Origin of the sequence: Brevibacterium pityocampae (genome assembly GCF_039541555.1) — a bacterium.
Classification (GTDB): Bacteria; Actinomycetota; Actinomycetes; order Actinomycetales; family Brevibacteriaceae; genus Brevibacterium; species Brevibacterium pityocampae.
Genome location: NZ_BAABGL010000036.1, coordinates 1 through 112499 on the forward strand (window position 1 = coordinate 1; position 112499 = coordinate 112499).

Sequence of the window (112499 nt, forward strand, 5' to 3'; positions counted from 1 at the left end):
CCACACTCGCATCCGTCCGCGACTACCTCACCGACCGCCTCGCCAGCTACAAACACCCCAAGGACATCCGCATCCTCCACACCTTCCCCCGCTCCGGGATCGGCAAGATCCAGAAGACCGTGCTCCGCGATCGGGTGCAGTGAGCGGCGCTCAGCGGCCGCGCTCGAGCGCGATCGCCCGACGCATGGTGCTGCGGGCGCGTCGCCGGTCCCCGGCCGCGTCGTAGGCGCACGACAGGCGGAACCAGCGCCGCCATTCCTCCGGGGCGGCCTCGACCTCGTCCCGGTACTTGGCGAACTCGGCGTCGGCGGCCTCGCGGACGATCCGGCCGCCCGGGGTGCGCGGCAGGGTGTCCTCGGGCAGACCGCCCTCGTCCTCGAGGATCGAACCGAGGCGCTGCATGCGCGAGCCGAACAGGAGCTCGGCGATGAGGGCCCAGGCCCCGACCACCGGCAGCGCGAACAGTGCGATCCCGAGGATCTTCGCGATCGGATCGTCCTCGGTGAGCATGATCCAGCCGCGCTGCACGGTGAAGACGAGGTAGACCGCGAGCAGCGCGGCGACGACGAGGGCGCCGATCTTGGCCTTCGCCATCAGAGGGTGAGGTAGTTCTCGAGCCCGACGGCGAGCCCTTCGCGGCCGCCGATCTCGCGGACCGCGGTGATGATGCCGGGCATGAAGGCCGAGGTCGAGAAGGTGTCGGTGCGGAGGGTGAGCGCCTCCCCGTCCGCTCCGAAGTGGATCTCCTCGCTCGCATTCATCCCCAGCTGGCGGACCGCGTGGACGTGGATGCCGTCGATGACGGCGCCGCGCGCCCCGTGGGGGTCGGATTCGGTGGCGTCGGGCACCGCCGGGAGACCGGCCGCGCTGCGCGCCGCGGCGATCCGCTGCGCGGTGTGCACCGCGGTGCCCGACGGCGCGTCGAGCTTGCGCGGGTGGTGGATCTCGACGACCTCGGCGGAGTCGAAGTACTTCGCGGCGAGCTCGGCGAAGTGCATCGCGAGCACCGCGCCGATCGAGAAGTTCGGGGCGATGAGCACTGCCGTGCCGGGGTGCTCGGCGAGCAGCGATTCGAGCCGGGAGAGGCGCTCGGCGTCCCAGCCGGTGGTGCCGACGACGGTGTCGATGCCGTGCTCGACGAGGAAGCGCACGTTGTCCTCGGTGGCTCGCGGCACGGTGAGCTCGACGGCGACGTCGGCCTGCGCGTCGAGCACGGCATCGAGGCTGTCAGCGCTGCCGAGCGCGGCGACGAGGGCAAGCCCCTCGGCCTCCTCGATCGCTGCCACCGCATGCGAACCCATGCGTCCCTGTGCGCCGATGACGGCGACCCTGATCTCACTCATATGTTGATCCTCCCGGCGACCCATCCTACCGCCGCGCCCGCTCCGCCCATGCCCGCACCGGGTCGAGCGCCGCTGGGTCGACTGCCCCGGAGTCGGTGCCGAGGATGGCGAGGAACTGCTCGTCGGTCGCGGTGCGACGGCGCCGCAGGCGGGTGATCGCCCCGAGCGTGTGCATCATCACCCGTTCCCGCAGGCCGAGCTCGGCCCACCGGATGCGGCCGGGGACCTGGAACACGGGAGTGTCGCCGAGGTGGGTGCGGGCCACCTCGGCCCGCCGGGAGGAGTCGACGGGCATGAGCCCGACGAGCACCACCGCCGCCGGCTCCCCGGAGCGCCGACGCAGCTCCGCGAGGCCGGGGATGCGACCGGCGTAGATCGGCGCGACCAGGATCACCGGCGCTCCGGCGGGGGCAGGGTCCGCGAGCGGGTGCGCCCCGGTCCCGAGGTCCGCGGCGAGAATCTCCGCATAGGATCGGGCGGTCCCGTGCTTCGAGCTGTGGACGATGTGCCAGGGCATGGCGTTCCTCCGATGCCCCTGCAGGCGACTGCGGACCCGGTCGAGGACCGGGTCCGCAGGCGGACCGCAGGGTTCAGGTGCGGTGCGGGGTGCTCATCACTTGCCGAGCAGCAGCCCCGGGGTCTGGGTGCGTGCGCGCTCGAAGCGGGCCTGCACGTCCTCCCAGTTGACGATGTTCCACCACGCCTTGACGTAGTCGGGCTTGACGTTCTGGTAGTCGAGGTAGAACGCGTGCTCCCACATGTCGAGCTGGAGCAGCGGGATGTAGCCCACCTGGACGTTGCCCTGCTGATCGTAGAGCTGCTCGATGGTGAGGCGCTGGCCCAGGGTGTCCCAGCCGAGGATGGCCCAGCCGGAGCCCTGGATCGAGGTCGCGACACCGGTGAACTGGCCCTGGAAGGCGTCGAATCCGCCGAGCTGGTCGTCGATCGCCGCGGCGAGCTCACCGGTGGGCTTGTCGCCGCCGTCCGGGGACATGTTGTTCCAGAAGATCGAGTGGTTGACGTGGCCGCCGAGGTTGAACGACAGGTCCTTCGACAGCTTGCCGATGGTCCCGAAATCACCCTTCTCGCGGGCCTCCGCCATCTGCTCGAGGGCGGTGTTCGCGCCCTTGACGTAGGTGGCATGGTGCTTGTCGTGATGGAGCTCCATGATCTTCGCCGAGATGTGCGGCTCGAGAGCGGCGTAGTCGTAGGGCAGCTCCGGGAGCGTGTACTGCTCAACCATGTGTTTCCTCCTCATTCGGACGTGTCCGGGCCGACGTGGTCATCGACGTGGTCGTCCCGGCGCGGCAGTGTGCCGCCATGCACTTCGACCCTATCGAAGGGTCCTATGCCTCACAACGCGTTCCCACCTGGCAGTATTCCGAACGGCTCCGGCGGGCTGCCCGGCATCCCGGTCGCCGCGGGGATCTGCGGAACCGGTCCGGCGGCACTCAGCCCGGCAGCTCGAAGCCGGCGCCCGGCCCGCAGGTGACGAGCGCGCGCGGACCGGCGGCGAGGCGCTCGGCGAGCGCGGTCACCTGCTCCGGCGTCACCGCCCGCACCCGGTCGATGAGCTCGGACGGGGTCTGCAGCGGCCGGCCGTAGAGCTCGGCGCGCGCCAGGCGGTTCATCCGGGCCGCCGAGCTCTCGAGGCCGAGCACGGTGGACCCGGCGACCTGGGACACGATCGCCTCGACCTCGTCGCGGCCGGGCACAGTCGTTGCCAGCCGGTCGAGCTCCGCCGCGCACAGGTCGATGACCTGCTGGGCGGAGGCCGGCGAGGTGCCCGCGTAGATCCCGAACTGCCCGGAGTCGGCGTGGGTGCTCGCGATGCAGTGGACGCTGTAGGCGAGCCCGCGCTCCTCCCGGATCTCCTGGAACAGGCGCGAGGACATGCCGCCGCCGAGCAGCGAGTAGAGCACCGTCATGGTGAACCGCTCGTCGTCGGCCTCGGGGAGGCCGGGCATGCCGAGGATGATGCCCTGCTGCTCGGTGTCCTTGACGACGGTGTGCACCCCGCCGTGGAACTCCGGAGGTGTGCGCACCGGGCGGAGGCCGGCGCCCGGAGCGGAGGACAGCTCGGGCAGGTCGGCCGTCGCGCGGGCGACCATCTCCACCACCGCGGAGTGCTCGGCGCCGCCGGCCGCGGCGAACACGAGCCGCGGTCCGACGTAGTCGTGCGCGTAGTGGTCGAGGAGCGTCCGGTGGTCGAGTGCGCGGATCTGCTCCTTGCGCGCCCCGACCGGCCGGCCGAGCGGGTGCCCGGCGTAGACGAACTCGTCGAAGGCGTCGTAGAGCACCTCGCCGGGGTCGTCGGCACTCATCGCGAGCTCTTCGAGGATGACCCCGCGCTCGCGCTCGAACTCGCGGGCGTCGAGCGTCGAGTGGAGCACCATGTCCCACAGCAGGGCGGTGATGTGGTCGACGTCGTCGACGAGGCAGCGGGAGAAGTAGCAGGTGTACTCCTTCGCCGTCACCGCGTTGCTCTCCCCGCCGGTGCGGTCGAACTCCTCGGCGATCCGGCGGGCGGAGCGCTGCGGCGTGCCCTTGAAGAGCATGTGCTCGAGGAAGTGGGTCGACCCGGCGGCGGTCGGTGCCTCGTCGCGGGAGCCGGAGTCCACCCAGATGCCGACGGTCTCGGACTCGAGACCCGGCATGGTCTCGGAGATGACGCGGATACCACTGGGGAGGACAGAGCGGTAGACGCTGCTGCCCTCCCCCAGGAGCTGTTCGGTGATCAAACCGGTGGCTTACTCCTCGGTCCCGGCGACGTCCTGGCCGCCCTCGGCGTCGTCCTCATCGGCGACGGGGACGAGCGAGAGCTTGCCGCGGTCGTCGACCTTGGTGATCTCGACCTGGATCTTCTGACCCACGGACACGACGTCCTCGACATCCTCGACGCGCTTGCCGTCGTTGAGCTTGCGCAGCTCGGAGATGTGGAGCAGACCGTCCTTGCCGGGGCTCAGCGACACGAAGGCGCCGAAGGACATGCACTTGACCACGGTGCCGAGGTAGCGCTCGCCGACCTCGGGGACCTGCGGGTTGGCGATCGCGTTGATCGCCGAGCGCGCGGCGTCGGCGGCCGGACCGTCGGTCGCCCCGATGAGCACGGTGCCGTCGTCCTCGATGCTGATCTCCGCGCCGGTGTCCTCCTGGATCTGGTTGATCATCTTGCCCTTGGGGCCGATGACCTCGCCGATCTTGTCGACCGGGATGCGCACCGAGATGATGCGCGGCGCGGTCGGCGCCATCTCCGCCGGCCCGTCGATCGCCGCGGCGATGACCTCGAGGATGACGTCGCGGGCCTCCTTCGCCTGCTTGAGCGCAGCGGTGAGCACGGCCACCGGGAGTCCGTCGAGCTTGGTGTCGAGCTGGATCGCGGTGATGTACTCCGAGGTGCCGGCGACCTTGAAGTCCATGTCGCCGAAGGCGTCCTCGGCACCGAGGATGTCGGTGAGCGCGGCGTAGGCCGTCTGCGGGCCGCTGTCGGTCTGCACGACGTCGGACACGAGGCCCATCGCGATGCCGGCCACGGGGGCCCGCAGCGGCACACCGGCGTTGAACATCGACAGGGTCGAGGCGCAGACGGAGCCCATCGAGGTCGAGCCGTTGGAGCCGAGCGCCTCGGACACCTGGCGGATCGCGTAGGGGAACTCCTCACGCGAGGGCAGCACCGGGACGAGGGCGCGCTCGGCGAGCGCGCCGTGGCCGATCTCGCGGCGCTTGGGGCTGCCGACGCGGCCGGTCTCGCCGGTGGAGTACGGCGGGAAGTTGTAGTGGTGGAGGTAGCGCTTGCGCGTCACCGGCGACAGCGAGTCGATCTGCTGCTCGAGCTTGAGCATGTTGAGCGTGGTGACGCCGAGGATCTGGGTCTCGCCGCGCTCGAACAGGGCCGAGCCGTGGACGCGCGGGAGCACGCCGACCTCGGCGGTGAGCGGCCGGATGTCCTTGAGGCCGCGGCCGTCGATGCGCACCTGCTCGGTGAGGATCCGCTGCCGCACGACCTTCTTGGTCAGCGCGTTGAGGGCGCCCGCGATCTCCTTCTCGCGGCCGGCGTACTTCTCGCCGAGCTCGCTGAAGAGGGTGTCGAGGAGGGCATCGCCGGCGGCTTCGCGCTCCTGCTTGTCCGCGATCTGGAAGTTCTTCGTCTGCTGCTCGAAGGCGAGCTTCTCGACGTCGGCGTAGACGTCGTCCTGGTACTCACGGAAGACCGGGAACTCGACGGTCGGCTTCGCGGCCTTGTCGGCGAGCTCCTGCTGGGCGCGGACGAGCTCGCGGATGAAGGGCTTGGCGGCCTCGATGCCGTCGGCGACGATCTCCTCGGTCGGCGCGGTGGCGCCGCCCTGGACGAGATCCCAGGACTGCTCCGTGGCCTCGGCCTCGACCATCATGATCGCGACGTCGTCACCGACGACGCGGCCGGCGATCGCCATGTCGAAGGTGGCGTCCTGCAGCTGCGAGTAGTTGGGGAACGCGACCCACTGGTCCTCGATGAGCGCGACGCGCACACCGCCGATCGGGCCGGAGAAGGGCAGCCCGGAGAGCTGCGTCGACAGCGAGGCGGCGTTGATCGCCAGGGTGTCGTAGATGTGGTCGGGGTGGATCGACATCACGGTGACGACGACCTGCACCTCGTTGCGCAGGCCCTTGACGAAGGACGGGCGCAGCGGGCGGTCGATGAGGCGGCAGGTGAGGATCGCGTCCGTGGAGGGGCGTCCCTCACGGCGGAAGAACGAACCGGGGATGCGGCCAGCGGCGTACATCCGCTCCTCGACGTCCACGGTGAGGGGGAAGAAGTCGAAGTGCTCCTTCGGGGACTTGCCGGCCGTGGTGGCCGACATGAGCATGGTCTCGTCGTCGAGGTAGGCGACGGCGGCGCCGGCGGCCTGCTGGGCGAGGCGTCCGGTCTCGAACCGGACGGTGTGGGAGCCGAAGCGCCCGTTGTCGATGTGTGCGACTGCTGATTCTGGATTGAGGCCCAAGTGAGCTCCGTTCTACGTGCGCACGCCGGATCCGGCGGTGCGCGTGGGGTGGACCGCCGCGGTCGGTGCGCACCGTGTGCGCACCCGGTGATTCGGCCCGGTCATCGATCGAGGCCCACGCATTCTCTGTGCTGCGGAGGCCACTACCGATCACCGGCGACGTCGAACCGGCGGGCTCTGACCGTGCCAGTCTATCAAGTGAGGCCGCCGGAGCCGACCGGCCTGTGCCGGCACCCGACAGCGGGCACGCAGGACCCGGATGAATGACACAGGACCCGCTGAGATCTCAGCGGGTCCTGTGGCTTCGGCGCGGTCCGGATGGACCGCTGCGATCATGCGATCAGCGGCGCAGGCCGAGGCGCGCGATGAGCGCGCGGTAGCGCTCGATGTCGACCTTCTGCAGGTAGCCGAGCAGACGGCGACGGTGGCCGACGAGCAGCAGCAGGCCCCGGCGCGAGTGGTGGTCGTGCTTGTGCTCCTTGAAGTGCTCGGTCAGATCCTTGATGCGACGGGTGAGCACGGCGACCTGGACCTCGGGGGATCCGGTGTCGCCTTCGTGGATTGCGTATTCCTTGATGATCTCCTGCTTGATCTTGGGATCAAGAGCCATGGATGTCTCCTCCGGGTCGTTGCGCGGCGCCCCGACCTCGTGTCGTGAGCACTGTGGAACCGCGGCCGGCTGTGAAAAAACGGCGTCTACGAGCCTAGCACAGCGCGGACGTCGTCGATGTCCCGGTGCATCTGGGCGATGAGGGCGTCCATCCCGTCGAAGGTGACCTGGCCGCGGATGCGCTCGATGAACTCGAGCGTCATCCCGGATCCGTAGACGTCGAGGTCGGGGAATGCGACGTCGACGATGTGGGCCTCGACCCGCCGTTCGGCACCGTCGAAGGTCGGGTTGGTGCCGATCGAGATCGCCGCCGGGTAGCGCTCGGGGTCGGCGTCGAAGAAGGCCCAGCCGGCGTAGACGCCGTCGGCGGGGACGAGCCCAGCGGAGTCCGGTGACAGGTTGGCGGTGGGGAATCCCATCTCGCGGCCGCGGGCATCGCCGTGCACGACGGTGCCGTTCACGGTGTGCGGGCTGCCGAGCATCTCCGCGGCCGCCCGGACGTCGCCCTCGCGGAGCAGGCGGCGGACCTCGGTCGAGGAGTAGCGGCCGTGCTCGCCGACGTCGTCGATGGTGACGACCTCGAAGCCGTAGGTGCGCGCCAGAGCGCGCAGCGTGTCGATGCTGCCGGCGTTGTCGCGGCCGAACCGGACGTCCTGTCCGACGGCGACGAGGCGCGCGCCGAGCCCCGCGACGAGGTAGTCGCGGACGAACTCCTCCGGGGTCTGGGCGGCGAAGTCGAGGGAGTAGCGCTGGACGAGCACGGCGTCGATGCCGGTCTCCGACATCCGGGCGAGGCGGTCGGTGAGCGCGCCGATGAGCTCCGCCGGGGTGTCCGGCCGGTGCACGGTCTGCGGATGGGGGTCGAAGGTCACAGCGATCGACTTGAGCGAGCGCCGGCGGGCGAGCTCGGCGAGATCGCCGAGGACGGCCCGGTGACCGCGGTGCACCCCGTCGAAGTTCCCCAGGGTCACTGCCGTGGGACCGAACCCCGCGGGGATGCGGTCGAGCTCCCAGAAAACTTCCACGTACGTCCTTCCCAGCGCGAATACCCGGTTCAGGTTACCGCATCACCACCACAGCGCCCGCGCCAGGATGTCGACACCCGAGGCGATGAGGAGCCAGGCGAACGACCCGATGCAGACTCGCCAGACGCTCGTCGTGCTGAGCAACGATCCGAATCCGACCTCATGCGACATCGGGCTCATTCATGCGCGGCCGGCCGCGGCCCGGGTCTCAGCCGTCGGCGCGACCCGGCACCGTGATGCCGGTGGCGGACTTGAAGCGACCCTCGCGCCGCTCGAGGACCGCGATGAGCTCACCACCGGCGATCCCGGCCCAGTGCCCGCCCGATGCCGCGGGTGCCGTGTCGAGGTCGACGAACTTCCCCTGCATGAGCGCGGTCGCCGTCTCCCGGTCCAGGTCGATCACCGGCAGCACGCGCGCGGCCGCCTCGGCGAGCGGCATGAGGGCGGGCGACGGAGCCGACGCGGGGTCCTGAGGCAGCTCGACCGCCCCGGACAGGTCGAACGCACCCACCCGGGTGCGGCGCAGGGCGACGAGGTGGCCGTGGACGCCGAGGTCGCGCCCGAGGTCACGGGCGAGCGCCCGGATGTACGTGCCCGAGGAGCAGGTCACCTCGACGTCGACGTCGACGTGCCCGCGGCCCGCTTCGTCCTCCCCCGGACGGATCGCGCCGACGGCGAACGCGGACACCGTGACCGGGCGCGCCCGCAGCTCGACCTGCTCGCCGGCGCGCACCCGGGCGTAGGAGCGCACGCCGTCGACCTTGATCGCGGACACCGCGCTCGGCACCTGCTCGATGTCCCCGGTGAGCGCGGCCGCCCCGGCGGGGATCCGCTCCTCGGTCACCCGGGCGAGGTCCGCGGGGTCGGCGAAGACGTCCGGGGCGGAGTCGGCGTCGTCGGTCGGCGTCGAGGATCCGAGCCGGATCGTCGCGGTGTAGGTCTTGTCCGCCCCGACGATGTACGTCAGCAGCTTGGTCCCGCGCCCGAGCCCGAGCACGAGCACCCCAGTGGCCATGGGGTCGAGCGTGCCGGCGTGCCCGACCTTGCGCGTGCCGAACCACTTGCGCACCCGCGAGACCACCCCGTGGCTGGTGATGCCCTGGGGCTTGTCGATGATGAGCATGCCGGTGTTCGGGTCCATGACCGTCCTGTCGCTGGGGAGATCGCGCCCGCCGTGAATAGGAGAACCGCTGCGCCGAGGGTATCAGCGCAGCGGTTCCGCCGCCGTGCGGGTCCGGCCCGGGTGGGGGCCGGAGGACATCACTGGAAGGAGATGTGCACGTGGTCGTAGTGATTGGCCGTGGCGGAGCCGCGATCCGACATCGGGCGCCCCTTCCAGCCGGTGTAGGAGGCAAAGATCTTCTGCTCAAAGATCACGTACTCGATGTTGAGCTCGGACTTGTTCGCGATGAGGTATTCGGTGATGCGGTCGCCGGTCGAGCCGGTGATCATCACGTCGACGGCGTTGCCGGAGTGGTGGTCCGAGCCCGGGTCGTTGCGGCGGCCGCCGTAGGACTTGACCTCCGGGAAGGCCGCGCAGACCGCACGGTAGCCCTTCTTCGCGTTGGCGGTGAGGCCGGACTCGATCGAGGACGACACCGAGCACGGCGAGTTCGACACGCCCTCGGACGAGGAGCCGGACGACGACTCGTCGGAGGACTCCTTCGAGGAGCCGGACGACGACTCGTCGGAGGACTCCTTCGAGGAGCCCGAGGCGGTCTCACCGGAGCGGTCGCTCGAGCGCGAGCTCGACTCCGTGCGCTCCTTCGACTTCGACTTCGACTCCGAGGGGGTCGGCTCGGGCTCCGGGGTGGGGAGCTTCGCCTCGGTCTTCGCTTCCGACGTGTAGTTCGGGTCGTCCTTGAGGGACTCGAAGTACTCCTCGGCGGCCTTGTCCCAGTGCTCCTGCTCGGCGGCCTCGTCGACCGCGGGGGTCTCCTCGGGCGCCTCGGCGGGCGGGGCGGTGGCCTGGTTCTCGGCCTTGACGACGCCGGCGTTCTCGTCCGGCGCGAAGGCGAAGGAGGAGGCGACGATCGCGGTGGTCGCGGCGGCCGGCAGCGCGATCGCGGCGACCATCGGCCGACGCTTGACCGTCTTGAGAACTCCGGTCGCGGTGTTCGGTTCGGCGCTGTGACGCCCCGAAGACTTGCGTCCCATGGCGGAGATGTCACGGACGAGAGTCCGTGCGTTCGCGCCCCAGGAGGGCTTCGGATCAGAGTGCTTACCCAATTCGACTGTCCCTTAACAAAGTTGTAATCGTTCCGTGATCTCAACCGAGTGTAGCCGGGATTCCGGTGATGACAAAACGATAACGACACCTCGTTTCCGTGACATCGATCGCACCCCGGCTGACGAGGCGGAACGCACGCGTCCCCCGATCCGGTGCGGGATCGGGGGACGGGACCGGAGCGGCGTGCGGAGCCGGCCGCGGCCTGTGATCAGGACCCTGCGGTCTGCTCGCCCTCGTCGTCCTCGGCCTTGGGCCTGCGGTACGGGTCGGCGTCACCGGCAGGCTTCGCCTGTGCGGCGAGCCGGGCCACCTCGGCGTCGTGCGCGGCGGCCTTGGCGAGCAGCTCGTCGAGCTCCGCGGCCGCAGCCGGCACCTGGTCGGCGACGAACTCCAGCGTCGGGGTGAGCCGGATCTGCAGACCCTTGCCGACCTCGGACCGGAGCAGCCCCTTCGCGGAGTTCAGCGCCGCCTGCGTCGACGCCAGCTGCTCGTCGTCGCCGTAGACGGTGTAGAACACCGTCGCGTGCTGCAGGTCACCGGTCACCCGCACATCGGTGACGGTGACGAACCCGAGGCGCGGGTCCTTGACCCGCTTCTCGAGCGTGCGGGCGACGATCACCTGGATCCGGTCGGCGATCTTCCTGGCGCGTGTGGGATCGGCCATGATGGTCCTTTCATCGGAGCCGCGCACGGGCTGCGGTGCAGCCCGTGCGCGGATCGGTCGGAGCGGGCGCGAGGTCAGTCGCGCGGCTTCTCCTGCATCTCGAAGGTCTCGATGAGATCTCCGTCGCGGATGTCGTTGAACTTGCCCAGGCCGATACCGCACTCGTAGCCCTCGCGGACCTCGGTCGCATCGTCCTTGAACCGCCGCAGCGACTCGATGGACAGGTTGTCCCCGACGACCACGCCGTCCCGGGTGACCCGGGCGGTGGCGTTGCGCTTGATGATGCCGTCGCGCACGATGCAGCCGGCGATATTGCCGAACTTCGACGAGCGGAAGATCTCGCGGATCTCCGCCGAACCGGTGTGCACCTCCTCGAACGTGGGCTTGAGCATGCCCTTGAGCGAGTTCTCGATGTCGTCGATCGCGTCGTAGATCACCGAGTAGTAGCGGACGTCGACGCCCTCGCGCTCGGCGGCGTCGCGGGCCTTGGCCTCGGGACGCACGTTGAAGCCGATGACGATCGCGTTGTCGACGGTGGCGAGGTTGATGTCGTTCTCCGTGATCGCACCGACGCCGCGGTGGATGATCCGGAGGTCGACCTCGTCGCCGACGTCGATCTTGAGCAGCGAGTCCTCGAGCGCCTCGACGGCACCGGACACGTCGCCCTTGAGGATGAGGTTGAGCATGTCGACCTTGCCCTCTTCGAGCGCCTTGGCGAAGTCCTCGAGGCTGATCCGCTTGCGGCCGCGGGCCTGAGCGGCGTTGCGCTCGATGGCATCGCGCTTCTCCGCGATCTGCCGGGCCGTGCGGTCGTCGTCGGTGGACAGGAAGGTGTCACCGGCGCGCGGCACGCTGGAGAGGCCGAGCACCTGCACGGGACGGGACGGGCCCGCCTCGTCGAGCTGCTCGCCGTTCTCGTCGAACATCGCGCGGACGCGGCCGAAGGCCGTGCCGCAGACGATCGCATCACCCTGACGCAGGGTGCCGGACTCGATGAGCACGCTCGCGACCGCACCGCGGCCCTTGTCGAGCTTCGCCTCGATCGCGATGCCGCGCGCGGACTTGTCCGGGTTGGCCTTGAGATCGAGGGCGGCGTCGGTGGTGAGCAGGACGGCCTCGAGCAGGTCCTCGATGCCGGTGCCCTTGAGCGCCGAGATCGGGACGAACATCGTGTCGCCGCCGTACTCCTCGGAGACGAGGTTGTACTCGGTGAGCTGCTGCATGACCTTGGCCGGGTTCGCCCCGTCCTTGTCGACCTTGTTCACCGCGACCACGATCGGCACGTCGGCCGCCTGGGCGTGGTTGAGGGCCTCGATGGTCTGCGGCATCACGCCGTCGTCGGCCGCGACCACGAGGATCGCGACGTCGGTGGCCTTCGCACCGCGGGCACGCATGGCGGTGAACGCCTCGTGGCCCGGGGTGTCGAGGAAGGTGATGCGGCGTTCCTCGTCGTCGTGCTCCACGGCCACCTGGTAGGCGCCGATGTGCTGGGTGATGCCACCGGCCTCCTTCGAGGCGACGTTGGCCGACCGGATCGCGTCGAGCAGCTTGGTCTTGCCGTGGTCGACGTGACCCATGACGGTGACGACCGGCGGACGCGGCTGCTTGTCCTCGGCGTCCTCGGCTTCCTCCTCGGCCTCGAGGTCGATGTCGAAGCTCTCGAGCAGCTCGCGGTCCTCGTCCTCCGGGGACACGATCTGCACCTTGTAGCCGAGCTCCTCGCCGAGCACCTGGAAGGTGTCCTCGTCGAGGGACTGGGTGATCGTCGCCATCTCACCGAGGTGGAACAGCACCGTCACGAGATTCGTGGGATCGGTGTTGATCTTCTCCGCGAAGTCGGCGAGCGAGGAGCCGCGACGCAGGCGCAGCGGGGTGGTGCCGTCGCCGCGCGGGACCGAGACGCCGCCGACCGACGGAGCCTGCATCTGCTCGAGCTCCTGGCGCTTGGCGCGCTTGGACTTCCGTCCGCGAGCGCGACCGCCGCCGCGGCCGAACGCACCCTGCGTGCCGCCGCGACCCCGGCCGGAGCCGCGCGGGCCGCCGGGACGGCCGCCGGCGCGCGGAGGACCACCGGGTCCGCCGCCGGGTCCGCCGGGTCCGCCCCGACCGCCGCCGCGCGACGGGGCGGGCTTGGCGAGGGCGGAGTTCTTCAGCAGGCCCGGGTTGGGGCGCGGAGCACCCGGACGCGGGCCGGGCTTGGCACCGGGCTTCGGGCCGCCCGGACGGGGCGCACCCTCGACCGAGGGCTTGGGGCCGGGCTTGGCTCCGGGCTTGGGCATCCCCTGCGAGGGCGCGAAGGGATTGTTGCCGGGGCGGGCGCCGCCGCGCTTGCCGCCGGGTTTGGGCATCCCCTGCGAGGGCGCGAAGGGATTGTTGCCGGGACGGGCGCCGCCGCGGGGCTTGGAGGCCGGGCCACCGGGCTTCGGGGCGTCCTTGGCCGCCGGCTTCGGAGCGGGTGCGCCGGGCTTCGGCGCGGTCTTCGCCGCCGGGCTCGGGGCCAGGGCGGCGGGGCCGGGGGTCGCCGCCGGTGCAGGCTTCGACTTGGCCGGCTTCGCCTCGGCCGCGGGGGCAGCGGGTGCCGGCTTGGGTGCGGGCTTGGCGCCCGGGGCTCCGGGCTTCGGGCCGGACTTCGCTCCCGGCTTCTGGGTGCCGGGCTTCTGCGCCGCGGGCTTCTGGCCGGCCGGCTTCTGCTCTGCGGTCTTCTTCTCCGCAGAGGCGCCGTCGGCCTGGTCGCCGTAGGTCTCCTTGAGCTTGCGGACGACCGGTGCTTCGACGGTGGAGGATGCGGAACGGACGAATTCGCCCATGTTCTGCAGCTTCTCCAGGACGTCCTTGCTTGTTGTGCCGAGCTCCTTGGCGAGCTCATGGACACGGGGCTTTGCCACTTTTCTCCTGTCCGGGTTCCTTCCCGGACAGGGAGGAACCTCATTACCGGGTAGCAGTCATCTCACTGCTCACGACCGTCAGTGTGGGGTGTCATTTCTGAGCACTCACTGGTTGGTTTCCATCTGGTGTACCCGCTCTTCTGTCGAATGGTGGATCCAGCGCGGGATCTCCGGGGGCTCGATGCGAGCCACACGGAAGGCCCGCGCGAATGCATTCTTCTTCCGTGCCGCCTGCCAGCACTCCACCGTGGGGTGGATCCAAGCTCCCCGTCCGGGGAGCCTGCGGCGGACGTCGACGACGGCCTGCGGCGGATCGCCCCGCTGCACGGTGAGGCGCAGGAGGGCGGACTGCGGTCCGCGTCGTCTGCACGCAATGCACATCCGGGTGGGATCGACTGCGTGAGGCACGCCGACCAGTCTACATCACCGCCGGTGCCGGGCCGCACGACGCCCGGTTGCAGCCGCTCCCGGGTCACTCGGCGGCGACGATGTCGATCTTCCAGCCGGTGAGCTTGGCGGCGAGACGGGCGTTCTGCCCCTCCTTGCCGATCGCGAGCGAGAGCTGGTCGGCCGGAACGGTGGCGCGCGCCACCTTGAGCGCGCGGTCGAGCACCTCGACCGAGGAGGCCCGGGCCGGCGACAGCGCGTTGGCGACGAACTTCGCCGGGTCCTCGCTGTGGTCGACGATGTCGATCTTCTCCTGGCCGAGCTCGGCCATCACCGAGCGCACCCGGGATCCGAGCTCGCCGATGCACGAGCCCTTGGCGTTGACGCCGGGCACCGTGGCCCGCACCGCCATCTTGGTGCGGTGGCCGGCCTCGCGGGCCAACGCCACGATCTCCACGGTGCCGTCGGCGATCTCCGGGGATTCGTGGGCGAACAGCTTGCGCACGAGGTTCGGGTGCGAGCGGGACACGGTGATCGAGGGGCCCTTGAGCCCCTTGTGGACGTCGGTGACGTAGACGCGGATGCGGTTGCCGTGGGAGTACTGCTCGCCCGGCACCTGCTCGTGCGGGGGCAGCACCGCCTCGACCTCGCCGAGGTCGATCTGGATCATCCGCTCGTCGCGGCCCTGCTGGATGACACCGGAGACGATCTCTCCCTCGCGGTCGCGGAAGGAGCCGAGCACGGACTCGTCCTCCACATCGCGCAGCTGCTGGTGGATGATGTTCCGGGCGGCCATCGCCGCGATCCGGCCGAAGCCGTCGGGGGTGTCGTCGAACTCCCCCACCGGGGTGTCGTCGTTGTCGAACTCGACGGCCCAGATGACGACCTTGCCGGTCTTCGTGTCGAGCTCGGCGCGGGCATCGGGGTAGGAGCCCTCGGTCTTGAGGTAGGCATTGAGCAGGGCCCGCTCGATGAGTTCGACGAGCGTGTCGAAGGGGATCTCCTTCTCGCGCTCGATCAGTCGCAGGGCGCTGAGGTCAATGTCCATGATGATGTCCTCCGATCCGACAGCATCGGTTCTGCCCGGCTGTTCACTTGTCGAGTATGCAGGTGTGAGACCCCACCATAGTCGAACGGTCGCAGCGGCTGAACCGCCGCCGAGCCGGCTCGACGGCCTCTCAGCGGAAGCGGAGGACGACCTCGGCGTGCTCGATCTCGTCGAGCCCGAGGACGACGGTCTCCCCCGTCTTCTCCTCGCGCACGGTGACGGCGGCGTCGTCGACCTCGGCGAGCTCGCCGCGCAGGGTGCGGGCGGCCGTCCGCACATCGATGGCCCGACCGCGCACACGGCGGAAGTGGCGGGCCTCGCTGAGCGGGCGGGAGGCGCCCGGGGAGGTGACCTGGAGGTCGTAGGGGTGGTCGTTGAAGAGGGGCAGCTCGTCGATCTCCTCGGACACGATCCGGGTGGCGAGCGCGATGTGCTCGAGCGACACCGGGTCCGCGGTGTCCTCGGGCAGGTCGATCATCACGGTCAGGGTGCGGTGCCGGCCGGCGGCGACCGCCTTGACCTCCTCGACGACGAGTCCGGCGGCCGCGAGCGGGGCGGTGATGCGATCGATGACGGTCTGCTGGTCCTGCGCCATGTCCGGCCTCCTCATCTGCAGTGCTGCACGTCAATTCCCAGGGTAGTTCACGCTACGATTGGGCCCATGCACCTCCTCCCCGGACTCCCGCGCAGCCGTCGTGCCGTGCTGGGTCTGGGGCTCCTCGGGGCACTCGGCGGCCTCACCGCCTGCTCCCTGCGACTCGATGTGCCGCCGGACGTGCCGACCCCCGCCGCCCTCGACGCCCTGCGCAACGACGTGGCCCGGATGCTCGCCGCGACCGAGGCGCCCACCGGTGGCGGGGATCCCGCCGACCTCGACGCCCTGCGGGCCGCGGCCGGGCCCGAGTGGGCCCCGCCGAGCGAGCTCGTCACCCCCACCTCCTCCCCCACCCCGGAGTCCTACGGGTTCGCCGACGGTCTGAGCGCGGTCACCGAACTCGTCCTCGACCGCCTGCCCGAGGTGATCGGCGGCCCGGCCGGACAGGCCGACTCCGCCGGCGGGCGCGGCCTCGCCGCCCTCGTCGACATCGCCGTCGGAGCCGTGCTCGCGCTCGCGCCCGCAGACTCCGAGCGTGCCGCGGCGCTCGGCCGGCGCCTGGCCGCACTGCCGGAGAACGCCCCCGACCCCGCCGGCCCCGGAGCCGGGGCCGCTGCTCCCAGCGGCTCCGCGGACGCGGAGGATCCGGAGCCGGACGACGGAGGTCCCGAGCCGGACGGCGATCCGAGCGCCACGCCGGCGGCACCCGGGCTCGAGGGCTTCGTCCGCGCCTGCTACCAGGCCGCCTACGGGTACGAGCGCCTCGCGGTGTTGCACGACGCCGAGGACGCCTACGGGGAGTTCGCCCGCGCCCGGATCACCCGGCTCGACGATGCCGCGATCCAGGGCAACGAGCTGCGTGAGACCGCCGGGCTCGCCGCCGTCGGCAACGAGCCCGCCTGGCAGCTCGATCCTGCCCCCGTGGACGCCGAGTCGGCGCTGCGCACGGCCACCGCCGTGGAGGACCTCGTGGCCGCGGCCGCGCTCGGGCTGTTCGAGACCCCGGGTGCGGAGTACCTCGGCACCGCGCAGCTGTGGATGTCCGCCGACGCCCGTGCCCGGGCCGGGCAGCGGCAGCTCCTGCGCTACCGGATCACCGATGCGTCCACGGCCTCGCCGGCGGCAGGCGGGGGCGCGTGATGAAGATCCCCGAGGTGCTGTTCAACTCCGCCGCGGAGATCATCGGCGTGCCGCGGGCCCAGGCCTGGGCCGACGCGCTCGATCACATGGTGTTCGAGCTCCTCGACCGCTGGAAGCTCACCCCCGACCCGCTGCCCACCGCACCGTGGGCGGGAGCGGAGAGCCTGGTCATCCCCGTCCTCACGAAGGAGCGGTACCAGGCGGTGCTGCGCTTCGCGTGGCCGAACACCGACAACCCGCTCGTGCACGCGCAGGTGCTGCGCGCCCTGCAGGCCTGGGGCGGCCACGGGGCGGTGCGGGTGATCAGCGAGGACTCCTCCTTCCGAGCGACCCTGCAGGAGCGGCTGCGCACCTCGGTCAACCTGTCCGCGGAGCCGCTGGAGTCGGTGGCGCCGATCTGGGGGCAGCTCGCCCGCTCCCTCACGGTTCCCGCGCAGCCCGGGTTCGTGCGCGTCCAGGACATCGCGGCGGGCTGGCTCGAGAAGTTCCCCGCCGACGTCGGCCTCGTCACGGACTTCCCCGCGTTCACGCCGCAGGACCGCTACGTCCTCGACTCCGCCCGCGCGTGGATCGAGACGCTCGCCCGGTCGGAGGAGGCCTGGCTCATCCACGCCGACCTCCACTACTACAACATCCTCGCCGGCAACCCCGATCAGCACGGGGTGGCGACGTGGAAGGCGATCGACCCGCAGCCGCTGAGCGGGCCGACGGCGTACATGGTCGCCCCGGTGCTGTGGAACCGGCTGTTCGAGCTCCCCGGGGCGACGCCGGAGGATCAGGCGCGCTGGCTCCACGCCTTCGCCGGCCGGCTGTGCACCCATGCGGAGATCGACCCGGCGTACGGGACCGGTGCGGCGGTGGCGCGCGAGGTCGAGAACATGTTCTGGTACCTCCGCTCCGCCTACGGCGGGAACCGGAAGGCGTTCGGCGACGCCGCGCGCTCGCTGTGGGTGTGCCGGGCGCTGTGCGGTCTGCCGGTGCAGGGCATCGACGCCCACTCCCTCAAGCGCCTCGGCTGAGGACCCCGGCTCAGGGGCCGGTGAGGAAGTCGAACCCGAGCTTGAGGATGAGCGCCCCGACGACGACGAGGAACACGATGCGGACGAAGCCGCTGCCCCGGTCGAGCGCGGTGCGCGAGCCGAGCCGGCCGCCGATGATGTTGCCGAGGGCGAGCGCCAGTCCGTACTCCCAGACGACGTGGCCCTGCGGGATGAAGAAGGCGAGCGCGCCGACGTTCGTCGCGAAGTTGATGACCTTCGCCTGGGCCGAGGCGCGGAGGAAGCTCAGACCGATGATCGAGACGAAGGCGATGACGAGGAACGAGCCGGTGCCGGGGCCGAGCATCCCGTCGTAGATACCGACGATGCCGCCGATGAGCCACGAGTAGGCGTGGTACCGGCGACTGCGGTCGGAGTACCGGAGCACGGCCTCCGCACCGAGGCTCGGCTTGAGGAGGGTGAAGATCGCCACGAGCACGAGGGCTGCGAGGATGATCGGGGTGAACAGGTCCTCCGGGACCGAGGCGGCGAGCATCGCCCCGCCCACCGCACCGAGGAACGCGCACAGCGCGGCGGGCACGACCGCGGACAGGTCCGGCGGGATGCGCCGCATGTAGGTCGCGGCCGATACCGCGGTGCCGGCGATCGAGCCGACCTTGTTCGTCGCGACCGCGGCGAGCGGGGAGACACCGGGGACGAGCAGGAGGACGGGCAGCTGGATCAGCCCGCCGCCGCCGACCACCGCGTCGACCCACCCCGCCAGGAGACCCGCGGCGAACAGCGCCAGCAGGATGACGGGGAGGGAGACGGCGGCTTCGGTCACCGCCCCGTCCGGTGCGCGCCCACGGCCGCATACTGCTCGTCGATGAAGCGCACGATCTCCGTGACCGCCTCGGCGACGGCCAGGTCCCGGCTGTCGCCGGTGCGGCGGTCGCGCAGCTCGACGGTGCCGTCGGCCAGACCGCGGCCGACGACGAGCACGGTGGGCACGCCGAGCAGCTCGGCGTCGCCGAACTTCACACCCGGCGAGGTCTTGGGCCGGTCGTCGATGAGCACGCGCACGCCCTCGGCCTCGAGTGCGGCGGTGATCTCCTCGGCCTTCGCGAGGATCTCCTCGCCCTTGCCGGTGGCGACGATGTGGACGTCGGCGGGGGCGAGGTGCTGGGGCCAGATGAGTCCGCGCTCGTCGTGATTGCCCTCGGCGATGCACGCCATCACCCGGGTCACGCCGATGCCGTAGGAGCCCATGGTGACGACGGTGCGCTTGCCGTTCTCGTCGAGCACCGTGAGGTCGAGCGCCTCGGCGTAGCGGCGGCCGAGCTGGAAGATCTGCCCGATCTCCACGCCGCGGGCGAGCTCGAGGGGGCCGGAGCCGTCGGGGGCCGGGTCGCCGGCGCGCACCTCGGCGGCCTCGACGGTGCCGTCGGCGGTGAAGTCGCGGCCGTGGACGAGGTCGAAGACGTGGCGGCCGTGCTCGTTGGAGCCGGTGATCCAGCGCGAGCCCTGCGCCACCCGCGGGTCGAGCAGGTACTTGATGCCGGTCGACCCCTCGAGTCCGAGCACGGGCGCGTCGATGCTGGTGCCGGGGCCGATGTACCCGCGCACGAGGCCCGGGTGGGCGGCGAGGTCGGCCTCGGTGGCGGGCTCGACGGCGATCTCTCCGGCACCGAGCGCTCCGGAGCCGGCGGCGCGGTCGAGGTCGACCTCGCGGTCGCCGGGTAGCCCGATGACGACGATCTCGCGCTCGCCGTCGGGGTGGGTGATCGCGACGACGACGTTCTTCAGGGTGTCCGCGGCGGTCCACTCGCGGTCCTCGCGCGGGTGGTGCTCGTTCGCGGCGGCGACGAGGGTGGCGATCGTCGGGGTGTCGGGGGTGTCCTCGACGTGCGCGGCGGGCACGTGCGCGCAGTCGAGGGGCTCGGGCGTGGGGGTGGTGACGGCCTCGACGTTGGCGGTGTAGCCGCCGGGCGAGCGGACGAAAGTGTCCTCACCGACCTCGGACGGGTGGAGGAACTCCTCGGTCTCGGACCCGCCCATCGCCCCGGCGGTCGCCTTGACGGTGATGTACTCGAGCCCCAGCCGGTCGAAGATCCGGATGTAGGCCTGCCGCATGTTCTCGTAGGAGGCGGCCAGCCCGGCGTCGTCGATGTCGAAGGAGTAGGCGTCCTTCATGATGAATTCGCGGCCGCGCAGCACCCCGGCGCGCGGGCGCGCCTCGTCGCGGTACTTCGTCTGGATCTGGTAGATCGACAGCGGCAGGTCCTTGTACGAGGAGTACAGGTCCTTGACGAGGAGGGTGAAGACCTCTTCGTGGGTGGGGGCGAGGATGTAGTCGTTCTGGCGCCGGTCCTGGAGGCGGAACATGTCGTCGCCGTAGTCCACCCAGCGGCCGGTCGTCTTGTAGGGCTCGGCGGGCAGCAGCGCGGGGAAGTGGACCTCCTGGGAGCCGGCGGCGTTCATCTCCTCGCGGACGATCTCCTCGACGCGGCGCAGCACGGTGAGGCCGAGCGGCAGCCAGGTGTAGATGCCCGGGGCGGCGCGGCGGATGTACCCGGCGCGGTGCAGCAGCTTGTGGCTGGCGACCTCGGCGTCGACCGGGTCCTCCTTGAGGGTGCGCACGAACAGCGATGACATCCGCAGGGGCATGAAGGACTCTCCTCTAGGTCAGGGGCGACCGGTTCGGCAGGGGTGACCGGCTTCGACGATATCCTGGGACTGTACCACCGCGGGCGCGTGCGGCAGGGCCTGCAACGGGGTCCTCGGGCCGGGCCGGCGCGGGCGCGGGACCTTGGCCCGCGCGGCACCTGCGGAGCACCGGGTCGGGGCGTGTGAAGCACCGGGTCGGGGCCTGCGGAGCACCGGCCCAGGGTCTGAGGAGCACCGGGTCGGGGCCTGCGGAGCACGGGGTCGGGCTCGTGCGGGTGCCTCGCTGATTGAGACGCCCCGGTGCCGCGACGGCGCCTGTGCCACACTGCCGGTACCGTCTCATCGTCATCGTCGGCGCTCCTCGAGGAAGAGGCGTCGGCACTGCTGGTCCCGGGAGGATCCATGACCGATCATCCACGTCTGCCGCTCGCCGGAGTGCGGGTGCTCGAGCTGGGGAACTACATCGCCGCTCCCACAGCCGGGCGGATGCTCGCCGACTTCGGCGCCGGGGTCGTCAAGGTCGAGCGGCCGGGCACCGGCGACGAGCTGCGCAACTGGCGTCTCCAGCAGGGCACGACCTCGCTGCTCTATCGCACGATCAATCGCAACAAGAAGTCGGTCGCGCTCGACCTCCGCTCCCCAGCCGGGCTCGCCGCGGTCAAGGCGCTCGTCGCGGAATCCGACATCCTGCTCGAGAACTTCCGGCCGGGCACCCTCGAGAAGTGGGGTCTGGGTCCCGAGGTGCTCGACGAGCTCAACGACGAGCTCGTGCTCGTGCGGATCTCCGCGTTCGGTCAGACCGGCCCGCTGTCCGCCCGGCCCGGGTTCGCCGCCGTCGCCGAGGCGTACGGCGGCTTCCGCGAGCTCGTGGGCGATCCCGACCGGCCGCCGACGCGGGTCGGGGTGTCGATCGGGGATTCGATCGCCGGCATGCAGGCGGCGTTCGGCGCGTGCATGATGCTGTTCGACCGCGAGCGCCGGCGGGCACAGGCGAACGCGAAGTCCGATGAGCCGGATTCACCGCGCACGGTCGACGTCGCCCTCAACGAGGCGATGTTCTCCGTCATGGAATCGCTCGTGCCCGACTACTCCGCGTTCGGACGGCTGCGCACCCGCACCGGCGGGCGCACCGAGGGGATCGCGCCGTCGAACGCCTATGTGTGCGCGGAGGGGAAGTCGATCGTCATCGCCGGCAACGGCAACGGGATCTTCCGCCGCTACATGGAGGTCATCGGCCGGCCCGACCTCGCCGCCGACCCGGGGCTGGCCTCGAACGCGCAGCGCTGGGCGCGCCGGGACGAGCTCGACGCTGCGATCGGAGCCTGGACGGCGGAGCGCACCGTGGACGACGCGCTCGCCGCACTCGATGCCGCCGGCGTGCCGGCCGGGCCGATCTACACCGCCGAGGACATCCTCGCCGACGAGCAGTACCGGGCGCGGAACATGATCCAGCGCTTCGACGTCGACACCGGCGACGGGGTGCTGACCGATGTCGCGTTCCCCGGGATCACCCCGGTGATCGGCGGGACCTCGGTGGAGATCGATCACCTCGGTCCCGACCTCGGGGAGCACACACGCGAGGTGCTCGAGGCCGCCGGGGTCGATTCCGGGATGATCGCGGAGATCCTCGGCGGCGGCGGGGCCGACAGTGCGGCCGGCAGTGAGGACGATGGAGCACGGAGAACGTCAGGAGCAGAGGGAGGACGACCATGACCGAGGACACCACCAGCATCCGTCCCGGTGCGCACCCGACCGCGCGGCTGCGCGACGTCACGCTGCGCGACGGCCTGCAGCTCACCGGTGGGCTCCTCGAGACCGAGGTCAAGGTCGACCTCATCCGGGAGCTGCTCGCGCTCGGCGTGCCGGAGCTCGAGATCGGCTCGCTCGCCCGGCCGGACCTCGTCCCGCCGATGGCGAACACGCTCGAGGTCGTCGCCGCGCTCAGGCCGGAGGAGCTGCGCAGCTGCTGGCTGTGGGTGGCGACACCGCGCCACGTCGAGCGCGCGGTCTCGGCCGGCGTGACCCGCCTGCAGTACTGCCTGTCGGTGTCCGATGCGCACAACCGGGCGAACATCGGACGCTCGACCGAGGACTCGATGGCCGCGCTCCCCCGCGCCCTCGACATCGCCGCCGAGGCGGGTGCGGAGCTGCAGCTGTGCTTGGCGACGTCGTTCACCTGCCCCTTCGACGGGCCGGTCGATCCGCGGCGCACACTCGCGCTCGTGGCCGATCCGCGCGCGGCCCGGTGCAGCGAGACCGTCATCGCCGACACCCTGGGGCAGGCCGATCCGGCTCAGGTGGCGCTTCTCGTGGCGGGGGCCGCACGGCTGCGGCCGCATGCCGGCGTCGTCTTCCACGGCCACGACACCTGGGGGCTGGGCGTGGCGAACACACTGGCGGCGATCACGGCGGGCGCGACCTCGGTCGACGGTGCGCTCGGCGGTCTGGGCGGGTGCCCGTTCGCGCCGGGGGCCTCGGGGAACACCTCGAGCGAGGACATCCTGTTCGCGACGAAGCCCGACTGGCTCACCACGGAGCGGTTCGCCCGGATCGTCGAGCTCGGTGAGGACCTCACCGCACGCCTCGGCGAGCGCAACGCCTCGAAGGCGGCACAGGGCGCCCGCTCGACCGCGCATGCCTTCCCGTGGGTGATCAGCGGGTCCTGACCAGGCGAGTGTGACCAGCTGATCTCGATCACCTGTCGATCGGCATTCCGTGACCCCGCGCGCGACCGGGCGAGCGTGACCAGGTGATGCTATAGCCCCACCTGCACCTGGCCGACCGCAGTTCGCGGGATCCGACCCCATCGGCGGCTCGGCGACCGATCGCACCTCTCAGAACGGCGGCGGGTCGTCGTCCGCATGGGTCCACAGCGCATCGTCAGCGCCGCTGCGACAGGTCCACGGATCGGGCGGCCCAGCGGGCCGCGGACGGCCGCGATCAGCAGCACTGTCGGGCGAACGATCAGGCCCGGAGCAGAATCGGTGATCATCCGGTCCGGCCTGGTCACCGGGATCCATCGGTCCCGCGCGGTCTCCGGGATCTGCTGGGCCGGCACGGTCGTCAGGGTTCTCCGGTCCGGCGCGGCCGCTCGGGTCCGGCAGTCCGAGGACGCGGAGCATCTCGCGGGCCGCAGCCCGGTCGATGATGCGCTCGGCGGCGCGGACCTCGGCGGTGATGCCGTGGGGGAACTCCCACCGTTTCATCCCTCCCGGGCCGGCGTGGAGCGTGAGCATCCGCTTGGTCTTCATCAGGTGGTGCGCCCTGCACAGGGGGTGGAGATTCTCCAGGTCGGTGCGGCCGCCGGCCGCCGGATCCGCATGATCGAACGGGATCGCGTGGTCGGCGTCGCAGGTCTCGGCCCGCCGGGCGCATCCGGGCGCGGTGCACCACATCCACTTCTCGTTCATCGTCATCCGGGTGCCCTTGGGGATCACGTAGGAGCGAGCGGCTTCGTCGCAGACGGCGCCGGAGACGGGGTCGGTGAGGATCCGGTAGAACGTCGAGCTCCGGGACGCGAACCGCTGGGCCATCTCCGCCGGAACTGGCCCGCCGTCCGACCAATGGCCGGGCAGCTCGGCGTGTCCGGTGAGGCTGAGGAATGGGACCGTGACGACGACGGTCGCCTGTCGGCGCAGCCATTCCTGGTTCGTCGGGCAGGTGATGACGACACGGCTCGGGTCAGCGGACGCGCTGCCCGGTCCCGAGGCCGGATCCGGATCGACCGGTGGTGCAGCGTCGCGCGCATCAGCCGCACCACCGGCGGTTCGGATGAGTGCATCGACGAGCTCGCCGGCGTCGGTTCCAGTGGCGGGGTCGCCGCGGCCGAAGTCGACGGGGTTGAGGACTTCGACCTCGGTGCCGGGCGCGAGCGTGCTCATGAGGTCGAACATCAGCTGCGGCACCGTGCGGTCGTCGATGATCACCGATCCCGGCGGGAGCTGCTCGCCGAAGGTGCCGGTCTGCGCCCGCGCGATCGCCCGGGCGGTGGCCTCGAGCCGCCGGTGCAGGGCGTAGAGCGGTTCGAGCGGGCCGGTCAGCAGGAGCTTCCCCTCGGAGGGATCGCTGCGCCAGAACTCGACGCGCCGGCGGATGTGGACGTCTTCGGCCCGGTCGTCATTGTCGGTGAGCAGGCGGATGAGATCGTTGACCGCTCGGCAGTACGACTTCCACGACAGATCGGGTCGCAGCTCCGCGATCCCGGCGTCGAGCTCGGCGAGCGCGGCATCCCCCAGGCGATGCGCGCGCCGCGCCGCGTACTGCAGCCGGTCGAAGCACATGGTCCCGGTCTCCACGAGCGCACGGGTGCGATGGAGGCTGAAACAGGCGATGAGTGCGTCTCGGGCGGTCGAGTAGGCGCGCGTGATCGTGGAATCGAGCACGGCGGCGAGGCAGGTGAGGTGCTCCCCTGTCATCCGTTCGAGGACCCATTTCGACGTGGACATGGGCTCCGCGGCGAGTTCGGGCGCCGGTTCGGGCTCGAGGTCGAGGCACTCCTCGACGACGGTGTCCGCGATGAGGCGCATCCGCGCGAGCATGAGCCGATCGTAGGCGGGCAGCGAGTCCTGCAGACGCAGCAGCGCCGGGACTCCGTCCGGCGCTCGTGCGCCTGCGGGGTCGGTTCTCGTCGCGGTCATCGGCCTGTTCGCCTCCTCTCCGTGCCTCGACTGCACCGGTCCTCGTCCAGCGGTCCAGCGACTGCGAACCGGTGCCGTCTGCTCCACCCGCTCCGACCGGTTCGATCGAACGTGCTCCGGGTCCCGCCGAGCGGTGGTGCTTCCGTGATTCCACGCTATCGAGAGGCACGGACACGGAGCGGGTCAAATCAGCAGAAAAACCGCGTTATCCACAACCCGTTCGAAAATAAGTTGAATATTCTCTCCTGTGTTCCATCGATTGTGGACGAACCCGAGGTGCACCTCGGCCCTTCCCCGCACGTCCGGGTGCCGGTGACTGCACCGGTGATGGCACGATGGCAGGAGGACACCGGCACCCGCCGGTCACCCACCGCACTCGACACCACACGATCCGAGGAGTCACCATGACCCGAGTCGCCGTCGTCCAGACCGGTTCCATCCCCTTCGACAGCGCCGCCACCACGGCGAAGATCTGCAGTCTGATCGACGACGCGGCACGGGCCGGGGCGGAGCTCGCGGTGTTCCCGGAAGCCACCCTCGGGACCTATCCGAAGGGTCTGACCTTCGGCGCCCCGGTGGGCCGGCGCACCGATGCCGGCCGCGACGAGTACCAGCGGTACTTCGACAACGCCGTCGCCCTCGACGGCCCCGAGCTCGAGGAGATCGCGGAGGCCGCCCGCCGCACGGGAGTGTTCACGGTGCTGGGGATCATCGAGCGCCTCGGCCAGACGCTCTACTGCACCGCCGTCCACATCGACGCCGAGCACGGCATCGTCGGCCACCACCGCAAGCTCATGCCCACCGGGTCCGAGCGCCTGATCTGGGGATTCGGCGACGGGTCGACCCTGCCGGTCGTCGACTCCCCCGCCGGCAGGACCGGCGCGGTGATCTGCTGGGAGAACTACATGCCGCTGCTCCGGCAGGCGATGTACGCCCAGGGCGTCGAGATCTACTGCGCTCCGACGGTCGACGATCGCGACACCTGGCAGCACACCATGGCCCACATCGCGATGGAGGGCCGCTGCTTCGTCCTCTCCGCGTGCCAGGCGATCCGCGCGGAGGACTTCGGGGACGACTACGCGAGCGTGCTCGAGCCGAACGAGGCCGGCTGGCTGATCCGCGGCGGCTCGGCGATCTACGGCCCCACCGGCGAACTGCTCGCCGGCCCCGTCTACGACGAGGAGACGATCCTCACCGCCGAGGTCGACGTCACCGCCCGCTCCCGCACCACCTACGACTTCGACCCGGTCGGGCACTACTCCCGGCCCGACGTCTTCGAACTCACCGTCGACACCCGACCCCGGCCCGGCGTCGAGTTCACCGGCTGAGCGGGGCCGCGCCCCTGCGCGAGCCGAGTCGTCCCGGTCAGCCCGGCCGGCGCAGGGCGGCGCGGTAGCGGCGGCGCACCACCTGCTGGGCGACGAGCAGTGCCGGGTACAGCGGCCGCCAGAACCCGGCCGGGGCGGGCCGGGTGAGGGAGCGGATCGTCAGCCGCACCTCGGGTCCGGTCCGGTGGACGATGAACGCCTCCTCGCCGTCGAGCGGATGGCCGGGGCGGGTGCGGTAGGCGAAGCCCACCCGATCCGCCGCGCGGACGACCTCGACCACCTCGACCGGTTCGACAACCGTGATCCCGAGCAGGCCGGCGGTGACCGTCGGGCGTGCGCCGACGACCGCCTCGGCGGCGGGCGCCACCCGGAACCCGCTGCGCGTCTTCACGGTCCAGCGGAGGACCTCGGTGCTCGCACGGTCCCACATCGCCTGGCCGCGCCCGATGACCGAGGTGGACTCGTGGGCGCGCAGGCCTCGCGGCGGTGTCCAGTCGATGAGGGCGGGTGCGGTGAGGCTCACCGGTGGTGGAGTCATGCACCCAGTCTCTCAACTCCGCGGACGCATCCGCCCCTTCCGAGTCTGCCGCGGGCTGCCGGTGGGCTGCCAGGCATCCGCATCACTGCCGGCGCGGGGACGGCCGGCCGGGCCGCCCCATGCCGCTCCGAGCTGTCCTCGGCTCTGCGGAGAACCGTAGACTCGACCCATGCCCGAACCCCGTTTCGACTCCAGCGAATCCCAGCGCATCGACGTCTGGCTGTGGGCCGTGCGGATGTTCCGGACCCGGTCGGCGGCGACCACGGCGTGTCGGGGCGGGCACGTGCAGCTCGACGGCCAGCGGGTCAAGGCCTCGCAGAAGGTGCGGATCGGTCAGGAGGTCCGGGTGCGTCGCACCGGATTCGAGAAGATCCTCCGCATCACCGCCCTCCTCGACACGCGCGGCGGGGCGCCGATCGCCCAGCAGTGCTACGAGGACCTCACGCCCCCGCCGGATCCGACCCTGCGCGGATGGGTGCCGCGCCGCGACAAGGGCACCGGGCGGCCGACGAAGAAGGACCGGCGCGCGCTCGAGGCCCTGCGCGGACGGGACCGGTCCGGCGCCGAGGCGCCCGGTGAGTTCCGCTTCGACCCGCGGGAGGACGACTGACGCTGCTGTCGCGTGAGATTGCGATGGTTCGCGGAATCGTTCCCAGGAACCTTCGAGAATTGCACTCCGGGATTCAGTAGATGATCGTGGCGAACCGGCCGCGCTGGGAGTAGCCGGCGGCGGCGTAGGTGCGCAGCGCCGGGGCGTTGAAGGCGTTGACGTAGAGGCTGACGACGGGCGCCACGGTGCGCCGGACGTGGCCCGTGACGGCGACCATGCCGGGCGCGGCGAGCCCGCGGCCGCGGAACGCCGGATGCACCCACACCCCTTGGATCTGCACCGCCGTGTCCGAGCGGATGCCGATGTCGGCCTTGAACACGACCTGCCGCGCGGAGTTCTGCGCCGGCCAGCGGGGCAGCGGCTCGCCGTCCGGCCCGCGCTCGGCGGTGTAGAGCAGGGTGGAGCCGCTGGCGAGGTTCGAGCGGACCTTGCTCAGGTACCCCGCGGACCCGTTCTCCACCGGGGAGAACCCGACCTCCTCGGTGAACATCTCGACGGCCGCCGCGTAGGCCTCGCTGACGTCCTCGAGGTCCCCGACCCGCACCTCGGCGGCGGGTGCCACGCGGGGCTGCCGGTCGGCGACCATGAACGGCTGGTCAGCGCGCACGCTGCGGGCCGGGCCCCAGCGCAGGCGCCGCTGGAGGTCGATGACCGGCCGGTGGTCGCCGATGATCGAACAGGCGAAGCGGCCGCGCGAGTTGAGCATGTCGGCGACGAGCGCGTTGGTGCGCGGGGTCGCGCCGAGCGAGATGATGCTGCCGCCGATCCAGTAGGCGGCGACCGGCTCGTCCCCGTCGAACACCCCGTACAGGGTCCCGGACGGGGACGACACCTGCGCGCTGCGGGTGAGCTCGAGCAGACTGGCGAGGAACACGTGATGGGCGGGGTCGGCCTCGGTGAGCCTGCTCAACCAGTCGGTGTGCTCGTGGCCGAGCCGGGCCAGCCGCATCAGCCGACGACCACCTCGGCCGGACCCGACGGAGCCTCCATCTTTTCGGCGATGCGCATGGCCTCTTCGATGAGGGTCTCGACGATCTCGGACTCCGGCACCGTCTTGATGACCTCGCCCTTGACGAAGATCTGCCCCTTGCCGTTGCCGCTGGCCACGCCGAGGTCGGCTTCGCGCGCCTCACCGGGCCCGTTGACCACGCATCCCATGACTGCCACCCGGAGCGGCACCTCCATGCCCTCGAGACCGGCGGTGACCTTGTCGGCGAGCGTGTAGACGTCGACCTGGGCGCGGCCGCACGAGGGGCACGACACGATCTCGAGCTTCCGCGGGCGCAGGTTGAGGGATTCGAGGATCTGGTTGCCGACCTTGATCTCCTCGACGGGCGGGGCGGACAGGGAGACGCGGATGGTGTCGCCGATCCCCTGGCTCAGCAGCGCGCCGAACGCGGTGGCGGACTTGATCGTGCCCTGGAACGCGGGCCCGGCCTCTGTCACGCCGAGGTGCAGCGGCCAGTCGCCGGCCTCGGCGAGCAGCTCGTAGGCGCGCACCATGACGACCGGGTCGTTGTGCTTCACCGAGATCTTGAAGTCGTGGAAGTCGTGCTCCTCGAACAGGGAGGCCTCCCACACCGCCGACTCGACGAGCGCCTCCGGCGTGGCCTTGCCGTACTTCTCCATGATCCGCTTGTCGAGGGAGCCGGCGTTGACGCCGATCCGGATCGACACGCCCGCATCCGCGGCGGCCCGGGAGATCTCCTTGACCTGATCGTCGAACTTGCGGATGTTGCCCGGGTTGACGCGGACCGCCGCGCAGCCGGCGTCGATCGCGGCGTACACGTACTTGGGCTGGAAGTGGATGTCGGCGATGACCGGGATCTGGCTCTTCGCCGCGATCGCCGGCAGGGCCTCGGCGTCGTCCGCGCTCGGGCAGGCGACGCGCACGATGTCGCAGCCGGCCGCGGTGAGCTCCGCGATCTGCTGGAGGGTGGCGTTGATGTCGGTGGTCTTCGTCGTCGTCATCGACTGGACGCTCACCGGGGATTCGGACCCCACGCCCACCGAGCCGACCTTGATCTGGCGGGTCTGCCGGCGAGGTGCGAGCACCGGGGGCGGAGCGGCGGGCATTCCGAGGTTGACCGAGGTCACGAGTTTCCCTTCGACGGCTGCAGTGCGCCCGAACGTGGGCGCATGACACTGCTCCCATCGTAGCCGCCGCGATTGCAGGGAACCTGAACGGCGGAGGTCGCGCAGATCACAGGACAGGAGGCGTCGCCCGCTCCCGGCCGCGCCCGAGGAGGCCGGGGAGGAGCAGCTAGCCGAACAGGATGACCGGTTTGACGATGTCGACGTAAAGGAGCAGCGCGGTCATGCACAGGAGCACCCCGACGACGACATAGGTCAGCGGCAGCAGGCGGGCGGTGTCGAAGGGGCCGATGATTCCCCGTCTGCGTGCGAGGTTGATCCGGCGCCGGGCGCCCTCGTAGAGCGCGACGGCGATGTGTCCGCCGTCGAGCGGGAGCAGCGGCACCATGTTGAACGCGAAGAGGAAGAGGTTGAGGGAGCCCAGGAGCGACAGCCCGACCTGTGCCTTCTCGACGACCTCGAGCTGCTCGGTGCTCACGATCTCGCCGGCCACGCGGCCCACTCCGACCATGCCGATCGGCCCCTCCGGGTCGCGCTCGGCGTCGCTGAAGGCGACCCCGCCGATCTCGACGAGCTTCTCCGGCAGGGTGAAGAGCGCGGTGAAGGTCTGGCCGATCATGCCGGCCATCTCGCCGGGGAATTCGGCGAGCGCCATCGGACGGCGCTCCTGTGTGGGGCTCACGCCGAGGAAGCCGGTGGTCTCCGTGGCCGGGGTGCCGGTCTCGTCGACGATCGGGGCACCGGATTCGTCGAGGACGGGGCGCTCGGTGGCGATGATCGGCACCTCGATGTCGGACTGGTGGCCGTCGCGCATGACGCGGACCGGCACGGTGTCCCCTGCGGAGGCGCGGACCGCCGCGGACAGCTCCTCCCACGACTGCGTGGCCTCCCCGTCGATCGCGACGATCACGTCGCCGGGCTTGATGCCGACCTCCCAGGCCGGAGTGAGCGGATCGCCCTCGCGGCAGGTGCTGCGCTCCTCGGCGGGGCGCTTCGCCGCCTCCGAGGCGGGCACTGCGCACTCGACGACGGTCGCCACCGTGGTCGTCGGCTGGACGACGCCGAACCCCAGCATCACGACCGCCATGATGAGGATGCCGAGGACGAGGTTGACCGCCGGGCCGCCGAACATCACGACGAGGCGCTTGGGGACGGACAGCGCGTAGAAGGTGCGGCGCTCCTCGCCGGGTCCGATCTCCTGGTTGGAGAACTCGCGGGCGTCGGCCATGCTCCGCTCGAACAGCCGACCGCGGCGCCGGCGCTCCCGGCGCGGCGGGTCCTCCGCGGTGAGCACTGAGCCGGGATGCGCGGAGGCGCCTGCCCCGGTCTCCCCGGAGCCCTCGGCGCTCGCCCTGAGGCGGGCGTCGGCGGTGACGATCTCCTCGGCGTCGTCGGCCGCGCCCAGCTGCTCGGCGCGGGCGCTCGTCGCCTCGAGCGGCGGGTACATGCCGGGCATCGCGATGAAGCCGCCGAGCGGGAACGCCTTGATCCCGTACTCGGTCTCCCCGCGCCGGCGCGAGAACAGGGTGGGGCCGAAGCCGACCATGTAGTGGGTGACCTTGACCCCGAACCGCTTGGCGGGGATGAGGTGGCCGAGCTCGTGGAGCGCGATCGAGAGGCTGATCCCGACGATGAAGAGGACGACACCGAGGGCGTAGAGCAGCGGCGTCATCGGACGGTGCGCATCTGCTCGGCCCCGGCCTGGGCGATCCAGTCCCGGGCGTGGTCCCGGGCACGGGAGTCGGCGGCGAGCACGGAGTCCACGGTGAGCACGTCGGCGGCCGCGGGTGCGTCCCCGGAGAGCGCGTCGAGCGCGGCGGCGATCCCGGCCGAGATCTGCGGGAACGTCACCCGGCCGGCGTGGAAGGCCTCGACGAGCACCTCGTTCGCGGCGTTGTACACCGCCGGGGCGGTGTGCCCGAGGCGGCCGGCGCGGTAAGCGAGGTCGAGGGCCGGGAACGCGGCGGAGTCGACGGGTTCGAAGGTCCAGGAGGTGGGCGTCGTCCAGTCGCTGGGCGCGGTCGCGCCCGGGACGCGGCGGGTCGTGCCGTCGGTGCCGGTGCCGAGCGCGTAGGCGATGGGCAGGCGCATGTCCGGCGGCGACACCTGGGCGAGCGTCGAGCCGTCGATGTACTCGACCATCGAGTGGATCTGGGACTGCGGGTGGACGACGACGTCGATCCGGTCGTAGTCGATGCCGAACAGCAGGTGGGCCTCGATGACCTCGAGGCCCTTGTTGACGAGCGTCGCGGAGTTCGTGGTGATGACGGTGCCCATGTTCCACGTCGGGTGGACGAGCGCCTGAGCGGGGGTGACGGATTCGAGCTCGGCGGGGCTCATACCGCGGAAGGGCCCGCCCGAAGCGGTGATGACGAGGCGCTCGACCTCGCCGGCCCGGCCGGCGCGCAGGGCCTGGGCGATCGCGGAGTGCTCGCTGTCGACCGGGATGAGCCGGGCCCCGGAGCGTGCGGCGGCGTCGAGCACGACCGGGCCGCCGACGATGAGCGACTCCTTGTTCGCAAGCGCGACGTCCGTGCCGGCCTCGAGCGCGGCGAGCGTGCTGCGCAGACCCACGGCACCGGTGACGGCGTTGAGCACGACGTCGGCGTCCGCGGCGGCGATCCGCTCGCTCGCCTCGGGCCCGAGCTCGATCGCTTCGACCCGGTCGGGCAGGCCCTGGCGGGCGGCCTCGTGGGCGAGCATGTCCCGGATCGTCGCCTCGCCGGCGTCCCCGGGGTCGGCGAGTCCGATCCGGCGCGCGCCGAGGCGCACCGCCTGCTCGACGAGGAGCGCGCGGTTCGACCCGGCGGCCAGCGAGCTCACCGCGAACCGGTCCGGGTTCGCGGTGACGACGTCGATGGCCTGGGTGCCCACGGACCCTGTGGTCCCGATTACACTGATAGTACGAACGCTCACGCTGACCGATGATGTCACTGAATCCTTAGAGGACAGTGAAGTCCCTGCGTCATGCATGTCGTGCGCCGAGCGTGTTCCGCCCCGATCGTCGAACAGAAGGACCCCGTGATGAGCACAGTGCAGACCCCCGATCAGATCCTCGGCATCGATTCCGTCTTCTCCAAGGAGGATCGCGAGTTCGCCGGTGTCCTCCGCAAGTGGCTCGATGAGAACGTGCGCGACAAGATCGGCGACTACTACCTCGAGGGGACCATCCCGGCCCGCGAGCTCGCCGAGGGCCTGGGCGAGCTCGGTGTGCTCGGGATGCACCTCGAGGGCTACGGCTGCGCCGGCACCACCGCCACCCAGTACGGGCTGGCGTGCCGCGAGCTCGAGGCGATCGACTCCGGTCTGCGCTCGCTCGTGAGCGTGCAGGGCTCGCTCGCGATGTTCGCCATCCACCACTGGGGCTCCGAGGACCAGAAGAACGAGTGGCTGCCGCAGATGGCCGCCGGCAAGGCGATCGGCTGCTTCGGCCTCACCGAGCCCGACGTCGGCTCCGATCCGGCGGGCATGAAGACCACGGCGAAGAAGGACGGCAGCGACTGGGTGCTCAACGGCGCCAAGATGTGGATCACCAACTCCCCGGTGTCCGACGTCATGGTCGTGTGGGCGAAGACCGAGGAGCTCGACGACAAGGGCAAGAACATCGTCCGCGGGTTCGTCATCCCGACGAACACCCCCGGCGTCGAGGTGCCCAAGATCCAGCGCAAGCTCTCGCTGCGCGCCTCGATCACCGGTGAGATCGTGCTCGACAACGTGCGCCTGCCGGAATCCGCGATGCTGCCGAAGGCCAAGGGCCTGCGCGGTCCGCTGTCCTGCCTGTCCGAGGCGCGGTTCGGGATCGTGTTCGGCGTCACCGGCGCCGCCCGCGACGCCCTCCAGTCCGCGATCGAGTACACCGGCACCCGCATCCAGTTCGAGCGCCCGCTGTCCTCGTTCCAGATCACCCAGCAGAAGCTCGCGAAGGCGCTCGGCCAGTACTCGCAGATCACTCTGCTCGCCAAGCACATCGGCGAGCTCAAGGACACCGTCGGCGTGCGCCCGGAGCAGATCAGCCTCGGCAAGATGGTCACCGTGGACACCGCGATGAACATCTGCCGCGACCTCCGCGCGCTGTTCGGCGGCTCGGGCATCACGAGCGAGTACCCGCCGCTGCGCCACGCGATCAACCTCGAGACCGTCCTCACCTACGAGGGCACGCACGAGGTCCACCAGCTCACGCTGGGTCGCGCGATGACCGGGATCAACGCCTTCGCGAACTGATCCGCGGCTCGCACCGCGCGCACCCGCCCAGCGCTGATCCGCACCTGCGGACCAGCACTCGCACCGCACCCGACCGGGGCGTCGACCTCCGGGTCGGCGCCCCGGCCCGGTCCCCACCACCCGTTCCACGAAGGAGATCACTGTGGACATCAGCGCACTGCTCATCGACGCCTACGACCGCGCCGTCACCGGGTGTCGGGGGATCCTCGAGGGGATCGACACCGACACCCTGCATGCCCGACTCACCGAGAACAGCAACTCGATCGCATGGCTCGTGTGGCACATCGCGCGCGAGCAGGACCTGCAGATCGCCCACCTCGCCGGCCGCGAGCAGGTGTGGACCGCAGACGGCTGGGCGGAGCGGTTCGATCGTGGGGCCGAGGACTTCGGCTTCGGGGACTCCCCGGAGCAGGTGGCGGCGTTCCGCGTCGACGGACCGGAGGAGCTGCTCGGCTACCTCGATGCCGTGCGCGAAGCGGCCGTCGCCTACCTCCGCACGCTCACGGCGGACGACCTCGCCGAGGTCATCGACGACTCCTACGATCCGCCGGTCACCCGCGGAGTGCGCATCGTGTCGATCATCGACGACGCCGCCCAGCACACCGGCCAGGCGGCCTTCATCCGCGGTGCCCTCGGCTGGGACGCCGAACGGCCGTGATGAAGTCACCGCACGATCGAGCTGGAAGGCCGACAGGAGAACAATGACCGAGCTGCCCGAACAGTCCGAGGTCCCGATCTGGCCGAGGTTCATCCCGCACGTCTTGCAGGTCCTGTCCGACGGGTCGATCGTTCGTCGACGCGATCTCGTCGCACGTGTTCTCGACTCCGCAGAACTCTCCGAAAGTGCTCGGGCAGAACGCATCGCAGTCGGTGATGGTCGCGCAGACAACCGTGTCGGCTGGGCTCTGACCAACCTCTTCAAAGCGGGATGGGTCGAACGCCCGGAACGGGCGAAGTACCGCATCACTCCCGACGGACTGAAGTGGTTGCGCGAGAACCCCGACGCCGAACCGGATTTCGGAGATGCGAACCGGCTCTTCAAGGAGTACTGGCCTCACACTCAGCCGCAGCACGGCGAATCTGCCGGCATCATTGCAGACGCAGCCACCGAATCCGAGATCTCGCCGATCGAACAGATCGAGTCGGGGATAGCACGCATCACGGAGGAGGTCGCCGACGATCTGTTGACGCGCCTTCGGGACAGTGATCCCTCCTTCTTCGAGGACGCCGTCGTCCGGCTGCTCCTCGCGATGGGTTACGGCGGCGCCGAGCAGCGGGGGAAACGCATCGGCGGAACAGGCGACGGCGGGGTCGACGGCGTCATCGATCAGGATGCGCTGGGCCTGGAACGGATCTATGTCCAAGCGAAGCGCTATGCGGCGCACAACTCGGTCGGGCGCGAAGCGATCCAGGCATTCATCGGGGCACTGCATGGTCTGGGTGCGAATCGCGGGATCTTCCTCACCACGAGCACTTTCACACGTCAGGCATTGGATTATGCGGAGCAGATTCCCACTCGGATCGTGCTCATCGATGGGACACGGCTGGTCTCGCTCATGGTCGCGTATCGGGTGGGAGTGCAGACCACTCAGACCTACCACGTGGTCGAGGTCGACGAGGACTTCTTCGAATAAGGGATCATCTGGCCCCGATGACGCGTGTCAGCGGATGACGTGATGTGAATGGGCGCGTCGGCCCGGGTCGGCGGATGACGGCGGGCCGGCGGTCCGGGCGCACGGGATCCTAACGTGGCGGCAACCGCTGCGAAAGGATCCCGTCATCGTGACCGCCTCGACCACCACAGTCCGCTCCCCCGAATCACGCTCCACTGCCCCGCATGCCCCTGGTATCCCTACCACCGGCTCCCCGACTGCTGACCGTTCCCCGGTGAGCGACGGTCCCCAGGCCGTTCCTCCCACAGCGACGACCACAGAGCTGCGCGCACGCTTCGCCCCGGTGTTCGAGCAGATCGCCGCCGGTGCGCTCGAGCGCGAGCGGACGCGCACGCTGCCGCGCGCGGAGATCCGCGCGCTCGCCGAGGCGGGGTTCGGCCGGCTCCGGCTGCCGCACGATGTCGGCGGCTTCGGCGCCTCGATCCCGCAGCTCGCCGCGCTGCTCGTCGACCTCGCCACCGCGGATTCGAACTGTGCCCAGATCTGGCGCGGGCACATCGCCTTCGTCGAGGACCTGCTCGTCACCCCGCACACCGGGTTTCGCGACCGCTGGCTCCCCCGGATCACTGCGGGTGCGGTGATCGGCAACGCGTGGACGGAGATCGGGGACGTCGAGCGCGGCACCCTGCGCACCCGCATCCGCACCCGCGATGAGGTCGCCGAGGTCACCGGGGAGAAGTTCTACTCCACTGGCTCGATCTACGCCGACTACGCGGACACCACCGTCGCCGATGACGCCGGTGTGCGCCACGTCGCGCTCATCCCGCTCGACCAGCCCGGGGTCGAGGTGAGCGATGACTGGGACGGGTTCGGCCAGCGTCTCACCGGCACCGGCACCACCCGCTTCACTGCAGCCCGCCTCGATCCGCGCGATGTCATCCCCTTCTCCGACCGCTTCCGCTACCAGTCCGCGCTCTACCAGCTCGTGCTCCTCGCCACCCAGGCCGGGATCGCGACGGCGGTCGCCCGAGATGCCGCCCGCGCCGTCGCCGCGCGCGAGCGCTCCTACAGCCACGGGAATGCTGACCGGGTGCGCGACGACCCGCAGATCCTCCAGATCATCGGCGAGGCCGAGGCCGCAGCCTTCACCGCCCGCGCGGTGGTCGCGAGCGCGGCCGAAGCCGTCCAGCGCGCACACGACACCGCCCTCTCCGGAGTCCCCGAGACAGCCTCGGAAACCGACACCGAGCAGAGCTCCGACGCGGACACCGCGGCGAACCACGCGGCGACACTCGCCGTCTCCCAGGCCCAGGTCGCCCTCACCCGGCTGGTGCCGGAGGCGGCCGGCAGGGTGTTCGACGCGCTCGGGTCCTCCGCGGTGCGGGAGGCGGCCGGGCTCGACCGCCACTGGCGCAATGCGCGCACGGTCGGCTCCCACAACCCGTGGGTCTACAAGGCCCGCCTCGTCGGGGACCACACCGTCAACGGCACGGCGCCGGAATATCAGTTCGCGATCGGCACAGTGAGCACAGAGGCCGGGGACTCCGCGACGGCAAGCGCCGGCACCTGAGCCCCGTCCTCACGGGCGATGACGACGAGGTCGGCCGGGAGTTCGGCGGCCGCCGCCGGTTCGATCCGGGCATCGCGCATCACCGGGTCGAGGTCGACGGGCGCGGCGAGCGCGCCGTCCTCACCGCGAGCGGCGACCGCGACTCCCGCGAAGCCGCTCGGCAGCCGGCGGACCGGCTTGTCGAAGGCCCGGTGGACGTCGCGCACCGGTGCGCTCCGGCCGGCGCGGAGCTCGACGTCGACCGGTGCGGAGGCGTCCTCGGTGAGTCGCCCACCCACCCGGATCACGGCGAGGCGGGCGAGCACGGCGGCCGGCTCGGGCACCTCGGCGGCGATCCGCACGGGCGCATCCGGTCCGACGCCGAGCAGGCGCAGGATCCCGGCGAGCTTGGCGACCCGGTCGAGGGCCACCTCATGGGTGAAGAACCCCTCCGCGTCGTGCTCGGGGGCGAGGAAGGGGTCGTCGGCGCGGCCGAGCACGATGGGGTGGTCGAGCAGTTCGTAGACCGGGTTGAGGGTGCCCGGGTGATCGGGCGCGATCGCGCCGGGCCGGCGGAACCAGTGGATCTCAGTCGACACTGGACATGACCTCGACGACACGGTCGATGAACGCGTCGACCTGGTCCTCGTCGTAGGCCCGCTCGCCCTTGCGCACCCGGAACAGCACGCGCCGCACCTCGTCCACGCTCATCGCCTGCCCCTGCGTGAAGTAGCCGTTGATGCGGTCGCAGAGCTCGTCGACCTCGGCGATGTCGTAGCCGATGATGCCCTTCTCCGGGTGATTGAAGCGCTCCCCTGCCGGGCGGGTGAGGCGGCCGCGCAGGGAGGCGGCGGCGCGGGTGAGCTCCTGCACCCAGGAGTCCTGGCCGGAGCGCTCGACCAGCCGGTCGCGCGCCCGCTTGGCGAAGGCGTCCTCGAGCCGATCGAGGGCGGCGTCGACGACGCCCACGTGGTAGCCCTTGCGGGTGAGGTCGAATCCCACGGTGCGCACCGCACGCGCATCGAGATCGCCGGGCTGCGGCGATTCGCGTTCGAAGGATTCGCGGGCGCGCTTGAAGAAGCTGTCGACCTGCACCGGGTCGTAGCCGTTCTTCCACCCCGACATCCTGGGGAAGTTCGTGTCCACCGTGGTCCTCTCCTCAGTCCATGCTCACTGCGCTGCGGCCAGCTGCCCGCACGCCCCGTCGATGTCCTTGCCGCGCGTGTCCCGGATGGTCGTCGGCACGCCGGCGTCCTGCAGGCGTCGTACGAACTCGGCGGCGACGGCCGGCTCCGAGGCCGTCCACACCGAGCCGGGGGTCGGGTTGAGCGGGATCGGGTTGACGTGCACCCAGCCCCGTCCGCGCGCGTTGAGCTTCTTCGCCAGCAGCTCGGCCCGCCAGGCGTGGTCGTTCATGTCCTTGATGAGCGCGTACTCGATGCTCACCCGACGCCCGGTGGTGCGGTAGTAGTTGTAGGCCGCGTCGATCGCCTCGTCGGCCTTCCACCGGGTGTTCACCGGGATCATCTCGTCGCGCAGTCCGTCGTCCGGAGCGTGGAGGCTGAGCGCGAAGGTCACCGGGATCTCCTCCGCGGCGAGTTTGTTGATGCCCGGCACGAGTCCCACCGTGGAGATCGTGATGCGCCTGGCACCCATCCCCAGGCCGGCCGGGGCGGGCTCGACGAACCGGCGCACCGCACCCATGACGCGCTTGTAGTTGGCGAGCGGCTCGCCCATCCCCATGAAGACGATGTTCGTCACCCGCTCCGCCCTGCCGGGCCCGTTCTCCGCGCCCGAGGCGCACGTCGGCTCCCGACCCTGCTCCTCGTCGGCCTCGGAGCCGACGGCGGCGGCCGGGTTGCCGAGCATGTCGGAGTCCTCGCCGGAGGTGTCGGCGAGCTCGCCGGCGGCGATGACCTGGTTGGCGCGGATGACCTGTTCGACGATCTCCGCGCTCGACATGTTACGGGTCAGCCCCTGCTGGCCGGTGGCGCAGAACGGGCAGTTCATGCCGCAGCCGCACTGCGAGGACACGCACAGGGTGATCCGGTTGCGGTAGCGCATGAGCACGGACTCGACGAGCGCACCGTCGAACAGCCGCCACAGGAACTTGATCGTGTCGCCGTTCTTGGTCCGCAGCCGGTGGACCTCGGTGAGCAGCGGAGGGAAGAAGCGTTCGACGAGCTCGGCCCGGCGGTCCTTGGGCAGGTCGGTCATCGCCTCGGGGTCCGTGGTGTGGTGGACGAAGTAGTGGGTGGAGAGCTGCTTGGCGCGGAAGCCGGGCAGTCCCATCTCCTTGACCACGGTGATCCGCTCGTCCATCGTCATGTCCGCGAGGTGCTGCGGGGGCTGGGTGACGCGCGGGGACCGGAAGTTCAGCAGCGGCCGGCCGTCGCGGATGGGCGTGCGCGAGGTCGTCCCGTCGGGGTTCTCGACGACGGGGCGGACCTGTCTGCGGGGCGGGTTCTCAGTCATGTGCCCTCCAGTATCGCACGAGCCTCACTCCTCACCCGGGACGGCGAACACCTTACCGGGATTCATGATGCCGTGCGGGTCGAGCGCCCGCTTGACCGCGACGTGCATGTCGATGACCTCGGCGGAGAGCTGGGAGGCGAGCCCATCGGCCTTGAGAAGCCCGATCCCGTGCTCGCCGCTCACCGTGCCGCCGGCCTCGAGGGCAACCGCGATGATGTCCTCGAACGCCGCCTGCGCGCGCCGCTTGGCATCCTCGTCCCCGGCCGGGGTGACGAGGAGCGGGTGGAGGTTGCCGTCCCCGGCGTGGGCGATCTGCGCGAGCACGGTGTCGTGGGCCTCCCCGATCCCTTGGATCCGGCGGAGCACCTCGGGCACCTTCGAGCGGGCCACGCAGATGTCCTCGGTGAGCACCGGGCCCAGCCGTTCGAGCGCCGGGTAGGCCAGACGGCGGGCGGCGAAGAACGCCTCGGCCTCCTCAGCGTTCTCGCTCACCGCGGCGAAGGTCGCCCCGGCGGATTCGAAGGCGGCGACGATCGCGGCGGCCTCGGCCTCCCCGGCCGCCCCCGGCACGTCGGTCGATGCGAGGAGGATGACCTCGGCCTCGGCGGACAGCCCCATGTTCTTCCAGTCGTCGACGGCCTTGAGACAGTAGGAGTCGACAAGTTCGAGGGCCGACGGGATGACACCGGCGGCAGTGACATTGGCGACGCCCTGCCCGGCTTCGACGAGGCTGTCGAAGTAGCCGACGATCGCAGTGGCCGCCGGCGGCAGCGGGAGGAGCCTGACGGTGACCTCGGTGATGATGCCGAGCGTGCCCTCGGAGCCGGCGAGGAGCGCGCGCAGGTCGTAGCCGGCGACGTCCTTGGCGGTCCGCTTGCCCACCCGCACGATCTTCCCGGTGCCGGTGACGACCTCGAGGCTGAGCACGTACTCGCTCGTCACCCCGTACTTCACACAGCACAGGCCGCCGGCGTTCGTCGCGACGTTGCCGCCGATCGACGACCACGGGGCCGAGGCCGGGTCCGGCGGATACCACAGGCCGTCCTCCGCGACCCGGGCGCGCAGGTCGTTGTTGATGACGCCGGGCTGCACCCGCGCGGTGCGCTCGACCGGGTCGACCGCGAGCACCCGGTCCATCGCGTCGAGCGAGATCACCAGGCAGCCGGCGAGCGCGTTCGCTCCCCCGGACAGGCCGGTGCCCGAGCCGCGCGGCACCACGGCCACCCGGTTCTCGATGCACCAGTTCACCGCTGCGGCGACCTGTGCGGTGTCCCGCGGGCGGATCACGGCGACCGCCTGCTCGTAGGGCGCCCATTCGGCGTCGTCGTGGAGGTACCGGTCCATGACATCGGGGTCGGTGATGATGATGTCGTCCGGGACGGCGCGGGACAGCGAATCGATGAGGGACACGAACGGTGCTCTTTTCAGGTGATGTAGCCGGGCAGGAAGCTGAACAGGATGAGCGCGATGGGCGCGGTGGGCAGGATCGAGTCGAGCCGGTCCATGACGCCGCCGTGGCCGGGCAGCAGGGTGCCCATGTCCTTGAGGTCGAGGTCGCGCTTGATCATCGACTCGGAGAAGTCGCCGAGGGTGGCGAAGGCGGGGATGACGAAGCCGAGCACCGCGCCGGTCCACAGCGGGGCATCGAACACGAACCCGGCCATGCACATGCCGACGGCCGTCGCGATGATCGCCGAGCCCGCATAGCCCTCCCACGACTTCTTGGGCGAGATCCGCGGGGCGATCGGGTGCTTGCCCCAGAGCACGCCGAAGGCATACCCCCCGACGTCGGAGGCGACGACGAGGGAGAGGAAGCAGATGACGAGGAGATTGCCCTGCTCGAAGGTGAGCATGTGGACGACGAACGCCGCCATGAGCCCGACGTAGGTCAGCGCGAAGAGGCTGAGGCACACGTCCTTGACCGGGTTGGGGCGACGTTCGAACAGGGTGAAGAGGAGGATCGCGCCGGCGCCCACGGTGAAGGTCACCCAGAGCGCCTCCCGGCCTCCGAGGTAGGTCGCGAGCAGCATGCAGCTGGCAGCGGTGATCGTGGGCACCCGTGCCACCACGGAGCCCGAGCGGGAGAGCGCGTTGGCGAGCTCCCACATCGCGGCGAGGATGCCGGCGAGGGCGATGATGAGGAAGGAGGGCGGGTAGAACAGCAGGGAGGCGAACACACCGCCGCCGAGCAGCACGCCGACGCCGATCGCGGCCGGCAGGTTGCGCCCGGCCCGGCCGTAGTCCTTGCCGGCCGGCGGTGCCTCGGGCGCGGCGATGGGGGTGACGAAGCCGTGCCCGTAGGCGGATTCGGGGAGGTCGGCGGCCGGTGCGCCAGGATCCGGATCGGTGGACCCGGGGCCGGTGGACGCTGCATCCGATGAATCGGCGCCGGGCGGGTGGGCCGTGGACCCGGTGCGAACGGCAGGCACCGCGGCCGCTCCCGAGGCGGTCTCCCCGCGCGCGGCGGCGCCTGCCCCGACCATCGCGGGGGTGACGATCGGGATCGGGCCGGACACGCGCTCGGCCTCGGCCTCCACCCGGCGGCGCTCCGCGGCCTGCCGACGCGGCGAGTCGGTGCGAGCCGAGGCCCCGGCGGCGGGCGCCTCGGGAACGGTCTGCACCCCCGGAACGGGGTGGGCGGTGCTTCCGGGCGCCTCCTCGGCGGTCGGCGTGGGCCCGGTCGGTGCGGGGGGCGCCGCGCGGCCGAGGCGCAGGTCGCGGCGCCGTGGGAACGGCGCCGGGTCCGGGCTCGCGGCGGGAGCGGCACCCGCGGCGGGCGTGCCGGAACCGGCAGGGGATGCCTCCCCTGCCGGTGCTCGGCCCTGCTGGCCCCCGGTGCCCTGCTGGTCCTCGGTCATGACGGGCGCTCCGCCCTGGTCGTGCGTCTCACCGGACGATCAGACCTCGAGGAGCTCGGCCTCCTTGGCGGCGAGGAGCGAGTCGATCTCCTCGACCTTCTTCTTCGTCAGGTCCTCGAGCTCCTGGATGGCGCTGCGCACCTCGTCCTCGCCCGCCTCGCCGTCCTTCTGGATCTTCTCCAGGGTCTCCTTCGCCTTGCGGCGGATGTTGCGGATGGACACCTTGCCGTCCTCCGCATCGCCCTTGACGACCTTGACGTACTCGCGCCGGCGCTCCTCGGTGAGCTCCGGGAGGACGACGCGGATGATGTTGCCGTCGTTGGCCGGGTTCGCGCCGATGTCCGACTTGCGCAGCGCGGTCTCGATATCACCGAGCGCCCCGCGGTCGTAAGGGGTGATGAGCAGGGTGCGCGCCTCGGGCACCTGGAAGGAGGCGAGCTGCTGGAGAGGCGTCGGGGAACCGTAGTAGTCGACGAGGATGCTCGCGAACAGCGCGGGGTTCGCCCGGCCGGTGCGCACATTGCCGAAGTCGTCCTTGGTGACCTCGATGGCCTTGTCCATCTTCTGCCGGGCTTCGGTCAGGGTTTCCTTGATCACTGCGTGCCCTTTCGGTGGGTCGGGGGATGGTGCTGGTCTCGTAGTGCCATTCTAGGCGCGCCGCACGGACACGGCGCACAGCGCCGGGCCGAGGTGCGGGCCGGGTCGGGTGCGCGTGCGGGCGGCGAGGGGCCGGGGACGCTCAGTCGCCGGTGACGATCGTGCCGATCCGCTCACCGGCGATCGCGCGGCGCAGGTTGTGGTCGCCCTCCATGCCGAACACCACCATCGGGAGCCTGTTGTCCATGCACAGGGAGAACGCGGTCGCGTCGACGACCTTGAGCCCGCGGGTGAGCGCGTCCTGGTAGGTGATGCGATCGATCTTCTCCGCCGTCGGGTCGACCTTGGGGTCGGCGGTGTAGACGCCGTCGACGCCGTTCTTGGCGATGAGCACCGCGTCGGCGCGGATCTCGAGCGCACGCTGGGCGGCGACCGTGTCGGTGGAGAAGAACGGCAGCCCGGCACCGGCACCGAAGATCACGACCCGGTCCTTCTCCATGTGGCGCATCGCGCGGCGCGGGATGTAGGTCTCCGCGACCTGGGTCATCGGGATCGCCGACTGCACGCGCGTGTCGACCCCGGCCTGCTCGAGGAAGTCCTGGAGCGCCAGGCAGTTCATCATGGTGCCGAGCATGCCCATGTAGTCGGCGCGGGTGCGGTCCATGCCGCGCTGCGAGAGCTCCGCGCCGCGGAAGAAGTTGCCGCCGCCGACGACGATGCTCACCTCGACCTCGGGTACGGCTCCGGCGATCTCCCGCGCCACGGCCGACACCACGTCGGGGTTGACGCCCACCTCACCGCCGCCGAACACCTCGCCGGAGAGCTTGAGGAGCACCCGCCGGCGGTGGGTCCGGGTGGGGTTGTCCTGGCGGGACGAGGTGTGCACGTGGGAGTCCGACATGGCTGCCTTCCTGCTGAGCGGAACGTCTGCCGCCCGCCGGGGTGCCGGCGCGCGGGTGGGCATGGGAGCCGTGGACCAGTCTAGCGCTACCCACCGGTTCGCAACGGGCGGCAACCGGGGCACCCGCAGACGCGCGCAGGGCGGGGCACGAGGCCCCGCCCTGCGGCGGCGGATCGGCGCTCAGCGTGTGCTGCGACGGTCCGCGGTGGTGCGGTGTTTCGGTGGTGCGGTGCGTCAGCTGCCCACGCGGAAGCGCAGGAAACCGGTCGCCGCGACGCCGGCCTCCTCGAGCACCGAGGCCACCGACTTCTTGGGCTCCTTGGCGAAGCCCTGGTCGAGGAGGCAGTTCTCCTTGAAGAAGCCGCCCACGCGACCCTCGACGATCTTCGGCAGCGCCTGCTCGGGCTTGCCCTCGTTCTTCGCGGTCTCGAGCGCGATCTCGCGCTCCTTCTCCACGAGCTCCGCCGGGACGTCCTCGCGGGAGAAGTACTTCGGCGACATCGCGGCGATGTGCACGGCGACGTCGTGCGCGACCTCGGCGTTGTCGCCCTCGTAGGCGAGGAGCACGCCGACCTGCGGGGGCAGGTCCTTGTTCGTGCGGTGGAGGTAGGACTCGACGTGCGCGCCGGTGATGCGGCCGACGCGGCGCAGGGCCACCTTCTCGCCGAGCGCGGCTCCGCCCTCGGTGATGAACTGCTCGACGGACTTGCCGTCGACCTCGGCGGCGAGCAGCGCCTCGGCGGACTCGGCGCCGTTCTTCACCGCGAGGTCGAGGACCTCGTCGGCGAGCTGGACGAACTTGTCGGACTTGGCGACGAAGTCGGTCTCCGAGTTGAACTCGATCATGGTGCCGACGCCGTCCTCGACGCGGGTGGCGACGAGTCCGTCGGAGGTCGAGCGGCCCTCGCGCTTGGTGGCGCCCTTGAGGCCCTTGACGCGCAGGATCTCGATGGCCTTGGCCTGGTCGCCCTGTGCCTCCTCGAGAGCCTTCTTGACGTCCATCATGCCGGCGCCGGTCTTCTCACGCAGCGCCTTGATGTCAGCAGCGGTGTAGTTTGCCATGGGATCTCCTTTACGTCACGCGACGTGTGGTGTCCCGGCCCGCACGGTGGTGCGGGCCGGGAGGGGTACGGATCAGGCCTCGGTGGTCGAGGCGGCGGGTGCCTCGGCTGCGGCCTCGTCGGTGCCCTTGCCCTCCAGGAGCTCGCGCTCCCACTCCGGCATCGGCTCGACCTCGACGGCGGAGACGTTCTTCTCGCCGCCCTCGTCGCCGGACGAGTGGCGCTTGATCAGGCCCTCGGCCACGGCATCGGCGATGACGCGGGTGAGGAGTCCGACCGAGCGGATCGAGTCGTCGTTGCCCGGGATCGGGAAGTCGACCTCGTCGGGGTCGCAGTTGGTGTCGAGGATGCCGATGATCGGGATCCCGAGCTTCTTCGCCTCGTCGACGGCGAGGTGCTCCTTCTTGGTGTCGACGATCCACACGGCGGACGGGGTGCGCGACATGTCGCGGATACCGCCGAGGGTGCGCTCGAGCTTGTCCTTCTCACGACGGAGGATGAGGAGCTCCTTCTTCGTGTGGCCGGAGCCGGCGACATCGTCGAAGTCGATCTCCTCGAGCTCCTTGAGGCGACGCAGCCGCCCGGAGATCGTCTGGAAGTTCGTGAGCATGCCGCCCAGCCAGCGCTGGTTGACGAAGGGCTGTCCGACGCGCTTGGACTGCTCCTGGATGGCCTCCTGCGCCTGCTTCTTGGTGCCGACGAAGAGGATCGAGCCGCCGTGGGCCACGGTCTCCTTGACGAACTCGAAGGCCGAGTCGATGTAGCCCAGGGTCTGCTGGAGGTCGATGATGTAGATGCCGTTGCGCTCGGTGAAGATGAAGCGCTTCATCTTCGGGTTCCAACGGCGGGTCTGGTGTCCGAAGTGGACGCCGCTGTCGAGCAGCTGGCGAATGGTGACGACGGCCATGCCGACGCCCTCCTTTCATGGTGCAGGCCATCGGGCCGGCACGCTTCAGGTCGCGGTCCCCCGGCGGTGTCCGACGCTGTTCCCAGCGCGCGGCACTGCCGGCTGCGACGATTCGGTTGATTCCTGGTACCCGCGGCCGAGTGCCCACGAATCGCACGGCACCGCGCGAGCGCTTCTGCGCTGCTCGCGGCTGTGGATTCGCACCGGTGGCACTCGTCGGTTCATCGGATACGCGTAGTCGGAAGTGGTCACACTCCCGCTGGCGCCATTCTACGTCGGGCGGCGAAAGGCGCCAAACCCGCGGGTGGGGGGTCTGGGGCGGGTGCTGCGGGAGGCGGCTGTGGACGGTGCTCCGTCGGGTGCGGGTGCCCGTTGGGGACGGACGCCGTCTCGTCCACAGGTGTGGCGGCGCTCTGGCGGGAGCCGCAGTGGGCGCCGAGGGTGGGGCCATGGCCGATCCGCTCGTCTCCCCGCCCCTCGACCCCGCTCGCATTCTTCGCCCGGCCGGCATCGTGCGCCCGGCTCGCATGCTCCACCGGAACCGTGCCCTCCGCTCGCTGGGCGCGGCGCTCGTCGCGCTGCTGCTCGTCACCGCGCTCCCCCTCGACGCCCGGGCGGCGGACCGGCCTGCGGACTGGTTCACCCCGGTGCCCGGTTTCACCGTCACCCGGCCGTTCGACAAGCCGGCGCAGAACTGGGAGTCCGGGCACCGCGGGATCGATGTCGGTGCGCTGCCCGGCGAGACGATCCGGGCGCCGGCCGCCGGCACCGTGCGGTTCGCCGGGACGGTCGCGGGCCGGCAGGTGCTCAGCCTCGAGGTCGCGGGGTACGTCGTGTCCTTCGAGCCCGTGGGCTCGGAGCTCTCGGCCGGGGACGAGGTGTTCGCCGGTCAGCCGGTGGGCACGGTGGCGGAGCCTGCGCACTGCGAGACCGGCTGCGTCCACGTGGGCGTGTGGCGGGCGGATGCGGAGAAGGACTACCTCAATCCGGCGTCGTTCTTCGCCGCGGATTCGACGGTCCTCCTGCCCGAGGCCGAAGCCCCCTCCGAGCTCCCCGCGGTGCCGGCCGGTGACGACGGGGCGAGCGGGGCCGGCCAGTGGGGCGGTCACGAGAACGGCCGGATCCCGGCGGTCGCGATGTGTCCGCTCGCCTCCGCTCCCGGTCACCGGCTGCGCTGCGATGCGGCGAAGGCCTTCGATGCGCTCGATGCGGCCTACCGTGAGGAGTTCGGTCGCGGGATCTCTGTGACGGATTCCTACCGGGATTACGAGACGCAGGTCGTCCTCAAGCACCGCAAGGGCCGGATGGCTGCGACTCCCGGGAGGTCGAACCACGGCTGGGGGCTCGCCGTGGACCTCGGCGGCGGCATCAACTCCTTCGGCACGGTGCAGCACGAGTGGATGCGGTCGAACGGTCCTCGGTTCGGGTGGATCCACCCGGCGTGGGCCCGCAGCGGCGGTTCGCTGCCCGAGGCCTGGCACTGGGAGTTCCGGGCCGGGTGAGCGGGTGCGGGTTCCTCGGTCGCGGCTGAGCGGGATCGATGGCTCGGCCCAGCTCGGCGAGCGCGTGGGGTGCCGGGCGCGTCAGGCGCGGGGGTGTGCCCGGTAGTAGCTCTCGGAGAGCCGGCCGAGGGAGACGTGGGTGTAGATCTGGGTCGAGCTCAGGGTCGAGTGACCGAGGTACTCCTGCACCTGGCGGAGGTCGGCACCGTTCTCCACCATGTGCGTCGCGGCGGAATGGCGCAGGCCGTGCGGGGAGAGCTCGGCGACCCCGTCGACGGCGGCGGTCGCCCGGTGGACGATCTCGCGCACTTGGCGCACGTTGATCCGCCCGCCACGGACCCCGAGGAAAAGGGCCTGGCTGCGGCGATCAGCCGAGCCTTTAGAGGCGGAGGCGGGGGCGGGGGCAGAGAGTTCGGGCCGCCCGCTGGCGATCCAGGCCTCGAGAGCCTGCGCCGCCGGCAGGCCGTAGGGCACGCGGCGCTCCTTGTCCCCCTTGCCGAGCACGGTGATGAGCCGGCGCTCCGGGTCGAGGTCGGAGACGTCCATCGCGACGAGCTCGGACACCCGCACCCCGGTGGCGTAGAGGACCTCGAGGATCGCCGCGTCGCGGAGAGCGATCACGCGGTCCCGAGGCGAGGGCGGGGTGGTGGCGTCGGCTGGGTCGGGCTCGGTGCGGGTGGGATCGGTGTCGGCGCCGGCTCGGGCCGCGCGATCCATGACGGCGGCGGTCTGCGACTGCTGGAGCACGGCCGGCAGCCGGGATCCCTTGCGGGGGCTGGCCAGGCGGGCCGCCGGGTTGCGCTCCATGCGCCCGGTGCGGGTGCAGAACGCGCAGAACGAGCGGATGGCGGCGATCCGCCGGGCAATGGTCCCCGGTGCCGCGCCGCGACGCGACTGGTCCATGAGCCACAGGCGGAGGTTCCCGAGGTCGATGTCGGTGGGTGCCAGTGCGTGACCGTCGGCCTCGGTGAGGAAGGTCATGAGGGAGCGCACGTCGGCGGAGTAGTTGCGCACCGTGTGCACGGAGGCGTTGCGCTGGATGCGGAGGTCCTCGACGAACGCCTCGAGCGCATCCGCGTACTCCGGCGGCAGCTGGTCCGCTGTCAACGGAGGGGCGTGCGGGTGGGAAGCCGACATGCTTTCACTGTAGAGCACCACGGACACAGCTCCCGGGAGCCGAGCACCCGACTCCGGAGCTCCGTGCGACGCCCGAGCGCTGTGCGACTCCTCTGGGTCCGGGTCCGTTGCGCTGATGTCCGGGTGAGCGCCAGGGGTCTGCGTGCTGAAGCCCGGGTCACGGGTGTGGCGGGGTGGATCACGGGTGCCGCAGCTTCACCCACCCGTGGTCGCGGCGCTCGGCGAGGCCGGTGAGCTCGAGCGCGGCGAGCGCGGCCATCGCCGTTGCCGTGTCGAGGCCGGTGCGGGCGGCGAGCGCCGCGGCCTCCGCGCCCCTGCGCTGGGGCAGCGCGCTGTACACCCGAGCCTGCTCCTCGCTGAGCGCATCGGTGATCTGCAGCCGCCCCTGCTCCGGGGAGGCCGCGCCTCGCCCGCCCCGATCGTCCGGTGCCGCAGCAACGGCCGGATTCGCAGCGCTGCTCAACGGCTCGACGAGTTCGCGTACCTCCTCCGACGAGGTGACGAGCACCGCGGCTCCCTCTCGGATCAATCGGTGGCAGCCGGCGGAATCGTGCGCGGTGACCGGACCCGGCACCGCACCGACCGGCCGCAACAGCTCGGCGGCCCGATTCGCGGTGTTGAGCGCACCGGAGCGCCAGCCCGCCTGCACGACGACGGTGGCGGCCGCGGTCGCGGCGATGAGGCGATTGCGCATGAGGAAGCGGTGGCGCATCGCGGTGCTGCCGGGCGCGGCCTCGGAGACCACAGCGCCCGCCCGTGCGACCGCGCCCAGGAGTTCGGCGTTGCCGCGGGGATAGTAGCGATCCACTCCCCCAGCCATGAACGCGACTGTGGCGGCACCGGGGCCGTCGATCGCGCGGAGTGCGCCGTCGTGCGCGGCGGCGTCGATGCCGTAGGCGCCGCCGGAGATCACGCTGTGCCCGGCCGCGACGAGGTCGTAGCCGATGGACCGGGCGAGGTGGAGGCCGTAGGAATCCGCGGCGCGCGATCCGACGAGTGCGATCGATGCCCCGCACAGCGCGGCCAGGTCACCGCTCCCGCGTACCCACAGGCCCACCGGCTCGTCGAGCCCGAGCTCCCGGAGCCCGGCCGGCCACTCGGGGTCGCCGGCCTGGACGAGGCGGGCGTCGAGCCTGCGCATGATCCGCAGATCGCGAGCGCCATCGAGGTCGGGCACCCGGAGCATCCACCGGTCGATGGCTTTGCCCACGTCGTCGTCCCGTGCCGTGAGCCCGGCTTTGACCGCGGCCTCGCGCAGCGTGCGGTGGAGCTCCGTCCGAGGGCCGTCGAGGAGGCCGCGCAGCGCTTCCGCCCCGGTATGGAGCACGGCCGCACGGAGCAGCCGGTCCCCCGGTTCGGAGATCCGCAGGATGTCGGCCACTGCGACGGGATCCGCGGTGTCCGTGTGCTCGACTGGGGCCGGCTCGATGCTCACGATGTCTCCCGGATGCGCAGGACGAGAGCGGAGAGCAGGTCGTCGCCCTGTGGGCGGGTGCGGCCGGCGAGGTCGGCCAGTGTCGTCGCGATGCGCACCACCCGGTCGTAGCCGCGCATGGTGATCCCGCCGCGTTCGAGCGCGGTGTCGAGCGGCGCGGTCTCCGTGCGCCGGAAGTCGAAGGTCTCCCGCAGCCACGCGCCCGGCGCCTGGGCGTTGAGCGACCACGGCAGTCCGGCGTAGCGGTGCGCCTGGAGCTCACGGGCGCGGGCCACCCGTGCGGCGACCGTCGCGGTGTCCTCGCGCGGGGACGTGGCGTGGAGGTCGGCGGCGACGAGCGGGAGCATCTCGAGCTGGATGTCGATCCGGTCGAGCAGGGGTCCGGACAGCCGGCCCCGGTAGCGGCGCCGGTCGAGCGGGGTGCACCGGCAGCGGGTGGAGCCCCCGACCCCGGCTCCGCACGGGCAGGGGTTCGAGGCCAGCACGAGTTGGAACCGCGAGGGCAGCACCACCGAGCCCCAGGCGCGGTGGATGTCGCAGCGCCCGTTCTCGAGCGGCTGCCGCAGCGCTTCGAGCACGTCGCGGCGGAACTCCGGTGCCTCGTCCATGAAGAGGACTCCCCGGTGGGCGCGGGAGAACACACCGATGCTGCCGGGCCGGGAACCGCCCACCATCGCTGAGGCACTCGTCCGGTGGTGGGGTGCTTCAAAGGGCGGTGTCCGGTCGAGGCCCGCGGCCGGGTCGAGGGTGCCGTCGAGCGAGCGCAGCGCCACGACCTCGCACGCCTCGTCGACGTCGAGCGGCGGCAGGAGACCCGGCAGGCAACCGGCGAGGAGGGTCTTGCCGGCACCGGGAGTCCCGGTCATGAGCAGATGGTGTCCGCCGGCGGCGGCGACCTCGAGCGCGAAGCGGGCATCGTCCTGGCCCTGCACCTCCGCGAGGTCGTGGACGTCCGGCGGCGACAGCGCGGCGGCCTCCGGCAGTTCGATCGCCGGGAGACCGGGGTCGTCGATCTCCCCGCCGAGCATGGTCACCGCGTCGGCGAGGTTCGCCGCCCCTCGGACCTCGGCGCCGTCGACAAGGCCGGCCTCCTCCGCGTTCGCCGCCGGGACGACGAACCGGGTGGCCCCGGCGCGCAGCCCGGCGAGCACACTCGGGAGCACCCCACGTACGGGGTGGATCCGGCCGTCGAGGCCGAGCTCGCCGATGTGGACGATGCCGCGGGCGCGGTCGGCGGGGATCTTGCCCTCCGCCTCGAGGATCGCCACGGCGATGCCGAGGTCGAATGCGGTGCCGACCTTCTTCACCCCGCCGGGCGAGAGGTTGACCGTGACCCGGCGGGAGGTCAGGGTGATGCCGAGGTTGGAGATCGCGGCGCGGATCCGCTTGCGCGATTCGGTCACCGAGGTGTCCGGCAGTCCGACGATGTCGATCCCCGGAAGGCCGTCGTTGACGCTCGCCTCGATCGACACCGGGGTCCCGGAGATGCCGTGCAGTGCGACGGCCGTGGTGCGCCCGAAGCTCCGGGACGCGGATGCGGTACTGCGGCCGCGCTTCCGGGATCGTGCGGTGTCGAGATCGACGGGCGGGGGCGGGGCGCTCATTGTGCGGCCCTGACGTGGGTGATGTCCGGCAGCCCGTTGTTCCACAGGATGCCGATGACGTCGAGGCGGAACGCGGGGATCCACTCCTCCTGCGCCGCGAGCCAGCGCAGGGCGAGCCCGCGCAGCGTGGAGAGCTTGCGATAGGTGATCGCCTCGAGCGGGTGCCCGGCGCGGGCGTTCGCGCGGGTCTTGACCTCGACGAAGACGACGGTGTCCGCCTCCCGGGCGACGATGTCGATCTCCCCGTGCCGGCAGCGCCAGTTGAGCGCGAGGATCTCCCAGCCGTGCTCGATGAGGTATTCCTTCGCGCACGCTTCGCCGCGGCGGCCCAATGTCATCGTGTCCATGCGCCCACCGAACCAGGCTGGGGCGGCGGGGTCAGCGGCTCGGTTCCCCCTGTGGACGGCGGCGCACGTCTCCACAGCCGGCGACCGCATGCGTGGGCGTCCGCGGATGCATCTGTGGACCAGAGGTGGGGTGGGCCTGTGACCCGAAGTGCGCGCCCCCGCGATCTGGGGCTTCCACTCAGGGGCGCGCGATCATCGTCCGGCGGTCACGGGCCTCCGGCCAGTGGTCACGAGCAGGCGATCACGGGTCAGCGGTCACACGTCTCCGCTCAGCGCGGCAGGGAGGACGGCGGTTCGAGATCGGACTTGGCGATCTCCTCGATGTTGACGTCCTTGAAGGACAGCACGTGCACCTGCTTGACGAAGCGGGCGGTGCGGTAGGTGTCCCACACCCAGGCGTCGCGGAGGGTGAGCTCGAAGTACACATCCCCGGAATCGTGGTGCGCCTTGAGATCGACGGAGTTCGCCAGATAGAAGCGCCGCTCGGTCTCCACCACGTAGGTGAACAGTCCCACCACGTCCCGGTACTCCCGGTAGAGCTGGAGTTCCAGTTCGGCTTCGTAGTCTTCCAGGTCCTCGGCACTCATGCGCCCATCCTAGAACAGACCGCCCTCACCCCAGGCGGAAGGACCGGCGGTGGTGCACCGTCGCTCCGTGCTCGGCGATCGCGGCCCTGTGCACCGGAGCGGGGTAGCCGGCGTTGCGCTCCCAGCCGTAGGCGGGGAACTGTTCGGCGAGCTCGGCCATGAGCCCGTCGCGGCCGACCTTCGCGAGCACGCTCGCCGCCGCGATCGTCACGTGCGTCCCGTCCCCCTTGACCACCGTGCGCACCGGCGGCACGACGACCTCGGCCGCATCCCCGTAGTGCTCGAGCGCGTCGAAGGTCAGCGGCAGGGAGAGCCAGTCGAAGGACCCGTCGAGGAGCACGAGGTCGGCACCCGGCAGCCCGGCGAGCGCCCGCCGGCCGGCAAGGCACAGCGCCGAGCTCAGACCCAGCGCGTCGATCTCCGCCGGGCTCGCGTACGCCACGGCGCGGTGCGGCTGCCAGGCGGCGACCACCTCGGCGATCCGAGCACGGGCCGGGATGGAGAGCTGCTTGGAGTCGTGGATGCCGGCGGGCACCTCGGCAGCGGTGAGGGCGGCGAGGTCGAAGTGCACGGCGCCCACTCCGACCGGACCGGCGAGGCAGCCGCGCCCCACCTCGTCCATCCCGATGAGCGTGCGCATCCCGGAGGCGAGCAGCTCGCGCTCGAGGCTGAGGTCGGTGAGCCCGGCGAACGGCTTCCGCGCCGCCCGGCGGGCCGGTGCCGTGGCGCGCCCGGTGCCGGCGGTCACGGGGCGGGGACCCCGGCGAACACCTCGTCCGGGGTGCCCATCGGGCGGATCCGGTCGGCCGGCCAGTTGATGAAGAACACCGTGCCGACCACGGCGTCCTCGGGCACGAACGGTCCACCGGCGGAATCGGTGTTGAAGCGGGAATCGAGTGAGTTCGAGCGGTTGTCGCCCATCACCCAGTAGTGGCCGTCCGGCACGGTGACCTCGAACGGGATGTCGGAGGGTGTGGCGCCCTCGGCGAGGTACGGTTCGTCGATCGGTTCGCCGTTGACCATGAGCCGGCCCTGGTCGTCGCAGCACTCCACGGTGTCGCCGCCGACCCCGATGACCCGCTTGATGAGCTGGGTGCCGGCGTCGGCCGGTACGAGGCCGAGGAACTCGAGGACGGGGTTGGGCGTGTACTGCTGGGTCACCGAGGTGTCGAGCCAGCCGCCGGGATCGTCGAAGACGATGATCGTGCCGCGGTCGACGCCGGGCCAGGGCAACTGGTTGACGAGGATCCGGTCGTCGACCTGAAGGGTGTCCTCCATCGAGGCCGAGGGGATGTAGAAGGAGCGCATGACCCAGGTCCGCACGACGGTGGAGATGACGAGCGCCACGATGATGATGATCGCGGCCTCCTTGAGGAGGGCCGGGATCCGACTCGGTCGGCGGGGCGGTGCACTGTCCTGGGTCACGCCTGGCAGTCTATCCCCCGGCCCCGGCCGTGATTCCCAGCCGCCGACTGAACCCGTTCGGGGCTCCGAGCCGACGGCGGCACCGGGCCGGACACGATCCTCAGCCGATCACGGAATCGACCGCGGAACCGTGGCCGATCACCGTGCCGAGGATCCGGTCGACGGGGATCATCCCGCCGCCGGGGCCGCCGAGCAGCGCGCGGGAGTCGGTCGAGTCCGCGCGGTTGTCCCCCATCATCCACACCCGCCCGGCCGGCACCTCGATGGCGAAGTCGGTGTCCGAGGCGCGCATCCCGTGAGGCACGTACGGCTCCTCGAGCGGCTCCCCGTTGAGGAGCAGGCGGCCTTCGGCGTCGCAGCACTCGAGGGTGTCGCCGCCGACGGCGAGGATCCGCTTGACGTAGTAGACGTCCCGCGGGCCGACCCCGAACCAGGAGCCGAGCTGCTCGGCGCCGCTCGGCGGGGCGCTCGCGATGAAGGACCCGCGACCGTCGAACACGACGACGTCGCCGCGGTCGACGGAGTCGGCCAGCGCGTCCGGGCGCCACACGGTCACGGTCCCGCCGACGGGCAGGGTGGGCTCCATCGACGCCGAGGGGATGCCGAAGCTCTGGACGCCGACGGCGCGGATGAGTCCGGCGGCGAGCAGCGCGCACACGAGGACGATGCCGAGGGCGCGCAGCGCCCTGCGGGCACGAAGAAGGCGCGGCCCTTCCGGGGCCGCGCCTGTCCTCGACTGTTCGGTCATCGCCGCACGCCGATCACCTCGGCGGCCCGGTGCCCTGCGGGCGTCCGGAACGTGGCTGCGCTCAGCGCTTCTCGCGGATGCGAGCGGCCTTGCCGCGGAGCTTGCGGAGGTAGTAGAGCTTCGCCCGGCGGACGTCGCCGCGGGTGAGGACCTCGATCTTCTCGATGATCGGGGAGTGCACCGGGAAGGTGCGCTCCACGCCGACGCCGAAGCTGATCTTGCGGACGGTGAAGGTCTCGCCGATGCCGCCGCCGTGGCGACGGATGACGATGCCCTTGAAGACCTGGGTACGGGTGCGGTTGCCCTCGACCACGCGGACGTGGACGTTGAGGGTGTCGCCGGCGCGGAACTCCGGGACGTCGGGCTTCAACGACTGGGCGTTGAGTGCATCAAGCTTCTGCATGATTCGTCATTCTCCTGTGTGCGCGCCCCGGGTCGGCACGACATTGCTCGGACCGGCTGGTGGCCGGATGAGATGAGGTCGTCTGCCGGAGCGCGGCTGCCGTGTCACGGCGGCGCGGACGCTCCTGGCGGCATCGCTCCCCCCGAGGCAGGACGGTGCCAGCAAACGCAAGAGTTTAGTCTAGTCGGACCGGGGCCGAGGCGCCAATCCGGGGATCGAGGCGGTCACCCGGGGTCGTGCGCGGGTGCCGCGGGATCGGTGGCCTCGGCGAGCACCGCCCAGTCGAGGGCGTCGAGGGTGTCCGGGTCGAGCCCGGCAAGGAGGTCGGGGCGGACGGCGGCGGTGCGGCGCAGGCGCTCGTCCCGCCGCCAGCGTGCGATCGCGGCGTGGTTGCCGCTGAGCAGGATCTCCGGCACCGGGTGCCCGCGCCAGTCGGCGGGCTTCGTGTAGACGGGGTACTCGAGGAGGCCGTCCTCGTGGGACTCCTCCGTGAGCGACTCCGGGTTCCCGATGATGCCGGGGATGAGGCGGGCGATCGCCTCGGTCATGACGAGAGCTGCGACCTCGCCGCCGTTGAGCACGTAATCGCCGATCGAGTACAGGCGGACCTCGGCGCGGTCACGGGCCCAGTCGACGACGCGCTGGTCGATGCCCTCGTAGCGGCCGCACGCGAACACGAGGTGCTCCCGGCCGGCGAGCTCGGCGGCCGCGGCCTGGGTGAAGGGGGTGCCGGCGGGGCTCGGGACGATGAGCACCGGGCGCTCGGCAGGTGCGGCCGGTTCGGCACCGGTCGCATCGGTACCGGCTGCGGCCGGTTCGGCGAGGAGCGCGGTGAGCGCCTCGGCCCAGGGCTCGGGCTTCATCACCATGCCCGCTCCCCCGCCGTACGGGGTGTCGTCGACGGTGCGGTGCCGATCGTGGGTCCAGTCGCGCAGGTCGTGGACACCGAGGTCGATGCGCCCCTTCTCCACCGCCCGGCCGATGAGCGAGAGCCGCAGCGGCGCGAGATACTCGGGGAAGATCGAGACGACGTCGAGGCGCATCAGGCGTCCTCGATGAGTCCGGGCGGCGGGTCGAGGACGATGCGACCGGCCTCGAGGTCGACCTCGGGCACGATCTGTTCGACGAAGGGGACGAGCACCTCAGCGCCGGAGGCCAGCGTGATGTGGAGGAGGTCCTGGGCCGCGCCCGGGGTGACTGCGGAGACGGTGCCGATCCGGACGTCCCCGACGAACGCCTGAGCGCCCACGAGGTCGTCGATGTACCAGGCGTCGTCGTCCTCGAGGGTCTCCGCGACGGAGATCAGGGTGTTGCGGACCTCTTCGGCACGGGTGCGGTCGGCGATCTCCTCGAAGGTCAGCAGGAGCCGGTCGCGGTGCCAGCGCGCGCGGGACAGCGTGAGCGCGCCGATATCGGGCTCGGTGGAGAACACTGCACCGGGGACGAAGCGCTCCTCGGGGGCGTCGGTGCGGACCTCCACGGTGAACTCACCGCGGATGCCGTGCGGCTTGCCCAGACGGGCGACGACTGTGCTCACGCTTCACTCCTGGTTCGAGGGACTGCTCGAGGGACTGCTCGCAGGTCCGCGCGGCGGTGCGCGGGTACCGGATCCCGCCGGGGCGGGCGCGCGGGATCCGGCGGAACTGTGCCGAGAATGCGAAATCCCAAGGTTCTGTTCACAGAAACCTTGGGAAATCGCAATGTCGCGGGGGGCCGGGTGCGCGGCGGGCGTCAGGCCTCGACGAGGTCGACGCGGACGCTCTCGCGCCCGGCGAGTGCTCCGATCACGGTCCGCAGCGCCTTCGCGGTGCGACCGGACCGGCCGATCACCCGACCGAGGTCGTCGGGGTGCACGCGCACCTCGAGCGAGGTGCCGCGGTGTCCGCTGCGACTGCGCACCGAGACGTCCTCGGGGTTGTCGACGATGCCGCGGACCAGGTGTTCGAGAGCGTTGGCGAGCATGATCAGGCTTCCGCCTTCTCCTCGTCGGTCGACTCAGCGGCCGTGGGCTCCTCGGCGGGGGCCTCGGCTGCGGGCTCCTCGGCCTTGTCGCCGCCCTTGGGCGTCGTCGCCTCCTTGATGACCGAGCCGGTGGCCGGGGCCTCGAAGGCCGCCTTCTCCTGCTGCGGCTTCACGGTGCTGACGGCCTCGCCCTCACCGGTGAACTTCTGCCAGTCGCCGGTGAGCTTGAGCAGGGCGCGGACCTGGTCGGTCGGCTGGGCGCCGACGGACAGCCAGTAGAGCGCGCGCTCGGAGTCGATTTCGACGAGCGAGGGCTCCTCGAGCGGGTGGTACTTGCCGATGTCCTCGATGGTCTTGCCATCGCGGCGGGTCCGCGAGTCGGCGACGACGACGCGGTAGAAGGGTGCATGGACCTTGCCCAGGCGGGTGAGGCGAATCTTGACTGCCACTGTAGTGGTGTCTCCTTTGGAAGATAGGTGTCGCGGTCCGCTCGCGGGTCCGTGGGGCAGGACGGTGCGGGCATGATCGCGTGGACTGAACCGGCCCGAGGTTGAGAGGGTCCCCGGCCGGTCGAGTACAAGGGAACATTGTGCCAGAAAGTGCTACTTGCTGCCACCTGAGCCGAACATACCGCCGAAGCCCTTGGGCAGCTTGCTGAGGTCGAGCTCCTCGTCGCCGCCGAGGTCGATGCCGCCGAACGCGGAGCCCGCGGGATCGGGCGCCTGACCCTGCTTCCGCTGCTCGGCGAGACGCGCCTGCTCGGCGCGCTTGGCCGGGTTGCCCGACTTGCCGGCGGGCTTCTTCTTGCCCTTCTTCTTGTTCCGCGAGCCGCCGCCGGGTCCACCACCGCCGGGCATCTGCGGCATCCCCGGCATCTGGGGCATGCCCGGCATCTGGCCGCCGCGGCCGCCGCCGCCCTTGCGCATCTGGCGCATCATCTTCTGCGCCTGCACGAACCGCTCCATGAGCTGATTGACCTGGGTCACGGTGGTGCCGGAGCCCTTGGCGATGCGCTGGCGGCGCGAGCCGTTGAGGATCCGCGGGTTCGCCCGCTCGTACGGGGTCATCGAGCGCACGATCGCCTCGACGCGGTCGATCTCGCGCTCGTCGAACGCCTCGAGCTGCTCCTTGTACTGGGACATGCCCGGCATCATGCCGAGCATCTTCTTCAGCGACCCCATCTTCTTGATGGCGGCCATCTGGGTGAGGAAGTCGTCGAGGTCGAAGTCCTCGCCGGACTCGACCTTCTTGGCGAGCTTCTCCGTCTCCTTCTGGTCGAAGGTCTTCTCCGCCTGCTCGATGAGCGTGAGGATGTCGCCCATGTCGAGGATGCGGTCGGCCATCCGGTCCGGGTGGAACTGCTCGAAGTCCCGCAGCCCTTCACCGGTGGAGGCGAACATGATCGGCCGGCCGGTGACCTGGGCGACGGACAGCGCGGCGCCGCCGCGGGAGTCGCCGTCGAGCTTGGAGAGCACGACGCCGGTGAAGTCGACGCCGGCGAGGAAGGCCTCGGCGGTGGTGACCGCGTCCTGGCCGATCATCGCGTCGATGACGAAGAGCACCTCGTCGGGGTTCACGGCGGCGCGAATGTCCGCGGCCTGCTGCATGAGCACCTCGTCGATGCCGAGGCGGCCGGCGGTGTCGACGATGACGACGTCGTAGAGCTTCGAGCGGGCGACGTCCATCGCGTCCGTCGCGACCTTGACCGGATCGCCGACGCCGTTGCCGGGCTCGGGTGCGTAGGTGAAGGCGCCGGCGCGCTCGCCGACGACCTGGAGCTGGTTGACGGCATTGGGCCGCTGGAGGTCGGCGGCGACGAGCATCGGCCGGTGGCCCTCGGACTTGAGCCAGTGGGCGAGCTTGCCGGCGAGCGTCGTCTTGCCCGCGCCCTGGAGTCCGGCGAGCATGATCACGGTCGGCGGGCGCTTGGCGAACTGCAGGCGACGGGTCTGCCCGCCGAGGATCCCGACGAGCTCGTCGTTGACGATCTTGACGACCTGCTGGCCGGGGTTGAGCGCCTGCGACACCTCCGAGGACAGCGCCCGCTCGCGGACCTTCCCGGTGAACGTGCGCACCACCGGCAGCGCGACGTCGGCGTCGAGCAGCGCACGCCGGATTTCCCGGATCGTGGCGTCGACGTCGGCTTCGGAGAGCCTGCCCTTGCCGCGCAGGTTCTTGAAGGTCGTCGTCAGCCGATCGGAGAGGGAGTTGAACACGAGGTTTCGCAGCTTTCGTCGAGGGAGGCCGAGCAGTTCGACCTCCCAGGGTACCAAGTCCCGGTGCATGAATGATCCCGGGGCGGGAGCCGTGATCGGCACCCGCCCCGGGACTTCTCTGCCATGCAGCCGGCTGGGACTACAGGGCAGCCTCTCCCTCGCTCCGGTCGGAGACCCGGATGATCTGGTCGACCGCGGTGATCCAGATCTTGCCGTCGCCGGGCTGTCCGGTCGTGGCCCGGGCGAGGAGCACATCGCAGATCCGCGGCGCGTCCTCCGCCGAGGCGAGCACCTCGATCCGCAGCTTGGGGACGAGGTCCTGCGTGTACGCGGCACCTCGGTAGAACTGCTTGTGGCCCTTCTGCCGTCCGTAGCCGCTGGCCTCGGAGACGGTCAGACCCTGGACTCCGAACTCCTCCAGGCCGTCGCGGATGTCCGCGAGCTTGTCGGGTCGGGCGATGGCGGTGATGAGCTTCATGCGTTCACACTTTCGTCGAGGGTGGTCGTCCTGCGGTGCGCGGCCGGCGACGAGGGGTGCGGTCGGAAGGCGCCGCCGGTGCCCAGACCGCCGTACTCGTAGGCCGTCTCCGCGTGCTCGGTGAGGTCGATGCCGGTGACCTCGTCCTCCTCGGCGGCCCGCATGCCGATGGTCTTGTGGATCACCATACCGATGATGAAGGTGACGATCGCGGTGAAGAGGATCGCGAAGACCGCCGCCACCGTCTGCGCGACGAGCTGACCGAGGCCGCCGCCGTAGAACAGGCCGCCGCCCTCGCCCTCGACCGGCAGCGCGAAGAGGCCCAGGGCCAGGGTGCCGACGAGACCGGACACGAGGTGGACGCCGACGACGTCGAGCGAGTCGTCGTAGCCGAGGCGGTACTTGAGTCCGACGGCCAGCGCGGAGCAGATGCCGGCGATGATGCCGATCGCGATCGCGCCGAGCGGGGACACGTTCGCACAGGCCGGGGTGATCGCCACGAGGCCGGCGACGATGCCCGAGGCGCCGCCGAGGCTGGTGGGCTTGCCGTCGCGCATCCACTCGACGAGGATCCAGGCGATGAACGCCGCGGCCGGGGCGGCCATGGTGTTGACCCAGATCAGGCCGGCCTCGGCGGGATCGGTCGCCGCGCCGCCGTTGAAGCCGAACCAGCCGAACCACAGGAGGGTGGCGCCGAGCATGACGAACGGGATGTTGTGCGGGCGATGGGAGGGATCGGTGCCGAAGCCCTTGCGCTTGCCGATGATGAGGGCGAGGACGAGGGCGGCGATGCCGGCGTTGATGTGGACGACGGTGCCGCCGGCGTAGTCGATCGCCTCTCCGAAGGTGCTGCCGATGAGGCCGTCGGCGGACAGCAGGCCGCCGCCCCACACCATGAAGGCCATCGGGCAGTAGACGAGCGTGACCCAGACGGGCACGAAGACCATCCAGGCGGAGAATTTCGTCCGGTCGGCGATGCCGCCGGAGATCAGGGCGACGGTGATGATCGCGAAGGTCGCGCCGAAGCCGGCGCCGATGAGGTCGGTGGTGCCGACGAGACCGCTGAGGCCGAAGGCCTCGAACGGGTTGCCGAACAGCTGCGCGACTCCGGTCGATCCGCTCATCGAGAAGCCCCAGAGGACCCACACCACGCCGACGACGGCCATCGATGCGAAGCTCATCATGAGCATGTTGAGGACGGACTTGGCGCGGGTCATGCCGCCGTACAGGAAAGCGACGCCGGGCGTCATGAGCAGCACGAGTGCGGCGCTCACCATCACCCATACGTCCACTGCAGTGATTTCCATGGTTTCGTTCCAGCCGTGAGATGTTCAGGACGGGTGGCCGACCTCGAGGTCGGGCTGCCCGTTCCGCGGAGATCTGTGGCTCCGCTGGTGAACATTCTCGAATCCCGGTGTTTCGAGACGGAACGTCCCAGGTTTCGGCTGCGTTACGGGTGCGACGGCGGCGTTACGACCGTGTTTCGGGTCACATCCACGACCCGGCGGCAGGGGCCGGCCGCCTGATCGCGACCGGTTTCAGGTCACTGCTCGGCGAGCAGGGCGTCGACGAAGCCGGCGGCGTCGAAGGGCGCGAGGTCGTCGGCACCCTCGCCGAGCCCGATGAGCTTGACCGGCACGCCGAGCGCACGCTGCACGGCGACGACGATGCCGCCCTTCGCGGTGCCGTCGAGCTTGGTGAGCACGATGCCGGTGATGTTCACGGCCTCGGAGAACACCTTCGCCTGCTGCATGCCGTTCTGCCCGGTGGTCGCGTCGAGGACGAGGAGCACCTCGTCGAGGGAATCGTGCTCCGGCGACAGGGGACGGGCGGCAACGCGCTTGACCTTGCCGAGCTCGTCCATGAGCCCCTTCTTGTTCTGCAGGCGCCCGGCGGTGTCGATGAGGACGACGTCGGTGCCCTCCTGCATCCCGCGCTCGACCGCTGTGTAGGCCACGGAGGCCGGGTCGGCGCCCTCGAGACCGCGCACGGTCTCGACGCCCACGCGCTCACCCCAGGTGGCGAGCTGTTCGGCGGCGGCGGCGCGGAAGGTGTCGGCGGCACCGAGCAGCACCGAGCGGTCCTCGGCGACGAGCACGCGGGCGATCTTGCCGACGGTCGTCGTCTTGCCGGCGCCGTTGACGCCGACGACGAGGACGACGGCGGGGTCGCTGTCGGCGCGCTCGACCTGCAGGCTGCGGTCCATCGTCGGGTCGACGACGGCGATGAGCTCCTCGCGCAGGAGGTCGCGGACGGTCTGCGGGTCGCGCGTGCCGAGCACGCGCACCCGCTCGCGCAGCCGGTCGACGAGCTCGGTGGCCGGGTCGACGCCGAGGTCGGCCATGATGAGCGTGTCCTCGATCTCCTCCCAGGTCGACTCGTCGAGGGTGTCGCGGGAGAGCAGGGAGAGCAGGCCGCGGCCGAGGGAGGAGTTCGACTTCGCCAGCCGCGCGCGGAGCTTCGCCAGCCGGGTGCGCGGCTCGGTGGGGGTCTCGAGCTCCCGGGCGGGGACCTCGGGCACGGTCTCGACGACGACCTCGCCCTCGACCTCGGGGGCGGTGGCCGGCGGCGCCTCGAGAGTGTCGGTGCCCGGACCGCGGTGCGGGTCGGTGAGGTCCGGAGCCGTCGGCGGCAGGTCGCGACGGCGGCGGGTCTTCGGCGGACCGTAGAGGGCGATGCCGGAGACGACGAACACGAGGACGAGGGCGCCGAGGAGAGCGATGAGACTGATGGGATCCACGATCAGCTCCTAAGTGGGTTGCTGTGGGGTGGCGGGTCCGGGCCGGCGGGCTGCGGCAGCCGGCCGGCGGGTCAGCCGAAGAGGAGGACGATGGCGGTGCGGAAGCCGGTGCCGGTCTCCGGCACCTTCCAGTGCCGGGTCCGGGGTCGGAACGTCAGCCAGGGCGGCGAGGCGTGACGGCGGGGCTGCGGGCGCAGGGCGTAGGAGTGCTCCTGCATCGCGGTGACGGCCGCCTGCTCGCGGGTGGCGAGGTGGGAGGTGTCGCCGTCGTGGCCGAAGAAGCCGTGGACGTCGTCGTCGAAGCCGGTCCATTCCGAGGGCAGGCGGAAGCGCTGACGGCCCGAGGGCTTGATCCGACCCTCGGCGCGCAGGCCGGGCAGGGCGACGAGGAGGACGATGACGAGCCCGATGCCGAACGAGACACCGAGCCCGATGAGGATGACGATCCCGGCGCCTACATCCATCGGGTGCCCCGCGTGGCGGTAGGTGAGGACATCGGCCGGTCGCTCCTTCGCTGGGTCGGGTCGTGGGCGGTCTCCCACGAGGACTCCGACCAGTGTATCCGCCCGTGCGGGTGCCGCCGGACGGGCGCGCGTCAGCTCGCCTGGTGAATTCGCTGGGAGATCACACGGGAGATGCCGTCGCCGGACATCGTCACGCCGTAGAGGGCGTCGGCGATCTCCATCGTCCGCTTCTGGTGGGTGATGACGATGAGCTGCGAGGACTCGCGCAGCTCGCGGAACACGGTGAGGAGGCGGGACAGGTTGACGTCGTCGAGGGCGGCCTCGACCTCGTCCATGACGTAGAACGGGCTGGGCCGGGCCTTGAAGATCGCGACGAGCATCGCGACCGCGACGAGCGAGCGCTCCCCGCCCGACAGCAGGGAGAGCCGCTTGACCTTCTTGCCGGCCGGGCGGGCGTGGACCTCGACGCCGGTGGCGAGCATGTCCTCGGGGTCGGTGAGGGTGAGGGAGCCCTCGCCCCCGGGGAACAGGCGGGTGAAGATGTCGGCGAACTCCCGCTGGGTGTCCGCGAAGGCGGCGGCGAACACCTCTTTGACGTGGTCGTCGACCTCGCGCACGAGTCCCATGAGGTCGCGGCGGCTCGTCTCGATGTCGTTGATCTGCTTCTCGAGGAAGTCGTGGCGCTCGGTGAGCGCGGCGTACTCCTCGAGCGCGAGCGGATTGACCGCGCCGATCGACTTGAGCGTCCGCTCCGCGGCGGCGTGAGCCTTCTCCACCGCGGCGCGGACGAACGGCTCCGGCGCGTCCTCCTCCGCCGGTCCGGGCACCGGCAGGTGGGGGCCGAACTGCTCGACGAGGTGGTCGGCGGACAGGCCGATCTCCGCCTGGGCGCGGCGGGTGAGCTCGTCGAGGTGGATGACGTGACGCTCCCGGGTGAGCTGGGCCTCGTGCTCGGCCCGGGTGAGCGCGGCGAGGTCGTCGGCCCGCTCCGTGCGGCGGGTGCGCGCCTCGGCGAGCGCGGATTCGAGCCCGCCGCGGTGGGCGCGGGAGGCGGCGAGCTCCTCCTCGGCCCCGGATTCGAGCGCGCTGAGGTGGGTGGCGAGGGCCGCGGCGACGCGGGCGAGCTCGCCGGCGCTGTCGGCCTGGGCGCGGCGGCGGGCAGCGGCGCGCGCGGCCTGCTCCCGGGCGGCCTCCTCGGTCTCGGCCTGGCGGCGCAGCGCGGCGACCCGGTCGGTGAGGAAGCCGGCCCGGTCCTCGATCGAGCGCAGCGCGATCCGCGCCTCCATGACCTCCTCGCCGAGCCGGCGGGCGGTCGCGGCGAGGGCGTCGCGCTCCTCGGTGTCGGGTTCGGCGTCGACGGTCTCGGAGTTCTCCGCGAGCGCTGCGTCGGCGGCCTCGAGCGCGGTGCGGGCGGCTTCGGCCTCCGCACCGAGGCGCTCGCGGGAGGCCGCGAGCTCGCTCAGCCGGGTGTCGAGCGCGTCGAGGGCGGCGGCGGCACGAGACAGCTCCTCGCCGGCGGTGACGATGCGGGCATCGGATTCGTGGAGGGCGCCGAGCGCGGCCTCGACGGCGACCCGGGCCCGCTCCTGCTCCGGGGCGAGGGCGGCGAGCGCGGCGGCGAGCTCCTCCCGGCGGGACCGCAGCCCGGCCATGAGCTCCTCGGTCTCCGCGAGCGCGGCGCGGGTGGCGATCCGGGCGGCCTCCGCGGAACCGGCCCGGCGGATGCCGCGGGCGCTGACGACCTCACCGGCCGGGGTGACGGACACGGTCTGCGGGTCCACGCCCAGGGCGGCGACCGCGGCGGTGAGGTCCGGGGCGGTCGTGACACCGGCGAGTGCGGTGTCGAGGAGGGCGGCGAGGCCGGGGTCCGGGGTGGTGACGAGTCCGCGCAGCGGGCGTGGCCCCGCGGCCGAGGCGGCGGCCGGGGAGGCCGCGGGCGCGGAGGCATCGGGCGCGGAGCGGGCCGGGGCGGGGTCGGCGATGACGACGTCGACGAGGGTGTCGGGGCCGACGTGTTCGAGCACGGCGAGGGCGGCCTGCGGGTCGTCGGCGAGGATCGCCTCGGCCGCGTGGTCGAGGACGGCGGTGACCGCGGTCTCGTACCCGGCCTCGATGGTGAGGAGCTCGCCGACGGCCGCGCGCACGCCGGGGATGCCGGCGGCGAGGATGTCCGCGGTCGCGGCGGCGAGCCGGGTGCCGATCCGCAGCGCCTCGGCGCGGGCCTCGGCCTGGCCGAGCTCGGTGTCGACCTCACGGAGCTCGGCGCGCACGGCCGCGGTGCGCTCCTCGAGCGCCGTCTGTTCGGCGAGCGCGGATTCATGGGCGGCGTCGAGCTCGCTCTCCCCGGATTCGGAGGCCTCCGCCGCGGCCTGCGCTGCGGTGAGCCGGGTGCGGGCGGTGGTGAGCCGCTCGGTGAGGTCGGTCTCCGTGGTGTCGAGGGCGGTCAGCCCGGTCTGCGCGTCGGTGAGCGTCTTGTGGGCGACCTCGCGGGAGCTCTGCAGGTCGGCCCGGGAGCGCAGCTGGGCGGAGATCCGGGCGCGCTGCGCGGTGAGGGCGGTTTCGGCCTCGGTGAGCCGGGCCTGGGTCTCCTCGCGGCGCTCGGTGAGGGTGGTCAGCGTTCCGGTGCGGTCCTCGACCTCGCCGCGCACCTCGTCGAGTTCGGCGGCGTAGCGCTCGGCGCGTTCGCGCAGCGCGGCCGGGGTCTCGCCGGTGCGCTCCGGCGGGGCCTGCTGGAGGTAGTGGACGCGGTCGCCGGCCCGTTCGGCGAGGGCGGCGGCGCGGGTGGCCAGGGTGCCGGCGGTGCGGAGCCGGCGACGGATCTCCTCGGTGCCGGATTCGTGCCCGGTGATCTCCGATTCGAGCTCCGCGATCCGGGTATCGAGCCCGGCGAGCTCGGCTTCGAGGGCGGCGGTGCGCTCCGGGGCGCTTTCCGGGCCGGCCGCGGAGGCGAGCCGCGCCTGGGCCTGGACGATGTCGTCGGCGAGCAGGCGGGCGGCGGTGTCGCGCAGGGTCGCCTGGACGACGGCGGCGCGCTTCGCGGCCTTCGCCTGCCGTCCGAGCGGTCCGAGCTGGCGGGCGAGCTCGGCGCGGAGGTCGGAGAGGCGGTCGAGGTTGGTCTGCAGGCCGGTGAGCTTGCGCAGGGCCTTGTCCTTGCGGCGGCGGTGCTTGAGGACGCCGGCGGCCTCCTCGATGAAGCCGCGCCGCTCGAGCGGGTCGGCGTGGAGGATCTGGTCGAGGCGCCCCTGCCCGACGATGACGTGCATCTCCTTGCCGAGCCCGGAGTCGTTGAGGAGCTCCTGGATGTCGAGCAGGCGGGCCGGGGCGCCGTTGACGGCGTACTCGCTGCCGCCGGTGCGGAACAGCGTGCGGGAGATCGTCACCTCGGTGTACTCGATCGGGATCGCTCCGTCGGTGTTGTCGATCGTCAGGCTGACCTCGGCGCGGCCGAGTGCCTGGCGCTGCGAGGTGCCGGCGAAGATCACGTCGTCCATCTTGCCGCCGCGCAGGTTCTTCGCCCCCTGCTCCCCCATCACCCAGGCGAGCGCGTCGACGACGTTGGACTTCCCCGAGCCGTTCGGGCCGACGACGCAGGTGATCCCGGGCTCGAGGTCGATGCGTGTGGCGGACGCGAAGGACTTGAAGCCGCGCAGGGACAGGGACTTGAGGTACATGGTGGCCTCAGCCTATCCGGGCCCGGCGCGGGGGCCGCGGGTGTGCGGGGCAGATGTGGCTCGACCGGCCGCCGACGGTCGGACGCTCCCACTCGTCAACGGGCACAGCGGCGGCTCTCCTGACATCATGTCGTGCCTGCGGCGGCAGCCACAGCGCCCAAGCGGGTCTCGATCGATTCAGCCATCTCTGTGATCTCGCGTTCCCGGATCCCGTTCGAACGCGCAGCCTCTCTCCATGCCGCCAGTGCCGCGGAGACGGCACGGATCCGCTCACGCGCCTGATCGACCGTCAGGCTGCACTCCTGCGCCAGTGCGAGCAGGGCCTCGGCTTCATCGGGAAGCGCATCGGCGCCCATGATCGAGGTGGCGCGCGTTCGCCATGGGTCAGGGCTCGGGTTGACGTCGAACGCGGGGCTGAGCGTCCAGAATCCTCGGTCGGCGAGGAACCCGTGGTTGCGCAGGTGATCGTCGGTGTTTCCCAGGGCGACGCCGGCGACTGCGCGATCGAAGAGCTCGTGGTGGTCTGTCGAGAGGGAACGCGAGAGATCCCTCATGGATCCGGCGATCTCGCCATAGTCGCGGTGGTCGCCGTCGGATGCGGCGAGCGCCGTCATCGCACTGATGTAGCCGACGCGGTGCCCACGGGGCGTGCGGTCGAACCGTCTCAGGAGGAGCACGCTGCGCTCTCCTACTCGGGTGAGCCGTCGATCGGGTGTTCTGATCCCCGCGGCGTCCAGTAGATCCAAGGCCGTCGCCTCCCAGGCCATGACGTCCCACTGGTCGCTGCCGTGCGGGAACTTGGCGATCGCCAGTGCGCCGTCCTCGAGGCGCACCGAGGCCTTGGGGCGGGCCCCGCCCAGCCCGGTCGTCCCCGTGTCGAGCAGCTGCTTCACTGCGGCAGCGGGGTCCTCGTCCGAGGTGAGCTCGTCGGAGGCGCGCAGCAGCTCCGGGAGCGAGACCAGCTGCGGCACGTGAGACGGCTCGCCGAGGAACTCCGTGCTGCCTGCGAGCCGATACCGCAGGGCTCCCTGGCGCGTGTCGTCGCTGACACCCAGGAGGAAGTCGAGGTCATCGAGTCGGCGCGGCGCTCGGTGTGCCTCACGGGCCCGGACGCGCTCCGCCTTCTCGATGAGGTTCCGCCCCCAGCGGTCGGGAGCACTGTCCGCGAAGGCTCGCACCAGCCCGGACTGGTGCTGCGCGCCCGCCGTCACCGGCAGGGCCGGGTCGATGCTGCTGCCGCCCCCCGCCAGATAGCCCGGGTCGTAGAGGAACGTGGTGGAGATCCGGCCGCGCCGTCTGCTGAAGTGCGCCTGGCCCACCAGTGCGGGCTCCCCGGCCCGATCGACGAAGATCTCGACGGTGGTCATCGCGCACGCTTCCTCGCGAGCTTGCCGGCGCGAAGCCTGCCGATATCGCTCTCGAGCGGGTCGACCGCATCGACGGCCTTCTCAAGGACCCCGAGGGCGCGCAGCACCTGTGCGACGTTGCCGAAGCCCACACCTGCGTCCCCGGACTCGACCCTGCGCAGGGTATCCCGGGTGATGCCGGCGCGCTCCGCCACCTGCTGAGCGGTGAGCCCCAGCACCATGCGCCAACCGCGCACGTGCTCACCGAACTCCGCGAGCTCGCGGTCGATCCGATACCCAGGCATTCGGCCACCTCCTGTCAATGACGAGAATAGCACGCACATCAAGACACTGTGACGAGTATCCTCGGCATTCTAATGGCGCACATCGAGGTGTCCGCGCCGGCGGCAGTGGTGGACGGGACTGCACGGATCCCTGGTGAGAGGCGCGCCCAGCGCACGACGAGTGCTGGATGACGCGTGGACGACCCTGCTGGTGGCCGACTCACCGGACTCGTCAGTGCGCCGCACCCGAACGGTGGCCTCAGCCTATCCGGGCCCGGCGCGGGGGCCGCTGGCATGCGGGGCACACGTGCGACGAGCGGCCGCCGACGGTGAGCCGGGTGATCGGGGTGCCGCAGCGCGGGCAGGGCCGCCCGGTGCGGCCGTAGACCTGGAGGCTGCGCGCGAAGTACCCGGAGTCGCCGTTGACGTGGACGTAGAGCGCGTCGAAGCTCGTGCCGCCCTGCTCGAGCGAGGACCGCATCACCGCATCCGCCGCGGCGAGCACGGCACGGATGCGCGAGATCCGGGTGGAGCCCGCAGGGGCGAGCGGGTGGATGCCGGCGGCGAACAGCGCCTCGTCGGCGTAGATGTTGCCGATCCCGCTCACCGTCGTCTGGTCGAGGAGGGCGACCTTGAGGGCGGTCCGCTTCCGCTGGATCCGGCGGCCGACGGCCTCGAGGTCGAAGCCGGGCTCGAGCGGGTCGGGCGCGATGTGCGCGGCCGAGCCGGGCACGAGTCCCGCGGTGCCGTCCGGCTGCGCACCGGGCCGGTGCGGGTCGGGGACGAGGGGTTCGACGCCGAGATGTCCGAAGATCCGCTGGTCGAGGAACCGGAGCTCGGTGGGAGGAGCTGCGGGGTCGGCTTCTGCCGGGCCCGGACCGGCGAGGTCGAGGACCGCCCGGGTGTGGCGGTGGAGCGGGTCGGCCGGCGTGTGGACGCGGAACTGACCGCTCATCCCGAGGTGCACGGAGAGCGCGAGCGGCGGGCCGCTCGGGTCGACGGCCCGGCCCGGGCGCCACGGACCCCGCTCGGGCGCCAACGGCAGCCAGAGGAACTTGCCCCGGCGCTCCACCGCGGCGATCTCCCGCCCGGTGAGGAGCTCCGTGAACTCCTCGACCGCACCGGCGGCGATGGTCCGGTTCGAGGTGGTGCCGAGGATCCGCGGATCGAAGACCCGCACCCCGGTGACCCGACGGCCGGCGGCCCAGGTCCGCAGGCCGCTCGCGACGCTCTCGACCTCGGGCAGCTCAGGCACGGGGCGACCGGGCGGCAGGGGCTGGCGAGCGCATCAGCGGCGGTAGTCGGGGTGCTGCACCGCGATGGTGCGCACGGCGGCCTCGGCGGCGCGCGCCTCGGCGTTCTTCTTCGAGGTGCCCTCGCCGCTGCCCCACTCGGTGTCGCCGAGCAGCACGGTGGCGGTGAAGACGCGCGCGTGGTCGGGCCCGCGGGAGTCGAGCGCGTAGCTCACCGGCCCGAGCGCGAGGTCCGCGGCGGCCTCCTGGAGCGTCGTCTTGTAGTCCATGCCGGCGCCGAGCTGCACTGCGTCGCAGAGCATGTCGTCGACGAGCCGGTGGACGAGCGCGAAGGCGTCCTCGGGCCCACAGCCGATGTACGTCGCCCCGATGAGCGATTCGACGGTGTCGGCGAGGATCGAGTCCTTGTCGCGGCCGCCGGTGAGCTCCTCCCCCTTGCCGAGGAAGATGAACTCCCCGATCCCCAGCCCGCGGCCGATCGCGGCGAGGGCGCGGGTGTTGACCACGGCCGAGCGCATCTTCGCCAGGCGGCCCTCCGGCAGGTCGGGGTTGTCGAGGAAGAGCGATTCGGTGGCGACGAGCTGGAGCACCGCGTCGCCGAGGAACTCGAGCCGCTCGTTCGTCGGGATGCCCCCGTTCTCGAACGCGAAGCTCCGATGCGTGAGGGCAAGACGAAGCGTCCCGGGGTCGATATCGACTCCGAGACGCTCGTTGAGATGGTGCAGGTCCGGGTGGGACTCCACGGATCGCGTACTGATCAGCCGGTGGGCGTGATCAGATGTCGGCGACCTTGCGTCCCTTGTACTCAAGGAACAGCGGGGTGCCGGCGGAGTCCTCGACGACCTTGGCCTGGTGGGGGCGCGAGTACACAACGCGACCGTTCTCCACAGTCTTGACCAGGGTCGGAACCTGGGCCTTCCACTGCGAACGACGGTGGCGGGTGTTGCTGCGCGACATCTTGCGCTTCGGAACAGCCACGTCTAGCTCTCTTTCTTCTCGTCCAACAAGTTCTTCAGTGCCGACCAGCGGGGGTCCGTCTCCGGCACGCTCTCGGGCAGATCCTCGCCCAGCGTGTACCGGAAGGCCTCGCCGTCCTCGTCCTCGTCCTTGACGGGGCGGAACGGCAGGGCCATCACGACGGCGTCCCGGATCGCCGGTTCGAGGTCGATCCGGTCACGATCGACCGTGTACGACTCCTCGTCCCCGGGCTCGCGCTCGTAGACGAAGAGCTCTGTGATCGCCACATCGAGCGGCAACTCCAGATCCTCGAGCGTCCGGGCATCCTGCCCCTGAGCCGCAGCGCGGACGCTGCCGGAGACGTAGATCCCCTCGACGACGCTCTCGAGCTGCAGTGCGAGCTCGATCGGCGAACCCTCGGGCACACCGATCATCTCGATCCGCAGGTCCTCGGGAGCCGGTACCGTGGTGTCCAGCCTCGACCACTCCCCGGGCCTGTCGATGAGACCCAGCTTGCGGAGGTCGAGCACGAGTTCGGATCGGTTCCTCATGTCTCACCTCCATCGTCGATGCCGCACACGCCGGGATCGGACCCCGCGGATGACACGCGAGACACTAGTCTAGACGCTCCCGAGGTGAACTTCCAGTCGGCGGAGCCCCGCGCAGCGCGGTCGATCCGGCGGCAGTGAGGAGGAGCGCACCGGACAGCAGGAACACCGCCCCGGTCGGCCCGAAGGCCGCGACCCCGGCCGCCGCGGCGGGGATGACGACCTGGCTCAGCCGGTTGCCGGCGAGCCGGATCGAGAGCACCGCGGCCCGGTTCGCGGGGTCGGCGAGCGTCGACACCCAGGTCATCGTCATCGGCTGCGTGAGCCCGAAGGCGAACCCGGCGGCGACCATGAGGATCGCGAGCACCCAGAACCGCGGCTGCACCGGGATGAGGAGGAGCGCGATCCCCCCGGTCAGGCTGGCGAGCGCGAGCAGGCGGGTGAAGGGGACGAGCCGGGTGAGCCGTCCGATGGAGAGCCGGGACACGATCGAGGCGAGCGTGCGCAGGGTGAGGAGCGCGGCCACCGCCTGCACCCCGAGGCCGTAGCGCTGGCCGATGAGCGGCAGGTAGGCGGTCATGATGTCGACGGCGGCGAGCGTGGCCATCGAGGCGAAGATCGCCGGCTTCATCCCCCGGGTGCCGAGGATGGCGAGCGGCGAGCGGACGCTCGAGCGCGCCTCCGCCCTGGGTACGTGGCGCACCGCCGGGCGGCGCGTGATGCCGACCATCGCCGGCACCGCGAGCGCGGCGATCCCGGCCATCGCCCACATCGCCGGCTGCACGTGGGCGTCGGCCCCGCCGGTGCCGGCGATGAGGCCGGCCACCGGCACGCCGACCGCCTGCCCGGCGGAGACCCCGACGGTGAGCGTGCCGAAGCGACGGTTGAGGTCGGACTGCGCGAAGGACTGCGGGATGAGCGCCTGCCCGGACACGGTGGTGAGCACCTGCCCCATGCCGAGCGCCATGTTCGCCGCGAGCAGCACCGCCACCCCCGGGGACCAGGCGGCGCCGGCGGCCGGGAGGATCGTGAGCACGGTGCCGATCCACATCACCGGCATCGCGTAGCCGCGGTCCACCCAGCGACCGATCGGGATCGCGGCGAGCAGCGGGGCGAGCGAGTAGGTGGCGGTGACGAGGCCGAGCACCCCCGCCCCACCGCCGAGCTCGAGGGTGCGGTAGGAGATGAGCACGCGCAGCCCGTTGTAGGCGGCGTGGACGATGAGGGTGTAGACGATGAGCGCGGTGAACCAGCCGGGTCCGCGCCGCCCGGAGTGCGCGCGTGCGGCGCTCGCGGTCATCCGCGCTTCGCGTCCATCGCCTCCAGGACAGCGGCGGGCACGAGGCCGGAGACGTCGCCGCCGAGTGCATGGACCTCACGGATGAGGGAGGAGGACACGTGCTCGAAGCGCGGGTCACCGGGGACGAAGATCGTCTCGAGCTCGGTGAGGTGGCGGTTCATCAGCGCCATCGGCAGCTCGTAGGCGAAGTCGGTGCCCGAGCGCAGGCCCTTGATCACCGCGCGGGCCCCGATGTCCCGGCAGTAGTCGACGAGCAGGCCGCCGGGCACGTCGTCGATGACGATGTTCTCCGCCGCCGCGGTGCGCGCGTCCTCCTCGAGCCCGGCGGTGATCAGCGCGATGCGCTGGGCCAGCGGGAAGTTGCCCGTCTTCGAGGGGTTGTGCACGACGGCGACGACGACCTCGTCGAACAGGGCCGAGGCGCGCGCGGCGATGTCGATGTGGCCGACGGTGACGGGATCGTAGGACCCGGGCAGGACTACCTTCATGCGGCCATCCTAATGCTCACCCGCCGCGGCCTCCCGGGCGGCGTCCTCGGTGAGCTGGAGGAGCCACAGTCGGGTCTCCCCCATCGTCCTCTCGCGGTACACCTCGAGATCAGCGGGCAGCGCGGGGGCCGGGGAGCGCGAGGAGCGCTCGAGCACGACGAGGGAGTCCGCCCCGACGAGGACGGGCACGAGGAGCGCGAGCACCTCGGCGACGTCCGACTCGCCCAGCGGATAGGGCGGGTCGGCGAACACGAGATCGGCCGAGCGGGCCGGGCGCTCCCGCAGCGCCGTCGTCGCCTGCCGGGTGAGCACCTCGGCCCGGTCGTCGAACCCGAGGGAGCGGATGTTGCCGGTGATGACCCGGGCCACCGAAGCCGCCTTCTCGACGAACACCGCGCGCGCAGCCCCCCGGCTCAGCGCCTCGAGGCCGAGCGCCCCGGAGCCGGCGAACACGTCGAGCACCCGCGCTCCGTCGAGCACGCCCAGCGCGGCGAGGGAGGAGAACAGCGATTCGCGCACCCGGTCGGAGGTCGGCCGGGTGCCGTCGCCGGGCGGCGCGCTCAGCGGCCGGCCGCGGTGGGTGCCTGCGATGATCCGCATCAGCCGGCCTCGATCCAGTCCTCGTCCGCCGCCCCGAGGATCCGGTCGATGGCCGCCCGCAGGGCCGGCTGCCCGGTCAGGCCCGGGTCGGCGGCGACGATCTGCCGGGCGGCCTCGCGCGCCTGCTCGATGATCTCGACGTCGCGGATCACCGACAGGTGGCGCAGGGAGCTGCCGCGGCCGGACTGGGCGCGGCCGAGCACGTCGCCCTCGCGGCGCTGCTCGACGTCGTACTCGGCGAGCGCGAAGCCGTCGAGTGTCGCAGCGACCGTCTCGAGCCGCTCCATCGTCTCGGATCCGGCGGCGCGGCGGGTGACGAGGAAGCAGGTGGCGGCCGAGCCGTCGCGGCCCACCCGCCCGCGCAGCTGGTGGAGCTGGGCGACGCCGAACCGATCGGCGTCGTAGACGACCATGGTGCGGGCGTTGGGCACGTCGATGCCGACCTCGATGACGGTGGTCGCGACGAGGACGTCGATCTCCCCGGCGGCGAACCGCCGCATCACCGTGTCCTTGTGGGCCGCGTCCATCCGCCCGTGGAGGCTCGCGACCCGCAGGCCGGCGACGGCCGGGTGCTCCTGCACGCGGGCGACGAGGTCGTCGACGCCGAGCACCTCGGGCACGGGTTCGCCCTCGGCGTCGATCTCCGGCGGCTGGGTCTCGATCCGGGAGGCGACGATGAAGGTCTGCTCGCCGCGCGCCCCGCTCTCCCCCACGATCTCGAGGATCCGGCCGAGCCAGCGGGGGTGGGCGTCGAGCGACACCGCGTGGCTGGTGATCTCCCGGGTCCCGCCGGGCATGTCGGAGAGCACGGACACGTCGAGGTCGCCGAACACCGTCATCGCGACGGTGCGCGGGATCGGGGTCGCGGTCATGACGAGGGTGTGCGGGATCCGGTCGCCGCCCTTGGCCCGCAGGCTCTCCCGCTGCCGGACACCGAACCGGTGCTGCTCGTCGACGACGACGAGGCCGAGGCGGGAGAACATCGTCGTGTCCGACAGCAGGGCATGGGTGCCGACGAGGATGTCGATCCGCCCGGACACGAGGTCGAGGAGGAGCCGCTTGCGCTCGGCGGTCGACAGCGATCCGGTGAGCAGCCCGACGCGCACCCGGCGCGCGCCCGGACTGCCGGCCCCAGCCCACACCGTGGTGAGGTCCCCCGCCGCTCCGCTCGGGTCGAACAGGCCGTCGGGTTCGGCGAGGCCGCCGAGGTAGCGCAGGAGCGAGCGGTGGTGCTGGGCGGCGAGCACCTCGGTCGGGGCGAGGAGGGCGGCCTGGGCGCCGGAGTCGACGGCCTGGAGCATGGCGCGCAGGGCGACGAGCGTCTTGCCGGAGCCCACGTCGCCGTGGAGCAGGCGGTTCATCGGCTCCTCCCCGGCGAGGTCGGTCGCGATCGCGTCGCCGACCGCGTGCTGGGAGCCGGTGAGGGCGAAGGGCAGGCCCGCGTCGAAGGTGCCGAGCAGCCCGGCGGAGCGCGGTGCCCCGTCCTCGTCCCCGTCACCGGCACCGGCACCGGGCAGGGCGATGGCCCGGTCGTCGGCGGCGAGCGCCTTGCGGGACAGCAGCTCGGCCTGCAGCGCATAGGCCTCCTCGAACTTCCAGCGCCGTCGGGCGCGCTGCGGCTGGTGCTCGTCGACGGGCCGGTGCATCCATTCGAGCGCGGTGCGGTAGTCGGGGAGGCCGTTGACGGCGCGGATCTCGTCGGCGATCGGGTCGGCGAAGGCCTCGGGCGGGGCGGTGTCGAGGAGGACGCGGATGAGCCGCTGGATGCGGGTCGTCGCGATCGTGCTCGTCGCCCGGTAGACGGGGATCGGCACGGACAGGTCCTCGTCGTCGAGCGATTCCGTGCCGGTCGGGTTGAGCCAGCGCGGCGAGGCGATCTGCACGGTCCCGCGGTACAGGGTGACCTTGCCGGTGAGCGCCACGTGCCGGCCGGTGGTGAGCGTGTTCGCGATCCACGGCTGGTTGAAGAACGGCGCTTCGACGTCGGACAGGCCGTCGGAGAGCACGACGGTGGTGAGCGACTTCCGGTTCGCGAGCTGCTTGGCGGTCACGCGCACCACGCGGGCGCTCACCACGGCGACGGTGTCGGGCACGAGCGCATCGAGCGGGGTGACCTCCCCGGGCACCACGTAGGTGCGGGGGAAGTGGCGCAGCGCGTCCTCGAGGGTGGTGATGCCGACGGTCGCGAGGTCGGTGAGATCGCGCTTGCGGGAGATCAGCTTCGCCAGCGGGGTGTCGGTGCTCATGGGGTGCCTCCCGTCCGCCCGGTCCTATTCGACGCCGAGCACCGCGTAGCCGCGCGGGTGCAGGCTGTGGACGGTCTCGACGGAGATCTCCGGGTGGGCGTGCGCGAGGTGCGCGGACAGCGCGGCGCCCACCGTTTCCGGCAGCCGGGCGCCGGTGACGACGGTGAGGAGCTCCCCGCCCGCGCCGAGCAGTCGTTCGGCGAGCGCGACGACGGCCTCGACGGGGTCGGTCTCGACGGCGCGGATCCGGCCGTCGATGACGGTGAGGAGATCGCCGGTCTCGAACATCAGGGGGCCGGCGGAACCGGTGCGGGCCTGCACCACCGCGCCCACCCGGGTGGCTGCGGCGGCCTCGGACATGTCGGCGTGGATGACGCGCGGGTCCTCGGCCGCATCGTGGACGGCGAGCGCGGAGAGCACTGCGGCGACCGAGCGGGAGCGCACGATGCTCACGTCCTCGGCCGTGCCGTGGGCGGCCTGCACGCGCTTGAGCGCGGCGGCGCTGTCGGGCACGACGACGACCGGGGAGGAGGCGTCGGCGATGAGCTCGGCGAGGCGCTCGTGGACGGCGGGGTGGTCGGAGTCGAGGACCAGCGCGTCCTGCAGCCCGCAGGCGAACAGCAGCCCGACTCCGCTGGCGAACGCGATCACCGTGGTCCGGGTGTCGCTCCCCCCGGTCACCGACAGGTCCTCGACACGCAGGTCGGACACCCCGTAGGCGTCGCAGGCGGTGAGCACCGCGAGCGCGTGCTCCTCGTCGGGGACATGGACGTGGACCATCGGCCACGACACGACGACGGAGGTGCCGCGCGCCTTGGCGAGCAGCCGCTTGACCGGGCGGGTGCGGTCTTTCTCCTCCGCGAGGTGGAACACGAGCTCGAGGGCGTCCTCGCCGTCGCCGTGGCCGCCGCCGGTGAGGACCGGGAGGGCGACGCCTGCGGACGCGTCGTGGGCGATGCCGCGCTCGGAGGTCGGGGCGCGCCCGGTGACGGTGAGGTAGAGGAGGTCGAACAGCTCGACGATGCCGGTGGACCCGGCGTCGACGATGTTCGCCTCGAACAGCACGTCGAGCTGACCGGTGGTCTCCCGCAGGGCGGCGCGGGAGCGGGCGCGGACCGCCTCGATCTGTGCGATGAGGGTGTCCCCGGCCTCGGCACGCGTGCGGGCTTCGGCGGCCATCGCCTCGAGCACGGTGAGCATGGTGCCGTCGACGGGGTCGGCGACGGCCTCCCGGGCGCGGAGGGCGGCGAGCTCGAGGGCCGAGGCGAAGGCGGGCGCGTCGAGCACGGTGACGCCTTCGAGGGCGTCGGCGACGCCGCGCAGCGCGACGGACAGGATGAGGCCGGAGTTGCCCCGCGCCCCGCGCAGCGCGCCGGTGGCCATCGCGCCGATGACCGCGGGGAGGGTGACGGAGCCGGACAGGCTCTCCACCGCGCGGTAGGCGCTGCGCACGGTGTGGTAGAGGTTCGACCCGGTGTCGCCGTCGGGGACGGGGAACACATTGAGCGCGTTGATGTCGTTGCGCTCGCGGCGCAGCCGCTCCACGGTGCGGCGGGCCCAGCGGGCGGCCAGCCGACCGTTGAGTCGGACCGGGTCCTCCTCCGTGCTCACCTGTCCCCCGTGAAATGCCTGAATGCGGTGTCGGCGACCGGCTCCCCGTCGAGGGAGACGCCGGAATCGCCCGCCCGGCACGTGCCGATGCGCGTCCAGCCTACCGGAATGCGCCCCGGATCCACGGTGGCGATGAACCCGTGGTCCTCTCCCCCGGTGAGCACCCAGTGGAGGGCGCGGGCCGCGGGGTCGGGATCCCCGAGCGCGCGGGCCGCCGGGACCAGGGGCGCGGCGAGCGCGGTGAGAGCGTCGCGGTCGAGCGCGGCGGCCACCCCCGAGGCGCGGGCGACCCGGCCGAGATCGCCGGCGAGTCCGTCGGAGGCGTCGATGAGGGCGTGCGCGGACCCGGCGATCGCTGCGGCCGCGGCGTAGTCCGGGCGCGGGGCACGCTGCACCTCGATGAGAGCGGCGAGGTCCGCCGGGGCGCCCTCGGGGGCGCACCCGGCGAGGAGGAGGTCGAGGCCGGCGGCCGCCCGGCCGAGGGTGCCGGCGAGCACGACCGCATCACCGGGCCGGGCTCCGGAGCGGAGCACCGCGGGCCCGGTCAGCGTGCCGAGCGCGGTGACGGACACGATGAGGCAGGGGCCGCCGGACAGGTCGCCGCCGAGCACGCTCGCCCCGGCGCGCCGCGCCTCGGCCGCGAACCCGTCCATGATCCCGGTGAGCACGTCCACCGGGGTGGTGCCGGGAGCGCCGAGGGAGATGACGAGCCCGTGCGGGGCGGCGCCCATCGCGTGGACGTCGGCGAGATTCTGGGCGGCGGCCTTGACGCCCAGGCGCACCGGATCACACCAGGCGGGCAGGAAGTCCTCCCCCTCGACGAGCATGTCCGCGGTGGTGACCAGACGGCCCTCGATCCGGGACACCGCGGCGTCGTCGCCGGGCCCCACCGGCACCCGGGCGGGGTCCGGGGCGGGCAGCCGCGTGAGGATCCGGGCGAGCACCCCGTCCTCCCCGAGCGCTTCGAGGGTGGGGCTCGCAAGGGAGTTCACGGAGTCGGCAGAAGGGGTCATAGTCCCCCAGTATGCCAAGCGGACTACCCTGGGAGGCATGCTCCGTCGCCTCCTCCCGCTCCTCGTCCTCGCACCCGTGCTCGCGGCCTGCACCCCGGCCCTCGTCCTCGAGCCGGCCCCGCAGGCGCACGACCCGGCCTGTGCGGAGGTCATGCTGCGGATGCCCGATGAGATCGACGGGACCCCGGACCGCGACACCTCGGCGCAGGGCACCGAGGCCTGGGGGGATCCGGCGCTCGCGATCGCGCGCTGCGGGATGGAGCCGCCGGCGCCCACGACGGACCGCTGCGTCACCGTCGACGGAGTGGACTGGATCTCCACCGAGGAGTCCGAGGAGTCGTGGACGTTCGTCACCTACGGGCGCACGCCCGCCGTCGAGGTGATCCTCGACCCGACCCGGGTGTCCGGGGCGACGGTGCTGTCCACGGTGTCACCCGCGGTCACCGTGCTCGAGCAGACCGGTGAGTGCGTGGGCGCCCAGGACGCCGAGCAGGTGCCCGAGGCGCCCGAGAGCTGAGCGCTGTCCGCCCGACCGGGCGGCTGCTGCTCAGGCGGAGATGCCGGGAGCCGCGGCGGGGACGTCCTCGAGCGCGGTGCGGATGAGCTCGGCGACGACGCTCGGGTAGTCGACGCCGCTCGCCTCCCACATGCGGGGGAACATCGAGCTCGGCGTCATGCCGGGCAGGGTGTTGATCTCGTTGATGACGACCTCGCCGGCGGGGGTGACGAAGGTGTCGACGCGGGCCAGTCCGGTGCAGTCGAAGGCTTCGAAGGCCCGGACCGAGGCGGCTCGCACCCGGTCGGCGACCTCGCTGTCGAGGTCCGCGGGGCAGCTGAGGACGACGGCATCGCCGTCGAGGTACTTCGCCTCGAAGTCGTAGAACTCGTGATCGCCGACGACGGTGATCTCCCCGAGCTCGCTCGCCCGGGCGGGCTCGCGGTGGATCGAGCCGAGCACCCCGCACTCGATCTCCCGGCCGGTGACCATGGGCTCGACGATGACCTTGTGGTCGTGGGCGAAGGCCTCGGCGAACGCCGCGGCGAGTCCTGGGGCGTCGGCGACCTTGGACACGCCGACGCTCGAGCCGGCGCGCGCGGGCTTGACGAAGACGGGGAAGCCGAGGCCGGTGACGCGCTCCGTCACGGCGGCGGGGTCGGCCTGCCATTCACGGTCGGTCACCCGCTCCCACGGGCACACCTCGAGGCCGGCGGCGCGGAGCACGATCTTCATGAAGTGCTTGTCCATGCTCGCTGCGGAGGCGTAGACGCCCGAACCCACGTAGGGGGTGCCGGAGAGCTCGAAGAAGCCCTGGATCGTGCCGTCCTCGCCGAACGGGCCGTGGAGCATGGGGAAGTAGACATCGACCGCGCCGAGCTCGGTGATCGCACCACCGGCGTCCCGGTGGAGCAGCGGGGCCCCGGTGGCGGCGATCGGCGGGATCACCGCGGTGCCGTCGTCGGCGACCTCCGGCATCGCCGCGGCGTCGAAGTGCATGTCCTGCCAGTCCTCGACGAGCCTCCACGTGCCGTCCTGGGTGATGCCGATCGCCAGCGCCCGGTACTGCGCGGGGTCGATCGCCGCGAGCACCCCGGCAGCCGTGACGCAGCTGACGGAGTGCTCCGGCGAACGGCCGCCGAACAGCACGGCGACGAGCGGACGGGTGTCTGCGGGAGTCATCCCCCCAGATTACTTCGCCTCGAAAGTGGTTTCGATCCAGGCGCGCCCGATGGACTTGAAGAACAGGTTGAAGCCGACGAAGGCCGGGGACGCCGAGTCGTCGAGGCCGAGCGGCTCGGACAGCGCGTGGACGATGAAGAAGTAGCGGTGCGGGCCGTGGCCCTCCGGCGGGGCGGCGCCGACGAAGCGGGGCTCCCCGGCGTCGTTGCGCATGGTGACCGCGGCCTCGGGCAGGAGCCCGGCGTCGGGGTCGCCGGCGTTCGTCGGGAGCGCGGTGACGTCGGCGGGGAGGTCGGCGACGACCCAGTGCCAGAAGCCGGAGCCGGTGGGCGCCTCGGGGTCGTAGCAGGTCACCGCGAAGGCCTTGGTCTCCGCAGGGAACCCGGACCAGGACAGCTGCGGGGAGACGTCCTCGCCGCCGGGCACGCCCATGATCCCGGAGCGCTGCGCCGCGGCGAGCTCGCCGCCTTCGGTGATGTCCTCGCTGGTGAGCTCGAAGCGCGGGACCTCGTTGAGGTTGGCGAACGGCGAGTTGTGGAATTCGGTCATGGCGACTCCTCGGGTATCGGTCGGCTAGTGCGTCGGTCCTTCGGTCTTCCTCTTCCGAGCCAATAGCAATCCGGCGAGTTCGTCAACACGCAGGCGCCCGCCGAGCACCGCGACGACGGCCTGGGTGATCGGCAGCTCGACGCCGCGGGAGCGGCCGAGCTCGAGCACTGCGGCGGCGGACTTCACGCCCTCGGCGGTCTGCCGGGTGCGGGCAGCGGCCTCCTCGAGGGTGAGACCCTCCCCGAGCAGCCGGCCGAACGAGCGGTTGCGCGACAGCGGCGAGGCGCAGGTCGCGACGAGGTCGCCGAGCCCGGCGAGGCCGGACAGGGTGTGGAGCTCGGCACCCATGTCGAGGGCCAGCCGCGAGGTCTCTGCGAGACCGCGGGTGATCACCGAGGCCTTAGAGTTGTCGCCGAGCCCCTGCCCGTCGCACATCCCCACGGCGAGCGCGATGACGTTCTTGATCGCCCCGCCGAGCTCGACGCCGGTGACGTCGGTGTTCGTGTAGGGCCGGAAGTAGGGGTTCGCGGTGAGCGCGGCGATCCGCTCCGCGGTCTGCGCGCTGTGCGAGGCGACGACGGTGGCGGTGGGCTGCCGGGCGGCGATCTCCTTGGCGAGGTTGGGACCGGACACGATCGCGATCCGCTCCCCCGGCATCCCGGAGACATCGGCGATGACCTCGCTCATCCGCTTCCCGGTGTCGACCTCGATGCCCTTCATCAGGCTGACGAGGATCGCATCGGGTGCGAGCAGCGGGGTCCAGGCGGCGAGGTTCTCCCGCAGGGACTGGGCGGGCACCGCGAGCACGACGACCTCGGCGCCGGTGAGCGCTGCCGCCGGGTCCGCGGTCGCGGTGATCCGCTCGTTGAGCACGAGCTCGCCCAGGTAGGCGCGGTTGGTGTGGTGGGCGGTGATCTCCTCGGCGACCTCGGGCCGGCGCGCCCACAGGGTGACGTCGTTCCCGGCGTCGGCGATCACGCCGGCGAAGGTCGTGCCCCAGGATCCGGCGCCGAGCACGGCGATGCGGCTCATCGGCCGGCCTCCGGGTCCTCGGTGAGCGCGGCGCGGAACCGCTCGGGCAGCTCCTCCCCGCGCAGCCGGGCCACGCCGGCGGCGATGTGGGAGGTGATGCGGTCGGTGAGCGCGCGGATGCCGTCGTGGTCGTAGGCGAGATCCTCATAGGCGATCGGATCGCCGAACAGCACCGTGCACACCGAGCCGGGGCTCGGCTTCGGGATCTTCGAACCCACCGGCATCGGCTTCTGCAGGCCCCAGTGCGCGAGCGGGATCACCGGGGCGCGGGTCTGCAGGGCGAGCCGGGCCGCCCCGGTCTTCGAGGGCTCCGGCCACAGCTCGGGGTCCTTGGTCAGGGTGCCCTGCGGGTAGATGACGACCTTCTCCCCGGCCTCGAGCGCGGCGCGCGCGTACTGGAGGGAGTCGCCGGCCCGGGCGGAGCCGCGGAGCACCGGGATCTGTCCGATCCGCTTGAGCACCGCCCCCACGATGCCGGTGAACAGCCCGGACTTCGCGAGGTAGTGCGGCAGGTAGCCGTTGCGCCACAGGGTCAGCCCGATCGCGATCGGGTCGAGGTAGCTCGCGTGGTAGGGCACGATGATCGCCGGACCCTCGGGGATCCGGTCGAGGCCGAGGACCTCGATCCGCCCGAACAGCGGGTAGAGGAGGCCCACGGGGCCGGCGATGAAGGGAGCGGACCGGTACTGGCTCCGCAGCGCCGGGTCGTCGAACTCGACGTGGTACTTCGGGGCGTGGAACTTCTTGGCGGTCTTGGGCACGCGGGGCTCCGGGGTCGCAGGGTCGGTCCTCTCCGGGGCGCTCATCCGGCGCTCACCCGGGCCCCCAGTCCGTCGAGCTTGTCGAGGAAGTCCTCGTAGCCGCGGTTGATGAGCTCGATGCCGCGCACCCGTGAGGTGCCCTCGGCGGCGAGGGCGGCGATGAGGTGGGAGAACCCGCCGCGCAGGTCGGGCACCTCGATGTCCGCGCCGCGCAGCGGGGTGGGCCCGGAGATCACGGCGGAGTGGCGGAAGTTGCGGCGGCCGAACCGGCACGGGGTGCCGCCCAGGCACTCGCGGTAGAGCTGGATCGTCGCGCCCATCCGGCCGAGCGCATCGGTGAATCCGAACCGGTTCTCGTACACGGTCTCGTGGATGATCGAGAGCCCGGTGGCCTGGGTGAGGGCGACGACGAGCGGCTGCTGCCAGTCGGTCATGAAGCCGGGGTGGACGTCGGTCTCGAGGACGATCGAGTTGAGCGGTCCGCCGGGGTGGCTGAATCGGATGCCGTCCTCGAGCACCTCGAAGGCGCCGCCGATCTTGCGGAACACGTTGAGGAAGGTGATCATGTCCTGCTGGTGCGCACCCTCGATGACGATGTCGCCGCCGGTGGCGAGGGCCGCCGATGCCCAGGACGCCGCCTCGATGCGGTCGGGCAGGGCGCGGTGGGTATAGCCGGTCATCGACTCGACGCCCTCGATCCGGACCACCCGGTCGGTGTCGACCGAGATGATCGCGCCCATCTTCTGCAGGACCGCGACGAGGTCCATGATCTCGGGTTCCATCGCGGCGTTCTTGAGCTCGGTGATGCCCTCGGCGCGCACCGCGGTGAGGAGCACCTGCTCGGTCGCGCCGACGGACGGGTACGGCAGCTCGACCTTGGTGCCGCGGAGCCGCTGGGCGGCGGTGAGGCGGATGCCGCCCGGGGTCTTGTCGACGGTGGCGCCGAACTGCCGGAGCACGTCGAGGTGGAAGTCGATCGGCCGGTCGCCGATCCGGCAGCCGCCGAGGTCGGGGATGAAGGCCTGTCCGAGGCGGTGGAGCAGCGGGCCGCAGAACAGGATCGGGATGCGCGAGGCGCCGGCGTGGGCGTCGATGTCGACGATCGAGCCCTGGGATGCCCCGGCCGGGTCGAAGGTGAGCTCGCCGTCGGGGAGGCCGGAGTCCGGGCCGGCGCTCACGCTCACCCCGTGGACGTCCAGCAGCCCGGTGACGACCTCGACATCGCGGATCCGCGGGACGCCGCGGAGCACCGAGGGAGTGTCGCCGAGCAGCGAGGCGACCATCGCCTTGGAGACGAGGTTCTTCGCCCCGCGGACGCGGACGCGACCCGCCAGCGGCGTGCCTCCGTGGACCTCGAGCATGTTCCTCCTCGCGCGTGCTGCAGTGACCCTAAGCATGCTAGCCGACGCGCGGGGCCGCACGGCTCAGGTGCGGGCCGGGAGCGTGGCGGGCTTGAAGGCGGGGCGCTCGGCCTCGAAGGCGGTGATGTCGGCCTCGTGCTGGAGGGTCAGACCGATGTCGTCGAGCCCCTCGAGGAGCCGCCAGCGGGTGTAGTCGTCGATCTGGAACGGCACGGTGAGGGTGTCGCAGGTGACCGTGCGGGCCTCGAGGTCGACGGTCACCTCGGCGCCGGGCTGGTTCTCGAGGATCTTCCAGATGAGCTCGATGTCCTCCTGCTCGAGCTGGGCGGCGACGAGTCCGCCCTTGCCGGAGTTGCCGCGGAAGATGTCGGCGAAGCGGGAGGACAGGACCGCGGCGAAGCCGTAGTCCTTGAGCGCCCAGACCGCGTGCTCGCGCGAGGAGCCGGTGCCGAAGTCCGCGCCCGCGACGAGCACCGAGCCGTTGCGGTAGGGCTCGTGGTTGAGGACGAAGTCGTCCTGCTTGCGCCAGCGGGCGAACAGGGCGTCCTCGAAGCCGGTGCGGGTGACGCGCTTGAGGTAGACGGCGGGGATGATCTGGTCGGTGTCGACGTTCGAGCGGCGCAACGGCACGCCGACGCCGGTGTGGGAGGTGAATTTCTCCATGGGTGGCCCCTTTCGGTACGTGGCGCTTCAGTCGAGGTCGGCGGGCGAGGACAGGGTGCCGCGCACGGCGGTCGCGGCGGCGACGAGCGGGCTGACGAGGTGCGTGCGTCCGCCCTTGCCCTGGCGGCCCTCGAAGTTGCGGTTCGAGGTCGAGGCGCAGCGCTCCCCCTCCGACAGCTGGTCGGGGTTCATGCCCAGGCACATCGAGCAGCCGGCGAACCGCCACTCGGCGCCGAAGTCCTTGAAGACCTGGTCGAGGCCCTCCGCCTCGGCCTGGAGGCGCACCCGAGCGGAGCCGGGGACCACCATCATGCGGACCTCGGGGTTCTTCGTTCGTCCGCGGATCACCTCGGCCGCCCCGCGCAGGTCCTCGATCCGGCTGTTCGTGCAGGAGCCGAGGAACACGGTGTCGACCGCGATCTCGCGCAGCGGGGTGCCCGGCGCCAGACCCATGTACGTCAGCGCGTTCTGCGCCGCCGACTTCTCGTTCTCGTCGCCGATCGACTCCGGGTCCGGCACCGACCCGCTCAGCGGCAGGCCCTGGCCGGGATTGGTGCCCCAGGTGACGTAGGGCTCGATGTCGGCGGCCTCGAGGACCACCTCGGCGTCGAACTGCGCGTCGTCGTCGGTGCGCAGCGTCTTCCAGTACTCGACGGCGGCGTCCCAGTCCGCGCCCTGCGGCGCGTGGGGGCGGCCCCGGAGGTAGTCGAAGGTCGTCTGGTCGGGGGCGATCAGGCCGGCGCGGGCACCCGCCTCGATCGACATGTTGCAGATCGTCATGCGGGCCTCCATCGAGAGCTTCTCGATGGCCTCGCCGCGGTACTCGAGCACGTAGCCCTGGCCGCCGCCGGTGCCGATCTTCGCGATGATCGCGAGGATGATGTCCTTCGAGGTCGACCCTTGCGGGAGCTCCCCGTTCACGGTGATCGACATCGTCCTAAAGGGCTTGAGGCTGAGCGTCTGGGTCGCGAGCACGTGCTCGACCTCGGAGGTGCCGATGCCCATCGCGATCGCACCGAACGCGCCGTGGGTGGAGGTGTGGGAGTCGCCGCACACCACGGTCATGCCCGGCTGGGTCAGGCCCAGCTGCGGTCCCACGACGTGGACGATGCCCTGCTCGGCGTCGCCGAGCGAGTGGAGCCGGATGCCGAACTCCTCCGCGTTCTTCCGCAGGGTCTCGATCTGGGTGCGGGAGGTGAGGTCGGCGATCGGCTTGTCGATGTCGACCGTCGGGGTGTTGTGGTCCTCGGTGGCGATCGTGAGGTCGGGACGCCGCACCGGGCGCCCGGCCAGCCGGAGGCCCTCGAAGGCCTGCGGGCTCGTGACCTCGTGGACGAGGTGCAGATCGATGTAGATGAGATCGGGTGCGCCGTCCGCGCCGGCCTTGACCACGTGGTCGCCCCAGACCTTCTCGGCCAGAGTCCTGCCCATGACTGCCTCCTTCGAATGAGTCCTATGGATCCTAGACGCGCGTTCTGCATGGCGGACTTGCATCTCGATCTATGAGACGGCAGAATACTGCGCATGACCACACAGAACGGCAGCGGCGTGGGTGTCATCGACAAGACCGCGCTCGTCCTCTCCGCGCTCGAGGCGGGACCGGCCTCCTTGGCCGAGCTCGTCACCCTCACCGGGCTCGCCCGACCGACCGCCCACCGCCTCGCGGTGGCCCTCGAGTTCCATCGCTTCGTCGGCCGTGACATGCAGGGCCGGTTCACCCTCGGACCCCGGCTGTCGGAGCTGTCGTCGGCCGCCGGCGAGGACCGCCTGCTCGCCGCCGCCGGACCGGTGCTCAACCAACTCCGCGACCGCACCGGGGAGAGCGCTCAGCTGTTCCGCCGCCAGGGCGACCTGCGCCTGTGCGTCGCCGCTGCCGAGCGTCCGGTCGGTCTGCGCGATTCGGTGCCGATCGGGGCGACGCTGAGCATGCGCGCCGGGTCCGCCGCCCAGGTGCTCCTCGCATGGGAGGAGCCGGACCGCCTCCACACCGGGCTGCGCGGGGCGCGGTTCTCCGCGACGATCCTGTCCGGCGTGCGCCGCCGCGGCTGGGCGCAGAGCATCGCCGAGCGCGAGCGGGGCGTGGCCTCGGTGTCCGCACCCGTGCGCGGGCCGAGCAACCTCGTCGTCGCCGCGGTGTCGATCTCCGGTCCCGTCGATCGCCTCACCCGCCAGCCCGGCCGGCTCCATGCGCAGGCGGTGCTCGAGGCCGCGAAGGCCCTCACCGACGCCCTCAACCGCGCCTGACGAAAGAGCAATTTCCGAAGGTTCCTGAGAGCGGATCCGCCGGATACTGCAGTCTCACCGGCGGCTCCGGGTCTGTCGGCGCACGGGTCGACGTCGTACTGTGGAAGTCAGCTCCGTTGGGAGAAGACCTCCATCACGAAGGACCCCGGCATGACCTACCCGCCTCCGCCTCCGCACGATCAGCCGCCGACGGGCTCCGGCCCCGGGTACTACCCGCCTGCGCCCTCGGACCCTGCATTCCACACCGGCCCGGTGCCCACCGGCTCCGCGTCGCTCGGCTCCGGGCAGAACGGCGCCGCTCCGTACGGGGACCCCGGCGGAGCACCGCATGCCGACACTGCGGCGCACACGTCCGACGGCACCTCGGATCCGGGCTTCCTCCGCGCGCTGTTCGACCTCAAGTTCGAGCATTTCATCACCATCCGGTTCGCCTCGGTGATCTACGTCATCGCAATGGTGATCGCGGTCCTCACCTGGGTGTCGGCGATCATCGCCTCGATCATGATGGGCTTCGCAATGGGCTACGACATCTGGTCCGGGGGCAGCTCGTTCAATCCGGCGCCGGTCCTCATCACGATCTTCCTCGGCTGGATCCCCATGGTCGTGCAGATCCTCCTGTCGAGGATCATCATCGAGTTCTTCGCCGCGACGATCCGGACCGCGCAGAACACGACGAAGCTCGCGCATCGCAGGTGAGGGATCCGGCGGAGGGGCGCGCTCGTCTCGCCGGACACACCCGCCGGACAGGAATGGGGCTCCGGAACGCATCTGCTCCACCGCTGGGGCCCGCTGACCTTGCGAAGAATCGCGGATCGGCTCTCAGGAACCTTCGCATTCTGATGTTTCGGGGATGACGAAGGCCCGGAGGATCTCATGATCCTCCGGGCCTTCCGTGTGTACCCCCGAGCAGGTTCGAACTGCCGTTTCCGCCTTGAGAGGGCGGCGTCCTAGGCCACTAGACGACGGGGGCCTGATACTCCGAGTTCGGAGCGCTGGGATACCAGGACTCGAACCTAGACTAAGTGAACCAGAATCACTCGTGCTGCCAATTACACCATATCCCACTGCGATTCGACCGCCTTGCGATCTCATCGGCAACGAGAGATTACTCTACACACCTCGGCACCCCCGTGCAAAACTGAGAGCATGGATCTCTCACTCGCGAACTCCGCGTACATCGTCACCGGCGGCACCTCCGGACTGGGCCTGGCGACCGCCCAGGCCTTGATTTCCGAGGGTGCGCACGTCCTCGTGTCCTCCCGCAGCCAGGAGAAGGTCGACGCCGCGGTCGCCGAACTCGGTGACGGAAGTCACGGAATCGCACTCGACAACGCCTCGCCCGAGGCCCCCGCGACCCTCTTCCGCACCGCGGCCGAGGCCTTCCCCGGCTCCCCCGTGCACGGACTCATGATCTCCGTCGGCGGCCCGAAGAAGGGCCGCTTCTTCGAGACCACGGAGGACGACTGGCGCGCTGCTCTCGATTCGGTGCTGCTCGGCACACTGCGCCTGGCCCGGTATGCCGGGGAGCACCTCGGGCCCGGGTCCGCGATCGGCATGGTGCTGTCGTCATCGGTGTGGACCCCGGTGCCCGACATCGCGATCTCCAACGGCCTGCGCCCGGGCCTGGGCATGATGGTCAAGACGCTGTCCGACGAGCTCGGACCGCGCGACATCCGGGTGGTCGGCGTGGCCCCCGGAATCATCCGCACCCCGCGGGTGGGCAGCGCCGAGGTGCCCACAGACCACATCCCGCTGCGCCGCCTGGGCACGCCCGAGGAGTTCGGCCGGGTCGCCGCGTTCCTCCTCTCCCCCGCCGCCGCCTATGTCACCGGCAGCGTCATCCCCGTCGACGGCGGGATGATCCGAGCCCTGTGACGGTCGCGGCCCGCTGAGCGGCACGGGAGGTGGATGACCGCGCCCGTGGACGCCGACGGCGCGGCCGGGGCGCCCCCGACCGCGCCGTGCGCAGCTCCTCAGCTCGGTCGACTCACTCCTCGCCGACCCAGTAGAGGCGCTTGTTGACGAACTCGTCCATGCCCACGGGCCCGAGCTCACGGCCGAACCCGGAGCGCTTGACCCCGCCGAAGGGCACGTTGGCGCCCTCGGCCGCGGTCGTGTTGACCTTGGCCATACCGACCTCGAGGCCGGCGCCGACCTTCTTGGCCCGCTCGGGATCACGGCTGAACACGGTGCCGCCGAGCCCGAACTGCGAGTCGTTCGCGAGCTCGAGCGCCTCCTCGTCGCTCGTCACCTTGTAGACCGTGGCGACGGGGCCGAACAACTCCTCGTAGTACACGTCCGAGCCGCGCGGGATGTCGGTGACGACGGCCGGGGAGACGTAGGCGCCGGAGTCCGACAGCTCGCCGCCCACGCGGATCTGCGCGCCGGAGTCCTTGGCCCGGGACAGCTGCTCGGCGAGGCGCTCAGCGGCCCCGCGGGACGACAGCGGCTGGTAGACCGTGGCGTCCTCGGCGGTGAAATCGCCCGGGCTCGCGGCCTGCGCGAGCTTCTCGAGCTCGGCGACGAACTCGTCGTAGATGTCGTCCATGACGATCAGCCGCTTGTTGGAGTCGCAGGCCTGACCGGTGTTGTACATCCGCAGACCCCACGCGGTCTCCGCGGCGGCCTTGACGTCGTCGGTGTCGAGCACGATGTACGGGTCGGAGCCGCCGAGCTCGAGCACGGCCTTCTTGAGGTGCTGGCCCGCGAGCGCACCGACGACCGCGCCTGCCCGCTCGGACCCGGTGAGCGACACTCCGGCCACCCTCCGGTCGCCGATGAGCGCGGCGATCTGGTCGTGGCTGGCGTAGATGTTCGTGTACACACCGGCAGGCACCCCGGCGTCGTCCATGATCTGCTGGATCGCAGCCGCCGACCGCGGGCAGATCTCCGCGTGCTTGAGGAGGATGGCGTTGCCGAGCATGAGGTTCGGTGCGGCGAAGCGCGCCACCTGGTAGTACGGGAAGTTCCACGGCATGATGCCGAGCAGCACGCCCACGGGCAACCGCTCGAGCACCGCGGAGGCGCCGTCGACGTCGAGGGTGGTCTCCTGGGAGAACTTCTCCCCGTTGTCGGCGAAGTACTGGAAGATCTCGTTGCAGTACTCGGCCTCCTCGACGCCCTCGGTGAGGCGCTTGCCCATCTCCTCGCCGATGATCCGGCCGAGCTCGTCCTTGCGCTCGTCGAACAGTGCGGCGACCTTGCTGACGATCTGAGCGCGCTCGGCGATCGGGCGCTGAGCCCATTCCCGCTGTGCGGCGTCTGCGGCGCTCAGCACGTCCTCGAGCTGGGCGTCGGTGGCGGTGTCGAAGGTCTCGACGACATCGCCGGTGGCGGGATTCTCCACGCGGTATCCGGTGCTCATTCCATTCTCCCCTTCATTGGGGAGACTCCCGACTCCGGGAGCTCCCCGATCGGTGTCCGCGGCGGAGCCTCCGCCGCGTGCAGTGGTTCTGCTCCCACCGTACGACGCGGGACTGAACGGCGCATGTGCTCGGCGTGACAATCTCATCCCCACCGCGCACGGCGTCTCACACCTCGTCGCGGACCATCCGGATGAGCCGGTCGAGCACCGCCGGGCCCGAGGCGCGCAGCCCGTTGTGCTCGTACTCGTTCGTCACCCAGGTGCGCAGCCCGGGCACGAGCTCTGCGGTGGCGAGCGAGAGCTCGCGCGGCACGTAGGCGTCGTCGAAGTAGACGGCGGCCGCCGCCGGGACCGAGGTGCGGGCGAGTGCGGCCGGGTCCCACAGCTCCGGCCAGTCCCGGGCGGCGAGTGCGTGCGCGGTGGACTCCCACGCCTGCAGCAGCCCGGTGGTGAAGTGCTCCGGCAGGATGTGCTCCCCGGAGAGCAGGGTGGGCTCCGCGGCGGCTGATGCGGGCATCGTCCGGGCCGCTGCCCAGTCGGTGCGATGGCCGCTGGCCCAGCAGCTCTCGTGGAGCACGGCGTAGAGGGGATTGCGAGCGCCGAACGGGAGCGCGGCGAGCAGGTCGGCGCGGAAGGCTGCGGTGTCGATGTCGTGGTCGAGGAGCGCGAGAAGCCGCTCGACCCCGCCCGAGGCGCCGAGCAGGTGCCCGAGCGAGCGCACGTGGGCAGGCCCGGCGAGCGTGCCGTCCGGCAGGCTGATGCCGGCGCCTGCGGCGCGGGCGGCGAGTGCCGCGAGTCGTTCGCCGGCGTGCGGGTAGCGCTGGGTGAAGGCCTGGGATCTCGCGCTCATGGTCGCCCAGGTCCGGGCATAGACGTCCGCCGGTGCGGGCTGCGGTGCGCCCGGGGCGCCGACGGCGGGCAGTCCGCCGGTGAAGAACGCCTCGGCGACGCCGTCCGGGTGGGCGGACAGGTAGCGCAGCGTGCAGAACCCGCCGAAGGACTGGCCGAGCACGCTCCACTGCGGGGCGCCGAGCGCACGGCGCAGGATCTCCGCATCCTCGACGATCGCATCGGCCCGGTAGTGGGCGAGGTGGTCGGCGAGCGCCTCGGCCGCGCGGTCGGTCTGCGGCGGCGCGGCGAGCTCCGCGGGCACGCCGGTGACCCGCCCGTCGACGATCCCGACCGGGGTCGAGCGCCCGGTGCCGCGCTGGTCGAGGAGGACGACGCGGTAGTCCTCGAGTGCACGCGGCAGCCAGGCCGGGTCGGTGCGGGTGGGACGGAACGCCTCGGCCCCGGGACCGCCCTGGAGGTAGAGGAGATAGGGCTTCTGCGCCCCGGGCTCGGCGGAGCCGGGCCGGCCGACAACCCGGGCGAACACCTCGAGCGTGCCCGGGGTGGAACCGGCGTGGTCGTGGGGCACACTGACCGTGTGCTCCTCGAGCTCGAGGCCCGGCAGCCGCGCGGTGCGGATCCGATGCCCGTCCGGCGCGCCGCCGCCTGCCGCCTGGGTCACTGCGCGAGGTGCGCGGCGAGCGCCCGCAGGCGGGTGAGCGAGGAGTCCTTGCCGAGGATCTCCATCGACTCGAACAGCGGCGGGGACACGCGGCGACCGGACACGGCGACGCGCAGCGGCCCGAACGCCAGCCGGGGCTTGATCCCGAGCTCGTCGACGAGCTTCGCGGTGAGCGCGTCCTGGATCGCCGCGGTCGTCCAGTCGTCGAGCGGCTCGAGCACCTCGAGGGACGCGGCGAGCACCTGCGGCGCGGTGTCCTTGAGCGTTTTGAGCCCGTCCTCGGTGAGTTCGAGCTCGGCGTCGGACACGAAGAGGAACCGCAGCAGGTCCGGGGCCTCGCCGAGCAGATTCATGCGGGTCTGGACGAGCGGGGCCGCGGCGGCGAGGATCTCGCGTTCGCGTGCGTCCGGCTCGCCGGAGAGCACGCCGGCGTCCTGCAGGTAGGGGATGAGGCGCGCGGTGAAGTCGGCCTCGTCGAGGAGCCGGATGTGGTCGGCGTTGATCGCGGTGGCCTTCTTGACGTCGAAGCGCGCGGGGTTCGGGTTGACGTCGTGGATGTCGAAGGCGGAGACGAACTCCTCGACGGAGAACACGTCGCGGTCCGGGCCGATCGACCAGCCGAGCAGCGCGAGGTAGTTGATGAGCCCCTCGCGGATGAATCCGTTGTCGCGGTGGAGGAAGAGGTTCGACTCCGGGTCGCGCTTCGACAGCTTCTTGTTGCCCTGGCCCATGACGTAGGGCAGGTGGCCGTACTCAGGCGTCTGCTCCGCGATGCCGATCGCCTTGAGCGCCTCGAACAGGACGAGCTGGCGCGGGGTGGAGGACAGGAGGTCCTCGCCGCGGAGCACGTGGGTGATGCCCATGAGGGCGTCGTCCACGGGGTTGACGAGGGTGTAGAGCGGCTGCCCGTTGGCGCGCACGACGACGAAGTCCGGCACGGTGCCGGCCTTGAAGGTGATCTCCCCGCGCACGAGGTCGGTCCAGGTGATGTCCTCGTCCGGCATCCGCACGCGGAGCACCGGCTCGCGGCCCTCGGCACGGAAGGCGGCCTTCTGCTCCTCGGTGAGGTCGCGGTCGAAGCCGTCGTACCCGAGCTTGGAGTCGCGCCCGGCGGCCCGATGGCGCGCCTCGACCTCCTCGTTCGTGGAGAAGGACTCGTAGAGGTGACCGCCGGCGGTGAGCTTCTCGATGACGTCTGCGTAGATGTCACCGCGCTGCGACTGCCGGTAGGGGCCGTGCGGCCCGCCGACGTCGATGCCCTCGTCCCAGTCGAGGCCGAGCCAGCGCATCGCCTCGAGAACCTGGCCGAAGCTCTCCTCGGAATCGCGGGCGGCGTCGGTGTCCTCGATGCGGAACACGAAGGTGCCGCCGGTGTGCCGGGCGTAGGCCCAGTTGAACAGGGCGGTGCGCACCATCCCGACGTGCGGGGTGCCGGTGGGCGATGGGCAGAAGCGGACTCTGACGCTCAATGGGGTTCCTTTTCGATCGACAGGTGCGGTGGGGGCGGCGCGCACCGGGTGGGTGCGGGTGCCGGGCGGGGCGCCGGGTTCAGGCGTCCATGACGGGGTTGGAGAGCAGGCCGAGGCCGTCGATCGCGATGTCGACGCGGTTGCCGGCGACGATCTCCCCGACGCCGGCAGGTGTGCCGGTGAGGATGACGTCGCCGGGCAGCAGGGTGATCGTCTCGCTCAGGTGCTCGATGAGGGTGGGGATGTCGAAGATGTAGTCGTTCGTGTTCCCGTCCTGTTTGAGCTCGCCGTCGACCCAGGAGCGGATGCGCACGCCTTCGGGGTCCATGTCGGTCTCGATCCACGGACCGAGCGGCGCGGAGGTGTCGAAGCCCTTGGCCCTGGACCACTGCTTGTCCGTCTTCTGGATGTCACGCAGGGTGACGTCGTTGCCGGCGGTGTAGCCGAGCACGTGGTCGTAGGCCTTCTCCGCCGGGACCCGCTTGGCGACACGGGAGATCACCACGGCGAGCTCGGCCTCGTAGGACACGTGCTCGCTGATCGCCGGCAGCCGGATCGGGTCGCCGGGGCCCGCCACGGCGGTGTTCGGCTTGAAGAAGGTCAGCGGCGACACCGGCACCTCGTTGCCGAGCTCCTTGGCGTGGTCGGCGAAGTTGCGGCCCACGCCGATGACCTTGGAGCGCGGGATGATCGGGGCGAGCAGCCGGACGTCGTCGTAGGCCAGCCGGGTGCCGGTCGACTGGGCGGGGCTGAAGAAGGGGTCCGAGTCGAGGACCGCGATCTGCAGGCCCGAGGTGTCGAGCGTTCCGTCGGAGTCGACCTCGGGCAGGTCGCCCTCGACGACTCCGTAGGCGGGTGCGTCCTCATGGATGAATCGTGCGATGCGCATGGGGTCAGTCTACGCAGGGGGACGGACACGGGGCGGATCGGCCGTGTCCGCGGTGGGTGCGAGGATGGTTCCGTGCCGCTCTTCGACCTCGATGCCCTGTCCGCCGGCCTCCCGGCGGCCGCCGTCCTGCCCCGGCTCGCCGAACTCGCCGCGGCCGGTCCGGTGCGCGCGGTGATCGAGGCCCCGCCGGGCACCGGCAAGACGACGCTCGTGCCGCCGGCCCTCGCCACCGCGCTCGCAGATGCCGCCGAGGCCGAGGCGGGTGCCGGTCGGGTCGTCGTCGCCCAGCCGCGGCGGGTGGCCGCCCGCTCCGCCGCCCGGCGCCTGGCGTCGCTCACCGGCACACGCCTCGGCGAGGAGGTGGGCCACACGGTCCGTGGGGACCGATCGGTCTCCCGGCGCACGCGCGTGGAGTTCGTCACCTACGGCGTCCTCGTGCGCCGTCTGCTCGGCGATCCCGAGCTCGCCGACACCGCCGCGGTCGTGCTCGACGAGATCCACGAGCGGCACCTCGACGCCGACCTCGCCTTCGGGATGCTCCGCGAGCTCGTCGAGCTCCGCGAGGACCTCTCCCTCGTCGTCATGTCCGCCACGCTCGAGGCCGGACGCTGGGCCGAGCTGCTCGGTGAGGACGGCGACGCCGGGGCGTCCGCCGCGCCGGCCCCGGTCCTCACCGCCGCTGCGGACATCCACCCGCTCGAGGTCCGGTGGGCCCCGGCGGCCCGGCGAGCGCTCGATGCGCGCGGGATCCACCCGGACTTCCTCGCCCACGTCGCCCGGCAGACCGCCGCGGCTGCCGCCGAACCCGATTCCGGGGACGTCCTCGTGTTCCTCCCGGGCCTGCGCGAGATCGACCGCGTCATCGGGCTGCTCAGGAGCGCGCTCCCCGCCGGCGCCGAGGTGTTCGCGCTGTCCGGCGGCACCCCGCCGGGCGAGCAGGACCGCATCCTGTCCCCCGCCGCAGCGGGCCGTTCGAATGAGCGCGCCCCGGGTGGGGCCGGGTCTGGGGAGACCGGGCGCGGCCCGCGCGTCATCGTCGCGACCGCAGTCGCCGAGTCCTCCCTCACCGTGCCCGGGGTGCGCACCGTCGTCGACGCCGGGCTGTCCCGGCAGCCGCGCCTCGACACCGTGCGCGGGATGAGCGGGCTCGTCACCGTGCGGGAGTCGAAGGCCGCGGGCACCCAGCGCGCCGGCCGCGCCGCCCGCGAGGGCCCGGGCCGGGTCATCCGGTGCATGGCGGAATCCGAGTGGGCCGGCCTGCCGGCGGACACCCCGCCGGAGGTCCGCACCGCCGATCTCACCTCCGCCATGCTCGACCTCGCCTGCTGGGGCGCACCGGGCGGGGACGGGCTGCGACTGCCCGACCCGCTGCCGGACCGGGCGCGGGCGGCGGCCGAGGAGACCCTCATCGGGCTCGGTGCGCTCGACGACTCCAGGCGGGCGACCGCGGCGGGGCGCCGGCTCGCTCGGATCCCGGCCGATCCCCGGCTCGCCCGCGGCCTCCTCACCGGGTCGCAGATCGTCGGAGCACGCCGGGCTGCCGAGGTCGTCGCCGCCCTCGGTCTCGAGCTGCGGGCTCCGGGCGGTGACCTGCCGGCTCTGCTCCGATCGCTGCGCCGTGATCGCGACCGCGCCTGGTCCACCGAGGTCGACCGGTTCGAGCGGATGGCGCGGTGCGGTCCGCCCGGAGGCGCCGAGGACGCGACGGGTGCAGACCCGGCTGCGGGGGCCGGCGGCGGGTTCGCGGTCGACCTTCCGCCCGGGCTCGTCGAGAACCTGTCCCCGGACACGGCCGTCGGCCTCGTCGCCGCGCTCGCCCGCCCGGACCGGATCGCCCGGGAGCGGTCCGATGCCCCCGGGGAGTACCTCTTCGCCTCGGGCACGGGGGCGGTGCTCCCCCGCGACTCGCGGCTCACCGGCAGCGCGTGGCTCGCCGTCGCCGAGGTCGGACTCGCCGATGAGCGTGCGCTCATCCGGGCCGCGGTGCCGATCACCCGGGAGATCGCCGAGTTCGCCGCATCCGGCATGCGGCGCACGGCGGAGGACGCCCGCTTCCACGAGGGGCGCATCCGGGCCCGGCGGGTCGAGCGCCTCGGCGCGATCGAGCTGTCCTCGACCCCGGTGAAGCCGACGCCCGCATCCGAGGAGCTCGCCCTCGCCGCCGCGGTGGCTGAGCAGGGACCCGGAATGCTCGCTCCGAGCGCGGGGTTCGCGGCATTGCGCCGGCGCCTCGGCCTCCTCCATGCCGCCCTCGGGGAACCGTGGCCGGATGTGAAGTGGGAGGCGCTGCTCGACCGGTTCTCCGGGCGGCTGCGCGAGCGCGCGCCGGTGGGCTGGCTGCAGGAGATCCTGCCGTGGCCCGAGGCGGCCCGGATCGATGAGCTCGTGCCCGAGCGCGTCACGGTGCCGAGCGGGCGCGCCGTACGGCTGGACTACCCGGAGCCGGAGGCGCATGACGGGGAGGGGAGCACCGGTGACGGCACCGGGATCGTGCCGCCGGTGCTCGCGGTCAAGCTCCAGGAGTGCTTCGGCTGGGCGACCGGCCCGGAGGTGTGCGGTGTGCCCGTCGTCCTCCACCTGCTGTCGCCGGCGGGCCGGCCGCTCGCGGTGACGAGCGACCTCGCCTCGTTCTGGGACGGTGCCTACGCCCACGTCCGGGCGGAGAACCGGAACCGCTACGCGAAGCACCCGTGGCCTCAGGATCCGTGGAACGCCCCACCTGCCCGCGGCACGAAGCGCAGCGGGAGGTAGGGGCGCCGGGAGACCTGGTCACGCACCGATCCCGCGTTTGTCCGGGACCCGGCGCGCGCTGGACAATGGGGGTCATGACCGCGTCCACCGCTCCCGCCTCGGCCCGCAGCCCGGAGACCGCCGTCGAGGTCCCCGTGCTCACCGCAGCGAGCTGGCATGCGCTGCGCGCCGCGCACGAGGCGACCGTCGGCGAACGCACCGCGGCGCACCTCGCCCGGCGCTCCCGCGGGGAGACCCACCCGGTCGAGGACTTCCTCTTCACCTACTACCCCTTCAAGCCCGGCAAGCTCGCCCGCTGGCAGCCCGGCGCGCGGCGCGCGGTCGAGATCGCCACGGATGAGGACCGGGCGGCCTTCGACCGGCGCTGGTTCCGGATCGAGGAGGCCCCCGCCGGCGCCTCGACCCGGTCCTCCCCCGCCGGTGCCGGTGCGGTGGCGTTCGTCGACCTCCCCGCGTGGCGCACCGAGCGCGGCGACGGGGCGCGATTCATCGCAGGCCTCCTCCACTCGACCCTCGGACGCGAGGCGACGCTCGGGTGCTTCGGGCTCCACGAATGGGCGATGGTCTACCGCCAGTCCCCCGGCGAGCACCGCCACGATCAGGTCCCGCTGCGGCTCTCGCAGGCCGACACCGACGCCGTCGTCGAATCCCACCGCATCCGGTGCAGCCACTTCGATGCCTTCCGGTTCTTCACGCCGGCCGCCGTGCCGCGCAACACCTTGCAGCCCACCCGCGCCGGCATGCGGGCGAACGAGCAGCCCGGCTGCCTCCACGCCGGCATGGACCTCTACAAGTGGGCGATGAAGCTCGAGCCGATCGTCGCCTCGGAGACGGTGCTCGAAGCCTTCGACCTCGCCTGCGCGATCCGTCGCCTCGACATGGAGGCCTCCCCCTACGACCTCCGCGCCTGGGGGTACACGCCGGTGCGGATCGAGACGGCCGCCGGCAAGGCGGAGTACATGCGCCGGCAGGAGGCGTTCAGCCATCGCGCCCAGGACATCCGCCGCACCCTGCTGGCCGAGCTCGCCGCCGCGGGCATCACCGTCTGAGGCGCCGCACCCTGAGACGCCCCGACCGGGCCGGTGCGCCAGACCTACGATGACCTCATGCGCGCCGTCTGCTTCGAGTCCTTCCGCACCACCCCGACCATCGCCGAGCTCCCGGATCCGGTTGCTCCCGCCGACGGCGTCGTCATCGCCGTCGAGGCCACCGGCCTGTGCCGCAGCGACTGGCACGCCTGGTCCGGCCACGACGACACCGTCGCCCTCCCCCACGTCCCCGGTCACGAACTCGTCGGGCACATCGTCGAGGTCGGCGCGGGCGTCCGGGAGTGGACGCTCGGACAGCGCGTGACCACGCCGTTCGTCGGCGGCTGCGGAGCGTGCGAATGGTGCGCGAGCGGCAACGCCCAGGTGTGCCCGGACCAGACCCAGCCCGGCTTCACCCACTTCGGGTCCTGGGCGGAGAAGGTCGTCATCCGCCACGCCGACCTCAACCTCGTCGCCGTCGACGACGAGATCCCCGCCGAGGCCGCCTGCAGCCTCGGCTGCCGCTTCGCGACCTCCTTCCGCGGACTCCACGACCGCGCCCGCCTGGCCGCCGGGGAGACGCTGGCCGTGTTCGGCTGCGGCGGGGTCGGACTGTCGGCCATCATGATCGCCCGCGCGCTCGGCGCGCGCGTCGTGGCCGTCGACATCAGCGCCGAGGCGCTCGCCCTCGCCTCCCGCCACGGCGCCGAGGTGCTCGTCGACTCGACCGGCCTGACCCCGGCCGAGGTGGCCGCCGAGGTCGTCCGCGCCGCCGGTTCCGCCCCCGCCGTCACCCTCGAGGCGCTCGGCCGGGCGGACACGATGAACGCCGCCCTGCTCTGTCTCGCCCCTCTCGGCCGCCACGTGCAGATCGGGCTGTTCGCCGGCCCGCCCGAAGCCGCGATCGGGCGCGTCATCTCCCACGAGCTGTCGTTCCTCGGCAGCCACGGGATGGCCGCCGCGGACTACCCGGCCCTCCTCGACCTCGTGCGCAGCGGCGCGCTGCGCCCGCAGGACCTCGTCACCCGCACGATCACCCTCGAAGAGACCCCGGAGGCGCTGCGGGCGATGGATGCCGGGACGCACCCGGGGATGACGATCATCCGACCCTGAGTCCACCGCGGCGGGTTCCGCGACGACCGCTCGGTCGAATCGCGGCGCCTGCGCCGCGACCGACGACAGGATCCGACCCCTCCAATCCTTCACCGCACCCCCGGTTGACGGTAACGTTCCTTGTGAGAGGGAACACACCGGTTCCTGGACCCAAGGAGAAAGATCATGAACGCACAAGCGATCATCTGGATCGTCGTGGCCATCGTCGTGCTCCTCGCGATCATCGGCATCATCGTGTTCGCCGTGAATTCCTCGAAGAAGAGGAAGGAGCGCGAGCGCATCGAGCAGCAGCGCCGCGACGAGGAGAATCGTCAGCGGGCCGCAGAGCTGCGCCAGGAGAGCAAGGAGGCCGACCTCGATGTCCGCCAGCGCGAGCTCGAGGCGGAGAACCGCAAGATCGAGGCCGAGCGCGCCCGCGTCGACGCCGAGCGCAAGGATCAGGAGATCGCTCGCGAGCAGGAGAAGATCCGGGCCGAGCGCGAACAGGTCCGCCGGCGCCAGGCCGAGGCCGACCGCCTCGACCCGGATGTCAGCACCGACGGCACTCGCACCGACGGTCATCATGACGGGCGCCACGACGGGCGCGGCCCGGGCGCCGGAACCGCTGCCGCCGCCGGAGCCGCAGGTGCGGGCGCCGGAGCAGCCGCCGCACACTCCGGCGACGGACACCGCGACGACCGCCACCATGACGACCGCGGACTGCGCGACGACCACGGTCGGCACGACCTCGACCGCGACGGCCGCACCGGCGACGGCATCCGCGACCACGACGGATACCGCGACGACCACGGGATCCGCGATCGCGACGGCGTGAACGACGGGGTCCGCGACGGCGTGCGCGACCACGACGGTCACCGCGACGGTGTCCGCGACGATCACCACGACCGAGGCGCCCACGCCGCGGGCGCTGCCGGTGCCGGTGCTGCCGGGGCGGGCATCGCCGGACACGGCGACCGGCCCCGTGAGAACGATCCGCGCCTCGACGCCGGAGGCCCGCAGCAGCAGGACTTCGTCGACGGCCGGCGCGGACCCGGAGCCGACGAGCACCGGCAGGGCCACGACCAGCTCGGTCGCGACGAGCACGGGCGCGACCAGCATGATCCGAACCGCCTCGGCCATGACCAGCGCGGTCACGATCAGCAGGTGGACCCGCGCGGGCAGGGCTACGGCCAGCAGGGTCAGCCGGGCTTCGACCAGCAGGGTCAGCCGGTCGATCCGCAGCAGCAGGGCTACGACGGGCGGATCCAGGGTCAGCAGGGCCTCGACCAGCAGGGCTACGACCAGCAGGGTCGCCCGCTCGATCCGAACCACCCCGACTACCGCGATCCGCGCGGTGAGGGCGGGCTCGATCCGCGCCGCTGAGCGGCGCAGTCAGCACCGGCGCGTTCGGCACTGGCACGAGGAGGCCCCGGGGAGATGATCTCCCCGGGGCCTTCTCGTGCCTCGGCTCGGGCCCGCGCTCAGGCCTTGCGGGTGCCGGGCAGCCAGGCGCCGTCCTCCACGGAGTAGTCCGCGAAGATCGCCGGCGCCTCGGCCTTCATGATCTCGGCGACCTTGCCGAAGACCAGGCGGATCTCCTCCTCCGCACCCGGCGCGGTGCGCATCTCGACGACGTGGCGCAGGGAGCGCAGGTTCGCCGTGTAGACGATGCCGGTGCCGAGCCCTTCGGGGGCGAAGCGCCGCATGAAGGAGGTCATGTGCTTCTTGTGCGCGAAGTTCGTCCCCTCGTCGTCGAGCCCGAAGTGCTCGGTCATCCACTTCTGGTGCTCCTCGAGGGTGTCGAGCACGGCGAGGCTGCGCTCCATGAGCTCCTCGTCCTCACGCGCCCAGTCGGGGAACCAGAACGGGATCTCGGTGAGCCGCACGTAGCGCAGTGACTCCTGCGAGTAGGCGCAGCCGGCGCGGTGGCGGATGAGTTCGTGGGTGAGGACGCGCGACACGTTGTGGAGGACGAAGGTGTAGTTCGCGTGCTCGAGCACGGAGCCGTGCTGCGAGGCGACGACGTTGCCCAGGTAGGAGGCGGAGTCCGTGCGGACGCGCGACACGTTGGGGTTGAGACCCGGCTCCCAGGAGCGGTAGCACATGCGGCCGGCGAACTCGAGGAGGTCCTCGCCGTCGGGGCTGTCGGCCGTTTCGACGCGCTCGGCCCAGGACAGGCCGCCGACCTCGCCGAGGTACTTCTTCATCGCGTCCCAGTCGATCGACGGACGGGCCAGGAGTTCGACGGTCGGTTCTACGTGGCGCACAGGGTCCTCTTTCTCGGTGGGGTGCTCGGCGGAGAGCGCACAGCTGGTCGGTTCGCCGCTACGACGGTCCGCGCGGTGCACGCCGTCGGTCCCAGCCTAGTCGGTCATCCGCCCGGCCGCAGGAGGCGCGGCAGGGGCGTTCGCGGGGCCAGGCGGACCGGCCGATACCGTGCACATTCTTGCGGTTTCGTTCTCAGGAACCTTCGAAAATTGAGGGCTCAGGGGACGCGATGGGTCCAGGCCTCGGTGCCGAACTTCGACTCGACGAGCTCCTCGGCCCGGGCGAGCTCGGCGGCGCTCACCTCCCCGCGGGCGGCGCCGTAGCGGGCGGTGAAGGTGTCGATCATCGTCGCGATGATCTCCTGCCGGTCCGCCCCGGTCTGCCGGCGCAGCGGGTCGACGCGCTTCTTCGCGCTCCGCACGCCCTTGTCGGAGATCTTCGCCTCCCCGATCCGCAGCACCTCGACCATCCTGTCGGCGTCGATGTCGTAGCTCATGGTCGCGTGGTGGAGCAGCGTGCCCGAGGTCAGGCGGCGCTGGGCGGCACCGCCGATCTTGCCGTCGCTCGAGGTGATGTCGTTGATCGGCACGTACCAGGCGTTGACGCCGAGGTCGCCGAGCGCGGCGATGACCCAGCGGTCGAGGAAGGCATAGGACTCCGCGTAGTCGAGACCGGCGATGATCGAGTCCGGCACGTACATCGAGTAGGTGACGCAGTTGCCGCCCTCCATGAACATCGCCCCGCCCCCGGAGATCCGGCGGATGACGTCGACGCCGTACTTCTCCACACCCTCGGGCCGCAGCTCGTTGACGAAGGACTGGAACGAGCCGATGACCGTCGCCCGGTCCTCCCACTCCCAGAACCGCAGGGTCGGGCGGCGGCGACCGGCGTCGACCTCGGTCAGCAGCACCTCGTCGAGGGCGACGTTGATGCGGCTCGGCAGCACCGGGCCGTGGATGACCTCCCAGTCGAAGTCGGAGAAGTTCGCCGCCTTCGTCACCGCCCGGCGCACCACGGTGGCGATGTCGGCGGTGGTGAAGCCGTGCATCTGCAGCCCGGAGCCGTGGGCGGCGAGCGCGGCGTCGAGGCGGCGGACGAGTTCGGCGGAGTCGGCCCGGACGGAGGCGCCGACGAGCGCGGGCGCGATGTCGAAGAACGCCTCCTCGGGTTCGAGGAAGAAGTCCCCGGAGATCGTGGCGCCGGTGATCGCGGTGCCGTCGGTCTCGACATCGGCGACGACGAGCTTGCCGCCGGTGACCTTGTGCTCTGCGTGGAGGTTCTCGACTGTCATGGCCTCACGCTACCCGGCGCCGCGCCGTCGTGGGTGTGCGGTGCGTCACTCGAGTTCCTGGCCGGTGGTCTCGGGCGTCGCGAACGCCATGACGAGAGCGGCGAGGACCACGAACGCGCCGGTGATGACGAAGGTCCACGTGAGCCCGAGGACCGGCCACATGAGGCTGCCGAACACCACCGGGGCGACTCCGGTGGCCACGCGCGAGGCGGCCGAGGCCCAGCCGAACCCGGAACCGCGCAGGCGGGTGGGGTAGAGCTCGGAGACATAGGTGTAGAGCGCCGGGATCGCCATCTGGATGAAGAACCCGAAGGCGAGGATGGAGAACTTCGCCGCGCCGTTGAGCTCGGCCCCGGAGGAGTCGAGGGCGATCGCGAAGCCGACGAGGGCGACGGCCGCGACGACCGAGGTGGTGCCGAGCATCCACTTGCGGCCGGTGAGCTCGACGAGCAGCGCGCACAGCACCACGCCGGCGATCCCGATCGCCGTCATCTGCCCGGTGACGATGAATGCCGCCTGGTCGCCGAGCCCCTGCTCGCGGAGGATCTTCGGCAACCAGGTGAGCGCGGCGTAGTAGAGGACGAGCACCGCGACGAAGAGGAGCCACGCGGTGAAGGTGACGCGGGCGGAGTAGCGCCACAGCTCGGCGATCTGCCCGGTCAGCGCGGACACCCGCCCGAGGACCCCGCGCCGCTGCACCCCGACCCCCGCCCCGGCCGCGGTGGAGTCGGACGTCGGGGCCGGCCCGGTCGTGGCCGGGGTGCCGCTCGCCGTGGCGGCGGCCGCGGGGCCGAGGCCCTCGTAGTGCCATTCGGTGATGTCGGCCCCGGTGCGCGCGACGAGGCGGCGGAGGATCGCGTCGGCCTTGTCGTACTGCCCGGCGGAGATCAGGTACATCGGGGATTCGGGGATGAAGATCCGCACGAACACGATGAGCAGGGCGGGCAGCACCATGACGAGCATGATGAGGCGCCAGTCGCCGAAGTCGAGCAGCCAGGCGGAGACGAAGGCGCACAGGGTGACGCCGATCGGCCACCAGCCGTCCATCGCGGTGAGCACGCGGCCGCGGTGCTTGGCCGGGGTGAACTCGCCGACGAGGGCGTAGTCGACGGGGATGCAGCCGCCGAGGCCGAAGCCGGCGAAGAACCGGAAGACGCAGAAGAGCAGGATGTTCGGGGCGAAGGCGCCGAGCACGGTGAACAGGGAGAACACGAGGAGGGTGAGGGTGAAGGCGGTCTTGCGGCCGATCCGGTCCGACATCCCGCCCCACACCACGGCGCCGGTGGCCATCCCGATGAGGTTGGCGGTGGCGATCCAGGCGGCCTGCCCGAGCGTGAGGTCCCAGTGGTCGCTCAGCAGCGGGATGAGGAAGCCGTTGAGGGCGACGTCCCAGGCGTCGAACATGAAGCCGAGGCCGCCGATGAGGAAGATCGCGCCCTGGGTGTTCCACTTCCAGGGCAGGACGGCGACGACTTCGTCGGCGCGCAGCGCGGCCGGGCGCGCGGGGGCAGATGTCTGAGGCATGGGGGTAGCGTACCTTCTTTTTAGCAGATTCGCGCAATAGCCCGATGGGTGGGCGCGGGACGGCGCGGACGCGGCCCTCGCGCCGTCAGAGGCGACCTCCCGACGCACCGATCCCCCGGCCCGCGGGAACGGGATCCGAGGGATCGGCGAGGCGGATCGGGAGCGGTCCGGAGTGCCTGCAGATCAGGCGAGGCGGACCATCCAGCCGTTCGTGTCCTCGACGCGGCCGTACTGGATGCCGAGGAGCGTCTCGCGCAGCTGCATCGACTTCTCACCGGGCTCCGTGCTCTGCTCGATGGTGAAGTCCTCGCCCTTGAGCTGCCCGATCGGGGTGATGACGGCGGCGGTGCCGCAGGCGAAGGCCTCGACGATGTCGCCGGACGCCGCACCCTCGCGCCACTCCTCGAGGGTGATCGGCCGCTCCTCGGGGGTGAGGCCGACCTGCGGGGCGAGCTCGATGAGCGAACGGCGGGTGACGCCGTCGAGGATCGAGTCGCCGAGGTTCGGGGTGAGGAGCCTGCCGTCCTTCGTCACGAGCATGAGGTTCATGCCGCCGAGCTCTTCGAGGTACTTCGACTCCGCGGCGTCGGTGAAGAGCACCTGCGCACAGCCGTTCGCCGCGGCCTGGTCGCCGGCGGCGAGCGAAGCGGCGTAGTTGCCGCCGCACTTGGCGAAGCCGGTGCCGCCGTGGCTGGCGCGCTTGAGGTTCGGGGACAGCCAGATCGAGACCGGCTTCACGCCGCCCGGGAAGTAGGCGTCGGCAGGGCTGGCGATGACGTAGTAGTCGACCTCGTGGCTCGAGCGCACCCCGAGGAAGGTCTCCGAGGCGATCATGAACGGGCGCAGGTAGAGGCTGCACTCGTCGAGGTCGTTCTGCGGCGTGGGGACCCAGGCGGCATCCTGCTCGACGAGGGCCTTGAGCGAGCCCACGAAGTCGTCCTCATCGATCTGCGGCAGGGCGAGGCGCTCGGCGGAGATGTTGATCCGGGCGGCGTTCTTCTCCGGGCGGAAGGTCCAGATCGAGCCGTCGGCATGCCGGTAGGCCTTGAGACCCTCGAAGATCTCCTGCCCGTAGTGGAAGACCGCCGCGGCCGGGTCGAGGACGAGCGGACCGTAGGGTTTGACGGTGTGCGCGTGCCATCCCTGCTCACGGGTGAAGCGCACGTGCGCCATGTGATCGGTGAAGTGGTTGCCGAAGCCGGGGTCGGCCTTGATCGCCTCCCGCACGTTCTCCGTGGTCGGCTGCGCGTTCTTGAGGAGCTGGAATTCGGTCATGGGAAAGGTCTCTTCTACGAGTCAGGTGTTCGGGTGGATGGGGCCGCGCGGCACGTGCACGCACGGAATGTGTCGCGCGCCACACGCTGGTCCACTGCCCACGATACGGACAGATCGCGCGGAGGTCACATCGGCGGGGTATGGGGCCCCGCCACAGCGCCCCGGAATGGGTGTCGCGGACCCGGCCGCCGGGCGGCGCTCAGCCGATCCGGGCGGCGCTCAGCCGATCCGGGCGGCGATCGCGTCACCGACCTCGGCGGTCGAGCGCTCGGCGTCCCCGCGCTCGGCGAGATCCGCCTCGACCGCGGTCTGGATGGTCTTCGCGACGACGTCGAGCCCGAGCGATTCGGCCATGAGCGCGGCGGAGAGGATGGTCGCGGTCGGGTCGGCGATCCCCTGCCCGGCGATGTCCGGGGCGGAGCCGTGGATCGGCTCGAACAGGCTCGGGGCGGTGCCGTCGACGTTGAGGTTCGCCGAGGCGGCGAGCCCGATCCCACCGGTCACCGCGGCGGCGAGATCGGTGAGGATGTCGCCGAACAGGTTGTCGGTGACGATGACGTCGTAGCGGCCGGGGTCGGTCACCATGTAGATCGTGCAGGCGTCCGTGTGCTCGTAGTTCACCGCGACGTCGGGGAACTCCGGGGCGACGTGCTCGACGACGCGGCGCCACAGGTGCCCGGCGTGGACCATGACGTTGTGCTTGTGGACGTAGGTGAGCTTCTGGCGCCGCGCCTGCGCCTTCTCGAACGCGAAGCGCACGGTGCGCTCGATGCCGTACCAGGTGTTGACGGAGACCTCGGTGGCGACCTCATGCGGGGTGTCGGTGCGCAGGCTGCCGCCCTGGCCCGTGTAGGAGCCCTCGGTCCCCTCGCGGACGACGATGAAGTCGATCTCCCCCGGGTCCGCCAGCGGCGAGGTGGCTCCGGCGAAGAACTTCGAGGGGCGCATGTTCACCGCGTGCTCGAGCCCGAATCGCATCTTGAGGATGATGCCGCGCTCGAGCACGCCCGAGGGCACGCTCGGGTCGCCGCAGGCTCCGAAGTAGATCGCATCGTGGGTGCGGAGGTCGGCGAGCTCGGCGTCGGTGAGCGTCTCACCGGTCTCGTGCCAGCGCTTCGCAGAGGCCTCGAAGGTCGTGGTGACGAGCTCGACGGGCTCCCCGCTCGCGTCGATCGCGCGCTGCAGGACCTTGAGGCCCTCGGGGATGACTTCGGTGCCGATGCCGTCGCCGGGCATCACGGCGATTCTGAAAGTGGTCATGGGCTCAGTCTACGAGTCGTCTCACCATTCGGGGGATCGTCTTGGATCCTGGAATGCCCTGTGAAGTGGTTCCCAGCCGCCCGCATCCCTGCGCGGTGCGTGCCCGGCTCGTGAGAGCACCGCGCCGAGGCGCCGAGCGACCGTAGACTGATCTCCATGCAGCCGACGAACGCCGAACACCCCGCACGCCCTGCCGATTCCTCCCGCCCTGCCGACCCGTCTGCCGCCGCGGACGGCACCGCGGAGCAGACGACCGAGCGGGCGACCCGCACGGCCGAGGCGCAGACCCACTCGGTGCGCAACGCCCGCGCCGCCGCCCTGCCGGCGAAGCTCTCCCGCTCGTGGCTGCTCGTCAACGCCGCGATGCCGGAGACCTTCGAGGCCGCGCAGGCCTCCGACGCGGACTCGGTGATCTTCGACCTCGAGGCCCCGGTGCCCGAGGACGGCAAGGACGCGGCGCGCGAGCACGTGGTGCACGCCCTCGAGTGCGGGATGTCGGCGTGGGTCCGCGTCAACGGCACGACCACCGACCACTGGGAGCCGGACCTCGACGCGATCAAGTCGCTGCCCGGGCTGCGCGGGATCATGCTGCCGAACACCGAGCACCCGGAGCAGGTGACCTACACCTCGATGCGGGCCGGCGCCGGGGTGCCGGTGCTCGCGCTCATCGAGACCGCGCGCGGGATCGAGAACGCCACCCGCATCGCCGAGGCGCCCGGCACCTTCCGCCTGGCGCTGGGCACCAACGACTTCCGCAAGGACACCGGCGTCGCCGACGACCCGGTGGCGCTGGCCTACGCCCGCTCGCGGCTCGTCGTCGCCACCCGAGTGGGCGGGCTGCCGGGTGCCATCGACGGCCCCTCGGCGGCCGGTGCACCTGCCGACCGGGTGGTCGAGGACTGCGGCTGGACCATGAAGATGGGCATGGCCGGCAAGCTTGTGCTCGACCTCGAGCAGATCGGCATCCTCAACACCGAGCTCTCCCCCAGCGAGGACGACCGCCGATGGGCGCGGGAGATGCTCGACCGGGCCGCGGGCGGCGAGAAGATCACCGACGGCTCCTACCTGCCGCGTCTGGCGCGTGCGAAGAAGATCGCCCGCCTCGCCGACTCCTACGGCCTCTGGAACGCCTGAGGCGCGCCCCGGCCGCGAGGCCGGGGCGGCTGCCCGCGTGACGGGTCTCAGTCCTCCGTCAGCGTCACCGCGGTGAACTGCGAGGCGCCGACGGCACCGGCGAGGGCGGACACGACCTCGGGAGTCACGGCGGAGTCGACGGACATGACGGACAGCGCCTCGCCGCCGTCCCCGGCCGGGGACACCTGCATGCCGGCGATGTTGACCTCATTGCGGCCGAGCGCCTGCCCGAGCTGCCCGATGACACCGGGGCGGTCCTCGTACTTGAAGATCAACAGGTGGTCGGTGAGCGCGATCTCGAGCTCGTAGCCGTCGACCCCGGTGAGCTTCTGCACGAGCTTCGGGCCGGTGACGGTGCCGGAGACCGACACCTGACGCCCCGAGGCGGTCGTCGCGACGATCGTCGTGACGTTGCGGAAGGACTCGACGTAGGGGTCGGTGGTGAGCTCGAGCGTCATCCCGCGCTCCTCCGCGAGCAGCGGGGCGTTGACGTAGGACACCGGCCGGGACACGTAGTCGCGGAACAGGCCCTTGAGCGCGGACAGCTGGAGCACGGAGACGTCCTTGTCGGCGATCTCGCCGCGCACGTCGAACCGGAAGTGGCTGATCGGCTCCTCAGCGAGGGCGGCGACGACGCGGCCGAGCTTCTCCGCCAGCGGGATGCCCGGACGCACGTCGGCGTGGATCGCACCGCCGGTGACGTTGACGGCATCGGGCACGAGCTCCCCCGACAGCGCCAGGCGCACGGACCTGGCGACGGCGACGCCGGCCTTCTCCTGGGCCTCGTCGGTCGATGCGCCGAGGTGCGGGGTGACGTTGACGGCGTCCTGCTCCATGAGCCGCGAGTGCTCCGGCGGCTCCTGGCTCCACACGTCGATCCCGGCGCCGCCGACCTGGCCGGCATCGACGGCGGCGGCGAGCGCCTCCTCGTCGATGATCCCGCCGCGGGCGACGTTGACGATCCGCACGCCCGGCTTGACCTTGGCGAACGCCTCGCGGCCGATCATCCCGACGGTCTCCGGGGTCTCGGGCATGTGGACGGTGATGAAGTCGGATGCCGCGAGGAGCTCGTCGAGGCTCATGACCTCGACGCCCATCTGCGCGGCGCGCGACTGGGAGATGTAGGGGTCGTAGCCGACGATCTTCATCCCGAAGGACTTGGCGCGCTCGGCGACGAGCCCGCCGATCCGACCGAGGCCGACGATGCCGAGCGTCTTCTCGTAGAGCTCGACACCGGTGAGCTTCGAGCGGTTCCACTCCCCGGCCTTGAGCGAGGAGTTGCCGGCGCCGAAGTACCGCGCGGCGGCGAGCAGGTGGGTCATCGTGAGCTCGGCGGCGGAGATGATGTTCGAGGTCGGCGCGTTGACGACCATGACGCCGGCCTTCGTCGCCGCCGGCACGTCGACGTTGTCGAGGCCGACGCCGGCGCGGGCGACGACCTTGAGGTCCTGCGCCGCGGCGATGGCCTCGGCGTCGACCTGCGTGGCCGAGCGGATGAGGATCGCGTCGACGTCGGCGATCGCGGAGAGCAGCTCGGCACGGTCTGCGCCGTTGCACCTCCGGATCTCGAAGTCGGGGCCGAGCGCCTCGATGGTGGCGGGCGACAGGTTCTCGGCGATGAGCACCGCGGGCTTGCTCACGGGTTCCTCCTACGGATGCGCGCACGGGTGCGGCGACGGTGGATGTCGGGCCGTGGCACGGGCGCACGGCACGGGGCGGCGGCTGCTGGGCATCCGCCCGATGACGGGATCGACACCATCGTATCGACCCCTTGTGAAGCCTTTCACAAGGGGGTCACATCGTGAACAGCGGGCCCGCCGTCGACGCAGCGGCCGGGACCGGGCCGGTCACCCGGACCGGTCTCCCGGACGCGGTTCCCGCGGCCGCTCGCGCAGCGCCTTCGGCAGCAGGAAGATCAGGGCGTGGAGCAGGAACATGACGAAGGCCACCACGAAGGCCCAGCGCACGACCCCGGGCCAACCCGGTTCAGCCGGGAAGAAGAGCAGGACGACGATCAACGCTCCGATCGAGCTGACGGATTGGATGACCGCCATGGCGAGGAGAGGCCGCCGCAGTTCGCGTCTCCCGCCGTCGTCCATGGACCTGTGCACCCCGCTCCTCAGAAGTCGTTGGGCGAGTACGGGGCGCGCTCGAGGGCGAACATCGACCGCGCGCGCAGGGCCGCACCCTCGGTGTGCTGGATGATCCGCCCCGCGCGGGCGAGGATCACCGGGTCCGCGCCGCCGAGGTAGATCGAGCCGAGCTCGGACACCCCGAGCTCGAGGTCGACGGGGACCGAGGCGCTCACGCGCTCGACCTCGGCATCGGTGCCGTCTGCGGTGATCCGGTAGGTGCCCTCGGCCAGGTGCATGGGGTCGATCACCTTGATGACGAGCTCGCCGGGGACCTCCCACGGGCGGGCCTCGAGCGCGGCGACGACGTCGAGCATGCGCAGCCACACGCCGTCGTGCTGGCCGACGGTCTTGGCCCGGCGCGGGTCGGTCAGCAGCCACGGCAGCGGGGAGTTCTGGGCGGCGTAGCCGAACTTCACGGTGTTCACGAGGTCGACGGCGCCGAGGAACGCCCACAGCGCGGAGTAGGCGGCGTCGGAGACCGCGACGAAGTCGAGCAGCTCGACGGTGCCGGTGTAGTACGTCTCGCCGTGGAACCGGTAGCTCACGTAGCCGTCGGGCTCGCCGGACTCGTCGTAGTGGAGCGCGGCGCGCACGGAGCGGTCCTCGTCGTCGGTGCGGGGGTCCACGGAACCGGCGGCGACGTCGGTGTAGAGCTGCTGGCGCTCCATCGCGCCGGGCGAGGCCTGGAGGAAACGGGCGTAGATCGCCGGGGCGAGCTCCTCGAGCGCGGACGCCGGGCACATCTCCACCCGGCGGTCGGCCTCGGAGGCGAGTGCGAAGCCGGGCGAGGTGTCGACCTCGACCTCGGTGAACCAGGTCGCGGTGCCGAACCCGAACCGGGTGTAGATTCCGCCCTCGGTCGCGGTGAGGGCGGCGAACGGGTAGCCGTCGGCCTTCGCCTGCGTGAGGTCGGAGGTCATGAGCGAGCGGAGCAGGCCGCGCCGCCGGTGGGTGGGGCGCACGGTGATCCACGTGATGAGGTGCGCAGGCACGAGACGACCGCCGCCGACGTTCATCCGCTTCTCGAAGTGGGCGAAGGTCGCGACCGGGATCTCCGCGCTCAGCGCGTGGGATGGTGCCCGGTCGGCGTAGACGGCGGTGAGCTTCCGCCCGTCGGTGATCGCGTTCTCGACCCGGTGGACGAGACGCTCGTCCGTGGGGCGCTTCCCGTGGAATCCGGCGATCACCGCCTGCATGTAGTGATCGGTCCGCCGGTCGGGGGCGCCGTCGGTCAGGGCTGGGGAGAATGTCTCGAATCGATACTCAGTCACGGGGTCCACACTATCCGATAGCAGGTCAGGGGTGATGCGGTTCACACGCGGCGGTAATGCACCTGCTGCCCGCCGCCGGGCCCGTGCATCCAGCGCTCGGCATCCTCGGGCCGCGCGCCGAGCCGGCTGATCCGCCCGAGGCGGTTGGCCAGGCCCCGGTCGAGTCCGCGCATGAGACCGGCCTTGACCCACAGCGCGGCGAACAGCAGGATCCAGCCGGCGAGCGCGCACCACTGGGCGCCAGGCACCGCGGCCAGGCCGCTCTCCGCCGCAGCCGCGATGATCATCAGTCCGATCCCGATCACGGACCAGAAGCTCGCGAGCTGCATCGTGGTGGTGAAGGCGCGCCGAGGGCCAGCATCGATGTCCTCGCGCGACACCCCTGTCCCGCCGCCGGAGAACGGGGGCGTGAGTGCGGCCCAGATGTCGAGGATCCATGAGCCGATGACGGTGCCGATCATCTGGATCCGGCTGAGGAAGCGGATGGGCGGGAGCCGGTCGTCCCGGGCGTGGAGCTCCCGGTCGCGGCGGATGCACTCCGCGACGACCTGGGGCGGGGGCACGGCGATCCCCTGATCGAGTGTCCCCAACCGGTGCCGCAGCGCGCCGAGGCGCCCGAGGTGCACACCGAGCCAGAGGAGCAGGATCCCGCTCAGCCCGGTGGCCGCCCAGGCCGTCGACTCCGCCTCCGCACGACTGCCGGCGCCGGCGAGCATGAGCGCCCAGGCCAAGAAGACGAGCGCCGGCACAGCACCGACCGCGAGGAGACCGAAGCCGAAGCCCGTCCACGGGAAGATCCGGGCGGGGACGGCGAAGCGTGCACCGTCGGGCGTCGCATCGAGCGGGCGGAGGAGGCGCTGCGGGTGCGGGTGCGGAGGATGGGCCATGTCCACGATCGTAGATCGCGATGCGGGCTCCTCGGCGCCCGCCCCTGTGCCGATCACGCAGTCGCTGTGCCCATGACGCAGTCGCTGTGCCGGTGTTGTCACACGTGTCCTCGCACGCGCCGAGGGGCGGGCACCGGGATCCCGGTGCCCGCCCCTCGGCGGTTTGCCCGCGTCCGCGGAGGCGATGGCTCAGCTCAGGCGCACGGGGTCACCGTGCGGCAGTGCCCTCGGTGTAGTCGTCGTCGGTGTCCTTGAGCCAGGAGAACATCTGACGCAGCTCGCGGCCGGTGGCCTCGATGGGGTGCGTCTCCTCCTTGGCGCGGAGCTCCTTGAACTCGGTGCCGCCGGCCTTCTGGTCGTCCATGAAGCGCTGCGCGAACTTCCCGTTCTGGATGTCGGCGAGCACCTCCTTCATGTGCTCCTTGACCTCCGGGCCGATGACGCGCGGGCCGGAGACGTAGTCGCCGTACTCCGCGGTGTCGGAGATCGACCAGCGCTGCTTGGCGATGCCGCCCTCGACCATGAGGTCGACGATGAGCTTGAGCTCGTGGAGCACCTCGAAGTACGCGATCTCCGGCTGGTAGCCGGCCTCGGTCAGCGTCTCGAAGCCGTACTGCACGAGGTGGGACACGCCGCCGCAGAGCACGGTCTGCTCGCCGAACAGGTCGGTCTCCGTCTCCTCGGTGAAGGTCGTCCTGATCCCGCCGGCGCGCAGGCCGCCGATCGCCTTCGCGTAGGACAGCACGGTGTCCC

General features: G+C 71.5%; 105 protein-coding genes and 2 tRNA genes (1 of these 107 running past the window's edge). 20 read left to right on the forward strand and 87 right to left on the reverse strand.

Annotated elements, in window-relative coordinates; all coding sequences use genetic code 11:
- Nucleotides 1–150: 150 nt before the first annotated feature.
- From ABD883_RS13015 to ABD883_RS13090, 16 genes are all read right to left on the reverse strand, one after another.
- Nucleotides 151–594 (reverse strand): hypothetical protein, encoded by a 444-nt coding sequence (locus tag ABD883_RS13015; protein ID WP_345032634.1) that lies wholly within the window; start codon nt 592–594, stop codon nt 151–153.
- Nucleotides 594–1343: a 4-hydroxy-tetrahydrodipicolinate reductase gene (gene dapB, locus ABD883_RS13020; RefSeq protein ID WP_345032636.1), complete on the reverse strand. Its 750-nt coding sequence runs from the start codon at nt 1341–1343 to the stop codon at nt 594–596. The genes ABD883_RS13015 and dapB overlap by 1 nt, the downstream gene beginning before the upstream one ends.
- 25 nt (nt 1344–1368) lie before the next feature.
- Nucleotides 1369–1860, reverse strand: coding sequence for a flavodoxin domain-containing protein (locus ABD883_RS13025; protein ID WP_345032638.1), 492 nt, complete (start codon nt 1858–1860; stop codon nt 1369–1371).
- A gap of 96 nt (nt 1861–1956) precedes the next feature.
- The gene (locus ABD883_RS13030; RefSeq protein ID WP_137320097.1) at nt 1957–2586 is read right to left on the reverse strand and encodes a superoxide dismutase; all 630 of its coding nucleotides are present in this window, start codon (nt 2584–2586) and stop codon (nt 1957–1959) included.
- Nucleotides 2587–2794: 208 nt separating this feature from the next.
- Nucleotides 2795–4084: a M16 family metallopeptidase gene (locus ABD883_RS13035; protein WP_137320098.1), complete on the reverse strand. Its 1290-nt coding sequence runs from the start codon at nt 4082–4084 to the stop codon at nt 2795–2797.
- Nucleotides 4085–4093: 9 nt separating this feature from the next.
- A complete protein-coding gene (locus ABD883_RS13040; protein ID WP_345032643.1) occupies nt 4094–6325 on the reverse strand; it encodes a polyribonucleotide nucleotidyltransferase in 2232 nt (743 codons plus the stop codon).
- A gap of 340 nt (nt 6326–6665) precedes the next feature.
- Nucleotides 6666–6935 (reverse strand): 30S ribosomal protein S15, encoded by a 270-nt coding sequence (gene rpsO, locus ABD883_RS13045; protein WP_137320100.1) that lies wholly within the window; start codon nt 6933–6935, stop codon nt 6666–6668.
- Nucleotides 6936–7021: 86 nt separating this feature from the next.
- On the reverse strand, nt 7022–7960 hold the full coding sequence (locus ABD883_RS13050) for a bifunctional riboflavin kinase/FAD synthetase (protein WP_295688430.1): 939 nt from the start codon (nt 7958–7960) through the stop codon (nt 7022–7024).
- A 42-nt stretch (nt 7961–8002) separates the two neighbouring features.
- Nucleotides 8003–8131 carry a hypothetical protein gene (locus ABD883_RS13055; RefSeq protein WP_295688428.1) on the reverse strand — a complete coding sequence of 43 codons (129 nt, stop codon included), beginning with the start codon at nt 8129–8131 and terminating at the stop codon, nt 8003–8005.
- Nucleotides 8132–8168: 37 nt separating this feature from the next.
- Nucleotides 8169–9101, reverse strand: coding sequence for a tRNA pseudouridine(55) synthase TruB (gene truB / locus ABD883_RS13060; protein ID WP_295688426.1), 933 nt, complete (start codon nt 9099–9101; stop codon nt 8169–8171).
- 119 nt (nt 9102–9220) lie between these two features.
- Nucleotides 9221–10117 (reverse strand): VldE C-terminal domain-containing protein, encoded by an 897-nt coding sequence (locus ABD883_RS13065; RefSeq protein ID WP_295688425.1) that lies wholly within the window; start codon nt 10115–10117, stop codon nt 9221–9223.
- 281 nt (nt 10118–10398) lie between these two features.
- Complete coding sequence (rbfA, locus tag ABD883_RS13070) at nt 10399–10854, reverse strand: 30S ribosome-binding factor RbfA (protein ID WP_137320104.1); 456 nt, start codon at nt 10852–10854, stop codon at nt 10399–10401.
- Between the two features lie 74 nt (nt 10855–10928).
- Nucleotides 10929–13739 carry a translation initiation factor IF-2 gene (infB, locus tag ABD883_RS13075; protein WP_345032650.1) on the reverse strand — a complete coding sequence of 937 codons (2811 nt, stop codon included), beginning with the start codon at nt 13737–13739 and terminating at the stop codon, nt 10929–10931.
- Between the two features lie 105 nt (nt 13740–13844).
- Nucleotides 13845–14147: a YlxR family protein gene (locus tag ABD883_RS13080; protein WP_345032652.1), complete on the reverse strand. Its 303-nt coding sequence runs from the start codon at nt 14145–14147 to the stop codon at nt 13845–13847.
- A gap of 64 nt (nt 14148–14211) precedes the next feature.
- On the reverse strand, nt 14212–15174 hold the full coding sequence (gene nusA, locus ABD883_RS13085; protein ID WP_137320106.1) for a transcription termination factor NusA: 963 nt from the start codon (nt 15172–15174) through the stop codon (nt 14212–14214).
- A 130-nt stretch (nt 15175–15304) separates the two neighbouring features.
- Entirely contained in the window at nt 15305–15769 is a 465-nt protein-coding gene (locus ABD883_RS13090) for a ribosome maturation factor RimP (protein WP_345032654.1), read from the reverse strand.
- A gap of 66 nt (nt 15770–15835) precedes the next feature.
- Between ABD883_RS13090 and ABD883_RS13095 the strand changes: the two genes are divergently transcribed.
- Together ABD883_RS13095 and ABD883_RS13100 are read left to right on the forward strand one after the other, a co-directional pair.
- Nucleotides 15836–16909, forward strand: a complete 1074-nt coding sequence (locus ABD883_RS13095; RefSeq protein WP_345032656.1) for a hypothetical protein — start codon at nt 15836–15838, stop codon at nt 16907–16909.
- Nucleotides 16909–17928: an aminoglycoside phosphotransferase family protein gene (locus tag ABD883_RS13100; RefSeq protein ID WP_345032867.1), complete on the forward strand. Its 1020-nt coding sequence runs from the start codon at nt 16909–16911 to the stop codon at nt 17926–17928. Before ABD883_RS13095 ends, ABD883_RS13100 begins: the two co-directional genes overlap by 1 nt.
- Before the next feature lie 10 nt (nt 17929–17938).
- Here the strand turns inward: ABD883_RS13100 and ABD883_RS13105 are convergent, their stop codons facing one another.
- Both ABD883_RS13105 and ABD883_RS13110 read right to left on the reverse strand, forming a co-directional pair.
- Complete coding sequence (locus tag ABD883_RS13105) at nt 17939–18730, reverse strand: TSUP family transporter (RefSeq protein WP_295689272.1); 792 nt, start codon at nt 18728–18730, stop codon at nt 17939–17941.
- Nucleotides 18727–20553, reverse strand: coding sequence for a proline--tRNA ligase (locus ABD883_RS13110; RefSeq protein WP_137320110.1), 1827 nt, complete (start codon nt 20551–20553; stop codon nt 18727–18729). The genes ABD883_RS13105 and ABD883_RS13110 overlap by 4 nt, the downstream gene beginning before the upstream one ends.
- 402 nt (nt 20554–20955) lie before the next feature.
- Between ABD883_RS13110 and ABD883_RS13115 the strand changes: the two genes are divergently transcribed.
- Nucleotides 20956–22266 (forward strand): CaiB/BaiF CoA transferase family protein, encoded by a 1311-nt coding sequence (locus tag ABD883_RS13115; protein WP_345032660.1) that lies wholly within the window; start codon nt 20956–20958, stop codon nt 22264–22266.
- Nucleotides 22263–23219: a beta/alpha barrel domain-containing protein gene (locus tag ABD883_RS13120; RefSeq protein ID WP_345032662.1), complete on the forward strand. Its 957-nt coding sequence runs from the start codon at nt 22263–22265 to the stop codon at nt 23217–23219. Before ABD883_RS13115 ends, ABD883_RS13120 begins: the two co-directional genes overlap by 4 nt.
- A 168-nt stretch (nt 23220–23387) precedes the next feature.
- On the opposite strand, the gene ABD883_RS13125 is transcribed toward ABD883_RS13120, so the two are convergent.
- Entirely contained in the window at nt 23388–25190 is a 1803-nt protein-coding gene (locus ABD883_RS13125) for an HNH endonuclease signature motif containing protein (protein ID WP_345032664.1), read from the reverse strand.
- A 404-nt stretch (nt 25191–25594) separates the two neighbouring features.
- On the opposite strand from ABD883_RS13125, the gene ABD883_RS13130 reads away from it, so the two are divergent.
- Entirely contained in the window at nt 25595–26518 is a 924-nt protein-coding gene (locus tag ABD883_RS13130) for a carbon-nitrogen hydrolase family protein (RefSeq protein ID WP_295689262.1), read from the forward strand.
- Between the two features lie 37 nt (nt 26519–26555).
- Here the strand turns inward: ABD883_RS13130 and ABD883_RS13135 are convergent, their stop codons facing one another.
- Nucleotides 26556–27056, reverse strand: a complete 501-nt coding sequence (locus ABD883_RS13135) for a DUF1990 family protein (protein ID WP_345032666.1) — start codon at nt 27054–27056, stop codon at nt 26556–26558.
- Nucleotides 27057–27225: 169 nt separating this feature from the next.
- Between ABD883_RS13135 and ABD883_RS13140 the strand changes: the two genes are divergently transcribed.
- Nucleotides 27226–27666, forward strand: a complete 441-nt coding sequence (locus tag ABD883_RS13140) for an RNA-binding S4 domain-containing protein (RefSeq protein ID WP_137320115.1) — start codon at nt 27226–27228, stop codon at nt 27664–27666.
- A 73-nt stretch (nt 27667–27739) separates the two neighbouring features.
- Here the strand turns inward: ABD883_RS13140 and ABD883_RS13145 are convergent, their stop codons facing one another.
- From ABD883_RS13145 to dxr, 4 genes are all read right to left on the reverse strand, one after another.
- Nucleotides 27740–28615, reverse strand: coding sequence for a GNAT family N-acetyltransferase (locus tag ABD883_RS13145; protein ID WP_345032668.1), 876 nt, complete (start codon nt 28613–28615; stop codon nt 27740–27742).
- Nucleotides 28615–29763 carry a flavodoxin-dependent (E)-4-hydroxy-3-methylbut-2-enyl-diphosphate synthase gene (gene ispG / locus ABD883_RS13150; RefSeq protein WP_345032670.1) on the reverse strand — a complete coding sequence of 383 codons (1149 nt, stop codon included), beginning with the start codon at nt 29761–29763 and terminating at the stop codon, nt 28615–28617. The genes ABD883_RS13145 and ispG overlap by 1 nt, the downstream gene beginning before the upstream one ends.
- A gap of 166 nt (nt 29764–29929) precedes the next feature.
- On the reverse strand, nt 29930–31432 hold the full coding sequence (locus tag ABD883_RS13155; protein WP_345032672.1) for a M50 family metallopeptidase: 1503 nt from the start codon (nt 31430–31432) through the stop codon (nt 29930–29932).
- Complete coding sequence (gene dxr, locus ABD883_RS13160) at nt 31429–32676, reverse strand: 1-deoxy-D-xylulose-5-phosphate reductoisomerase (RefSeq protein WP_345032674.1); 1248 nt, start codon at nt 32674–32676, stop codon at nt 31429–31431. Before dxr ends, ABD883_RS13155 begins: the two co-directional genes overlap by 4 nt.
- A gap of 108 nt (nt 32677–32784) precedes the next feature.
- Between dxr and ABD883_RS13165 the strand changes: the two genes are divergently transcribed.
- The 4 genes from ABD883_RS13165 to ABD883_RS13180 all read left to right on the forward strand — a co-directional run bounded on the left by ABD883_RS13165 (nt 32785) and on the right by ABD883_RS13180 (nt 37164).
- Complete coding sequence (locus ABD883_RS13165; RefSeq protein ID WP_137320121.1) at nt 32785–33981, forward strand: acyl-CoA dehydrogenase family protein; 1197 nt, start codon at nt 32785–32787, stop codon at nt 33979–33981.
- Nucleotides 33982–34123: 142 nt separating this feature from the next.
- Entirely contained in the window at nt 34124–34639 is a 516-nt protein-coding gene (locus ABD883_RS13170) for a mycothiol transferase (protein WP_137320122.1), read from the forward strand.
- A 43-nt stretch (nt 34640–34682) separates the two neighbouring features.
- The gene (locus ABD883_RS13175) at nt 34683–35615 is read left to right on the forward strand and encodes a restriction endonuclease (protein WP_345032677.1); all 933 of its coding nucleotides are present in this window, start codon (nt 34683–34685) and stop codon (nt 35613–35615) included.
- 253 nt (nt 35616–35868) lie between these two features.
- The gene (locus ABD883_RS13180) at nt 35869–37164 is read left to right on the forward strand and encodes an acyl-CoA dehydrogenase family protein (protein ID WP_345032679.1); all 1296 of its coding nucleotides are present in this window, start codon (nt 35869–35871) and stop codon (nt 37162–37164) included.
- On the opposite strand, the gene ABD883_RS13185 is transcribed toward ABD883_RS13180, so the two are convergent.
- The 9 genes from ABD883_RS13185 to rpsB form a co-directional block, all read right to left on the reverse strand.
- Entirely contained in the window at nt 37098–37742 is a 645-nt protein-coding gene (locus ABD883_RS13185; protein ID WP_345032682.1) for a hypothetical protein, read from the reverse strand. The two genes, ABD883_RS13180 and ABD883_RS13185, sit on opposite strands and share 67 nt — an antisense overlap.
- The gene (locus ABD883_RS13190; protein ID WP_137320126.1) at nt 37732–38289 is read right to left on the reverse strand and encodes a DivIVA domain-containing protein; all 558 of its coding nucleotides are present in this window, start codon (nt 38287–38289) and stop codon (nt 37732–37734) included. The genes ABD883_RS13185 and ABD883_RS13190 overlap by 11 nt, the downstream gene beginning before the upstream one ends.
- Before the next feature lie 24 nt (nt 38290–38313).
- Nucleotides 38314–39618 carry a 23S rRNA (adenine(2503)-C(2))-methyltransferase RlmN gene (gene rlmN, locus ABD883_RS13195; protein ID WP_345032687.1) on the reverse strand — a complete coding sequence of 435 codons (1305 nt, stop codon included), beginning with the start codon at nt 39616–39618 and terminating at the stop codon, nt 38314–38316.
- 24 nt (nt 39619–39642) lie between these two features.
- Nucleotides 39643–41028 (reverse strand): FAD-binding oxidoreductase, encoded by a 1386-nt coding sequence (locus tag ABD883_RS13200; RefSeq protein WP_345032690.1) that lies wholly within the window; start codon nt 41026–41028, stop codon nt 39643–39645.
- A 14-nt stretch (nt 41029–41042) separates the two neighbouring features.
- Nucleotides 41043–42476: a phosphatidate cytidylyltransferase gene (locus ABD883_RS13205; protein ID WP_345032692.1), complete on the reverse strand. Its 1434-nt coding sequence runs from the start codon at nt 42474–42476 to the stop codon at nt 41043–41045.
- Between the two features lie 39 nt (nt 42477–42515).
- Nucleotides 42516–43073 (reverse strand): ribosome recycling factor, encoded by a 558-nt coding sequence (frr, locus tag ABD883_RS13210; protein WP_137320128.1) that lies wholly within the window; start codon nt 43071–43073, stop codon nt 42516–42518.
- Nucleotides 43074–43215: 142 nt separating this feature from the next.
- A complete protein-coding gene (gene pyrH, locus ABD883_RS13215; protein WP_137320129.1) occupies nt 43216–43974 on the reverse strand; it encodes a UMP kinase in 759 nt (252 codons plus the stop codon).
- Nucleotides 43975–44208: 234 nt separating this feature from the next.
- Nucleotides 44209–45036, reverse strand: a complete 828-nt coding sequence (gene tsf, locus ABD883_RS13220) for a translation elongation factor Ts (protein ID WP_137320130.1) — start codon at nt 45034–45036, stop codon at nt 44209–44211.
- Nucleotides 45037–45108: 72 nt separating this feature from the next.
- Nucleotides 45109–45942, reverse strand: coding sequence for a 30S ribosomal protein S2 (gene rpsB, locus ABD883_RS13225; RefSeq protein WP_137320131.1), 834 nt, complete (start codon nt 45940–45942; stop codon nt 45109–45111).
- A gap of 449 nt (nt 45943–46391) precedes the next feature.
- Between rpsB and ABD883_RS13230 the strand changes: the two genes are divergently transcribed.
- Nucleotides 46392–47444: a D-alanyl-D-alanine carboxypeptidase family protein gene (locus ABD883_RS13230; RefSeq protein ID WP_345032699.1), complete on the forward strand. Its 1053-nt coding sequence runs from the start codon at nt 46392–46394 to the stop codon at nt 47442–47444.
- Between the two features lie 81 nt (nt 47445–47525).
- On the opposite strand, the gene ABD883_RS13235 is transcribed toward ABD883_RS13230, so the two are convergent.
- From ABD883_RS13235 to thiL, 31 genes are all read right to left on the reverse strand, one after another.
- Nucleotides 47526–48581 (reverse strand): tyrosine recombinase XerC, encoded by a 1056-nt coding sequence (locus tag ABD883_RS13235; protein WP_345032701.1) that lies wholly within the window; start codon nt 48579–48581, stop codon nt 47526–47528.
- A gap of 178 nt (nt 48582–48759) precedes the next feature.
- On the reverse strand, nt 48760–50016 hold the full coding sequence (locus ABD883_RS13240; RefSeq protein ID WP_345032703.1) for a DNA-processing protein DprA: 1257 nt from the start codon (nt 50014–50016) through the stop codon (nt 48760–48762).
- Nucleotides 50013–51620, reverse strand: a complete 1608-nt coding sequence (locus ABD883_RS13245; protein ID WP_345032705.1) for a YifB family Mg chelatase-like AAA ATPase — start codon at nt 51618–51620, stop codon at nt 50013–50015. The genes ABD883_RS13240 and ABD883_RS13245 overlap by 4 nt, the downstream gene beginning before the upstream one ends.
- Nucleotides 51617–51967 carry a YraN family protein gene (locus ABD883_RS13250; protein ID WP_137320134.1) on the reverse strand — a complete coding sequence of 117 codons (351 nt, stop codon included), beginning with the start codon at nt 51965–51967 and terminating at the stop codon, nt 51617–51619. Before ABD883_RS13250 ends, ABD883_RS13245 begins: the two co-directional genes overlap by 4 nt.
- 269 nt (nt 51968–52236) lie before the next feature.
- Entirely contained in the window at nt 52237–52554 is a 318-nt protein-coding gene (locus ABD883_RS13255) for a DUF2469 domain-containing protein (protein WP_137320135.1), read from the reverse strand.
- Between the two features lie 25 nt (nt 52555–52579).
- Nucleotides 52580–53302 carry a ribonuclease HII gene (locus ABD883_RS13260; protein ID WP_247423825.1) on the reverse strand — a complete coding sequence of 241 codons (723 nt, stop codon included), beginning with the start codon at nt 53300–53302 and terminating at the stop codon, nt 52580–52582.
- On the reverse strand, nt 53299–53979 hold the full coding sequence (gene lepB / locus ABD883_RS13265) for a signal peptidase I (protein ID WP_295689723.1): 681 nt from the start codon (nt 53977–53979) through the stop codon (nt 53299–53301). Before lepB (ABD883_RS13265) ends, ABD883_RS13260 begins: the two co-directional genes overlap by 4 nt.
- A gap of 100 nt (nt 53980–54079) precedes the next feature.
- The gene (gene lepB / locus ABD883_RS13270) at nt 54080–54727 is read right to left on the reverse strand and encodes a signal peptidase I (protein ID WP_345032712.1); all 648 of its coding nucleotides are present in this window, start codon (nt 54725–54727) and stop codon (nt 54080–54082) included.
- A gap of 61 nt (nt 54728–54788) precedes the next feature.
- Nucleotides 54789–55130: a 50S ribosomal protein L19 gene (gene rplS / locus ABD883_RS13275; RefSeq protein ID WP_137320137.1), complete on the reverse strand. Its 342-nt coding sequence runs from the start codon at nt 55128–55130 to the stop codon at nt 54789–54791.
- Between the two features lie 224 nt (nt 55131–55354).
- Entirely contained in the window at nt 55355–56173 is an 819-nt protein-coding gene (gene trmD / locus ABD883_RS13280; protein WP_345032716.1) for a tRNA (guanosine(37)-N1)-methyltransferase TrmD, read from the reverse strand.
- Nucleotides 56173–56667 (reverse strand): ribosome maturation factor RimM, encoded by a 495-nt coding sequence (gene rimM, locus ABD883_RS13285; RefSeq protein ID WP_137320139.1) that lies wholly within the window; start codon nt 56665–56667, stop codon nt 56173–56175. Before rimM ends, trmD begins: the two co-directional genes overlap by 1 nt.
- Before the next feature lie 194 nt (nt 56668–56861).
- On the reverse strand, nt 56862–57092 hold the full coding sequence (locus ABD883_RS13290; RefSeq protein WP_137320140.1) for an RNA-binding protein: 231 nt from the start codon (nt 57090–57092) through the stop codon (nt 56862–56864).
- A 2-nt stretch (nt 57093–57094) separates the two neighbouring features.
- A complete protein-coding gene (rpsP, locus tag ABD883_RS13295) occupies nt 57095–57541 on the reverse strand; it encodes a 30S ribosomal protein S16 (RefSeq protein WP_345032720.1) in 447 nt (148 codons plus the stop codon).
- A gap of 153 nt (nt 57542–57694) precedes the next feature.
- Nucleotides 57695–59308, reverse strand: a complete 1614-nt coding sequence (ffh, locus tag ABD883_RS13300) for a signal recognition particle protein (RefSeq protein WP_137320142.1) — start codon at nt 59306–59308, stop codon at nt 57695–57697.
- 139 nt (nt 59309–59447) lie between these two features.
- The gene (locus ABD883_RS13305; RefSeq protein ID WP_137320143.1) at nt 59448–59786 is read right to left on the reverse strand and encodes a P-II family nitrogen regulator; all 339 of its coding nucleotides are present in this window, start codon (nt 59784–59786) and stop codon (nt 59448–59450) included.
- Nucleotides 59783–61093 carry an ammonium transporter gene (locus ABD883_RS13310; protein WP_137320144.1) on the reverse strand — a complete coding sequence of 437 codons (1311 nt, stop codon included), beginning with the start codon at nt 61091–61093 and terminating at the stop codon, nt 59783–59785. Before ABD883_RS13310 ends, ABD883_RS13305 begins: the two co-directional genes overlap by 4 nt.
- 236 nt (nt 61094–61329) lie before the next feature.
- Entirely contained in the window at nt 61330–62532 is a 1203-nt protein-coding gene (ftsY, locus tag ABD883_RS13315) for a signal recognition particle-docking protein FtsY (protein WP_425548450.1), read from the reverse strand.
- Between the two features lie 65 nt (nt 62533–62597).
- The gene (locus ABD883_RS13320) at nt 62598–62990 is read right to left on the reverse strand and encodes a hypothetical protein (protein WP_137320146.1); all 393 of its coding nucleotides are present in this window, start codon (nt 62988–62990) and stop codon (nt 62598–62600) included.
- Between the two features lie 131 nt (nt 62991–63121).
- On the reverse strand, nt 63122–66661 hold the full coding sequence (smc, locus tag ABD883_RS13325; protein WP_345032723.1) for a chromosome segregation protein SMC: 3540 nt from the start codon (nt 66659–66661) through the stop codon (nt 63122–63124).
- 125 nt (nt 66662–66786) lie between these two features.
- On the reverse strand, nt 66787–68028 hold the full coding sequence (locus tag ABD883_RS13330) for a type II toxin-antitoxin system HipA family toxin (protein WP_247423844.1): 1242 nt from the start codon (nt 68026–68028) through the stop codon (nt 66787–66789).
- On the reverse strand, nt 68025–68312 hold the full coding sequence (locus ABD883_RS13335; protein WP_265809928.1) for a helix-turn-helix domain-containing protein: 288 nt from the start codon (nt 68310–68312) through the stop codon (nt 68025–68027). The genes ABD883_RS13330 and ABD883_RS13335 overlap by 4 nt, the downstream gene beginning before the upstream one ends.
- A gap of 238 nt (nt 68313–68550) precedes the next feature.
- Nucleotides 68551–69546, reverse strand: coding sequence for a bifunctional DNA-formamidopyrimidine glycosylase/DNA-(apurinic or apyrimidinic site) lyase (gene mutM, locus ABD883_RS13340; protein ID WP_345032729.1), 996 nt, complete (start codon nt 69544–69546; stop codon nt 68551–68553).
- A 33-nt stretch (nt 69547–69579) separates the two neighbouring features.
- Nucleotides 69580–70287 carry a ribonuclease III gene (rnc, locus tag ABD883_RS13345; protein ID WP_345032732.1) on the reverse strand — a complete coding sequence of 236 codons (708 nt, stop codon included), beginning with the start codon at nt 70285–70287 and terminating at the stop codon, nt 69580–69582.
- A 31-nt stretch (nt 70288–70318) separates the two neighbouring features.
- Nucleotides 70319–70522 carry a 50S ribosomal protein L32 gene (gene rpmF / locus ABD883_RS13350; RefSeq protein ID WP_101651830.1) on the reverse strand — a complete coding sequence of 68 codons (204 nt, stop codon included), beginning with the start codon at nt 70520–70522 and terminating at the stop codon, nt 70319–70321.
- Between the two features lie 2 nt (nt 70523–70524).
- Nucleotides 70525–71052: a YceD family protein gene (locus ABD883_RS13355; RefSeq protein WP_137320162.1), complete on the reverse strand. Its 528-nt coding sequence runs from the start codon at nt 71050–71052 to the stop codon at nt 70525–70527.
- Between the two features lie 64 nt (nt 71053–71116).
- Nucleotides 71117–72349 carry an MFS transporter gene (locus ABD883_RS13360; protein ID WP_345032738.1) on the reverse strand — a complete coding sequence of 411 codons (1233 nt, stop codon included), beginning with the start codon at nt 72347–72349 and terminating at the stop codon, nt 71117–71119.
- A complete protein-coding gene (coaD, locus tag ABD883_RS13365) occupies nt 72346–72837 on the reverse strand; it encodes a pantetheine-phosphate adenylyltransferase (protein ID WP_137320164.1) in 492 nt (163 codons plus the stop codon). The genes ABD883_RS13360 and coaD overlap by 4 nt, the downstream gene beginning before the upstream one ends.
- 9 nt (nt 72838–72846) lie before the next feature.
- Complete coding sequence (gene rsmD, locus ABD883_RS13370) at nt 72847–73437, reverse strand: 16S rRNA (guanine(966)-N(2))-methyltransferase RsmD (RefSeq protein WP_295689385.1); 591 nt, start codon at nt 73435–73437, stop codon at nt 72847–72849.
- Nucleotides 73437–75683 (reverse strand): ATP-dependent DNA helicase RecG, encoded by a 2247-nt coding sequence (locus tag ABD883_RS13375; protein WP_345032741.1) that lies wholly within the window; start codon nt 75681–75683, stop codon nt 73437–73439. Before ABD883_RS13375 ends, rsmD begins: the two co-directional genes overlap by 1 nt.
- Before the next feature lie 24 nt (nt 75684–75707).
- Nucleotides 75708–77294, reverse strand: a complete 1587-nt coding sequence (locus ABD883_RS13380) for a DAK2 domain-containing protein (protein ID WP_345032743.1) — start codon at nt 77292–77294, stop codon at nt 75708–75710.
- Complete coding sequence (gene thiL, locus ABD883_RS13385) at nt 77291–78307, reverse strand: thiamine-phosphate kinase (protein ID WP_295689390.1); 1017 nt, start codon at nt 78305–78307, stop codon at nt 77291–77293. Before thiL ends, ABD883_RS13380 begins: the two co-directional genes overlap by 4 nt.
- Before the next feature lie 37 nt (nt 78308–78344).
- Here thiL and ABD883_RS13390 point away from each other — a divergent pair, with 37 nt between their 5' ends.
- Nucleotides 78345–78824, forward strand: a complete 480-nt coding sequence (locus ABD883_RS13390) for a DUF3515 family protein (RefSeq protein ID WP_137320169.1) — start codon at nt 78345–78347, stop codon at nt 78822–78824.
- Between the two features lie 30 nt (nt 78825–78854).
- Here the strand turns inward: ABD883_RS13390 and ABD883_RS13395 are convergent, their stop codons facing one another.
- From ABD883_RS13395 to leuC, 7 genes are all read right to left on the reverse strand, one after another.
- Nucleotides 78855–79985, reverse strand: a complete 1131-nt coding sequence (locus tag ABD883_RS13395) for a D-alanine--D-alanine ligase family protein (RefSeq protein ID WP_265809936.1) — start codon at nt 79983–79985, stop codon at nt 78855–78857.
- Between the two features lie 9 nt (nt 79986–79994).
- The gene (locus tag ABD883_RS13400) at nt 79995–80534 is read right to left on the reverse strand and encodes a YbhB/YbcL family Raf kinase inhibitor-like protein (RefSeq protein ID WP_247423858.1); all 540 of its coding nucleotides are present in this window, start codon (nt 80532–80534) and stop codon (nt 79995–79997) included.
- Nucleotides 80535–80558: 24 nt separating this feature from the next.
- A complete protein-coding gene (locus ABD883_RS13405; protein WP_137320172.1) occupies nt 80559–81566 on the reverse strand; it encodes an NAD(P)H-dependent glycerol-3-phosphate dehydrogenase in 1008 nt (335 codons plus the stop codon).
- Nucleotides 81563–82372, reverse strand: a complete 810-nt coding sequence (locus tag ABD883_RS13410; protein ID WP_137320173.1) for a lysophospholipid acyltransferase family protein — start codon at nt 82370–82372, stop codon at nt 81563–81565. Before ABD883_RS13410 ends, ABD883_RS13405 begins: the two co-directional genes overlap by 4 nt.
- Nucleotides 82369–83688 (reverse strand): UDP-N-acetylglucosamine 1-carboxyvinyltransferase, encoded by a 1320-nt coding sequence (murA, locus tag ABD883_RS13415; protein WP_345032749.1) that lies wholly within the window; start codon nt 83686–83688, stop codon nt 82369–82371. The genes ABD883_RS13410 and murA overlap by 4 nt, the downstream gene beginning before the upstream one ends.
- 63 nt (nt 83689–83751) lie before the next feature.
- Nucleotides 83752–84351, reverse strand: coding sequence for a 3-isopropylmalate dehydratase small subunit (leuD, locus tag ABD883_RS13420; protein WP_137320175.1), 600 nt, complete (start codon nt 84349–84351; stop codon nt 83752–83754).
- Between the two features lie 27 nt (nt 84352–84378).
- Entirely contained in the window at nt 84379–85782 is a 1404-nt protein-coding gene (leuC, locus tag ABD883_RS13425; RefSeq protein WP_345032752.1) for a 3-isopropylmalate dehydratase large subunit, read from the reverse strand.
- 93 nt (nt 85783–85875) lie between these two features.
- Between leuC and ABD883_RS13430 the strand changes: the two genes are divergently transcribed.
- Together ABD883_RS13430 and ABD883_RS13435 are read left to right on the forward strand one after the other, a co-directional pair.
- Nucleotides 85876–86595 (forward strand): IclR family transcriptional regulator, encoded by a 720-nt coding sequence (locus ABD883_RS13430; protein WP_137320177.1) that lies wholly within the window; start codon nt 85876–85878, stop codon nt 86593–86595.
- A gap of 150 nt (nt 86596–86745) precedes the next feature.
- Entirely contained in the window at nt 86746–87291 is a 546-nt protein-coding gene (locus ABD883_RS13435; protein ID WP_345032755.1) for a DUF4282 domain-containing protein, read from the forward strand.
- A 201-nt stretch (nt 87292–87492) separates the two neighbouring features.
- Here the strand turns inward: ABD883_RS13435 and ABD883_RS13440 are convergent.
- Together ABD883_RS13440 and ABD883_RS13445 are read right to left on the reverse strand one after the other, a co-directional pair.
- A tRNA-Glu gene (locus ABD883_RS13440) sits at nt 87493–87565 on the reverse strand.
- A gap of 22 nt (nt 87566–87587) precedes the next feature.
- Nucleotides 87588–87659, reverse strand: a tRNA-Gln gene (locus ABD883_RS13445).
- A gap of 82 nt (nt 87660–87741) precedes the next feature.
- Between ABD883_RS13445 and ABD883_RS13450 the strand changes: the two genes are divergently transcribed.
- Nucleotides 87742–88470, forward strand: coding sequence for an SDR family NAD(P)-dependent oxidoreductase (locus tag ABD883_RS13450; RefSeq protein ID WP_345032757.1), 729 nt, complete (start codon nt 87742–87744; stop codon nt 88468–88470).
- A 112-nt stretch (nt 88471–88582) separates the two neighbouring features.
- Here ABD883_RS13450 and ABD883_RS13455 read toward each other — a convergent pair whose 3' ends face one another.
- From ABD883_RS13455 to ABD883_RS13470, 4 genes are all read right to left on the reverse strand, one after another.
- Entirely contained in the window at nt 88583–89959 is a 1377-nt protein-coding gene (locus ABD883_RS13455) for an NAD-dependent succinate-semialdehyde dehydrogenase (protein ID WP_137320179.1), read from the reverse strand.
- A gap of 166 nt (nt 89960–90125) precedes the next feature.
- Nucleotides 90126–91472 (reverse strand): alpha/beta fold hydrolase, encoded by a 1347-nt coding sequence (locus ABD883_RS13460; RefSeq protein ID WP_345032760.1) that lies wholly within the window; start codon nt 91470–91472, stop codon nt 90126–90128.
- Entirely contained in the window at nt 91469–92941 is a 1473-nt protein-coding gene (gltX, locus tag ABD883_RS13465) for a glutamate--tRNA ligase (RefSeq protein ID WP_137320180.1), read from the reverse strand. The genes ABD883_RS13460 and gltX overlap by 4 nt, the downstream gene beginning before the upstream one ends.
- Nucleotides 92942–93020: 79 nt before the next feature.
- Nucleotides 93021–93830 carry a fumarylacetoacetate hydrolase family protein gene (locus ABD883_RS13470; RefSeq protein ID WP_137320181.1) on the reverse strand — a complete coding sequence of 270 codons (810 nt, stop codon included), beginning with the start codon at nt 93828–93830 and terminating at the stop codon, nt 93021–93023.
- Between the two features lie 72 nt (nt 93831–93902).
- Between ABD883_RS13470 and ABD883_RS13475 the strand changes: the two genes are divergently transcribed.
- From ABD883_RS13475 to ABD883_RS13490, 4 genes are all read left to right on the forward strand, one after another.
- Nucleotides 93903–96581: an ATP-dependent RNA helicase gene (locus tag ABD883_RS13475; protein ID WP_345032766.1), complete on the forward strand. Its 2679-nt coding sequence runs from the start codon at nt 93903–93905 to the stop codon at nt 96579–96581.
- 74 nt (nt 96582–96655) lie between these two features.
- Entirely contained in the window at nt 96656–97630 is a 975-nt protein-coding gene (locus ABD883_RS13480; protein WP_247423875.1) for a 3-methyladenine DNA glycosylase, read from the forward strand.
- A gap of 57 nt (nt 97631–97687) precedes the next feature.
- Nucleotides 97688–98722: an alcohol dehydrogenase catalytic domain-containing protein gene (locus ABD883_RS13485; protein ID WP_137320183.1), complete on the forward strand. Its 1035-nt coding sequence runs from the start codon at nt 97688–97690 to the stop codon at nt 98720–98722.
- Between the two features lie 165 nt (nt 98723–98887).
- A complete protein-coding gene (locus ABD883_RS13490) occupies nt 98888–100084 on the forward strand; it encodes a cell envelope integrity protein TolA (protein WP_345032775.1) in 1197 nt (398 codons plus the stop codon).
- Between the two features lie 98 nt (nt 100085–100182).
- Here ABD883_RS13490 and thyX read toward each other — a convergent pair whose 3' ends face one another.
- The 5 genes from thyX to ABD883_RS13515 form a co-directional block, all read right to left on the reverse strand.
- Nucleotides 100183–100968 carry an FAD-dependent thymidylate synthase gene (gene thyX, locus ABD883_RS13495; protein ID WP_137320186.1) on the reverse strand — a complete coding sequence of 262 codons (786 nt, stop codon included), beginning with the start codon at nt 100966–100968 and terminating at the stop codon, nt 100183–100185.
- 218 nt (nt 100969–101186) lie between these two features.
- Nucleotides 101187–102260 carry a lipoate-protein ligase small subunit gene (lplB, locus tag ABD883_RS13500; RefSeq protein WP_345032779.1) on the reverse strand — a complete coding sequence of 358 codons (1074 nt, stop codon included), beginning with the start codon at nt 102258–102260 and terminating at the stop codon, nt 101187–101189.
- A gap of 45 nt (nt 102261–102305) precedes the next feature.
- The gene (locus ABD883_RS13505) at nt 102306–103784 is read right to left on the reverse strand and encodes an MFS transporter (protein ID WP_345032781.1); all 1479 of its coding nucleotides are present in this window, start codon (nt 103782–103784) and stop codon (nt 102306–102308) included.
- Nucleotides 103785–103967: 183 nt separating this feature from the next.
- Nucleotides 103968–105059 carry a branched-chain amino acid aminotransferase gene (locus ABD883_RS13510; protein ID WP_345032782.1) on the reverse strand — a complete coding sequence of 364 codons (1092 nt, stop codon included), beginning with the start codon at nt 105057–105059 and terminating at the stop codon, nt 103968–103970.
- Nucleotides 105060–105278: 219 nt separating this feature from the next.
- Nucleotides 105279–106319, reverse strand: a complete 1041-nt coding sequence (locus ABD883_RS13515) for a 3-isopropylmalate dehydrogenase (protein WP_345032784.1) — start codon at nt 106317–106319, stop codon at nt 105279–105281.
- A gap of 156 nt (nt 106320–106475) precedes the next feature.
- Between ABD883_RS13515 and ABD883_RS13520 the strand changes: the two genes are divergently transcribed.
- On the forward strand, nt 106476–107453 hold the full coding sequence (locus ABD883_RS13520) for an HpcH/HpaI aldolase/citrate lyase family protein (protein WP_137320191.1): 978 nt from the start codon (nt 106476–106478) through the stop codon (nt 107451–107453).
- 47 nt (nt 107454–107500) lie between these two features.
- Here ABD883_RS13520 and serA read toward each other — a convergent pair whose 3' ends face one another.
- The 5 genes from serA to ilvC all read right to left on the reverse strand — a co-directional run.
- Nucleotides 107501–109093: a phosphoglycerate dehydrogenase gene (serA, locus tag ABD883_RS13525; RefSeq protein ID WP_345032787.1), complete on the reverse strand. Its 1593-nt coding sequence runs from the start codon at nt 109091–109093 to the stop codon at nt 107501–107503.
- A 207-nt stretch (nt 109094–109300) separates the two neighbouring features.
- Nucleotides 109301–109552 carry a hypothetical protein gene (locus ABD883_RS13530; RefSeq protein ID WP_137320193.1) on the reverse strand — a complete coding sequence of 84 codons (252 nt, stop codon included), beginning with the start codon at nt 109550–109552 and terminating at the stop codon, nt 109301–109303.
- 20 nt (nt 109553–109572) lie between these two features.
- A complete protein-coding gene (locus ABD883_RS13535; RefSeq protein ID WP_345032790.1) occupies nt 109573–110859 on the reverse strand; it encodes a GNAT family N-acetyltransferase in 1287 nt (428 codons plus the stop codon).
- A 41-nt stretch (nt 110860–110900) separates the two neighbouring features.
- Entirely contained in the window at nt 110901–111746 is an 846-nt protein-coding gene (locus ABD883_RS13540) for a hypothetical protein (protein ID WP_345032791.1), read from the reverse strand.
- Between the two features lie 208 nt (nt 111747–111954).
- Nucleotides 111955–112499 carry the 3' portion of a ketol-acid reductoisomerase gene (gene ilvC / locus ABD883_RS13545; RefSeq protein ID WP_137320196.1) on the reverse strand. It continues 484 nt past the right edge of the window, so only the last 545 of its 1029 coding nucleotides appear in the window; the start codon falls outside the window, past its right edge — the gene reads right to left on this strand; it ends in the stop codon at nt 111955–111957.

Excerpts from the sequence above, each read along its gene's own strand:
- ABD883_RS13530 (WP_137320193.1), bottom strand. The coding sequence starts at position 109,552 with ATGGACGACGGCGGGAGACGCGAACTGCGGCGGCCTCTCCTCGCCATG.
- ABD883_RS13405 (WP_137320172.1), bottom strand. The coding sequence starts at position 81,566 with ATGAGCCGCATCGCCGTGCTCGGCGCCGGATCCTGGGGCACGACCTTC.
- ABD883_RS13515 (WP_345032784.1), bottom strand. The coding sequence starts at position 106,319 with ATGACCACTTTCAGAATCGCCGTGATGCCCGGCGACGGCATCGGCACC.
- ABD883_RS13125 (WP_345032664.1), bottom strand. The coding sequence starts at position 25,190 with ATGACCGCGACGAGAACCGACCCCGCAGGCGCACGAGCGCCGGACGGA.
- rsmD (WP_295689385.1), bottom strand. The coding sequence starts at position 73,437 with ATGCGGATCATCGCAGGCACCCACCGCGGCCGGCCGCTGAGCGCGCCG.
- ABD883_RS13485 (WP_137320183.1), top strand. The coding sequence starts at position 97,688 with ATGCGCGCCGTCTGCTTCGAGTCCTTCCGCACCACCCCGACCATCGCC.
- leuC (WP_345032752.1), bottom strand. The coding sequence starts at position 85,782 with ATGGGCAGGACTCTGGCCGAGAAGGTCTGGGGCGACCACGTGGTCAAG.
- ABD883_RS13410 (WP_137320173.1), bottom strand. The coding sequence starts at position 82,372 with ATGAGCGCCCCGGAGAGGACCGACCCTGCGACCCCGGAGCCCCGCGTG.
- rpsB (WP_137320131.1), bottom strand. The coding sequence starts at position 45,942 with ATGGCCGTCGTCACCATTCGCCAGCTGCTCGACAGCGGCGTCCACTTC.
- ABD883_RS13510 (WP_345032782.1), bottom strand. The coding sequence starts at position 105,059 with ATGACCGAATTCCAGCTCCTCAAGAACGCGCAGCCGACCACGGAGAAC.
- ABD883_RS13375 (WP_345032741.1), bottom strand. The coding sequence starts at position 75,683 with ATGAGCACCGACACCCCGCTGGCGAAGCTGATCTCCCGCAAGCGCGAT.
- ABD883_RS13235 (WP_345032701.1), bottom strand. The coding sequence starts at position 48,581 with ATGTCGGCTTCCCACCCGCACGCCCCTCCGTTGACAGCGGACCAGCTG.
- truB (WP_295688426.1), bottom strand. The coding sequence starts at position 9,101 with ATGGACCCGAACACCGGCATGCTCATCATCGACAAGCCCCAGGGCATC.
- rlmN (WP_345032687.1), bottom strand. The coding sequence starts at position 39,618 with ATGACTGAGAACCCGCCCCGCAGACAGGTCCGCCCCGTCGTCGAGAAC.
- ABD883_RS13120 (WP_345032662.1), top strand. The coding sequence starts at position 22,263 with ATGACCGAGGACACCACCAGCATCCGTCCCGGTGCGCACCCGACCGCG.
- ABD883_RS13230 (WP_345032699.1), top strand. The coding sequence starts at position 46,392 with ATGGCCGATCCGCTCGTCTCCCCGCCCCTCGACCCCGCTCGCATTCTT.
- nusA (WP_137320106.1), bottom strand. The coding sequence starts at position 15,174 with ATGGACATTGACCTCAGCGCCCTGCGACTGATCGAGCGCGAGAAGGAG.
- ABD883_RS13390 (WP_137320169.1), top strand. The coding sequence starts at position 78,345 with ATGCTCCGTCGCCTCCTCCCGCTCCTCGTCCTCGCACCCGTGCTCGCG.
- ABD883_RS13470 (WP_137320181.1), bottom strand. The coding sequence starts at position 93,830 with ATGCGCATCGCACGATTCATCCATGAGGACGCACCCGCCTACGGAGTC.
- ABD883_RS13030 (WP_137320097.1), bottom strand. The coding sequence starts at position 2,586 with ATGGTTGAGCAGTACACGCTCCCGGAGCTGCCCTACGACTACGCCGCT.
- ABD883_RS13305 (WP_137320143.1), bottom strand. The coding sequence starts at position 59,786 with ATGAAGCTCATCACCGCCATCGCCCGACCCGACAAGCTCGCGGACATC.
- ABD883_RS13450 (WP_345032757.1), top strand. The coding sequence starts at position 87,742 with ATGGATCTCTCACTCGCGAACTCCGCGTACATCGTCACCGGCGGCACC.
- ABD883_RS13520 (WP_137320191.1), top strand. The coding sequence starts at position 106,476 with ATGCAGCCGACGAACGCCGAACACCCCGCACGCCCTGCCGATTCCTCC.
- leuD (WP_137320175.1), bottom strand. The coding sequence starts at position 84,351 with ATGGAGAAATTCACCTCCCACACCGGCGTCGGCGTGCCGTTGCGCCGC.
- ABD883_RS13155 (WP_345032672.1), bottom strand. The coding sequence starts at position 31,432 with ATGACGCCGCTGCTCTACGCCCTCGGTGTCGTCCTCTTCATCGTCGGG.
- ABD883_RS13310 (WP_137320144.1), bottom strand. The coding sequence starts at position 61,093 with ATGGAAATCACTGCAGTGGACGTATGGGTGATGGTGAGCGCCGCACTC.
- ABD883_RS13480 (WP_247423875.1), top strand. The coding sequence starts at position 96,656 with ATGACCGCGTCCACCGCTCCCGCCTCGGCCCGCAGCCCGGAGACCGCC.
- ABD883_RS13330 (WP_247423844.1), bottom strand. The coding sequence starts at position 68,028 with ATGACCACCGTCGAGATCTTCGTCGATCGGGCCGGGGAGCCCGCACTG.
- ABD883_RS13435 (WP_345032755.1), top strand. The coding sequence starts at position 86,746 with ATGACCTACCCGCCTCCGCCTCCGCACGATCAGCCGCCGACGGGCTCC.
- trmD (WP_345032716.1), bottom strand. The coding sequence starts at position 56,173 with ATGCGCCTCGACGTCGTCTCGATCTTCCCCGAGTATCTCGCGCCGCTG.
- ABD883_RS13430 (WP_137320177.1), top strand. The coding sequence starts at position 85,876 with ATGACCACACAGAACGGCAGCGGCGTGGGTGTCATCGACAAGACCGCG.
- ABD883_RS13025 (WP_345032638.1), bottom strand. The coding sequence starts at position 1,860 with ATGCCCTGGCACATCGTCCACAGCTCGAAGCACGGGACCGCCCGATCC.
- ABD883_RS13165 (WP_137320121.1), top strand. The coding sequence starts at position 32,785 with ATGAGCACAGTGCAGACCCCCGATCAGATCCTCGGCATCGATTCCGTC.
- ABD883_RS13250 (WP_137320134.1), bottom strand. The coding sequence starts at position 51,967 with ATGGACACGATGACATTGGGCCGCCGCGGCGAAGCGTGCGCGAAGGAA.
- rplS (WP_137320137.1), bottom strand. The coding sequence starts at position 55,130 with ATGCAGAAGCTTGATGCACTCAACGCCCAGTCGTTGAAGCCCGACGTC.
- ABD883_RS13320 (WP_137320146.1), bottom strand. The coding sequence starts at position 62,990 with ATGGATGTAGGCGCCGGGATCGTCATCCTCATCGGGCTCGGTGTCTCG.
- ABD883_RS13140 (WP_137320115.1), top strand. The coding sequence starts at position 27,226 with ATGCCCGAACCCCGTTTCGACTCCAGCGAATCCCAGCGCATCGACGTC.
- ABD883_RS13335 (WP_265809928.1), bottom strand. The coding sequence starts at position 68,312 with ATGCCTGGGTATCGGATCGACCGCGAGCTCGCGGAGTTCGGTGAGCAC.
- rbfA (WP_137320104.1), bottom strand. The coding sequence starts at position 10,854 with ATGGCCGATCCCACACGCGCCAGGAAGATCGCCGACCGGATCCAGGTG.
- ABD883_RS13505 (WP_345032781.1), bottom strand. The coding sequence starts at position 103,784 with ATGCCTCAGACATCTGCCCCCGCGCGCCCGGCCGCGCTGCGCGCCGAC.
- ABD883_RS13455 (WP_137320179.1), bottom strand. The coding sequence starts at position 89,959 with ATGAGCACCGGATACCGCGTGGAGAATCCCGCCACCGGCGATGTCGTC.
- ABD883_RS13145 (WP_345032668.1), bottom strand. The coding sequence starts at position 28,615 with ATGCGGCTGGCCCGGCTCGGCCACGAGCACACCGACTGGTTGAGCAGG.
- rpsO (WP_137320100.1), bottom strand. The coding sequence starts at position 6,935 with ATGGCTCTTGATCCCAAGATCAAGCAGGAGATCATCAAGGAATACGCA.
- ABD883_RS13100 (WP_345032867.1), top strand. The coding sequence starts at position 16,909 with ATGAAGATCCCCGAGGTGCTGTTCAACTCCGCCGCGGAGATCATCGGC.
- lplB (WP_345032779.1), bottom strand. The coding sequence starts at position 102,260 with ATGACAGTCGAGAACCTCCACGCAGAGCACAAGGTCACCGGCGGCAAG.
- ABD883_RS13175 (WP_345032677.1), top strand. The coding sequence starts at position 34,683 with ATGACCGAGCTGCCCGAACAGTCCGAGGTCCCGATCTGGCCGAGGTTC.
- ABD883_RS13360 (WP_345032738.1), bottom strand. The coding sequence starts at position 72,349 with ATGACCGCGAGCGCCGCACGCGCGCACTCCGGGCGGCGCGGACCCGGC.
- ABD883_RS13540 (WP_345032791.1), bottom strand. The coding sequence starts at position 111,746 with ATGGCCCATCCTCCGCACCCGCACCCGCAGCGCCTCCTCCGCCCGCTC.
- lepB (WP_345032712.1), bottom strand. The coding sequence starts at position 54,727 with ATGACCGAACAGTCGAGGACAGGCGCGGCCCCGGAAGGGCCGCGCCTT.
- ABD883_RS13090 (WP_345032654.1), bottom strand. The coding sequence starts at position 15,769 with ATGGCGCAGGACCAGCAGACCGTCATCGATCGCATCACCGCCCCGCTC.
- thiL (WP_295689390.1), bottom strand. The coding sequence starts at position 78,307 with ATGACCCCTTCTGCCGACTCCGTGAACTCCCTTGCGAGCCCCACCCTC.
- ABD883_RS13255 (WP_137320135.1), bottom strand. The coding sequence starts at position 52,554 with ATGAGTGCCGAGGACCTGGAAGACTACGAAGCCGAACTGGAACTCCAG.
- ABD883_RS13490 (WP_345032775.1), top strand. The coding sequence starts at position 98,888 with ATGAACGCACAAGCGATCATCTGGATCGTCGTGGCCATCGTCGTGCTC.
- ABD883_RS13205 (WP_345032692.1), bottom strand. The coding sequence starts at position 42,476 with ATGACCGAGGACCAGCAGGGCACCGGGGGCCAGCAGGGCCGAGCACCG.
- coaD (WP_137320164.1), bottom strand. The coding sequence starts at position 72,837 with ATGAAGGTAGTCCTGCCCGGGTCCTACGATCCCGTCACCGTCGGCCAC.
- ABD883_RS13395 (WP_265809936.1), bottom strand. The coding sequence starts at position 79,985 with ATGACTCCCGCAGACACCCGTCCGCTCGTCGCCGTGCTGTTCGGCGGC.
- ABD883_RS13355 (WP_137320162.1), bottom strand. The coding sequence starts at position 71,052 with ATGAGGAACCGATCCGAACTCGTGCTCGACCTCCGCAAGCTGGGTCTC.
- ABD883_RS13065 (WP_295688425.1), bottom strand. The coding sequence starts at position 10,117 with ATGGGACGCAAGTCTTCGGGGCGTCACAGCGCCGAACCGAACACCGCG.
- dapB (WP_345032636.1), bottom strand. The coding sequence starts at position 1,343 with ATGAGTGAGATCAGGGTCGCCGTCATCGGCGCACAGGGACGCATGGGT.
- smc (WP_345032723.1), bottom strand. The coding sequence starts at position 66,661 with ATGTACCTCAAGTCCCTGTCCCTGCGCGGCTTCAAGTCCTTCGCGTCC.
- ABD883_RS13130 (WP_295689262.1), top strand. The coding sequence starts at position 25,595 with ATGACCCGAGTCGCCGTCGTCCAGACCGGTTCCATCCCCTTCGACAGC.
- tsf (WP_137320130.1), bottom strand. The coding sequence starts at position 45,036 with ATGGCAAACTACACCGCTGCTGACATCAAGGCGCTGCGTGAGAAGACC.
- ABD883_RS13245 (WP_345032705.1), bottom strand. The coding sequence starts at position 51,620 with ATGAGCGCCCCGCCCCCGCCCGTCGATCTCGACACCGCACGATCCCGG.
- ABD883_RS13400 (WP_247423858.1), bottom strand. The coding sequence starts at position 80,534 with ATGACCGAATTCCACAACTCGCCGTTCGCCAACCTCAACGAGGTCCCG.
- ABD883_RS13095 (WP_345032656.1), top strand. The coding sequence starts at position 15,836 with ATGCACCTCCTCCCCGGACTCCCGCGCAGCCGTCGTGCCGTGCTGGGT.
- ABD883_RS13135 (WP_345032666.1), bottom strand. The coding sequence starts at position 27,056 with ATGACTCCACCACCGGTGAGCCTCACCGCACCCGCCCTCATCGACTGG.
- ABD883_RS13055 (WP_295688428.1), bottom strand. The coding sequence starts at position 8,131 with ATGTCGCATGAGGTCGGATTCGGATCGTTGCTCAGCACGACGAGCGTC.
- ABD883_RS13115 (WP_345032660.1), top strand. The coding sequence starts at position 20,956 with ATGACCGATCATCCACGTCTGCCGCTCGCCGGAGTGCGGGTGCTCGAG.
- pyrH (WP_137320129.1), bottom strand. The coding sequence starts at position 43,974 with ATGTCGGACTCCCACGTGCACACCTCGTCCCGCCAGGACAACCCCACC.
- murA (WP_345032749.1), bottom strand. The coding sequence starts at position 83,688 with ATGCTCGAGGTCCACGGAGGCACGCCGCTGGCGGGTCGCGTCCGCGTC.
- ABD883_RS13015 (WP_345032634.1), bottom strand. The coding sequence starts at position 594 with ATGGCGAAGGCCAAGATCGGCGCCCTCGTCGTCGCCGCGCTGCTCGCG.
- ABD883_RS13290 (WP_137320140.1), bottom strand. The coding sequence starts at position 57,092 with ATGCTCGCCAACGCTCTCGAACACCTGGTCCGCGGCATCGTCGACAAC.
- ABD883_RS13110 (WP_137320110.1), bottom strand. The coding sequence starts at position 20,553 with ATGCCCCTGCGGATGTCATCGCTGTTCGTGCGCACCCTCAAGGAGGAC.